Here is a 113,329-nt window from a genome sequence, read left to right as displayed (position 1 = left end):
CGATGTTGATCCCCAGCACGCCTTTGAACTTGGCCGCTTCGACACGAGCCAGCAAGGCATCGACACCGTGGTTGTTGAAGCCCATGCGATTGATGATCGCCTCGGCTTCCGGCAGGCGGAAGATTCGCGGCTTCGGGTTGCCGGGCTGCGGACGCGGCGTCACGGTGCCGACCTCGATGAAGCCGAAGCCCAGCTGCGACAGCCCGCGAATGGCCTCACCGTTCTTGTCCAGCCCCGCGGCCAGACCTACCGGGTTGGGAAAGTCCAGCCCCATCACCCGCACTGGCAGGCTGGCCGGCGGCTTGCTAAGCATCGCATTCAGCCCGAGACGGCCGCCCGCGCCAATCAGCTCGAGGGAAAGTTCGTGGGAAGTTTCCGGAGATAACTTGAACAACAGCTGGCGGGCCAGGTTATACATACGCAGCCTAAAGTCTCGGTAAAGGTGGACGCGGAGTATAGCAGCCCGAGGTCCGTACAGCCGCAGCGGCGGGTGATGAAATACGGGCGTCGCCAGCAGTCGGCGAGGCGCGTCATTTCAGCCGCCGCAAGCCCAGCAACTGACCCTGTTCGGCAAACTCGAGCTCGAAGGAACCATATACGCCTTCGTGGGTCAGAAACGGGCGCAGATGATGCGCAGGCAGGCTGACCCGCGTGCCATCGCGACTTCGGATCAGGATGCGATTCGCATGGCCTTGGTATACCGCTTTCATTCGTTCGGCGGATAGCGCGATATCCAGCACCAGATTTGGCATGGAGGCTCCTCAGTGATCTACCCAGCGATATTGCCACATCGACACGCCATGATTGGCCGCCCCTGGTGCGCGTGGCATCGGCACGCGCGGTGCAAAGCCCGTGCGCAAATGCCACAGGTCTGCCACACTTCGGCCGTAGCCCTGAGAGCTCAAGCATCATGATGAGCCTGCCCGAGCCCATGCCTTCATTGACATCTCAAATCGCCAGACTTGCGCAACGCCTCGGGCTGCGCTCGAAGTCCGCGCTTCCCGTACAGGAACGCGCCAGCGGTCTGCAGTTGCCATTCGCGCACCTGCCCGAGCCCGAACCGAGCATCTTCTGGAACGATGGTCCGTGCCTGCAACGCCTCCTGGAGCTGCCGCGCGGTGCGCTGTCCGGTCCGGTTCAGGAGGACAAGGCACGTGCCCACGCTGCCCTGACCCGGCTGGTAAGCAAGCTCAGCGTGCAAACGCTGGTCGACCTGCGCCAGGTCGACGGCTTCGGCGCGCAGCGCAAGAACGAGCCCAGCTACCCGACCTTCGAGGCCTTCGCCAGCACAGCGGCATGTCGGCAGGTTCGCATCATCAGCTACAAGGACTTCGCCCGCGCCCTTGGCACTGCCCTCCCCGGCTTCGACACAGGCGCAACGATCGAGCTGCGTCAGGCCAGCTGGCTCGGCGAACGCCTCTACTGGGCCGGCGATCATCACCTCGAAGCGTTCGCCTCCGCCGTGGCCTATGCTCGCCTGCGCGGGCTGGAAGTATCACTGCCCGCCAACGTCACCGAATATCGACTCGACCGTCCCGGCCTGCATGCGCTGGATGCGGACTACCATGCCGTTACCATGCCTGCGCAGGCCTGGAGCGATCGCGAATTCATGGCGCTGCTGCTGGACAGCCATGTCCCCTACGCCCGCCTGACGCTGTTGCGCGACACCAGCAACTCGGAGCTGCTCCTGCTGGAGAGACGCGACCCGACTGCGAACGCCATCGGCGAAGGGCTCAAGCTGGCTGGCGCGCCGGATCTGATCCGTTATCTGCGTGACCTGCCGCAGATCACCCGCTTCAAGATCGGCCAGCCGTCGCAGGACTGAACCGCACCACGGTGCGATTTCGAACGCAGCTCAAATAGAAAAGCGCACCGCTGCCGCGGTGCGCTTTTTATGTTGGGCCAAATGTACGCTCCCTGCGCGACCTGTGCGCAGGGCGCGCAGCGGTTCAGCCATGCCCTACCGATTGCGCCAATCCCTGCAGCTCCCGACTGGCAACGGCATAGATCGCATAGTCATTGCCGCTGGCGCTGCGCAACTCGGCAAGCATCGATCGCCACCGCTCCAGCGGAGCCGGCCGCAGGGCCAGCCAACTATCGACTCGCTCGCCGATCGACTCCGGTCCGTTGTCCATCTGCAGCACAGACACCGTGATGCTGCGCTGCTGCGAATCGAGGTCGTCGCGGAAGCCTTCGCGGGCCATCGCCTGCCAGTTGTTGGACACCGGCATGTTGGTCAGCTGGTGCAGATACCACGGCAGCTCCAACGCCCCGCCGACGGCGAAATACGCCGCGGCCACATGCGCCGGAACCTGCCCGGTTTCGTCGGCGGCCTCGAGGATCGGCAGCAGCGTGTACAGATGGTTCGTGCCAGCAACCATGCGCGCCAGCAGCTCGGGCACGCCAGCTTCGGTATAACGCCGATAGCGCTCCTGCCAATGGTCGCGGGTCGAGCCTTGCAACAGCTCGTCCAGCTTCAATCCCAGGGCTGCAACCCGCGGACCGAAATGCGCTACATCCCGCGCGGCATCCAGTTCGCTGCGCCGGTTACGCAGGAACCAGCGCGTCGCACGCCGACCGAGACGCATCAGCTCATCCATCAGACTGAGCTGCAGCTCAGCAGGCACCTTGTGGTCCAGCGCCTCGATCTGGCGGAACCAGTGCGGCAGATGGAAGATATCGCGCACGATGACATAGGCTCCGGCCACATTGGCGGCGCTCATGCCCGTCGCCTCGTGCAGCCGCTGAACGAAGGTGATGCCCATGTTGTTGACCAGATCGTTGGCGATCTGGGTACTGACGATCTCGCGCTTGAGGCGGTGCTGCAACATGGCACCACGGAAGCGTTCGACCAGCTGCTGCGGGAATGCGGTTTCCATCTCGCGCGCGAGGTAGTCATCGTCCGGCACACGGGAATCCAGCAGCGCCTTCTTGAGCTCGATCTTGCTGTACGAGATCAGCACCGACAGCTCCGGACGGGTCAGCCCCTTGCCGATATTGGCGCGCTCGGCGAGCGCCTCGTCAGAAGGCAGGAACTCCAGCGCGCGATCGAGCTGTCCGGAAGCCTCCAGCGCATTGATCAGCCGCACGTACTCGGAGGCCCGCTCACGGGAGCGATGCTGCGCCTGGGACAGTGCCTGGGTCTGCTTGTAGTTGTTCTGCAGCACCAGATCCGCCACCGCATCGGTCATGTCGAACAGCAACTGGTTGCGCTGCTTGGCGGTCATGTCTCCCGCGCTGACAACCTCGTTTAGCAGGATCTTGATATTCACCTCATGGTCGGAGCAGTCAACCCCACCGGCATTGTCGATGAAGTCGGTGTTGCTCGAGCCACCATGCAGCGCGTACTCGACGCGTCCCAGCTGGGTCATGCCGAGGTTGCCACCCTCACCCACCACCTTGGCGCGCAGATCGGCGCCGTTGACCCGCACCGCATCGTTGGCCTTGTCGCCGACCTCGGCGTGGCTTTCGCCGCTGCTCTTCACATAGGTGCCGATACCCCCGTTCCAGAGCAGATCCACCGGCGCCTTGAGCAGGGCGTGAATCAGTTCGGCCGGCGTCAGCTGATCCGCCTCGATGGCGAAACGCTCCTTCATCTGTGCGGTGATCTGCACCCGCTTGGCCGAACGCGGGAAAATGCCGCCGCCCTCGGAGATCAGCGAAGCGTCGTAGTCGGTCCAGGATGACCGCGGCAACTCGAACAGGCGTTTGCGCTCGGCAAAGCTGCGTGCGGGGTCGGGATTCGGGTCGATGAAGATATGCAGATGGTTGAAGGCTGCCACCAGTTGCAGGGTTTCGGACATCAACAGGCCATTGCCGAACACGTCGCCGGCCATGTCACCAATGCCGATCACGCTGATCACATCGGTCTGCACGTTGATGCCACGTTCACGGAAATGACGCTGCACCGATACCCAGGCACCACGGGCCGTGATGCCCATCTTCTTGTGGTCGTAACCCGCCGAGCCGCCCGAGGCGAAGGCATCGCCAAGCCAGAAGTCGTACTCGGCGGCAATGCCGTTGGCAATGTCGGAAAAACTCGCCGTACCCTTGTCCGCGGCAACCACCAGATAGGGATCATCGCCGTCGTAACGCAGCACGTTGGCGGGTGGAACCACCTGGCCCTCGCGCAGGTTGTCGGTGATATCCAGCAGCCCGCTGATGAAGATGCGATAGCAGGCGATGGCTTCGGCCTGAATATCGTCACGCGAGCCGGTGGTCGGCAGCCGCCGCGGCACGAAGCCGCCCTTGGCCCCACCCGGGACGATGACCGCGTTCTTCACCTGCTGCGCCTTGACCAGGCCGAGTACCTCGGTGCGGTAGTCCTCCTCGCGATCCGACCAGCGCAACCCGCCACGGGCCACCTTGCCACCGCGCAGGTGTACGCCCTCGACCCGCGGCGAATAGACGAAGATCTCGTACATCGGTGCCGGCCGCGGCATTTCCGGAATGGCCCGGGGATCGAGCTTGAAGCTGAAATACGGCTTGGGTTTGCCGCTGGCGTCCGGCTGATAGAAGTTGGTACGCAGCGTTGCCTGAATCAGGGCCAGGTAGCGCCGCAGAATTCGGTCCTCGTTGAGTACCGCCACGTCATCCAGGGCGCTGAGGATCGCCTGCTCCAGGCGTTGCTGCTTGTCGGCCAGGTCTTCGTCACCCAGCTTGCGCGCCAGGTAGAAGCGCATCTTGAACAGTCGAACCAGCTCACGCGCGATGTCGGTGTGGTTGAGCAGCGCGCTGGCGATATAGCCCAGATCGAAGCCCATGCGGATCTGCTTGAGATAGCGCGCATAGGCCCGCAGCAGCGCGACCTCCCGCCAGGCCAGGCCCGCCGTCAGGACCAAGCGGTTGAAAGCATCGTTCTCGGCGAAACCGCCATAGATGTGGATGAAAGCGTCCTGCAGCGCCTCGTTGATCTCCAGCAGATCGATTTCCAGGCCTTCGGAATAGGTGAAGGCGAAATCATGGATCCAGTAGTCGCGGCCGCTGCTGTCGCGCAGCTGGAACGGAAACTCACCGAGCACGCGCAGGCCCAGGTTCTCCATGATCGGCAGGATGTCCGACAGCGGCAGCGGCGTATCCAGGTGGTAAAGCTTGCAATGCAGGCGGTTCTCTTCCGCGGTGATCGGCTGGTAGAAACTCATCACCAGCGGACGCTCTTCGCTCAGATCAAGCACATGCTGCATGTCGACGGTGGCCGATTGCGGCGAGAAGCGCTCGCGATAGCCGGCCGGGAAGCCCTTGGGAAACTGGCTGAGCAGGTGCGTGCCCTTCGCTTCGCCGAAGCGCTCGACCACCAGGCCCTGGTAATCGTCCTGCCAGGTACGGCAGGCCTGCAGCACTTCCTGCTCGAGACGCGCCGGATCGACCTGCAGCGCTCGGCTGGGGTCCAGGCGCAGAATGAACTGCACCCGGGTCAGTACGGATTCGGAGAAATAGGTGGAGAACTCGCAGTCGCTCGCCTCGAGCCGCTCCTGCAGAACCTGCTGGATCTTCAGTCGCGTCTCGGTGGAATAGCTGTCGCGCGGCACGTAGACCAGGCAGTAGCAGAAGCGTCGGTACGGATCGAAGCGCAGGAACAGCCGCAGGCGATTGCGCTCCTGGATCTGCACGATGGAGATGGCATTTTCGAACAGCTCGTCGATGGGCGCCTGGAACAGCTCGTCACGCGGCAGCACTTCCAGAACCTGCACCAGCTCCTTGGCCAGGTGCGCCGAGTTGCCGAAGTTGGCGCGCTGTACCACCGTCTCGACCTTGCGCCGGATGAAGGGGATGCGCCGCACGCTCTGGGTGTAGACCGACGAGGTGAACAAACCGAGGAAGCGGCACTCGCGCACCACTCGGCCCTGCTCGTCGAATTCGCGCACCGAGACGAAGTCCGGATAAGCCGGGCGGTGCACACGGCTGGGCATCGCCGCCTTGGCGAACGACAGCAGAAGCGGCTCGCGCAGATAGCTGACCGACTGGCCGGTAAGCGATTGCTCCTCCTGCGACAGCCCGGTGCGCATGCTGCGCGAGAGCCCCAGCAGCGAATTCTCGTCATAGACGATCTGACCGCCGTCGCCCTGCTCCAGCACGGAGAACTCCTCGTAACCGAGGAAGGTGAAGTGGTCATCGGCCAACCAGCGCAGGAAGTCACGGATCTCGTCCAGCTCATCGGCATCAATGCGCAGGTTGACCTGCTCCAGCCGCGCCTGCAGGTCGCCTACCTTGCCTTTCATGGCCGCGAAGTCACCCACCACCTGACGCACGTCGGCCAGCACACCGAGCAATGACTGCTCCAGCTCGCGCAGGGCCGAAGCGCTGGCGCAGCGGTCGATCTCGACGAAGATGAGCGATTCGGCGTGGCTGTCCGGGGCGCGCTCGTCCTTGGGCAGCAGCTCCAGCAATGTGCCGTCGGCTGCGCGGCGCACCTGCAGGACGCTGGTTTGCAGGGTATGGATGCTGTAACCGCGGCGGGTCAGCTCCATGCGCACCGAGTCGACCAGGAACGGCATGTCCGGGTGCAGCACCTCGACCACGCTGTGGGTGGATTGCCAGCCATGCTTCTCATAATCGGGATTGAAGACCTGCACTTCGGGCACGGCGGGGTCGAAGCGCTCGAGCAACCGCCAGCTGGCCAGCGTCGAGCCAACCAGGTCGCTCATGCGCCGCTCGGTCAGCTCGGGCAAGGCGACGATGCCGAAGAACTGTTCGGCGAACAGATTCAGTTGGGGCAGGATTTTCGGGTCTACGTGTTGGGCCAACGCTGTCTGCAATTGCTGCTGAAAGTCGGCCTTGCTGGCCGCTGAAAAGAACGCCATGTATGGCTCCGCTTGGCTTGCTGGGGAAAGGCTCGTCGGTAGTGACTGACGGCACAGGACGAAGGTTCAAGGTTAGTCTAGACGAGGGTTAATGCAGTAAAGTGGCGCATCCCTTGCGGCCCTCTGCGACCGTCTGTAGCAGCCGATGACGGCCACGCTGGCATCGGCGTCAACAGCCGGGGCCGGCCGCCCACCAGGAAGAACCGAAACGATGGACCACCGTGAATCGATAGTCGCGCTGCGGCAGTTCCTGTCCACACAGATCCTGGGCCAGGAACGGCTCATCGAACGCCTGCTGATCGCCCTGCTCGCCGACGGCCACATGCTTGTCGAAGGGGCGCCGGGGCTGGCCAAGACGCGGGCGATCAAGGAGCTCGCCGAAGGACTGGAAGCGGAGTTTCATCGCATCCAGTTCACCCCCGACCTGCTCCCCGCCGACATCACCGGCACCGAGATCTATCGACCGGAAACCGGCAGCTTCGTTTTCCAGCAAGGACCGATCTTCCACAACCTGGTGCTGGCCGACGAGATCAACCGTGCGCCGGCCAAGGTGCAATCGGCGCTGCTCGAAGCCATGGCCGAGCGCCAGGTCAGCGTCGGTCGCAGCACCTACGACCTGCCGCCCCTCTTTCTGGTCATGGCCACGCAGAATCCCATCGAGCAGGAAGGCACCTACCCGCTGCCCGAGGCGCAGCTGGATCGTTTCCTGCTGCACGTGAAGATCGGCTTTCCCGATGCCTCAGTGGAACGCCGCATCCTGCAGCAGGCCCGAGGCGAGGCTATCAATGGCGAGGCGGTACCCGAGCACAGGGTCAGCCAGCAGGCGATCTTCGCCGCACGCAAGGACATCCTCGGTCTGTACATGGCCGATGCGGTGGAGGAATACCTGGTGCAGCTGGTGATGGCGACCCGCACGCCGGCCAAGTTCGATGCCGAGCTGGCCGAGTGGATCGCCTACGGCGCCAGCCCCCGCGGCTCGATCGCGCTGGACCGCTGCGCCCGCGCCCATGCCTGGCTAGCCGGCCGCGACTTCGTCAGCCCCGAGGACATCCAGGCGATGCTCTTCGATGTGCTGCGCCATCGCCTCATCCTGTCCTTCGAGGCGGAGGCGGCCGGCATCGATCAGGATCGGGTCATCCAGCGCATCCTGGACGTGGTCGCGGTGGCCTGATGCAGCCGCAGGCGTCGGGCACCGGGCAGCCACCCGAACAGGACATCGGTGTCCGGGTGAGCCTGTCCGAACTCATCGACATTCGTCACCGTGTGCGCGAGGTCCCGCTGTTCTCCACGCCACACCGGCGCAGCCCGCTGGTGGGGCTGCATCATTCCAAGCTGCGCGGCCGCGGCGTGGATTTCGATCAGGTGCGCGTCTACCAGGCCGGCGATGACGTGCGCACCATCGACTGGCGGGTGACCGCCCGCACCCAGGAGCCGCACACCAAGCTGTTCCACGAAGAACGCGAACGGCCCATCTACATCGTCGTCGAACAGAGCCCGCGCCTGTTCTTCGGTAGCGGCCGGCAATTCAAATCGGTACTGGCGGCCCAGGCAGCCGGACTGATCGGCTGGGCCGCGCTCAGCCACAACGATCGCGTCGGCGGACTGGTGTTCGGCAGCGAGCAGCAGGAGATCAAGCCGCGCCGCAGCAAGCAGAGCCTGCTGCAGCTGCTCGACCGCATCACCCGCGCCAACCGGCAGCTGCGACCGGACAGCCCACTCGACCCGGAGGCCTTCAGCCTGGCGCTGCGCCGCGTACGCGAAGTGCTCCGGCCCGGTAGCCTGTCGGTGATCCTCTGCGACGAACGCACCCTGAGCGACGCCGCCGAGCAGCAGCTCAGTCTGCTCGCGCGCCATGTCGATCTGTTGTTGCTGCCAGTGTTCGACCCCCTCGATCGTGCATTGCCCGCATCCGGGCTGCTGCGCTTCAGCCAGGGCAACGCACGGCTGGAGCTCGACACCCACGACGCTACCCTGCGCCAACGCTACCGCGAGCTGGGCGAGGCGCGCAGCGCGCGTTGGCAGCGCCTGGCCGATCGCCTGCGGGTGCCGCTGATGCCGCTCGATACCCAGCATGATCTGGTCGAGCAGCTGCGCGAACACCTGAGCGTTCGTCACCCGAGCGCGCGGCCATGAACCCGCTCGACCAGCTCGCTCCCCTGATCGATCCGGAGCCCATCTCCTGGTGGCCGCCGGCACCCGGCTGGTGGCTGCTTGGGCTGGCGTTGCTGCTCGGACTCGCTGCGCTCTGGCGGTTTCGCCATCGACTCATCAAACGCAAGCCGCGCGTGCCCCCCGAGCCGGTACTGGACCCGCAACGCCAGGAGGCGCTGGCGGAACTGGCCCGCCTGCACAAACCCTATGGCGGCCAGCCCGCCAGCCAGTGGCTGCAGCAGCTGAACGCCCTGCTCAAGCGCCTCTGCCGCATACGCTACCCTGCTGACCATCCGCACACGCTCAGCGGGCGGGCCTGGCTGGCATTTCTCGACAGTCGCTGCCCGGCGGCCGGTCTGACGCGCTGGATGGTCCTCGTCGAAGGCGCCTATCGGGCCGAATGCCGCCTCGACGACAAGGCCATCGACGGCCTCGAGCAATCCGTCGACATCTGGATTCGCAAACATGTTTGAACTGGCCTGGCCCTGGGTCTTCCTGCTGTTGCCGCTGCCCTGGCTGCTGCGCGCACTGCTGCCGCCAGCCGATAGCGGCGAGGCCGCCCTCAAGGTCAGTTTCCTCGATGAACTGCAGCAGCTGGCCGGCCGTCGTGCGCGGGTCGCGTTGCCCGCCTGGCGCCAGCAACTGCCCTATCTCACGGTCTGGCTGTTGCTGCTGTTCGCCGCAGCGCGCCCACAGTGGCTGGGCGAGCCGCTGCCATTGCCCACCAGTGGCCGCGACCTGCTGCTCGCAGTGGATGTCTCCGGCTCGATGGATTACCCGGACATGCAGTGGCAGGGCGAGGAGCTCACCCGACTGGAACTGGTCAAGGTGCTGCTCGGCGACTTCATCGAGCAGCGCCACGGCGATCGGGTCGGTCTGATCCTCTTCGGCAGCAAGGCCTACCTGCAGGCGCCGCTGACCTTCGACCGACGTACCGTGCGTGTCTGGCTGGACGAGGCGCGGGTCGGCATCGCGGGCAGCAATACCGCCATCGGCGATGCCATCGGCCTTGCCGTCAAGCGCCTGCGCGAGCGCCCGACCAACAGCCGCGTGCTGGTCTTGATTACCGATGGCGCGAACAACGGCGGCGAACTCGATCCACTGCTGGCCGCGACACTGGCCGCAGAAGAGAGCGTGCGCATCCACACCATCGGCATTGGCGCGGTCCCGGAAGAAGGGGGCGTGCTCAGCCGTTTCGGCTTCAATCCGGGGCTGGATCTGGACGAACCGACGCTGCGCGCCATTGCCGAGCAGACCGGCGGCGAATACTTCCGCGCCGCGTCCAGCGCCGAACTCAAGGCCATCGGCGCAGCGCTGGACCGCCTCGAGCCTGCCGCGCAGCAGCCGACCCAGGCACGCGTGGCCGAAGCGCTTTACATCTGGCCCCTCAGCGCTGCGCTACTGATCAGCCTGCTGATGGTCGCGGCCAGTCTCTGGAGCGCGCAGCTGCAACGCCTGGCATGGCGACGGGAGCAACGGCGATGAGCGAGCTGCTGCCCCACCTGCTTCGCCCCTGGTGGCTGGCCATCGTGCCGCTGCTGGCCTGGCTGCTCTGGCGCCTCTGGCATCGGCAACTGCAGGTCGGCCGGTGGCAGCGGCTGCTGCCGGAAGCCTTTCACGCGGCCTTGCTGACCCGCGGCCGGCTGCGCCACAGTCGCCTGCCCTGGCTGGTGCTGGGGCTCGCCTGGCTGCTGGCGGTCATCGCGCTGCTCGGCCCGAGTTGGCAGCGCTTCGAGCAGCCCAGCATCAAGCGCAGCGACCCATTGGTGGTCCTGCTGGAAGTCACGCCTTCGATGCTGGCGGCCGACGTCGCCCCCACCCGCCTCGAACAGGCCAAACGCAAGCTGCTGGACCTGCTGGAGCGGCGCCAGGACGTGCAGACCGCCGTAGTGGTGTTCGCCGGCAGCGCACATACCCTGGTGCCGCTGTCCGACGATCTGGCGACCACCCGCAACCTGCTGGCGGCCGTACACCCGGCACTGATGCCCGAGCCCGGCCAACGTGCAGACCTGGCCGTTGCCAGGGGGCTCGAACTGTTGCGTCAGGCGGGCCTCGGCCGCGGGCGCCTGCTGCTGATCGGCAGCAGTCTGGACCAGCACGAGCGCAGCGCCATTGCCACGCTGCTGCAAGGGCAAGGCGAGCGGCTGCTGATGCTTGGCGTGGGGACCGAACAGGGTGCCCCGATTGCCGGCGAGAACGGCAGCTTCCTCAAGGATACGAACGGCGCGATCCTGATTCCGCGGCTGGACAACGCCGGGCTGCAGCGCTTCGCAACCGAACTCGGCGGGCGCTACCGTCAGGCACGCCTCGGCGATGAAGACCTCGCGGCGCTGGGGCTGCTGGACCAAGCCGGCACACTGCAGCGCGACGACGAAGTGACCCGCCTGGAGGCCTGGCTCGACCAGGGCTATTGGCTGCTGCTGCCCTTGCTCCTGCTGGCCGCGCTGGCTGGCCGTCGCGGCTGGCTGTTCTGTCTGCCATTGCTGCTGTTGCAGCCGCAACCGGCCAGCGCATTCGAATTCGAAGACCTCTGGCTGCGCCGCGACCAGCAAGGCCAACGCCTGCTGGAGGCGGAACAACCGGCGAAGGCCGCCGAGCGCTTCGCCGATCGGCGCTGGCAGGCGATGGCGCTATATGAGGCCGGTGACTACACCGGTGCCGCCGAACGCTTCGCCGAAGGCAGTACGGCCGCCGACCACTACAATCGCGGCAACGCCCTGGCACGCGACGAGGCTCTGGAGGCCGCCATCGAAGCCTATGAACAGGCGCTGGAGCTGCAGCCCGACCTGCAAGTGGCGCAGCGCAACAAGGCATTGGTGGAGGAGCTGCTGCGCCGCCGTCAGGAGCAGGCCGAGCCAGAGCCTGAGCAGCAGGAACAGGAACAGACGGAGCCGGACGAGCCGCAGCCACAGTCGCAACCACCGGAGTCCGGCTCGGCCAGCAGTCCGTCGACAGAGGACGCACAGGGCGAGCCGGCCAGCGAAGCCAGTGGCGCCCCGCAGGCATCCACAAGCGAAGCAACGGACGAAACCGGCGAATCGCCCGCTCAGGCACAGCACGAGGGCCTGCCCGATCTGGAACGGCAACAGGCCACCGAGCAATGGCTGCGGCAGATTCCGGACGATCCCGGCGAGCTGTTGCGGCGAAAATTTCTCTACGAACAACGCAAGCGCCAGGGAACCAATCGATGAAGCGCCTGATGGCTTTTCTCCTGCTCTGCATCCTGGCCGGCCAGGCGACCGCCGCCGGCCTGTTCGCCCGTGTGGATCGCACCCAGCTGAGCATCGACGAAACCCTCGAACTCAGCCTGGAAAGCCAGGGCGGCGCCGTCTTCGGCAAACCCGATCTGGAGCCGCTGGAGGAACTGTTCGAGGTGTTCGACACCCGCCAGGTCAACCAGCTGTCCAGCAGCAACGGCGAAGCGCGGGCGATCACCCGCTGGCTGATCACCCTGCGCCCACGCCAGACCGGCTACGTCGTCATTCCGCCGCTGCAGCTGGGCGACTGGCGCAGCGAGCCGATTACCCTGCTGGTCCAAGAGTCGCTCAAAAGCAGCGAAGGCGATCAGCTGGCGCCCATCTTCATCGACTCCAGCGTCGATCAGGAAAGCGTCTACGTGCAGGCCCAGGTGATTCTCACGCTGCGCATCTACCATTCGGTCTCGCTGTACGACGACAGCACGCTTTCTCCGCTGCAGATGCCCGAAGCGCTTGTGGAGCGCCTCGGCGAGCCGCGCACCTACGAGAAGACCATCAACGGCATCCGCCACGGCGTCATAGAGGTGCGCTATGCGCTGTTCCCGCAGAAATCCGGTGAACTGACCATTCCCGCTCAGCTGTTCAGCGCCACCACCGTCACCAACGGCAGCAGCTCGGTGTTCGGCTCGCGCGGCGGCCGGTCCACCCAGGTCCGCTCGCCGAGCATCCCGCTGACGGTCAAGACCAAACCGGCCGACTATCCAGCCGGCGCGCCCTGGCTGCCGGCGCGCAGCCTGACGCTGGTCGAAGCCTGGAGCCCGGAGCCGCAGCAGGCCCAGGCCGGCGAATCGCTCACCCGCAGCCTACTGCTTAAGGCCGAGGGGCTGACCAGCACGCAGCTGCCGGCGATCGGCTCCACACCGAGCGCCGAACTGCGCCGTTACCCGGACCAGCCCAGCCTGGCCAACGAGGTCAGCTCAGCCGGCCTGGTCGGCAGTCGCGAACAGCGCGAAGCCTTGATCCCCACCCGCAGCGGGCCATTGCAATTGCCTGCTCTCGAAGTCGTCTGGTGGAACACCGTCGAAGATCGCCTGGAGCGCACCACGCTTGAGGCGCGTACGCTGGATGTTGAGGACAATCCGAATCTCGCCCCGTCAGCGGCCGAACCACCGGTGCTGTCAGCAGTACCCGCCGAACAGGCCGTGCTCTGGCCGTGGCAGCTGAGCACAGCGCTGCTGGCACTCAGCACCGTGATCGGCTTCGGTCTGTGGCTGCATGCACGGCGCCAGCCTGCGGTGCAGCGCGCGCTGCAACCCGGCCCTACTCCGCGCAGCCTGCTCGACGATCTGCGCCGCGCCTGCCAGGCCAACGATACACAGGCCACCCGCCAGGCACTGGACGCCTGGGCGCGGCAGCAACCGGAAACACTGGCGGACATGGCCGCGCGTTTCGTGCCGCTTTCCGACGCCCTGGACGGCCTGAATGGCGCGCTGTATAGCGAAGCCGGCCAACGCTGGCAGGGCGATGCGCTGTGGCAGGCGATCCAGGCGCTGCCACCGGCCAGCAGCCCGGACCTCGACCAGGAACAGGGTGCATTGCCGCCGCTCTATCCACGCTGATGGCCGTCTTTGGGCGGCACTGGCGAACCCCAGTGACCGCTCGCGGCATGCACCATTTTCTCGCTGGCATATGGCTTGCTTCAGGGTTGGCATAACCAATCTTGCGCACCGCGCCATCGGAAAAAGGCCATCAAGCATGACCGACCCTCTCTCGCCGCCCCGACACGATGCACTGACCTGGGTCGCCGGCAGCGATGCACCGGAAAAGAGCTCGATCAACCTCGGCTTTCTGCCGCTCACCGATGCCGCCTCGCTGATCGTCGCCGCCACCCAGGGTTTCGCCCAGCCGTTCGGACTGACGCTCAACCTGCAGCGGCAGAACTCCTGGTCGGCCCTGCGCGACAAGCTGATCGGCGGCGAGCTGGACGCGGCTCACGGACTCTACGGCCTGATCTATGCGGTGCATCTGGGCATCGGCGGCAGCCCGGCAGTGGACATGGCCGTGCTCATGGGCCTGGCGCAGAACGGCCAGAGCATCAACCTGTCCGCCCCGTTGAAGGCCGCAGGCGTGACCGATGCCGAGCCACTGCGCGCCAGCGTGCGCCATAGCGGTGCACGCCTGACCCTGGCACATACCTTCCCCACCGGCACCCACGCGCTCTGGCTCTATTACTGGCTGGCCGCCCATGGCATCGATCCGCTGCGGGACGTGAAGACGCTCGTGCTGCCGCCTTCGCAGATGGTGGCGCACCTGCGCGCCGGTCGCATCGATGGCTTCTGCGCCGGCGAACCCTGGGGAGCACAGGCCATTACCGAAGGCGTCGGCTTCACCCTGGCGACCAGCCAGTCGATCTGGCCTGACCACCCGGAAAAGGTGCTCGGCTGCACCCGCGCGTTCGTCGAGGAATACCCCAACACCGCCCGAGCACTGGTCATGGCCGTGCTGGAGGCGAGCCGCTTCATCGACCAGAGCCAGGAAAATCGCCGCAGCACCGCACAGCTGATCGCCGGGCGTGACTACGTCGACGCACCGCTGGCGGCCATCGAGTCACGCTTTCTCGGCCTCTACCAGGATGGCCTCGGCAATGTCTGGCAGGACGAGCATCCGCTGCGCTTCTTCGGTGAGGGGGCAGCGAATCTGCCCTATCTCTCCGACGGCCTCTGGTTCATGACCCAGCTGCGCCGCTGGGGCCTGCTGCGCGAAGACCCGGACTACCTGCAGGTGGCCAACCAGGTGCAGCAAATCGAACTGTATCGCCAGGCCGCCGGCGCGCTGGGGATCGCCCTGCCTGACACAGCCATGCGCAGCGCCACGCTGATGGATGGCAAACACTGGGACGGCAGCGATCCGGCCACCTATGCCCGCAGTTTCGCGCTGCATGCCATGGCAAGCCCTGCCATGGCTGCGCTTTGAGAAGGACTCCGGCATGCTGCGTATCCTCCTGATCGACGACACCCCGCGGAAGATCGGCCGCCTGAAGAGCGCGCTGATCGAAGCCGGCTTCGAGGTCATCGACGAATCCGGCCTGACCATCGACCTGCCCGAGCGGGTCGAGGCGATCCGTCCCGACGTGGTGCTGATCGACACCGACTCACCCGGCCGCGATGTGCTCGAGCAGGTGGTGCTGGTCAGCCGCGATCAGCCACGCCCCATCGTCATGTTCACCGATGACAGCGACCCGGACGCCATGCGTCAGGCCATTCGCGCCGGGGTCAGTGCCTATATCGTCGAAGGCATCCAGGCCCAGCGCCTCAAGCCGATCCTCGACGTGGCAATGGCCCGTTTTGAAAGCGATCAGGCAATACGTGCGCAACTGCAGGCCCGGGAGCAGCAGCTGGCCGAACGCAAGCGCATCGAGCTGGCCAAGGGCATGCTGATGAAGATGCGAAACTGCAAGGAAGAAGAGGCCTACACCCTGATGCGCCGCCAAGCGATGAGCCGGCAGCAGAAGCTGATCCAGGTCGCCGAGCAGATCATCGCGATGAACGAGTTGCTCGGCGAATGACCGCGCCCGGTCACGGTGCGCCAGGCAGGCCACTGCACCAGCGGCGGGCAGGCGCTACAGCGAATCATCGTGCGCCACGGCTGCCGAGAAACGCCGCTGCGCCCCAACCTAGTGGCATCGCACTGGCCGGCGAGCGTCAAGCGCGGAACTGGCAAGCCGCTTGCTTGGCTGGATAGGCCGAACCAACGAAGGTGTCGGCACAGACAAAGGCGTCCTCGACTGCATGTGCGCATGCGGTTCGGACGCCTTTTTTGTTGCGCGCTTCGCGCCCAAGGCTGGGGAGTTTCAAGATGACCATAACCGCGACCGTGGCGATCGCCTGCGCCCTGCTGCTGCTCGGCCGTTACCTAAACCGCATGGCCACTGCCAGCCACGCCCAGCGCGTGCGCGATCTGCGCGTACGGGCACTGCTGGAAGACCTGGAAATTCTGCGCCTGCTGCAACAACACCGCGGCCTCGGCGCGCAGCACGAGGCCGCCGCCGTTGCACTGCGCCATGCCGTGGCCGCCAGTCTGACCCAGCGTCTGCAACAGCGCAGCGCTATGCCCGATCCACACGCGGTCGCCGCTGACTGGGCGCAACTTCGCGACACGCCGGCCGATTTCGACGGCCATAGCCGCCTGATCGATAGCCTGATCGCCGCCATCGACGAGCGCGAGCCGCTGGGTCAGGCTGCCGTACGCTGGAGGATGTGGCGCGCCTGCGAGGTTTGTGCGTGCTTGCCTCGAACCAGGGCGGTTGCACACCAGGCCTGCAAGCCCGCCTCATGTCTCTGTGCCGACGCCTCGGCAGTGACCCGGACGTGGAGCTGAAACGCCTGATCGGCAAACTGGAGCGCGGCGTGATCCACGCACAACAGCCGAGGCTCAGCCCGCCGCAGTGCTTCGCACTGATCACGCCGTTGATCGACGCGCGCCTGCGCTCGATCCAGCAACGTCTGCAGCATGACAGCCTGAAGGGGCTGCCAGCCGCGCATAAGCCGGGGTGATGGAATCATGACCACGCTGTCCGGCGACCGTGGCGGTGGCCGTGGAACCGGCCAAGGCCATGAGCGGTGGTCTTCTGTAAAACGGCCTTGTCCATGAAGTACCGCCTTTGGCTGGTCCATTCGCAGTCAATACCGCTCCCGCGCCTGCCCCGGGCAAGTGACACAGCGCTAGAATGCCCGCCTTCATTCGACGACCGAGCACCTCATGGCGCGCCTCAACCTTCAGTTTCCGGAAGACCAGTACTGCTTTTCCACCCAACTCACGGTGCGGATCACCGATATCAACGCAGCCAACCATCTGGCCAACGACTCGATGATTTCGATGATCTCCGAAGCGCGGGCGCGCTTTCTGTTCGCCTACGGGGTGCCGGAGACGCGCCAGGACGGCAGCGGCATCATCGTCACCGACCTTGCCACCACCTACAAGGCCGAAGCCCATGCCCGCGATGCGCTGCTGTTCGAGGTCGGCGTGATGGATTTCAACAAGTACGGCGGTGACATCATCTTCCGCATCACCCGGCCGGCCGACGGCGTGCTGATCGCCATGGCCAAGTCCGGCTTCGTGTTCTACGACTATGGGCAGGCGCGGGTGGTAGCGATGCCCGAGGCATTCGCCGCCAAGTTTCCACGGGTCAACCGGATCGACTAGGCGCGCTCCAGCGCCTCGAGCAAGCGCTGCACATCGTCGCGATGGCACAGCTCGGTGCCAGGCCGCATCACCGTCGCGGCACCGGCCGCGATGCCCTGGCGCACCGCCGCGTCTACCGAACGCCCATCCGCCAGTGCCTGCACGATGGCACCCAACATGCTGTCGCCCGCCCCCACTGCGCTGACCACAGGCACCTGCGGCGAGCGCAGGCGCTCCAGCCGTTCGCCATAGGCATACAGCGCACCCTCGGCCCCCAGAGACAGTACGACGATCTCGGCGCAGCCCCGGGCGATCAGGCTGCGCAGGGCCTCTTGCTGCTCGGCCTCGCTGGTCAGGGCGCCGCCCATCAGGGTGGAAAGCTCCTCGAGACTGGGCTTCATCAGGTACACACCGCCATGCCGGGCCGCATGGCATAGCGGCTCACCGGAGAGGTCGACCACCAGCCGGGCACCGAGCCGCAGGGTCAGGGCGCGCAGGTCATCGAAGAAGGCCAGGTCCGTGCCGGGCGGAAAGCTGCCGCTCAGCACGACGTACCCTGGCGCCGGACGCAGCGCCGCCAGCGTCTGCAGGCAGCGCTCCAGCTCCTGCGCCGACAGCACCGGACCAGGTAGCACGAAGCGGTACTGCAGGCCCGATTGCAGCTCATCGACGGTGAAACTCTCCCGCGTATCGCCGACGATGGGCACGGGGCGATGCACCAGTCCGAGTTCGTCGAGCGAACGCCGCAGCAGATCGCCGAACGGCCCCCCGGCCGGGTAGACGGCGACCGCCTTGCCACCGAGGGTCTTCACAACCCGCGCGACGTTGATGCCGCCACCGCCAGGGTCATGGCGAGGCGCCGAACAGCGCAGCTTCTGGGTATCGGTGACCCGGGCGGTGCTGACCGAAAGGTCCATCGCCGGGTTGAGGGTCAGGGTCGCAATCAGGGGCATCGCTCGCTCCTTGGCAAGTGCTGCCCAAGCCTACCAGCAACGGCGGCGACTGCACCGCCCTGCCCCGATTTGGCCCATCGCTGCGCACTCGTTGTGCAGCTGCCGCACTCGCCACGTGCAACTGAAACGCCGGGAGCCACGCGCGACGGGCTTTCGCGATGGCTGGCACGCTAGATGCTTTGCTCTGGCACGCAGGCCAACGGCGGTCTGCCCATACGACAAAGGCGTCGCAACATTCCTGCTCCGGCAGGCGTGCTGCGGCGCCTTTTTGTTTTCCGCCTCGCCGATGGGGCGGATCGAGCAGCCCTGGCGGCCAACGCCGCGCCACGTAACGCCCTGGAGTCGATCCAATGAGCACAAGTTTCTGGAAAGCCGGCCACGCGCCGACCCTGTTTGCCTCCTTTCTCTATTTCGACCTGAGCTTCATGGTCTGGTACGTGCTCGGGCCGCTCGGCGTGCAGATCGCCGCCGACCTGGGTCTGACCACCCAGCAACGCGCGTTCATGGTGGCGACGCCGATCCTCGCCGGCGCCGTGCTACGACTGGCGCTTGGCATCCTCGCCGACCGCACCTCACCGAAGACTGCCGGGCTGTTCGGCCAGAGCGTGGTCATCGTTGCCCTGCTGGTGGCCTGGTTGCACGGCATCAACAGCTATGAGCAGGCGCTGCTGCTCGGCCTGTTCCTCGGCATGGCTGGCGCCTCCTTCGCCGTGGCGCTACCGCTGGCCTCGCAGTGGTATCCGGCGGAACATCAGGGCAAGGCCATGGGCATCGCCGGCGCGGGCAACTCCGGCACCGTGCTGGCGGCGCTGTTCGCCCCGGTACTGGCGGCGATCTTCGGCTGGAACAATGTGTTCGGCCTGGCCCTGATCCCGCTGGTACTCACCCTCATCATCTTCGCCAGCGTGGCGAAGAACGCGCCCAACCGCCCGGCGCCCAAGTCGTTGGCCGACTACATGAAGGCACTCGGCGACCGCGACAGCTGGTGGTTCATGTTCTTCTACAGCGTGACCTTTGGCGGCTTCCTCGGCCTGGCCAGCACCCTGCCCGGCTATTTCCACGACCAGTACGCCTTCGACCCGGTCAAGGCCGGCTATTACACCGCCGCCTGCGTGTTCGCCGGCAGCCTGCTGCGCCCACTCGGCGGTGCCCTCGCCGACCGCATCGGCGGCATTCGCGCGCTGCTGGTGATGTACACGGTCGCGGCCATCTGTATTGCCGCAGTCGGCTTCAACCTGCCCAGTTCCACGGCCGCCCTGGCGCTGTTCGTGGTCGCCATGCTCAGCCTCGGTGCCGGAAACGGTGCGGTGTTCCAGCTGGTGCCGCAGCGTTTCAACAAGGAAATCGGCGTGATGACCGGGTTGGTCGGCATGGCTGGCGGTATCGGTGGCTTCCTGCTCACCGCCGGGCTGGGCGCGGTCAAGCAGTCCACCGGCGATTACCAGCTCGGCCTCTGGCTGTTCGCCAGCCTCGGTGTGCTCGCCTGGTTCGGCCTGCATGGCGTCAAGCGTCGCTGGCGCACCACCTGGGGTTCGGCCGCCGTCACCGCCGCGCGGGTCTGATGCCGATGCCGCAGGGCGCGATTATTGCTGCGCCGCCGTACCGAGCCTTTCGAGAACGATCATGCCCCTGCGATTGAGTTACGGCGAGGCCAGCGCCGCCGGCCCGCGGCCGGAAAACCAGGATGCGCTGCGCGTCGTCACGCCGGCCCCGGCGCTGGCCACCGGCAAGGGCTATCTGTTCGCACTGGCCGACGGCGTCAGCCAGTGCGCCGATGGCGGGCTGGCGGCCCGCGCGACCTTGCAGGCGCTGGCCTTCGACTACTACGCGACGCCGGAAACCTGGGCCGTCGCACAATCGCTGGACCGTGTGCTGGTGGCGCACAACCGCTGGCTGCAGGCCAACGGCGGCAACCAGCCGCTGCTGACCACGCTCACGGCGCTGGTTCTGCGCGGCCGACGCTTCACCCTGGCGCATGTCGGCGACTGCCGCGCCTATCGCTGGAACGGCACCGAGCTGGAGCGACTCAGCGAAGACCATGTCTGGGAACAGTCGGGCATGCAGCATGTCCTCAAGCGTGCCCTAGGGCTGGATCAACACCTGGTGATGGACTACCTCGACGGCGAGCTGCAGGAAGGCGAAAGCTACCTGCTGCTGAGCGACGGGGTCTGGTCGTGCGTCCCCGAGCGCGACATCGCGCATATCCTGCACGATCAACCCGACCTCGGTGCCGCCGCCCGGGCGCTGGTCAACCTGGCGCACCAGAGCGGCAGCCAGGACAACGCCAGCGCCCTGCTGCTACGGGTGGACGCGCTGCCCGAGGCGGTGCTCGCCGATACCCTGGCGCAGCTCGATCACTGGCCGCTGCCACCGAAGCTGCGCGCCGGGCAGACCTTCGAGGGCTGGCAGGTAACCGCGCTGCTGCATGAGTCGCGGCAATCGCTGATCTACCGCGTACTGGATGGTCAGGGCCAACCGTGGCTGTTGAAGACGCTGCCGCCCAGCCGGCAGGACGAGTTGGACGCCGGCCCCGCCCTGCTGCAGGAAGAGTGGTTCATGCGCCGCGTCGCCGGGCGGCACTTCGCCGAGCTGCATCCCCTGCCACAGCGCCAGCATCTCTATTACGTGCAGCGCGAGTACCCCGGTTGCACCATGGCGCAACGCTTCGCAGAAGAAGGTCCGTTGCCACTTGCCGATCTATTGCAGATCGCCCCACGGCTGATCCGCGCGGTGGGCATGCTGCATCGGCGCAACATCCTGCACCGCGACATCAAGCCGGAAAACCTGCTGCTGGGCGAAGACGGCGAACTGCGTCTGCTGGATTTCGGCCTGGCGTTCTGTCCGGGATTGTCCCGCGACCTGCCCAACCACCTGCCGGGCACGCCCAGCTTCATAGCCCCGGAGGCCTTCGCCGGTGCCGAGCCAAGCCCCGCGCAAGACCTCTATGCAACTGGCGTGACGCTCTATTACCTGCTGACAGGGCACTACCCCTACGGCGAGATCGAGGCGTTTCAGCGTCCACGATTCGGCCAGCCGACGGCAGCCAGCCGCTATCGCCCCGACCTGCCGAGCTGGCTGGAGGAAAGCCTGAGCCGCGCGGTGGCGGTCGATCCACGCCAGCGCTTCGAAACCGCCGAGCAGTGGTTGCTGGAACTGGAACAGGGCGAACAGCGCAGCGCCAGTCTGCAACCCCGCCCGCTGCTCGAACGCGAGCCGCTGAAGGTCTGGCGCGGCATGGCACTGCTGTCGCTGCTGCTCAACCTGTTGCTGGTCGTACTGCTGATGAAGAGCGCCTGATTCAGCGCCGGGTGATCAGGCCCTGCCGCGCGACGCGGGTCAGCTCACGCACGCATTCTTCCAGGCGCTCTGCTGTCGGCGCCTGGATCACGGCCAGGTCGAAGCTGTCGGTGGCAAAACGCGCCAGCGACTCGTCGGCCGAGGCGAACTGGATAAGCAGGGCGCGGGATTTGCGATGGCGTCGCGGCCAGCCTTCCAGGTAGCGCAACAAGGAGGGCTGGTGAGAACCGCCCAGGAGGATCTTGGGATTGCTGGGAGTGAGGCCGCTGGTGATGGGGGCCAGGCGCAGCTGAGCGTGCTTTGCATTCATTGATTCGACTTCCGCCTCGAGGATTCCGCTGGGCAGCGGTGGGAGGCGACACCGGAACCAGCGCTTTAGCGGTATTTCGAAGCCATCGGCTCCAGGCGCCCCGCAAGTAGCTGACTAAATCGGCGCATGGGCAAGACTTTAGAAAAGCCGGCCACCCCCTGTCAACGCTCCGTCCTCGGAACGAGCCAGGGCTTCCCGCACCATGACAGCGCAAGCTGCCGCATATCGGTGCAGCATTCACCCGCTCAGGGCAGCCATAAGTTCGCGCAAAGCGTTGAAAGGCGGCGTATTTCAGAATTGGCACAGGCTCTGCAAAGCAAACGTCGAAGATGACATACGACCTGACCCTCAACGTGGAGCGGCAGGTTTCCCGACTGAGCGGGACACGGACAAAGGCGTCCTCACCGGAGAACCGGTGGGACGCCTTTTTTGTTGCTGAAAAGAATTCGAGCAGGCCAGACGGCGAACCGGATGGCACGGAGAACGGGCATGAAGAAACTCAAACTGGTGATGATCGGCAACGGCATGGCCGGCGTGCGAACCCTCGAAGAGCTGCTCAAGCTGACCAACGAGCTCTACGACATCACGGTGTTCGGCGCCGAGCCGCATCCCAACTACAACCGCATCCTGCTCTCCCCCGTGCTGGCCGGCGAGCAGCAGTTCGAAGAGATCGTGCTCAACGACCTGGACTGGTACGCCGAGAACGGCATTCGCCTGATGCTCAAGCGCAAGGTGGTGAAGATCGATCGCGCCCGTCGCCGGGTCATCGCCGACGACGGCAGCGAGGCCGAATATGACCGCCTGCTCATCGCCACCGGTTCCAATCCGTTCATTCTGCCGATTCCCGGCAAGGACCTGCAGGGGGTGATCGGCTACCGCGACATTGCCGACACCCAGGTGATGATGGAAACCGCCAAGACCCACAGGCACGCGGTGGTCATCGGCGGCGGCCTGCTCGGCCTGGAGGCGGCCAATGGCCTCAAGCTGCGCGGGATGGATGTGACCGTGGTGCACATCGGTGACTGGCTGATGGAGCGCCAGCTGGACAAGACCGCTGGCACCCTGCTGCAGAGCGCCCTGGAGAGCCGCGGCCTGAAGTTCCTGCTGCCAAAGCAGACAGCCGAGCTGATCGGAAACGACGAAGGCCGCGTCAAGGCCGTACGCTTCGCCGATGGCGAGGTGATTCCCGCTGACCTGGTGGTGATGGCCGCCGGCATCCGCCCCAACAGCGAGCTGGCCGAGCAGGCAGGCCTGCCTTGCAACCGCGGCATCCTGGTCAACGACACCCTGCAGACCTACGATCCGCGCATCTATGCCGTCGGCGAATGTGCCAATCATCGCGGCACCGCCTATGGCCTGGTCGCCCCGCTGTTCGAACAGGCCAAGGTCTGCGCCAACCACCTGGCCATGCTCGGCTTTTCCCGCTATCTCGGCTCGGTGACTTCGACCAAGCTCAAGGTTACCGGCATCGATCTGTTCTCGGCCGGCGATTTCATCGGCGGCGAAGGCACAGAGACCATCACCCTCTCCGACCCCATCGGCGGCGTATACAAGAAACTGGTGATCAAGGATAACGTGCTGGTCGGTGCCTGCCTCTACGGCGACACCGCCGACGGCGGCTGGTACTTCCGCCAGGTGCGCGAGGGCCAGAACGTCGCGCAGATCCGCGACCATCTGATGTTTGGCGCGGCCGGCTTAGGCGAGGGCGCCATCGGCGATGCCGGCCATCAGGGCCAGAGCAAGGCCATGTCCATGCCGGACGACATGGAAGTCTGCGGCTGCAACGGGGTGTGCAAGGGCACCATCGTCAAGGCGATCCAGGAGCACGGGCTGTTCTCGGTGGACGAGGTGAAAAAGCACACCAAGGCCGCCAGTTCCTGTGGTTCCTGCACCGGGCTGGTCGAACAGATTCTGATCAACACCGTGGGCGGCGCGGCCGACGTCAAGCCGAAGAGCGAGAAGGCCATCTGCGGCTGCAGCGACCTCAACCATGGCCAGGTGCGCAAGGCCATTCGCGAGCACCACCTGATCAGCATCCCGGCGGCCATGGCCTTCATGGAATGGCGCACGCCGAACGGCTGTGCCACCTGCCGTCCGGCGCTGAACTACTACCTGATCTCCACCTGGCCGGGCGAGGCCAAGGACGATCCGCAGTCACGTTTCATCAACGAGCGCGCCCACGCCAACATCCAGAAGGACGGCACCTACTCCGTGGTGCCGCGGATGTGGGGTGGCGTCACCAATGCCGCCGAGCTGCGACGCATCGCCGACGTGGCGGACAAGTACCAGGTGCCGATGGTCAAGGTCACCGGCGGCCAGCGCATCGACCTGCTGGGTATCCGCAAGGAAGACCTGCCGGGCGTCTGGAAAGACCTGGACATGCCCTCCGGCCACGCCTACGGCAAATCCATCCGCACCGTGAAGACCTGCGTCGGCAGCGAGTTCTGCCGCTTCGGCACGCAGAACTCGACGCAGATGGGCATCGACCTGGAACACGCGCTGTTCAACATGTGGTCGCCGCACAAGGTCAAGCTGGCCGTCTCCGGCTGCCCGCGCAATTGCGCCGAATCCGGTATCAAGGACGTCGGCATCATCGGTGTGGACTCCGGCTGGGAGCTGTACATCGGCGGCAACGGCGGCATCAAGACCGAGGCCGGCGAGTTCTTCGTCAAGGTGAAGAGCGCCGAGGAGGTCATGGAATACAGCCTGGCGTTCCTCCAGCTCTACCGCGAGGAAGCCTTCTACCTCGAACGCACCGTGCACTACCTGCAGCGCGTCGGCATGGATCACATCAAACAGGCCGTGCTGAACGATGCCGAGCGGCGCAAGGCGCTGCACCAGCGGCTGCTGTTCTCGCTTTCCTTCGAGCAGGACCCGTGGCAGGAGCAGCTTTCCAAGCCGCAGCTGAAGAAGGAATTCGACCGCATCGCCGTCAAGCAGCTGGAAAACGCCTGAGCACCGACCTGGAGGGACACCGCATGAACTGGCTCGATATCTGCGCACTGGATGAGATCAACCCGCTCGGCTCGCGCATCGTCGCCGGCCCCAAGGGTGACATTGCGATATTCCGCACCGCGGACGATCAGGTCTTCGCCCTCGACGATCGCTGCCCGCACAAGGGCGGGCCGCTGTCGCAGGGGATCGTCTACGGCAAGCAGGTCGCCTGCCCGCTGCACAACTGGCAGATCGATCTGGCCAGCGGCGAGGCCCTGGCCCCGGACGTCGGCTGCGCCCATCGTCACGCGGCGCGCGTCGAGAACGGGCGCGTGCAGCTTTCGCTGAACCCGCGCAAGGAATGCGCGGCCTGAACACGCGCAATTGACCCAGCACCTTTTTCCAGGAGACGACGCCATGCGTATGACAACCGCCTCGACCTGCTGCTACTGCGGAGTCGGCTGTGGCGTGCTGATCGAGCACGACGGCGAGCGCATCCTCGACGTGGCCGGCGACCCCGGCCATCCGGCCAACCTCGGCAAGCTGTGCAGCAAGGGCTCGACCCTGCACCTGACCGGCGACCTGGGCGCCCGCGCGCTCTACCCGGAGCTGCGTCTGGGCAAGGGCCTGGCCCGTGGTCGCACCGACTGGGACAGCGCGCTGGAGCATGCGGCCAGCGTATTCGCCGAGACCATCCGCGAACACGGGCCGGACAGCGTCGCCTTCTATGTCTCCGGCCAGCTGCTGACCGAGGACTACTACGCCTTCAACAAACTGGCCCGCGCCCTGGTCGGTACCAACAACCTGGATTCCAACTCGCGGCTGTGCATGTCCTCGGCGGTGGTCGGCTACAAGCGCAGCCTGGGCGCAGACGCCCCACCCTGCTCCTACGAAGATATCGAGCAGGCCGACTGCCTGCTGATCGCCGGCAGCAACATGGCCTACGCGCATCCGGTGCTGTTCCGCCGGCTGGAGGAAGCCAAGGCGAAGCGGCCGGAGATGACCATCATCGTCGTCGACCCGCGGCGCACCGACACCAGCGAACTGGCCGATCTGCACCTGCCGATCCTGCCCGGCACCGATGTCGCGCTGTTCCACGGCCTGCTGCATATCCTCATGTGGGAAGGCTGGATCGACCGCCGCTTCATCGATGCGCATACCGAGGGCTTCGATGCGCTGAAAAGCCTGGTGCGCGACTACACCCCGGCGATGGTCGCCGACCTCTGCGGCATCTCGGTAGATGATCTGCAAACCTGCGCACGGCTGATCGGAAGCGCTCCGGCCTTCCTCTCCCTGTGGTGCATGGGTCTGAATCAGTCTACCGCCGGCAGCGCGAAGAACAGCGCGCTGATCAACCTGCACCTGGCCACCGGACAGATCGGCAAGCCGGGCGCCGGGCCCTTCTCACTCACCGGTCAACCGAACGCCATGGGCGGCCGCGAAACCGGCAGCCTGTCCAACCTCTTGCCCGGCCACCGCGACGCGACCAATGCCGAACACCGTGCAGAAGTGGCGGCCTACTGGGGTGTCGAGCAGCTGCCCGAACAGCCTGGATTGCCCGCCATTGGGCTGTTCGAGGCGGTGCGTGCAGGCAAGATCAAGGCGCTGTGGATCGCCTGTACCAACCCGGCGCAGTCGCTGCCGGACCAGCAGAAAGTCCATGAGGCCCTGGCCACCTGCCCCTTCGTCGTGGTGCAGGAAGCCTTCTTCACCACCGAGACCTGCCGCCACGCCGACCTTCTGCTGCCGGCCGCGAGCTGGGGCGAGAAGGAAGGCACGGTGACCAACTCCGAGCGCCGCATCAGCCATGTACGTCGCGCCGTGCCGGCGCCCGGCGAAGCCCGCGCGGACTGGGCGATCACTTGCGATTTTGCCCGACGGCTGGAACGTCACCTGCGTCCCGGCGCGCCGAGCCTGTTCGCGTTCGAGAGTGCCGAAGCGCTGTTCGAGGAGTACAAGCCGCTCACCGCCGCCCGCGATCTGGACTACAGCGGCCTGAGCTACGCACTGATCGACACCCTCGGTCCGCAGCAATGGCCGTTTCCGCCAGGCAGCGAACTGGGCACCGCGCGGCTGTATGGCGACGGTGTGTTCCCCACTGCCAATGGCCGCGCGCGCTTCGTTGCCGAGCACTACCAGGCGCCGAAGGAAAAGCGCGAGGCACGCTATCCGCTGACGCTCAACACCGGTCGGCTGCGCGACCAGTGGCACGGCATGAGCCGCACCGGCACCGCGGCGCGGCTGTTCGGCCATGTCGAAGAGGCGCTGCTTGGCATGAACGCCGAGGACATGCGTCGCCGGCGTCTGCTGGACGGCCAGCTGGTAGAGGTGAAGAGCCGGCGCGGCAGCCTGATCCTGCCGGTGCAGAAGGACGACAGCTTGCGCGCCGGCCAGGCGTTCCTGCCGATGCACTGGGGCGATCGCTTCCTCAAGGGTTTGGGTAGCAACGCCCTGACTCTGGCCAGCGTCGACTCCCTGTCGAAGCAACCGGAACTCAAGCATGCCGGCATCGAAGTGGAACGAGTCGAACTGCCGTGGCAGTTCTTTGCGCTGGTCGAGGGCGACGTGCAGCGACGTTTCGAGGCGCTGCGGCCATTGTTCGAAACGTTCGACTACGCCAGCTTCAGCCTCGGCGGGCGCGAGCGTTCGGCACTGCTGATCCGCGCCGCCCGGAAAGCGGCGCCAACGGCAGTCGAGCTGGTTGCCGTCGACCACCTGCTCGGCCTCGATGAAGGTCCGGTGCTGGCCTATGACGATCCCCGCCGTGCTGTCGGCAAGCGCGTACGCATCGAGGACGGCCGTATCGTCGCCCTGCGCCTGGCCGGCGAAACCGCCGCCCGGCAGTGGCTGCGCGGGCTCTGGGAAAGCGGCAGTGCGGACGCCGAACTGCGCCGCTGGCTGCTGGCGCCGCTCAGTGCGCCACCGGGCAATGCCAAGGTCGGAACCGACCGCACGCTGTGCAACTGCCTGAACGTCAGCCAGAGCGCGATCTGCGCTGGCATCGAGCGCGGTCTCGATCTGGCCGGCCTCAAGCAGGAACTCGGCTGTGGCACCAGCTGCGGCTCCTGCGTGCCCGAACTCAAGCGCCTGCTGGCCCACCAGCCGGAACGCGCACTTCTCTGATACCAACCAAGACGAGGATTACCCCATGAGCGCAAAAGTCTGGCTGGTAGGCGCCGGCCCTGGCGACCCGGAGCTGCTGACCCTCAAGGCCGTGCGCGCGCTGGGCGAGGCACAGGTGGTGATGATCGATGACCTGGTCAACCCCGCCGTGCTCGAACACTGCCCGAACGCTCGCATCATCCCGGTGGGCAAGCGCGGCGGCTGCCGCTCGACGCCGCAGGCCTTCATCCACCGGCTGATGCTGCGCTACGCCCGTCAGGGCAAGTGTGTGGTGCGCCTCAAGGGTGGCGATCCGTGCATCTTCGGCCGTGGCGGCGAGGAGGCCGAATGGCTGGCGGCGCGCGGCATTGAGGTCGAGCTGGTCAACGGCATCACCGCCGGCCTGGCCGGCGCCACGCAATGCGGCATCTCGCTGACCCAGCGCGGCGTAGCGCGTGGCGTAACATTGGTCACCGCGCACACCCAGGATGACAGCAGCCTCGAATGGCAGGCGCTGGCCAAAAGCGGCACCACGCTGGTGGTGTACATGGGTGTAAGCAAGCTGGAGCAGGTGCAGGCCGGGCTGCTGGAAGGCGGGATGAACGCCAGCACGCCGGTGGCCATGATCGAGAACGCCTCGCTGCCCCAGCAGCGCGAGTGCCGCTCCAGTCTCGCCGGCATGTGTCGCGACGCCCACGCCTTCGAGCTGAAGAGCCCGGCCATCCTGGTGATCGGTGACGTGGCCGCGCAGGCCATTGCGCAAATGCTGAGCCAGACGGCCTGATCCTCCGGGGCCCGGAGCGTTGGCCCCCTTCCCTTTACTTCCACTCAAAAAAAAACCGCGGCCCAAGGGCCGCGGTTCTTCGCTACATCCCGGCTCACCCCTGCTGCCGCAGCTTCTCCGGTTTGATCAGGAAGCGCGCCAGGGCAGGCAGCAGCCAGATCGCCCCGACCATGTTCCAGAGGAACATGAAGGTCAGCATCAGCCCCATGTCGGCCTGGAACTTGATCGCCGAGAACACCCAGGTCACCACACCGATCGCCAGGCAGACGCCGGTGAAGATCACCGCCTTGCCGGTGGACTTGAGCGTCTGGTAGTAGGCCTCCTGCAGGGTCAGCCCCTGACGCAGGAAGGACTCCAGGCGGCTGTAGATGTAGATGCCGTAGTCCACACCGATACCCACGCCCAGCGCGATCACCGGCAGCGTGGCGACCTTCACGCCGATGCCCATGAACGCCATCAGCGCGTTGCCGAGGATCGAGGTCAGCACCAGCGGCAGGATCACGCAGAGCGTCGCGGCCAGCGAGCGGAAGGTCAGCAGACACATGATACTCACGGCCAGGTAGACGGCGATCAGCATGGTGGTTTCCGATGCCGCGATCACCTCGTTGGTCGCCGCCTCGATCCCTGCGTTGCCCGCTGCCAGCACGAACTCCAGGCCCTCGCGGTTGTTCTCCTCGGCGAAATCCTTGGCCGCAGCGACCACGTGCTCCAGCGTCTCGGCCTTGTGATCGTTGAGGAATACCAGTACCGGCGCCAGCGAGCAGTCGCTGTTGTACATGCCTTCGGCGCGGGCGATGGAGTTGTTCAGCACGTGCTGGTTACGCGACAGCGTTTCCCATTTCAGGCTGCCCTCGTTCATGCCCTTGATGCCCTGGCGCGCCACCGACACCATCGACACTGCCGACTGCACACCCTCGGTGTTCTGCATCTTCCACATCAGCTCGTCCATGGCGGCGAGCGTGTCGTAGTGCGAACAGCCTTCCGGTGCGGTCTTGACCATCACCACCAGCACGTCGGAACTGGTCGAGTAGTTGCGGATGACGAAATCGTTGTCCAGGTTGTAGCGCGAATCCGGGTGCAGCTCCGGCGCGCCCTGGTCGAGATCGCCGATCTTCAGGTTCTGGCCGTACCAGAGCCCGCCAGCCAGCGCCACCACGGCGATGGTGATGGAAATCGGTGCCACGGTCGGGCTGGCGAAGTTCGACAGCGCACGCCAGAACGGATGGTCGCGCGAGGCCTCTTCACGGGCCTGCTTGATCGCCTTCTGGCTAATGCCCATGTAGGAAATCGCCACCGGCAGCAGGATCAGGTTGGTCAGGATGATCACCGCCACGCCCAGCGATGCCCCGATGGCCAGCTCGCGGATCACGCCGATGTCGATCAGCAGCAAGGTAACGAAGCCCACCGCATCCGACAGCAACGCCACCATGCCTGGGATGAACAGCTGGCGGAACGCCATGCGCGCTGCCGTCACCGGGTCTTCGGTGAAACCGGAGGCCATGGCGATGCCGTTGATCTTCTGCACGCCGTGGGAAATGCCGATGGCGAACACCAGGAACGGCACCAGCATCGAATACGGGTCAAGCCCGAAGCCGAGGGTGTGCAGCAGGCCGAGCTGCCAGACCACCGCGATCAGCGTGGTGATCAACACCGCGATGGTGCTCTTCAGGCAACGGGTGAACCACAGCAGCAGGACGAAGGTGATACCGATGGCGACGATGAAGAACAGCGCCACGCCCACCAGCCCGTCGATCAGGTCACCGACCTTCTTGGCGAAGCCGATGATGTGCACCTTCACGTTCGGGTTCTGCGCCTGGTACTTCTCGCGGATTTTCTCTTCCAGCTCGTGGGAGAACTTCTGGTAATCCAGCTTGATCTGCCGCCCCTGGTCTTCCGGATCCGGATAGGACTCGAGCAGCGGCACGTCGATGATGCTGGACTTGAAGTTGTTCGCCACCAGGCGGCCGATCTGCCCGGACTTGAGGATGTTGTCGCGCAGGTCCTCGAGGCTCTCGGGCGAGCCGTCGTAGGTCTGCGGGATCACCTCGCCACCGGCGAAGCCTTCCTCGGTGACCTCGGTCCAGCGCACGCTGGGGCTCCACAGCGACTTCATGTTGGAACGGTCGACGCCGTGGATGTAGAACACCTCGTCGTGGATCTGCCGCAACGTCTCCATGTATTCCTTGGAGAAAATGTCGCCCTCCACCGCTTCCACGGAAATCCGCACGGTGTTGCCGAGGTTGGCCAGGTCGTTCTGGTGCTCGAGCATCTTCTGGATATACGGATGCCCCAGCGGAATCATCTTTTCGAAGCTGGTCTGCGGCCGAACCTGGGCCGCCTGGTAGAACAGGAACGCGCTGATCAGCAGGCAGAGGACGACCACTGCCGGCCGGTTGTTGAAGATCAGGCGCTCGAGGAACGACGCCGGCTTCTGTTGGTGCTTGGTCATGCAGACTCTCCCGGCTTTATTGTTTTGGGGCCAGATCCGCGCCCGATGGCGAGGCGATGCGAACACCACCCTGCCCTACCAGGATCAGGTTGCCTTTGGAATCGGAGGTAACGCCCGACAACGAACGGCGATCGGGACGGTTGACGAGTTTGAAGCTGCGACCCTGGTCCTCACTGGTCAGCACGGCGCCGCCATGACCGACCACAGCGATGCGCCCGTCTCGCAGCAGGGCACCATCGGCGAGCCCCGATTCCAGCGCATGACCGTTGGCGGTGGCCAGTTCGATGGTTTGCCAGCTATCACCGAAATCGGCAGAGCGGAACATGTGGCCACGCAGGCCAAAGGCGATCACCACACCGGGCTCAGAGCCGCCGACCACGCCGAAGAACGAGCCCTGATAAGGCGACTCGACCTTCTCCCAGGTTTCGCCCATGTCGGCGGAGCGGAACATGCCGCCCATTTCGCCAACCACGAACAGGCCGGAGCCTTCGATATGGGCAATGGCATTCAGGTGGAAGCCGTCTTCGTTCTCGAGCCGGTCGCTGATGTCGTCCCAGCTCTGGCCGCCGTCGATGGTTTCGATCAGCGCACCATAGGCACCGACCGCAATGCCGTGCTGGGTGTCTTCGAACCACACGTCGAGCAGGGGTGCTTCACGCTCGCGATCTTCGTACTGCACTTGCCAGCTTTGTCCGCCGTCGCTGGTCGACAGGACCAGGGCATCATGGCCGACCGCCCAGCCATGCTTGTCGTCGACGAAATCGATGGCCGTCAGCAGCTGACGGGTCGGCACCTTGGCCTGGGTCCAGCTGTTGCCGCCATCGTCGGAATAGAGGATATGGCCACGATCACCGGCCACGACCAGGCGATCACCGGCTTCGGTGATATCGAGCAGAAGGTTGGATGCGGCTTTCGCCGACTCGATGGAATAGAGGGTCTGGCCATCGGTAGCAGCCTGGACCGGCGCCGTTGTCGACAGCAACAGGAGCGAAACGGCGCCGCATAGCGAGAGCATGCCGGCAACCGATGAGTGAAAACGCGACGCCCTCGCCTGGCATGGAACCACGGCGCGGCCGAATAGTGTGCGCCGCTGAACGGGCTCACTCATACATACCCCCTTTATTCTTATTAGGTAAGGCCTGCACTACAGGCGCAGCCATCCTAGCCAGCTTCCGCGGACAGGCACAATTGGCCGGACGTTATGAATTGTTAACTCTCGCGCAATGATTGACGCGTGATCACTCAGGCTGATTGGGCCAGTGGCCAGTATGGCGACTGACTGGGTCGCCGTCGAAGTGACGATCGGACGCGGCGCGCCCGGGGATGGTCACCACAACGGGGATGCGATACGTCGATTTCGCTGTCGAGTCTTGAGCGGGCCATGGGGTGCGGGTGGGGCTGAAGCCCCACCCTATCGGCAAAGACGGCCGATCGCGGGCACGATCGGCCTTCGGACTCAGGCGAGGCTCTTGCTCACCACTTCATAGACATCGCTGGACAGTTCGCCGGAGGCCAGGATGCGCTCCAGCTCACCCTTCATCAGCGCCTGACGGGCGCCGTCGTACTTGCGCCAGCGGGTCAGCGGCGCCAGCAGACGCGAAGCGATCTGCGGGTTCAGGGCGTTGAGGGTGATCACCTGATCGGCCAGGAAGCGGTAACCGGCGCCATCGGCGCGGTGGAAGTTGATCAGGTTCTGATTGGCAAAGGCACCGATCAGCGCGCGCACCTTGTTCGGGTTCTTCAGGGTGAACGCCGGATGCTGCATCAGCTGCTGCACGCGCTCCAGCCCGCCGGGCAGCGGGCTGCCCGCTTGCACGCTGAACCACTGGTCCATCACCAGCGGGTTGTCCTTGAAGTGCTCGGCGAAGGCCTGCAGCGCCTTGTCGCGCTCGGCCTCGAACGGCGAGTTGACCAGCACCGCCAGGGCCGTCAGACGCTCGGTCATGTTGTCGGCATGCTCGAACTGCTCCAGGCAGGCTCCGAGCACCTCGGTCTTCTCGCTCAGCATCAGGTAGGACAGCGCGATGTTCTGCAGGGCGCGGCGCGCGAAGTGCTCCGCGGAGGCGACATAGGCCGTGTTGCGGGAGGTCTCGCGATTGGCCTGATAGCGATGCCACAGCGGCTCGAACAACGCATCGGCGATACGCTTGCGGGCAAACTCTCGGGCGGCATGAATGGCATCCACGTCGGCCACTTCGCTGATCTCGGTGAGGTAGGCTTCGCCTGGCAGCGAGAGCATCTCGGCAACCATCGCCGCATCCAGCGTCTCGTTCTGCAGCAGACTGCGCATTGCCTCGATCAGACGCTCGTCCAGCGCCAGTGCCTCACCACGCTGATGCTGGCCGATCAGCTCCTGCAACACCTGCACCGACAGCTGCTGACCCGCTTCCCAGCGATTGAAGCCGTCGGAATCGTGCTGCATGAAGAACATCAGCTGATCGCGGCTGTACGGATAGTCCAGCTTCACCGGTGCGGAGAAGCCGCGCAGCAGAGACGGCTGCGGGCGCTCGGGCACGTCGACGAAGGTGAAGCTCTGCTCGGCCTCGGTGACCGCCAGTACGCGGCTGGTGCCCTGGGCCTGCGCCTCACCTTGCAGGCGCAGCGGCAAGTCGCTGCCATCGGCAGCCAGCAGGCCCAGCTCCACGGGAATCACGAATGGCTCCTTGGTCGGCTGGCCCGGCGTCGGCGGGCAACTCTGGCGGAACGTCAGGCGATAGGTCTGCGCCGCCTCGTCGTACTGCTCGCTGACCGACAGACGCGGGGTGCCGGCCTGGCTGTACCAGCGCTTGAACTGCGACAGATCGGCGCCGTTGGCATCTTCCATCGCCTTGACGAAATCATCGACGGTCACGGCCTGGCCGTCGTGGCGCTCGAAGTACAGGTCGCTGCCCTTGCGGAAGCCTTCCTTGCCGAGCAGCGTCTGGATCATGCGCACCACTTCGGCACCCTTCTCGTAGACAGTCAGGGTGTAGAAGTTGGAGATCTCGATGAATGACTCCGGGCGCACCGAGTGAGCCATGGGGCCGGCATCCTCGGCGAACTGGTGGGTGCGCAGGTAGGCGACGTCCTCAATGCGCTTGACCGTCGGCGAATTCATGTCGGCGCTGAACTGCGCATCGCGGAAAACGGTGAAGCCTTCCTTGAGCGACAGCTGGAACCAGTCGCGGCAGGTCACGCGGTTGCCGGACCAGTTATGGAAATACTCGTGGGCCACGATCGCCTCGACCCGTTGGTGCGCGGCATCGGTGGCGGTTTCGGCGCGGGCCAGCACGGCGCTGGAGTTGAAGATGTTGAGGCCCTTGTTCTCCATGGCGCCCATATTGAAGTCGTTCACCGCGACGATCATGAAGATGTCCAAGTCGTACTCGCGACCGTAGGCCTCTTCGTCCCACTTCATCGACTTCTTCAGGCTGTCCATGGCGTGCTGGCACTTGTCGATGTTTTCCGGCTCGACGTAGATGCGCAGCGCCACCTCGCGTCCGCTCATGGTGGTGAAGCTGTCCTCGACACACCAGAGGTCACCGGCCACCAGGGCGAACAGATAGGCCGGCTTCTTGAACGGGTCTTCCCAGGTCGTCCAGTGACGGCCGTTGTCCTCGCTGCCACTGGCGATCGGGTTGCCGTTGGAAAGCAGCACCGGATAGGCCTTCTGCTCGGCGCTGACGGTGGTGGTGAACTTGCTCATCACATCCGGGCGGTCGAGGTAGTAGGTGATCTTGCGGAAGCCCTCGGCCTCGCACTGGGTGCAGAACATGCTGCCGGACTTGTAGAGCCCCTCGAGCGCGGTGTTGCTTTCCGGATGGATGACCACCGAGCTGTCGATGACGAAGCTGTCGCTGTCCGGCTGCAGAGTCAGGCAGTCTTCGCTGAGCTGATAGTCGCCCAGGCTCAGGGCGCGGTCATTCAGCGCAATGGCCAGCAGCTCGAGCTGCTGGCCATGCAGCTCCAGCGGCGGCAGCTTGCCTGCCGGGCGCTCGGGGTTGCGGCGCATCACTAACTGGGCGTGCACCAGCGTGCGATCCTCGTACAGCTCGAAGGTCAAGTGGGTTTCATCAATCAGGTACTCGGGGGCCTGGTAATCCTTCAGATGAATGACTTTCGGTTGTTCGGTGCGCATGGAAAACCTCGTCGACTGAGCTTCAAGCGGCAAGCTTCAAGCGGGATATGGCGATGGACTGCCAGCCCGGGGGCCGGCGTGCGAATGAGTTCGAGCTTAGCGTCTGTCGCGGCGGACTTGTAGGGTGGAGAACGGCGAAGCCTGCTCCACCCCTTGTTCCAGGCCGCTCGTCATTGAGCCTGGCGCCCCATGACCGCGGACAAGCGAAACGTCATCCACCCTACGCGGCGGCGCTGGCGGCCACCTGATAGGCGGTGAACTTGCGGATATTGATCACGCCGGTATCCAGGATCAGGTATTGACCCTTGATGCCCAGGAGCGTGCCCTCAACCACCGGGGTCTTGTCCAGATCCAGGCTCACGACCTTCGTCGGATAGGCCTCCACCGGATAGCGGATCTCCACCACCTCGGCGTCGGCGACCGGCTGGATCGCCTGCAGACCATAGCGCAGCTGCAGATCCCGCACCCCGTCGGCACAGGCATCGAAGATCCGCTCGCGCATCTCGATCAGGTCAATGGGCTCGGCGTCACCCTTGAGCAATGCTCGCCAGTTGGTGCGATCGGCAACCTGGCTGCGCAGCAGGTCTTCGACCATGCCCGACTGCTGGCGGGTGGCGACCCGCATGATCGGCAACGCCTGGCTCGCGCCCTGGTCGAGCCAACGCGTCGGCAGCTGGGTGGCGCGGGTGATGCCCACCTTGATGCCAGACGAGTTGGCCAGATAGACCACATGATCGGTCATGCAGAAATCCAGGCCCCACTGCGGATCGCGACAGGTGCCGAAATCGTGGTGGCACTTCTCCGGGCTCATGATGCAGACATCGCACTGCGGCAGTTTCTTGAAGCAGGGATAGCAGTAACCCTGGCTGAAGCTCTTGTTGGTCTTGCGCCCGCAATGGGTGCAGTGGATGGCGCCCAGGTATTCCAGCCGCAGCGTCCTGCCGATCAGCGGATTGACCGGCACCAGCCCTTCACCGAGGCGAAAGGCGTACTGCACCGGCACGCCCGACTCGAGCTGAACCGACATCTTCTCCAGCGCGCCGCGTCCGAGCTCCAGCATCAGTGGCGGGTTCCGGAAGCCGGTGCGAACAGGCTGGTGTCGATGGCGGCCTCGGCCTTCTTGCTCTTGGAGCCGCATTCCTGGCCACCCATGTAGCCGGTGCGCTCTTCTTCGGGAAGATTCTTCATCTCCCAGGCGATCACCGCCTGCATGCAGGTTTCCTTCTGCTCGGGGGTCAGCTTGCGGCCGTCAGCCCATTTGCCCAGTTCGAGGGCCTGCTTGAGGCTCGCGTAGATTTCGGGGGTGATGCTTTCGGCGGTTTGGATAAAGGTCGACATGGCCAGCTCCGAGGGAAACGAGCGGCCATTCTACCGGGCTGTCGCGCTTTAGGGAAAAGCGCGACAGCCCGCTAGCGACGCCGCGCCAGGGTGCCGCCGATCACGCCGGTCACGCATCCGGCGACCAGCCCGCCGACATGCGCCGCGTTGGCAATGGCCAGCGCGCCGAAGCTGAGCACCTCGATGACGCCGGTCAGACAGATCACCAGCCACACCAGCATCAGCGCTACCACCCCAGGGGGCAGCCGGTAGGCCTCGTTGGGGGCGAGCTTCTGATACAGCCAGCAATGGCCCAGCAGGCCGTAGAGCACGCCGGACAAACCACCGAAGATGCCCGGCCCGCCGAACAGATACTGCGCGAAATTGGAGATCAGCCCGAACAGCAGCGTCAGCGCCAGCAGCATTGGCGCACGCTGACGAGCCTCGATGCGCCGGCCCAACTCCCAGTACCACATGCTGTTCATGGCCAGGTGAAGGATGCCGAAGTGCACGAAGATCGGCGTGATCAGCCGCCACCACTGGCCGGCCGCGAGGCTCTGCTCCAGCGTGGCGAAGTAGGCGTACTCGCCGTCGATGCGAAAGTCGACGAAGTTCAGCCAGCGGATCGTGGCAAAGTTCTCGCCGAGCAGGGTGATCCCCGCCACCGCCAGGGTGATCAGCAGCACCGCCGCGGTAAGCGGGCTGGCACGCAGGGCAGCGACGAAGCCGCCGCGCCGCCGGGGCTGCTCGACCACCACGCTGTCGTCGCCCTGGGGGTAGCGCGCATACAGGTCGCGCACCTGCTCGACCACCTCGCTCGGCACCCGCAGCACCTGCTGGTCGCCCTCCTCCGAGACCCGGCAAGGCACCCGCAGGCGACGCAACAGGGCGATGAAGCCGCTGAGGTCTTCCGACAGCGGCAGGCGCAGGGCCTCGCTCACCGAACTCATCGGAACACCGCCTGCACGTCCACCCAGGCGAACTTGGTCGGGTCCAGGCGCGTTTCCTGGTCCAGCCGATAGGCCACCAGCTTGCCGTTCTTCACCGCGCTGTAATCCAGGCAGGCCAGGTTGTCGCGGATCGGCCCCGGGCGACCGCGGCGCCAGTAGTGGCCGACGAACAGGAGCGGCTCATCCGGCCCATAGAGAAACAGGCGGCTCTTCTGCTGCGGCGACAACGGCAGGCGCGCCGCGTGCTCCGGCAGCCCATCGGGCTGGAACACCACGTCACCGTAGGTCTGCGGGTTCTCTTCCCAGAACTTGGTGCGGAAGAAGGTCCGCACGAACCCTTCCTCGCTGGTCAGCGTCATGCCCTCCGGCAGCGGCATGTCGGTGCCGCGCAGCAGCCGATCCAGCGCCTGGCAGATGAAGGTGCCCGGCAGGCCGGCCTCGCGCAGGATCGCCGGGTTGATCCGGCCATCGTTCACCAACGGACGCAGGCGCGCGATCACGCGGCTGTCCCAGCAGGCGTGTACCACGCGAAAACGCTCGGTTTCGAGAAACAGCGGCAAGTCGTAGAACCACTCGCGAAAGGCCTTCCACTCCTCGGGGTAGTGCTCGAACTGCTGGAAGGTTTCCTGCAGCAGCCGAGCGAAGCGTGGCGAGTGTTCACGCACGAAATCGCGACCGCTGCCCGGCGGGGCCGGCATGTACCAGCCCAGCGCGTTGAACTCGTGGTTGCCCATGATGCAATGGGCCTGGCCGTGGTCGACCATCGCATGCACCAGGTGCAGTGCCTCGCGGATGTGCGGCCCACGGTCGATGATGTCGCCGAGGAAGATCACCTGCCGGCGCGGATGACGCCAGACACCGCCCTGCAGGCGATAGCCCAGCTGATCCAGCAGCCGCGCCAGCGCATGGCCACAGCCGTGGATATCGCCGATCAGGTCGTAGCCACGCTCGGGATCCAGCTGCATCAATCGCCTCCGCCGAGGCGACTGCCCCAGCCCAGCTTGGTCCGGCAGACTTCGTAGTAGTTGTGATCCAGCGGGTGGATCAGGTGCAGCTTCTGCGGCTTCTTGCGCACGGTCACAGTGTCGCCAGGCGCGCAGGTGAAGTGGTTCTGGCCGTCGCAGGACACCTGCGGGTAGATCTGCATGTTCGGCGACACCACGATCTTCAGCTCGCTGTTGCCGTCCACCACGATGGGTCGGCTTGACAGCGTGTGCGGGTACATCGGCACGATGACGATGGCATCCAGGCGCGGATGCATGATCGGGCCGCCGGCGGACAGCGAGTAGGCGGTGGAACCCGTGGGCGTCGCCACGATCAGGCCGTCGGCCTTCTGGCTGCAGACGAACTGGCCGTCGATGTACAGCTCGAACTCGATCATGCGCGTCGACTTGCCCGGGTGCAGCACCACGTCGTTGAGGGCATCGCCCTCGCCGATCGGCTCGTCGAAGCGACGCGCCTGGGCCTCGAGCAGGAAGCGGTTCTCAAGGGTGTACTGGCCGTTGAGCACCTCGGCAACCTTCTCTTCCAACTCATCCGGGCGGATGTCGGTGAGAAAGCCGAGGCTGCCGCGGTTGATGCCCAGCACCGGCACGCGGTGCCGGGCCATTGCCCGGGCGGCGCCGAGCAGGCTGCCATCACCGCCGACCACGATCACCAGGTCGCAGGATTCGCCCAGTCGCTGCCGCGACGAAGTCTGCATGCCGTGCCCGGGGAGCACCTCGGCGATGTTCTCCTCGAGGATCACATGCAGATGGCGTTCGACGAGAAATCGCTTCAGCCGGCGGATGGTATCCAGCACCTGGGAGCTGCCCAGGCGGCCAATGATGCCGATATTGCGGAATTGCTCCATTGAAGTTCCCTGGTGTGGCTGGCAGAAGTTGCAGGCGTTCGCAGCGCTTGAACACCAACATGCACTTGCGAGGCCGCCGCAGCGGATCGACGCGGCCTGCACCGACAGTGGTTAGAGCCTCGGTCAGGCGCGGGTGTTCAGCGGCACCGGATTATCGGCGAAACGTCGAACCGGCGGCAAACCGACGGCTATGCTGCTGACATGAACCCTATCAGTCTTGCCGAGCTGTCCAGTGTCCTTCGCCATCCGCAGGTGCGTGATCTCGCCTGGACGCTGCTGTCGCCGCCCCTGCTGAGCGAAACACCTCCCCACCAGCGTCACCCCCTGAGCGCAAGCCGCTGGCACAGCGAGCCGGGGCTGCTGGCCGACTGGCTGCTGTGCCAGGATGCCGAGCCTTCGGTCCTCGAGGCCTGGCTGTCGCAGCGCAGCAATCGGCGCCTGGGGTTGTACTACGAACGGCTCTGGCAGTACGCGCTGTGCCAGGCGCCCGACCTGCAGCTGATCGCGGCCAACCTGCCGATCCGGCAGAACGGCAGCACCCTCGGCGAACTGGACCTGCTGTTCTGCGATGACCAGGGCGTGCACCATCTGGAGCTGGCGATAAAGCTCTATCTGGGCTTCGGGCCCGGAGACGGCAGCCAGCACGACCACTGGCTCGGCCCCGGCAACCACGATCGCCTGGACCTGAAGCTCGCCCACCTGCGCCAACACCAGCTGCCCTTGTGCAACCAGCCGGCCGCCCGCGCCGTGCTCGCCGAGCTTACCGGGCGGGAGGTGCAAAGCAGCTTCTGGCTCAGCGGCTACCTGTTTCAACCCTGGCCAGAGGGCTGCGCCCCGCCCCATGGTGCCAACCCGCACCACCTGAGCGGCCGCTGGCTGCGCCAGGCCGACTGGCCGGTGTATCAGGCCGCGGCGGCCGGCACCATCTGGCAGCCACTTCCGCGTGCCGCCTGGCTGGCTGCTGCCCGCGTGCCGCAACCGGACCTGTGGACCTCGGACCGCCTTGCCGAGTGGCTGGCCGGCGATCCGGCACGCGCGCGGGCGCAACTGCTGGTGCGTCTCGAACCCCACGCATCCGGCGACTGGCTGGAGCAGGAGCGGCTGTTCCTGGTGGCGGACGACTGGCCGCACAACGGTGAATCGGCACGCGCGTCATCGGCGTGACACAATTGCCGGCTAGGATTTCCGCTCGATTCACCCTTGCAGACCAGCACGAATTCGCATGCCCATCGACGCCCAACGCCTATCGTCCGGCGAGCCTCTGAGAGCCTGGAGCATCTTCCTGATATTCCTGCGCCTGGGGCTGACATCCTTTGGCGGCCCGGTGGCGCATCTGGGCTACTTTCGTGACGAATTCGTCCAGCGCCGCCGCTGGTTGGACGAGCGCGGCTACGCCGATCTGGTCGCGCTCTGCCAGTTCCTTCCGGGCCCGGCCAGCAGCCAGGTCGGCCTGGCAATCGGGCTGCTGCGCGGCGGCTACCGAGGTTCGCTGGCGGCCTGGGCCGGCTTCACGCTGCCCTCGGCCGTCGCGCTGACGCTGTTCGCTCTGGGCATTGCCCGCTGGGGCGACGCCCTGCCCGGCGGGTTCATCCAGGGTCTGAAAATCGTGGCAGTGGCGGTCGTCGCCCAGGCGGTTTGGGGCATGGCGCGAACGCTGTGCAGCGATGGCCCGCGGCTGGCCATCATGCTCGCCGCGGCGAGCGCCGTCTTGCTGCTGCCTTTCGTCTGGAGCCAGGTGGCGATCATCGTTGTGGCGGGCTTGATCGGATTGCTGGCGTTCCGCCCGACGTCAGGCGAGGTGCACCCCGACCTGCCCGTACGCATCAAGATGCGCACCGCGCTGTCTGCCCTGGCTGCGTTCTTTGCCCTGCTGATCCTGCTTCCCGTGCTGGCCGGCGTCAGCGGCAGCCAGGCGCTGGCGCAGGTCGATGCGTTCTATCGCACCGGTGCGCTGGTGTTCGGTGGCGGACACGTGGTGTTGCCGCTGCTGCAGGCCGAGGTCGTGCCGTCCGGCTGGGTCGACAACGACGCCTTGCTCGCCGGCTATGGCGCCGCCCAGGCCGTACCTGGACCGCTGTTCACCTTCGCGGCCTTTCTCGGCGCTTCGATGAACAGCGGCCCAAGCGGCTGGCTCGGCGCAACCATCTGCCTGCTCGCGGTGTTCGCGCCCTCCTTCCTGCTGGTATTGGGCGCATTGCCGTTCTGGGAGCGCCTGCGCGGCAATCGCCGCAGCCAGGCGGCGCTGGCGGGCGTCAATGCCGCCGTGGTCGGGTTGCTGCTGGCGGCGCTGTACGACCCGGTCTGGACCAGTGCAATCAAGGCCGCGGAACACTTCATCCTGGCCGTGCTGGCCTTCGCCGCGCTGAGCTACTGGAAACTGCCACCGTGGTTGGTGGTGATCGCCGGTGCGCTCGGCGGCGGCCTGCTCGGCCTGACGAGCTGAAACCGCTCAGCTTTCCATCGCCAGCAGCACCGCACTGGCCACCAGAAAACCGCTGAACAGCAGGCGCAGCAGGCGCTCCGGTAACGCGTGGGCAAGGCGCACACCCAGGCTGATGCTGAGCAGGCCGCCGACCGCCAGCGGCAAGCCCAGCAGCCAGTTGACCTGCTGATGCAGCGCATAGGTCACCAGGGTAACGCCAGTGCTCGGCGCAGCCAGCGCCAGCGAAAGCCCCTGGGCGACCACCTGCGAGGTGCCGAATACGCTGGTCAGGATCGGCGTGGCAATCACCGCACCGCCCACGCCGAACAGCCCGCCCGCCGCCCCGGCCCCCGCACCGAGCACGCTGAGCCATGGCCAGGAATGACGCAGCTGACCATCTCCAGGCGCCGGGCGCAGAAACACGCGCAACAGCGTGTAGGCTGCCAGCGCCAGGAGAAAGCCGACGAAGGCCAGGCGCATGCGCCCGGCGTCCAGCGACACCGCCACGGCGGCACCGACGATCGCGAAGACGAAGCTGGCGCCGGCCAGCGCCGCCGCGTGGCGCCAATCGATGCGATTGCGCTGGTGATAACGCCAGATGGCGAGCAGCACGTTGGGCACCACCATCACCAGTGCCGTACCCTGCGCCAGTTGCTGATCCAGCCCGAACAGCACGCCCAGTACCGGGATCGCGATCAGCCCGCCGCCGATGCCGAACAGTCCGCCGAGCGTGCCCAGGGCCAGGCCCAGCAATACGTTCAACCCGATGTCCAACAGCATGTTCGCGCTCCAGCCTCAATGAGGCGCCCATGCTACGCCGCCGCCGCTGGCGTCGATACGCACAGCCGCGCACAATGGCTTTGCCTATTACGCACAAGCCGGTAACCCGATGCTGCCAGACGTCCTTTCCGCTCAGCTCGAACTCTTTATCGACGTGCTCGAATGCGGCAGCTTTTCCGCTGCCGCGCGCCGGCATGGCCTGACGCCCTCCGCCGTGGCGCGGCGAATCGATGCGCTGGAAGCGGCGCTCGGCTGCCAGCTGTTCAGCCGCAGCACCCATGCCGTGCGGGCAATGCCTGCCGCCCTTGCCTTCGCCGAGCGCGCCCGACGCATCGTTCAGGAACTGCACCTGGCCCGGGCCGAGGCGACATCCCTGGACAGTGCACCGGAAGGCCGCATCCGCATCGATGCCCCGGCGCCGTTCGGGCGGCGACATCTGGCGCCGGCTCTCGCCGAGTTTCTGCAGGCCTATCCCGGTGTGGATATCCAGTTGCGGCTGATCGACAGCTTCGTCGATCTGCATGGCGAGCACCTCGGCGAGGTCGATCTGGTGCTGCGCATCGGCCCACTCGCCGATACGCGCCTGGTCGCCACGCCCCTGGCGCCGATGGTGCGCATCGTCTGCGCCAGCCCGGCCTACCTGGAGAGTCGCGGCGTGCCACTGACCCCAGAGCAGTTGCCTGAACATGATGGCCTCGACTGGGATGCACTGGCCCCGCCGCACGCCTGGCGCTTCGAACAAAACGGCCGATCGCAGCTGTTGCGCCCGGGGCGCCTGCGGATGGTGGCCAACAATGCTGAAGCGCTGCTGGCGGGAGCGCTGGCCGGGCTCGGCATCGCCCACCTGCCGACCTGGCTGATCAGCGAGTACCTGCTGCGCGGCGAGCTGTTGCCGTTGTTCTGCGAAGGCGGGTTGCCGCAGCCGGAAGCCAGCGGCATCTATGCCCTGCGCCTGACGCGCGAGGCCGACTCGCGGACCCGACTGCTGCTGGAATTTCTCAAGTCCCGCTTCGGCCCGGTCCCGCCGTGGGACCAGGCGCTCAACAGCGGTCTGAAAAGGGAGTGACGGTCACAGACTCTGGCTTTCGATTTCCTGGGTGACGCCCCAGCCATCGAGTACCCCACCCAGGGGTTCGACAAGGTCCTCAAGATCCTGCTCGAAGTCGCCGATGCCGTCGAACGTCGCGTACATCACTTTGCTGACCTGCAGATTCCAGCTTCCGTCCTCACGCGGAAAGACTTGGGTGTTGATGGTTTCACCGCGAAAGTTCTCGGCGGCGGTCTGGGCGCGGTCCCGCTCGGGGAAGACCGCATAGAACTCGATGGGATGCACGCGGGCGAAATCGAAACCGCCCTCTTTCATCCGGCGCAGAACGGTGCTGCTGACATCCTCATGGAAGGTGGTGCTCATGATTCAACCTCCTCTCATACCTGGATGAAGTTGCCACGAGCTCAGCGGGAGATCGGCTCCGTCGTCGAGACATCGGGCAAACGGGAGTCGCAACAGCTAGTCGAAGAGACGCGGTGGACGGTGTCCACAGTGACAAGCTAGCAGGCCACGCGTCTGACTGCACGGGCTGGATGGCTCGACGCCACCGCGCGCCAGAGTCGCGGGCTCCATCAGTAGAACCCGCCGAACCTGCAGCAGTTCAACCGGGCCTGCAATGCAAAACGGCCCGCGCCGTTGCCGGGCGGGCCGTTCAGGGCGATGCCGCCGTGCTCGCTCAGTCGTTGCTGGGCTTGGCAATCGCGTGCAGCAGGTATTGCGGCAGCGCAAAGGCGCCAATGTGCACGTGCGGATTGTAATAACGGGTCACAATCCCGCTGCCGCTATAGCGCTGCATCAGGGTTTCCAGCGGCAACTTGCGACTCTCGGCGTTACAGGCGCCCCAGGCGAAGCTCATCGCACCGCCGATGTAGGTCGGCACCGCGGCCAGGTAGAAGTGCCAGTCGGCGAACAGCCCCTGCATGCGTTTGGCGGTGGTCTGCAGCTCGCCCAGCTGCATGAATGGCGTGCCGTTCTGCGCGACCAGGATGCCGCCCTCGTTCAGGCAACGGCGGCAAGCCTGGTAGAAGTGCTCGGAGAACAGCGCCTCGCGCGGGGCGATGGGATCGGTGGAATCGCAGATGATGACATCGAACCGCTCTTCAGTGGTCGCCACGAAGTGCATGCCGTCATCGAACACCAGGTTCAATCGCGGATCATCGAAGGTGCCGGCCGAGTGATTCGGCAGGAATTCCTTGCACAGCTCCACCAGGGTGCGGTCGGTCTCGACCATGGTGATGCTCTCGATATCACGATGGCGCGCCACCTCACGCAGGATGCCGCCGTCGCCGCCACCGATGATCAACACCCGGCGTGCCAGGCCATGGGCCAGGATCGGCACATGGGCAAGCATTTCGTGGTAGATGAACTCGTCGGCTTCGGTGGTCTGGATCACGCCGTCGAGGGCCATGACGCGGCCCATGCGGGCATTTTCGAAGATCACCAGATGCTGGCGTTCGGTGCGCACTTCATGCAGCAGCTTGTCGATCTGGAACCGCTGCCCGTATCCCTCGTAGAGAGTTTCCTGAAAGTCGCTCATGGGTGTCTCCCTTGGCAGCCATCGCGCGCAATGCCGCGACGTCTGCAGGCTGGCTGAGGACGGGCGATCGCATCGCCCACCGAAAAGAGGCGCATTCTACGTTGGCCAAGATGACAGGGGGAACCGCGAGGGTTTGAAAGCACACTTCGGGGCGACAAAGCGGCGCCCAGGCGCTAGGGTCTGGAAATGACCGAAACCATCCACCTGCTCTACCTCGAACCCTGGGACTGGCAACAGTTCCACCGCCACTTCGCCCTGCGTCTGCTGCCGGGCGTGGAGCGCCTGGATCCGCGCGGCTATGCCCGTACGCTGCGCCTGGGTGATGCCCGCGGCTGGCTCGGTGTGAGCGCGGCGGACGACCGGCCGGCGCTCGAGCTGACCCTCAGCGACTCGCTGCGGCACGCCAGCCAACCGCTGGTGGCGCGGGTGCGCAAGATGTTCGACCTGGATGCCGACCCACAGGCGATCGCGGCGCATTTCGCCGGCGACCCGGCACTCGGCCCGCTGGTCTCGGCACAACCCGGCCTGCGTCTGCCGGCGGCGTACGACCCGTTCGAGCAGGCCGTGCGCGCGGTGGTCGGCCAGCAGGTCACGGTGAAGGCGGCGGTGACCATCACCCGCCGCCTGGTGGAGCGTCTCGGCGAGCCGTTGGCGCAGGCTCCGACCGGGTTGGAGGTGCTGTTTCCCACCGCGCAGGCGGTCGCCGACGACCCGCTGGAGAACATCGGCATGCCGGCCAAGCGCGCTCAGGCGCTGCGCCGCCTGGCCGGCGCGGTGGCCGAGGGCGCGTTGCACCTGCATGTGGAGGATGGCGCCGATACGCTGGTCCGCCGGCTGTGCGAGCTGCCCGGCATCGGCCCCTGGACGGCCGAATACATCGCGCTGCGCGGTTTTGGCGTGGCAGACGCCTTTCCCAATGCCGATCTGGGTTTGCTCAAGGCGCCGCTTTGGGGAGCGGATGGCCTGACCGCCAAGGCGCTGGCCGAACGTGCCGAAGCCTGGCGCCCGTGGCGGGCCTACGCAGCCATCCACATCTGGGACAACTACGCCCGGGGCGGCTGAAGAAACGGTTACGGCGGCGCGACACGCGCCAGAACCTTCGGCGCAACGGCCAGCGGCCGAGCCAGGATCAGCCCCTCGCCCGACTGCGGAAAGATGCCGGTCAGCGCGGTGATATTGACCTGATGGGTGACCAGCACCGCTACCTCGCCGGGTTCCAGCTCGGTGAGGGCTTCGCGCAGCGCGGCGGTCTGCAGTCGCTCGCTGGTCGGCGAGGCGAAGAAGGAATCCAGCGCCGGTAGCGGCTCGACCGGCGCGAGTGCCATCTGCTGCGCCGTGTCCAGTGCACGGCACCAGCGACTGCTCAACAGACGTACCCTGGTCAGGCCTTTCTCGCGCAGCAGCTCGCCCCAGCGTCGGGCTTGCGCCCTGCCGTGCTCATCAAGATTGCGTTGGGTGCTGCAGTCATCGAGGACGAAGCCAGGCGGGTCGCCCAGCCCCGGCGCATTCGCGTGGCGCAGGAGCAGTAGTGCCCGCCCTTCGCGTAACGCCTGCCAGGCGTCACCATCATCGGCCTGCAGCGGGCCTACGACGAAGAGCAGCGCGACGAGCGCCAGGCCGATGCCACGCATGCTTCACAGCCGCGCCTTGCCAAACGGCCCGGCCGCGACCGCCCACATGATCAGGCCGACCACCGGCAGCAGTACGATCACCAGCGTCCAGATGATTTTGCGACCAGCCTCGATGGGGCTGCGCCAGACATGCGCGATGGCGAGCACGTCCAGCACCAGCACCACCAGGGCCAGCGGAGCGCTGAGGCTTTCCATCGGTGTTTACCGCAAGGGCCCACGGTCGTCGGGGCGATTGCCGCGCGGTCCCATGATTCCCCAGATGATAAGACCGAGCACGGGCAGGATGACGATCAAAAGAACCCAGAGCACTTTCTTGCCGCTGGTGCTGTCGCTGCGAACGATGCTGATGATTGCCCAGATATCCAGTATCAGGATGAGCAGGCCGAAAATTCCGCCGAATGCATCTCCCATGGGTACGCTCCTGTTTGGGTGAGTACCTAAATTAGGATGCCGGCGCGGCGGCAGGGTTCAGTTCCCGTGCCAGAGCGGCTCAGCAGCGCATTGGTACTAGCTGCTGGTTCATGGTTAACGAGCACGCCGCTGGCGCGGGTCGGCAGGAGGTCAGCTCCTGCTTGTGCTCGCTGGCCGTATGTTCGGTGAGGGTGAGCGCTGGATCGGCCGCTCAGTCGTCCAGGCGCGGGAACTGATCGGCGATGCGTTCGCCGGTGAACTGCGCCGTCCAGCCGTCCGGATTGTTGAACAGGCGAATGGCGACAAAGCTCGGCTGCTCGCCCATGTCGAACCAGTGGCGGGTGCCGGCAGGCACGGAGATCAGGTCGTTCTTCTCGCACAACACGGCGTAGACCATGTCCTCGATATGCAGGGTGAACAGGCCGCGGCCAGCGACGAAGAAGCGCACCTCGTCCTCGGCGTGACGATGCTCGTCAAGAAATTTGGCGCGCAGCTCGTCCTTTTGCGGATGATCGCGGGACACACTGATGACATCGACGGTCACGTAGCCGCGCTCGGCCATCAGCCGATCGATCTGTGGCCGGTAGGCGGCGATCACGTCCTCCTGGCTGGCACCGGCGGCGACCGGCGCGCTGGCGTCCCAGCGCTCCAGTTGCACGCCGACCTCGGCCAGGGTCGCGGCGATGTCCTCGAGATGGGTCAGGACCTTGAGCGGCTGCTCGGGGCGGGATTCGTGATAGACACTGAGGACACTCATGTTCGGCTCTCCGAAGGATCGCCCGGCCGATCACTGCCGGCCAGGCAGGAATTCATCTGTTGTGCAGGGCGCCCATCTTCAGTTCGCATTCGAAAAGGAACTCGAACGCCTCGATCTGACGCAGCGCGTCGCTCGTCTTCTCGCCCCGGGTGTACAGACCCATGGCCGCGGATCAGCCAGCCGACGCAATAGCGGTGCCGGTCAATTGTCGCCTGGAAGCCAGCGCTGCGTGGCGGTCACGCGCGATCCTCCTGCAAACGGAAGGCAATGATAACGGCTGCTGCCAGCGCCGCCAGGCTGGCGATGGCGAACGACCAGCCCGGGCCGAGCCCGGACCAGGCATATCCGGCATACAACGCCCCCAGCGCGCCGCCGATTCCGGACAGGCTGGCATACAGCGCCTGCCCCTGACCCTGCTGGCGATGGCCGAAGCTGCGCTGGACGAAATGGATGGCCGCCGCATGGAAGCTGCCGAAGGTTGCCGCGTGCATCAGCTGCGCGATCAGCAGTACGCCGAGATGATCGGCCAGCTGCCCGAGCAGTAGCCAGCGCAGCGCGGCGATCAGGAAGCTCGCCAGGAGCACCTGGCGCAGCGAGAAACGCTCCAGCAGACGCGCCATGACCAGAAACAGCAGAATCTCCGCGACGACGCCCAGCGCCCACATCAGACCGATAAAGCTGCGGCTGTAGCCGAGCGCTTCCAGGTGGATGCTGAAGAAGGTGTAGTACGGGCCGTGAGCCAGTTGCATCAGGGCCACGCAACCGTAGAAGGCCAGTACGCCGGGGCGCCGCAGCTGGGCGAGAAAGCCGCCCTGCCCGGCCGACTCGGCGCGCTGGCGCGGCTGCGCGTTCGGGACCCAGACGCTGCTCAGCACGATGCCCAGCATCACCGCAGCGACAGCGGTCGGATACAGGTCCAGACTCAGGCGCTGGAACAGCAGCCCAAGCCCCACCACCGCCAGGATGAAGCCGATGCTGCCCCACAACCGTACCTGGCTGTAGCGCTCGGGCTGCTCGTGCAGATGCGCCAGGGTGATGACCTCGAATTGCGGCAGCACGGCATGCCAGAAGAAGGCATGCAGGGCCATCACCAGCGCCAGCCAGGCGAAGCTCTTGTCGAAGAAGATCAGGCCGAAGGACAGCAGCGTGCACAGGGCGCCGAGGCGGACGATCTCCAGCCGGCGGCCGCTGACGTCGCCCAGCCAGCCCCAGAGATTCGGCGCCAGACAGCGCATCAACATCGGAATGGCGATCAGCTCGCCGATGCGCTCCGGCGAGAACCCCAGATGGGCGAAGTACAGGCCGAGAAACGGCGCCGTCGAACCGAGCAGCGCGAAGTAGAAGAAATAGAACCCGGAGAGGCGCCAGTAAGGGAGCGAAGCGGTCATGGCAACAGGCGTTCAGTTTGCAGCGCGCGGCGTCAACGCCGGCGCGCCGCGCTCCGAATGGCCGCTCAAAGCTGACCCAGCACCGGCGTCGTCACCTGCACATCGGCATTCTGTGCGCGGTGGCGCAGCAGGTGATCCAGCAGCACGATGGCCATCATCGCCTCGGCGATCGGGGTGGCGCGGATGCCGACGCAGGGGTCGTGGCGACCCTTGGTGATCACGTCCACCGCCTCGCCGTTCACGTCGATGGAGCGACCGGGCGTGGTGATGCTGGACGTCGGCTTGAGCGCCAGATGGGCGACGATCGGCTGGCCCGAGGAGATGCCACCGAGGATGCCGCCGGCATTGTTGGACAGAAAGCCCTGCGGGGTCAGCTCGTCGCGGTGCTCGGTACCGCGCTGGGCCACCGACGCGAAACCGGCACCGATCTCCACGCCCTTGACCGCGTTGATGCTCATCAGCGCGTGGGCAAGCTCCGCGTCCAGGCGGTCGAAGATCGGCTCACCGAGGCCCGGCGGCACACCCTCGGCGACCACGGTGATCTTTGCGCCCACCGAATCCTGGTCACGGCGCAGCTGGTCCATGTAGGCCTCCAGCTCCGGCACCTTGTCCGGGTCCGGGCTGAAGAAGGCGTTCTGCTCGACGCTGTCCCAGGACTTGAACGGAATCTCGATCGGCCCGAGCTGGCTCATGTAGCCGCGCACCTGAATGCCCAGCGTCGCCAGGTACTTCTTGGCGATGGCACCGGCGGCGACACGCATGGCGGTCTCGCGCGCCGAAGAGCGGCCACCGCCGCGGTAGTCGCGCAGGCCGTACTTGTGGTGATAGGTGTAGTCGGCGTGAGCCGGGCGGAACAGGTCCTTGATCGCCGAGTAGTCCTTGGACTTCTGGTCGGTATTGCGGATCAGCAGGCCGATCGGGCAACCGGTGGTTCTGCCTTCGAACACGCCGGAAAGGATTTCCACCTCGTCGGCTTCCTGGCGCTGCGTGGTGTGCCGGCTGGTGCCGGGCTTGCGACGGTCGAGATCGCGCTGCAGATCGTCCAGCGACAGCTCCAGCCCGGGTGGGCAGCCATCGACGATGGCCACCAGCGCAGGCCCGTGGCTTTCGCCGGCAGTGGTGACGGTGAACAGCTTGCCGTAGGTATTGCCGGACATGCAGGACGCTCCGCGATCGACCGAAAAAACAGGGGCCGGAAGTATACCTGAGGGCGCCGCGGTTTCACTGCCTGTCTTCGGCGCGCATACTGGCGCAGCGGCGAACCTCGCACCGATCCTCGCGTCAAACCCGCTCCGTAACCGGCGAAGCCTTCCATGCGTGCCCTGCTGATCCTACTGCTGCTGACCATGCCCCTCTCATTCGTACATGCGCAGACCCTGCTCACGCAGACGCTGAACCTCGACACCGGCCATGGCGTGCTGCAGGGCACATTGCTGCTGCCGAAAAGCGAGCGGCCGTTGCCGGTCGGCCTGCTCATCGCCGGCTCCGGGCCGACCGACCGCAACGGCAACAACCCGGCCGGCCACAACGACAGCCTCAAGCGGTTGGCCCAGGGCCTGGCCAGGCAGGGCGTGGCCAGCCTGCGCTACGACAAGCGCGGCGTCGGCGCGAGCCTGGCCGCCGCACCGGACGAGCGCGACCTCAGCGTCGAAGCCTACGTCAGCGATGCGTTGGCCTGGAGCGAACGGCTCAAGGGTGACCCGCGCTTCGGCGAGCTGATTCTCGTCGGCCACAGCGAAGGTGCGCTGATCGCCAGCCTTGCGGCGCCTCGCTCAGGTGCCGCGGCGCTGATCAGCATCGCCGGCAGCGGCCGGCCGATCGACGCGGTGCTGCGCGAGCAGCTGCAGGGACGCCTGCCACCGGCACTGCTCGCCACCAGCCATTATCTGATCGACGAACTGAAGGCCGGTCGCACCCACGCGGACATTCCAGAGCCTCTGCAGGTGCTGTTCCGCCCCAGCGTGCAGCCATATCTGATCTCCCTCTTCGCATATGACCCGGCCGAGGCCTTCGCGGCGGTGAATGTTCCGGCGCTGATCGTTCAGGGCCGGCACGATATCCAGGTGGGCATCGATGACGCCGAGGCCTTGCACCGTGCCAAGCCCGACGCCGAACTCGCGCTGATCGACGGCATGAATCATGTGCTGCGCATCGTGCCGGCCAGCGCTGCGCAGCTCGCGTCTTACGACGATCCCGATCTGCCGTTGGCCCGGGGCCTGCTCGAACGCATCCAGCGCTTCCTGAACGATAATGGCATGCTGCCAGCCTCCAGTTAGGCGCCGCGCCGCCGATAGCCCCGTGACGATGGCCGAGACCAGTTCTGAACGAGCCGCCGCGCAGGCCCAGGAACGCGCAGATGACCGACACCGAAATCACCCAGAGCACAGAGAAAGAGCCACCGGCGCCGCCGAAGCATCCGTGGGCCGAACTTCGCCCCGATCGTTTCCGCCTGCTGCGCCTGGCGCCGCTGCCCACCGAACGCGACGGCGGCGCGCGGCCACTGCGCTTCGTCGAGCTGGCGCAGCTGGAACGCCACACGCCAGAGCAGAGCCTGCTGCGGATGTTCGTCAACATCCCGGGGCAGGCGCGCTCGCGCAAGTACAACGTGCTGGAGGTATGGGCCGACCATCGCAGCAAGGAACTGCGCTTCGGCCCGGACAGCGGCTTGCATCTGGAACCCGCCAACCGTGGCCTCGGCCGTTTCCTGCTGGCACAAGGCGCGGCCTGGGCGCAAAAGCGTTGGGGACATTATCTGGTCGAGGGCGGATCGCTGCCCAAGGATGTGACGAGCGACGACCAGCGCCTACGGCGTGACCACTGCCTGCGCACCCAGGGGTTCGATGTGGACTACCCAAAGGACCAGGCGGGCAAGGCGACCTACGGCGCGCCGCGCGCCAGCAGCCTGAGGCCGGACTGGAACAGCGAGAAGGTCCAGATTGTGGAGCTGCAGGATGCGGCGGCGATGCTGGAACAGGCCGACCGCAACCTGCAGGCGCAGGAAAACCAGATCCGCGACCTGCAGGAGCGTATCGCCCGCTTCCGCCGCGAGGACGGTGCGCTGCGATTCACCATTGTTTGCCTGATTGCGCTGGCGCTGTTCCAGGCCGGCCTGCTGATCTGGATGGCGACCCGCTAGCCGCTTACCACCAGTGCTCGACCTGCACGCCGAAGTTCGAACCGTGGCGAGCGTTGCCGAACGCACCGGTATCCGACAACGCCGAGCCTTCGGCCATCACGTTGGCCGCCCGTTGCGCCGCGTCGTTCCAGCTGGCGTAGGTGTAGTACAGGCGGAACTCCGGCCGCGCCCAGAAGCCAGGACCGGCGGGTGACCAGGTCGGCGCGATGGTGAACTTGCTGAGCTTGCGCGTGCCGTCGGTGGCATCGATCTGGTCGTGACCCACCTCGGCGACGAGCTTGAACTGCTCGCTGAACGCATAGACCGGACGCGCGCCCACCGACCACCAGTCCTGGTCGCCGCCGTCGTCGCGCTTGTCTTTCTGGTAGACCACCTGGAACTGGCCGCCGAAGCGCGGCGTCAGCTGCCAGTCGAAATACTCCACCACTCGCCAGCTCTTGGCGCTGTTGTCCAGGGTGACGTCGCCGGTATAGCCGAGGCCGGTGCCCGGGCCCTCGCCATACTGCAGCGCCAGGGTGTTCTTGCCGCCGAGGAAGTCGGATTGCACATGCTGCACCGTCACGGCCCAACCGCTGTTGGCATCGTCACGGCTGGGCTTGTCGAGGTAACTCAGGCCGAACTCCAGCTCACCGCCAGGGTTGCTGTCGAAGCCGCCAACGTTGAAGTCGTGGCGGGTGACGTAGTCCTTCTGAAACACGCTGTCCTTGCGCGAGAAGGCGTAGCTGTACTTCAGCCCGCCAATCTCCATGTCCTCCACGCCGGCACCGGTGGCGCTCTGGTTCCAGTAGTAGAAGTCGGAGATATGGATGTCGTTGCGCTTGTAGAAGCGCCGCCCGGCCCACAGCGAGCCGTTGTACAACGCCGGCACCTTGCTCCACTCGGCATAGGCCTGCACCATCCGCGCCCAGCCGTGATCGCCGGTGAACTCAGGGGTGTGGTTGTACTGGTTGTAGAGCGCCGCCATGCCTTCCAGGCTCAGTACCGAGCCGTCGGCGAAGGTGTAGAGGTCCTGACGCAGATCGAGCTCGGCGTACTGCTCGCACTCGTTACCCAGGCGGTACTTGCTCGGCGCGCCGGGCAACTGGAAGCAGGACTGCGAATCGCTGTTGACCGATTCGCCGACCCCGCTGCGCATGTAGCCGGTGAACTCCAGTGCATGGGCGCCCAAAGGCAGCGTCAGACCCGCAATGGCGCTGGCAACGCCCAGGGCTGTCAGTGTTTTTTTCATATCCACTCCGCTTTTGTTGTTATTGATCGCTGGATCGAGCCTGTTCGGCTCCGTTGGTTCCTGTCTCCGTTATCCCCAGCCTGCTGGCAAGGCAGGCCGGTACCTCACTGCACCGGCCCCGCTCCGTTGGAAACCAGCCGGGTGACCTTGCTTTCGCGCGTGGCTGCAGGCTGCGCCAGGCCCAGCCGTTCGCCGCTCTGGGCGTCGAACAGCAGGACCTTGCGCGGATCGAACTGCAGGTTGAGCGTCTCCCCCACCCGCGGCGCCTGATCCGGCGCCAGCCGGCAGCAGGCCTTGACCTGATTGAGCGCGAAGACGACCAGCGTATCGGGGCCGGTCGGCTCCACCACTTCGATATCCACCAGCAGCGAAAGGTCCGCCGCAGAGCCCGTCGACAGGCCGATCTGTTCGGGGCGAATGCCCAGAATGAGCTCCCGGTCACGCAGACCTTCGTCACTGGTGATCGGCAGCGGCAGCTCGCAACTGCCCTGCTCGCTGTTGAGCACGCCCACCCAGCGGCCGTCACGCTGACGAATGCGCAGCGGCACGAAGTTCATCGGCGGCGAGCCGATGAAGCTCGCGACGAACAGGTTGGCCGGGTTGTTGTAGATCTCGTGGGGGGTACCGAACTGCTGGATCACACCGTCCTTCATCACCGCGACCTTGTCGCCGAGGGTCATTGCCTCGATCTGGTCATGGGTGACATACACCGTGGTGGTTTTCAGCCGCTGGTGCATCAGCTTGATCTCTGTGCGCATCTCCACCCGCAGCTTGGCGTCGAGGTTCGACAACGGCTCGTCGAACAGATAGATCTTCGGCCGCCGCGCCAGCGCCCGACCCATGGCCACGCGCTGCTGCTGACCGCCAGACAGTTGCGACGGCTTGCGTTCCAGCAGCGGTTCGATCTGCAGCAGCTTGGCGACCCGTGCCACCTCCTCCTCGATCTTCGCCGCCGGCACCTTGCGCATCTTCAGGCCGAAGGCGATGTTGTCACGCACGCTCATGGTCGGATAGAGCGCATAGGACTGGAACACCATGGCAATGTCCCGATCCTTCGGGCTGGCCTGACTGATGTCCTCACCGTCGACGAGGATCTCGCCGCCGGTGATATTCTCCAGCCCGGCGATGCAGTTCATCAGGGTGGATTTACCGCAGCCGGAGGGGCCGACGAGAATCAGGAACTCACCGGCGTCGATCTTCAGCGCGATGTCCTTGAGCGTTGCGATCTGGCTGTTGCCATAACTCTTTTGAACGTTGCGCAGTTCCAGGGAAGCCATCGTTGTTCTCCTCAACCCTTGACGGCGCCGGCAGTGAGCCCGCGCAGGAAGTACTTGCCGGCGATCACGTAAACCACCAGCGTGGGCAGGCCGGCAATCATCGCGGCGGCCATGTCGACGTTGTATTGCTTGGCGCCGGTGCTGGTATTGACCAGGTTGTTCAGCGCCACGGTGACCGGCTGGGTATCGCCGCTGGCGAACACCACGCCAAAGAGGAAGTCGTTCCAGATCTGGGTGAACTGCCAGATCAGGCAGACCATGATGATCGGTACCGACATCGGCAGCAGAATGCGCCCGAAGATGGTGAAGAAACCGGCGCCATCCAGCCGCGCCGCCCGCACCAGCGCTTCCGGCACGCTGACATAGAAGTTGCGGAAAAACAGTGTGGTGAACGCCAGGCCGTATACCACGTGCACCAGCACCAGACCGGTGGTGGTATTGGCCAGGCCCAGCTTGCCGAGGGTGAAGGACGCCGGCAGCAGGATCACCTGGAACGGCAGGAAGCAGCCGAACAACAGCAGACCGAAGAACAGCTGCGAGCCGCGGAAGCGCCACATCGACAGCACGTAGCCGTTGATGGCGCCCAGCGCGGTGGAAATCAGCACCGCCGGGATGACGATCTTCACCGAGTTCCAGAAGTAGCCACCGACGGCATCCCAGGCTGTCAGCCAGCCCATGGCGGTGAACGCCTCCGGCCAGCTCAGCAGGTTGCCGGTACGGATGTCTTCCGGTGTCTTGAAGCTGGTCAGCAACATCACGATCAGCGGCACCAGGTAGACGGCGCAAGCCAGCAGCAGCGTAGCGTGGATGGTCAGGCGCCCGAGCGTCAGGCGCGGTTGCGCGAAATCAGACATGGCGCTTGCTCCTCAGCTCGGAGTACAGGTAGGGCACGATGATCGCCATCACCGCGCCGAGCATCAGCATGGCGCTCGCCGCACCCAAGCCCATCTGGCCGCGGGTGAAGGTGTGGGCGTACATGAACATCGCCGGCAGATCGCTGGAATAACCCGGCCCACCGGCGGTCATCGCCGCCACCAGGTCGAAGCTCTTGATGGCGATATGGGCGAGGATCATCAACGCACTGAAGAACACCGGACGCAGGCTCGGCAGCACGATGCGCAGGTAGATGGTCGGCAGGCTCGCACCGTCCACCTGGGCAGCGCGGATGATCGATTGATCGACGCTGCGCAGACCGGCCAGGAACAGCGCCATGACGAAGCCCGAGGCCTGCCATACGGCAGCGATCACCAGGCAGTAGATGACCCGGTCCGGATCGACCAGCCAGTCGAAGCGAAAGCCTTCCCAGCCCCAGTCGCGCAGCAGCTTGTCCAGACCCAGGCCGGGATTGAGCAGCCATTGCCAGGCGGTACCGGTGACGATCATCGACAGTGCCATGGGGTACAGGTAGATGGTGCGGATCAGCCCTTCGCGACGGATGCGCTGGTCCAGCAGCACGGCGAGCACGACACCGATGATCAGGCTGATGGCGATGAACAGGCCGCCGAAGACCAGCAGGTTCTGGCTGGCCACCCACCAGCGGTCGTTGTCCCACAGGCGCTGGTACTGCTGCAGACCGACCCACTTGTAGCTGGGCATGAAGCGCGAGTTGGTGAACGACAGCAGGAAGGTCCAGCCGATGTAGGCGTAGAAGCCGACCAGCACGATCAGCATGCTCGGCGCCAGGACCAGCTTGGGCAGCCAGCGCTGCAGGGCATCGAGCGGCGAGACCTTGGCGGGCCTGGCGGGAAGCGCGATGGAGCTCATGGAGGTGATCCCTCGTCAGAATCCGGGATGTCGTCGCCCGCGGCACGGGCCTTGGCCTGTACCGGGACAACGGTTCGGGAAATCGGGCGGACGCGGTCCGCCCTTGGCGTCACTGCACGGCCTGGATCGCCGCCGCCAGCTGCCTGGCCGCCTTTTGCGGATCGGCCTTGGGGTCGTTGAAGAAGTTGGTCACGACATCGAACACCGCGCCCTGCACGTAGCTCGAAGCGGCCATGCCGTGGGTCAGGCTGGGTTGCAGGCCGCTGCCCTGGGCCGCCGCCTTGAAGTCCTTCATCGACTGCTGGGCGCAGGCGTCGAACTCGCTCATGTCCTGGTCCTGGCGAACCGGGATGGAGCCCTTGTTCTGGTTGAAGAAGGTCTGGAACTCCGGCTGCAACACCGCGCGCGCCAGGTCTTCCTGGGCCTTGCGGTTCTCATCGCTGCTCAGCTTGAACATCGCCAGCGAATCGATGTTGAAGGTGAAGCTGCCCTGAGTGCCGGGAAATGGCAGGCACTGGTAGTCCTTGCCCGCGACCTTGTTGGCGGCCGTGAACTCGCTCTTGGCCCAGTCACCCATGATCTGCATGCCGGCCTTGCCGTCGATGACCATGCCAGTGGCACGGTTCCACTCACGGCCTGCGGCATCGGCGTCGAGGTAATCACGCAGCTTCTTCAGCGCGGTGAAGGCCTGAACCATCTTGTCGCCGGTCAGGGTGTCCTCGTCCAGCTCGACGAATGCCTTGTGGTAGTCGTCCGGCCCGAGAATGCTGAGCACGAAGCCCTCGAACACGGTGCCGTCCTGCCACGGCTGGCCACCGTGGGCGACCGGCACGAAACCGGCTGCCTTGAGCTTCTCGGCAGCGGCAAAGAACTCGTCGAGGGTCTTCGGCGGCGTGGCACCGGCCTTCTCGAATACCTCCGGGTTGATCCACAGCCAGTTGACCCGGTGCACGTTGACCGGCACGGCCACGTAGGAGCCGTCGTACTGCATGATCTTGCTGACCTGCTCGGGCAGCAGCTCGTCCCAGCGTTCGGCCTTGGCGGTGTCGTCGAGGTTGGCGAGCAGGCCGAGTTCGCCCCATTCCTGGATGTCCGGGCCCTTGATCTGTGCGGCGGACGGCGGGTTGCCGGAAACCGCGCGGGTCTTCAGCACGGTCATGGCGGCCTCGCCACCACCACCGGCGACGGCGAAATCCTTCCAGGTGTGGCCTTTCTGCTCGACCATCTTCTGCAGGGTGTCGGCGGCGCGCTTCTCGCCGCCGGAGGTCCACCAGTGCAGGACTTCGACCTCGCCGGCGTGGGCGAGCAATGGCAGGGCAAGGGAAACGGAAAGAGCGAGACGATGGATCGCATTCATGGAGGAGTACCTTCTTGTTTTTATCCGGCAAGTCGTGGGTCGCTTGCGATGGACCGAGTCTATGCCCGGAAAAATGGACACTGGGTAACGAAGGGATGGCCGATGGTCACCAACCGGTTACAAAGGCACGCCACAGGTAACAGGCACGCCCGGCGGGCTTCAGCGCGGTAGTGTGAGGGTCACCCTCAGCCCTCCCTGCTGCAGGTTGCGCATGCTCAGCTCGCCGCCGTGGGCGTGAGCGATGTTGCGCGCGATACCCAGCCCCAGGCCGTAGCCCTGCTGCTGGCCGGAGAGCCGGACATGGGGTTCGAAAACGTGCTCCAGGCGCTGCTCCGGAACACCCGGGCCCTCGTCGTCAACGTGCAGCACCAGCGCCTCCTTGCCATCCTCGACGTGCAGGTGGGCGCGCTCGCCATACTTCAGGGCGTTGTCCAGCAGGTTGCCGATGCAGCGCTTGAGTGCCAGCGGCTTGCCGGGGTAAGTCGCCAGCGCGCGTCCATCCAGGGTCACGCGGGTCTGGTCGCAGGCCTGGTAGGGCTCCACGATGTGTTCGAGCAACAGATTGAGGTCCACGGCCTCGATGTTCTCGTGGATATCGGTGTCCTTCACGCACTGCAGGGCGCCCTTGACCAGCAGCTCCAGTTCGTCGAGATCGCGGTTGAACTTGACTTGCTGGGCCTCGTCCTCCAGCAGTTCGACCCGCAGTCGCAGCCGCGTGATGGGCGTACGCAGGTCGTGGGAGATGGCGCTGAACAACTGGCCGCGCTCGGTCAGATAGCGACTGATGCGCTCGCGCATGTTGTTGAAGGCGCGGCTGACCTCGACGATCTCGCTGGCACCAATCTCGGCCAGCGGCCGCACTTCCCCGCCCACCGACAGCTCCCGCGCCGCCTTGGCCAGGCGTTTCAATGGCCGGCTCTGCCAGCGCACCAGCAGACCGATGAACAGCAACAGGAAGGCGCTGGTCAGCACGATGAACCACAGCTGCTGCACCGGCAGCCCCTCGTCTTCCAGGCTGACGTAGGGTGCCGGCATCAGCGAGGCGAGATAGAGCCATTCCTGCGGCGCGATCTGGATCTGCGTCACCAGCACCGGTGGCGCCAGCGGTTCGAAGCCCAGCGCGTAGTGGGCCCAGGAGCGCGGCAGCTCCTCGAGCTTGATGCCGCTGTTGAAGATGCGCAGATCGTCCGGGCTGACGAACTCGATGGTCAGGTCCACTGCGCCACCCAGACGCTGGCGCAGCACCTGCTCCACCTCGTGCAGCACCGCACGCTTGCGTGGCGTCTCCGGCAGGATCTTCATCTCCAGCGGCTTGTCGTTGAGCGAGACGAAGAAGCGCGTGCCGCCCATGCTGCGCAGCTGGTCGAGCACCAGCGGTCGGTAGCCCAGCGGCAGCGAACGGAAGTAGCTGACGCTGGCCGCCATTGACTGCGCCAGGCTGCGGGCGCTGGTGAGCAGGCCTTCCATCTGACTGGCGCGCAGCTGTGACAACCAGATCAGGCTCGACAGGCCCTGCGCCAGCAGCACCGCGAGCAGGGTCAGCAACAGCATGCGTCCGAGCAGTGAGCGCGGCACCAGCCGCAGGCGTCGCCGCTCAGTGCGCAGATTCATGGTGCGGCGTCACCTGGGTTGCCAGCAGGGAGCCGCAGCCGCGCACGGTGCGGATCAGCCGGGGCGACTTGCCGGTGTCGCGCAGGCGCTGGCGCAGACGGCTCACCGCCATGTCGACGATGCGCTCCAGCGGCATCACCTCGCGCCCGCGGGTGGCGTTGGCAATGGTGTCGCGGTCGAGGATCTGCTGCGGATGATCGAGAAACAGCTTGAGCAACGCGAAATCGGCACCGGACAGAAAGACTTCCTCGCCATCGGCGTGAACAGCCGGTGGCTGATCATGTCCAGCCGCCATTCATCGAAGGCCAGCACGTCGCTGCCGCGCTCCTGGGCGAAGCTGACCCGCCGCAGCAAGGCCTTGATCCGCGCCAGCAGCTCGCGTGGGCTGAACGGCTTGCCGAGGTAATCGTCGGCGCCCAGCTCAAGACCGACCACCCGGTCGGCCTCGTCGGAACTGGCGGTGAGCATGATGATCGGCATCGAGGCCAGCCGCTCGTGCTGGCGAATCCAGCGGCAGAGGCTGAAGCCGTCCTCGTCGGGCAGCATCACGTCGAGTATCACCAGATCGGCCGGTTCGGCGCACAGCGCGCTGCGAAACTGCGCGCCGTCCGGCACGCCGCGGACCTGAAAGCCCGAGCGGCTGAGATAGGTCTGCAGCAGTTCGCGGATTTCCTGATCGTCGTCGACCAGAAGGATGTTCTTACCTGCTTGGCTCACGTCACGTCCCTTTTCTTGTTGTTATCCGATCGCCCGTCGCCTTTCCCTGCCAGCCGCCTAGACGCCCTCCAGCAGCGATTGCAACGCCACGCCGGCGCCTTCCAGGCCCGGATAAGGCGCGGTCACCAGCCATACCGGCAGGCGATCGAAATAGCCACTCATTTGGCCCTTCTCGCACAGGGCCTCGCAAAAGCCGCTGTGCATGAAGAACTCGGCGAAGCGCGGCACCACGCCGCCGACGATATATACCCCGCCGCGTGCACCGAGCGTCAGCACGTTGTCGCCGACGATGCGCCCCAGCCAGCGGCAGAACTGCTCCAGCACGGCGACGGCGTACGGCTCGCCAGCCAGCGCGGCCTTGGTGATCCCAGCTGGAGAGTCGTGTTCGGCCGCTCGGCCATCCAGCGCGCAACAGGCACGATAGAGCGTCAGCAAACCCGGCCCGCTGAGCACGGCTTCGGCATTCACGTGGCCCTGTGCGCGGTGCAGTTGCGTCCAGATCGCCGCCTCGCGCTCGCTGCCGATCGGCAGACAGATATGCCCGCCCTCGCCCGGCAACGCGCGCCAGCCGCCGCCGACCAGCGGCAGCAGCCCGGCGACCCCCAACCCGGTGCCGGGGCCTATGACCAGACGCGGCCGGCCGGGTTCAGGCTCGCCCTCGCGGACCGTGACGCGCTCGTCATCGCGCAGCCGGGTCATACCCAGGGCCATGGCGGTGAAGTCGTTGATCAGCAGCAGATCCTTAAGGCCCAGTTCGCGGCAGAACGCCTGTCGGCTCAGCTGCCAGTGGTTGTTGGTGAAGCGGAAGTGATCGCCGCTCACCGGCCCGGCACAGGCCAGGCATACTGCTTCCAGCGCATCCAGCGGCTGGCCCACTTCGTCGAGGTAGGCGCGGATTGCCAGCTCCGGACGCGCATGGTCTGCCGTGGGCAGCACGCGAATCTGCTCGATCCGCTGATCGCGCCACAGCGCGAAGCGTGCATTGGTACCACCGATGTCGCCAACCAGCGCTGTCTTCACTTGAGCGCCTCCAGACTCTCGGTGAACGCGCTGGCGCCCTGCTCCGCCGTGCTGAAGGACGCGCGCATGAAGGCGAACAGCTCGCGACCGCAACCGATACCCATGTCTTCCGGGCGGATGGCCGGCTGGCGCGTCGCCCATTCGGCCGGGTCGACCAGCGCCCGCAGCGCGCCGGTCTCGCCATCGACGCGGATGATGTCGCCATCACGGACCAGCGCCAGCGGCCCACCGTCCAGCGCCTCCGGGCAGACATGGATGGCCGCCGGCACCTTGCCGGAGGCGCCGGACATGCGCCCGTCGGTAACCAGCGCCACCTTGTAGCCGCGGTCCTGCAGCACGCCAAGGAAGGGCGTGAGCTTGTGCAACTCCGGCATGCCATTGGCCTTCGGCCCCTGGAAACGCACCACGGCGATGAAATCGCGCTCCAGCTCGCCGGCCTTGAAAGCGGCTGCCAGCTCGCTCTGGTCGATGAACACCCGTGCCGGCGCCTCGACCACACGATGCTCCGGCGCCACGGCCGAGATCTTGGTCACGCCGCGTCCCAGGTTGCCTTCCAGCACACGCAGGCCGCCCTCCGGCGAGAAGGGCCGCTCTGCCGGGCGCAGGATGGTTTCGTCCAGGCTCTGAGCGGGCCCATCGCGCCAGACCAGCTTGTCACCGTCGAGGAACGGCTCCTGGATATAGCGGCGCAGGCCCTTGCCGACCACCGTGTGCACATCCTCATGCAGCAAGCCGGCGTCGAGCAGCGTGCGCACCATGAAGGGCACGCCGCCGCAGGCATGGAAATGGTTCACATCGGCCTGACCGTTGGGGTAGACCTTGGCCAGGGTCGGCACCACCTCGGAAAGGTCGGCCATGTCCTGCCAGGTCAGCTGGATGCCGGCGGCGCGGGCGAATGCCGGAATATGCAGGGTGTGGTTGGTCGAACCGCCGGTGGCGTTGAGCGCGACCACCGAGTTGACGATGGACTTCTCGTCGACCACCTGGCACAGCGGCGTGTAATTGCCCGCCTGATGGGTCAGGCGGGTGACCTGCTGCGCGGCTTCGCGGGTCAGCGCATCGCGCAGCGGCGTGTAAGGATTTACGAACGAGGAGCCCGGCAGGTGCAGGCCCATGATCTCCATCACCACCTGATTGGTGTTGGCGGTGCCGTAGAAGGTGCAGGTGCCCGGGCTGTGGTAGGACTTCATTTCCGATTCCAGCAGCTCCTCGCGGCTCGCCTTGCCTTCGGCGTAGCGCTGGCGCACCGCGGCCTTTTCCTTGTTGGGGATGCCCGATGGCATCGGCCCACCCGGTACGAAGATCGTCGGCAGATGGCCGAAGCGCAGCGCACCGATCATCAGCCCGGGGACGATCTTGTCGCAGATGCCGAGCATCAGCGCGGCGTCGAACATGTTGTGCGACAGCGCCACCGCGGTGCTCATGGCGATCACTTCGCGACTGGCCAGGCTCATCTCCATGCCCGCCTCGCCCTGGGTAACGCCGTCGCACATTGCCGGCACGCCGCCGGCGAACTGGCCGACCGAACCAATTTCGCGCAGCGCCTGGCGGATCATCTCCGGAAAATGCTCGTAGGGCTGATGCGCCGAAAGCATATCGTTGTATGCCGACACGATCGCGACGTTCGCCGCGTTCATCAGGCGCAGGCTCTGCTTGTCCTGAGTGGAATTGCAGCCAGCGACGCCATGGGCGAAGTTGGCGCATTGCAGCCCGCCTCGTTGAGGGCCCTCGCTGGCAGCGGCGGCCATCATCGCGAGGTAACGCTCACGCGTCTTGCGGCTGCGCTCGACCAGGCGCTCGGTGACTTCCAGAACTCGCGGGTGCATGCGTCTCTCCTGCTGCGGAATTTTGTTCTTCGACAACCATAAACCATCCGGAGTCGGTTGGCGTTCGGACAGGACGCAAGGCCAATGGTTGCGCACGACATGCAGCTGCAGAGCTATGCCCCTAGCGGCCGGCTGCAGCGAGGCCGCCGGCGCCCCGGCGACATGCCTGGGCTCAGGGGGTCGATTGCTCCTCGTCGGAGTCGATATCCGCGGCTTGCGCTTCGAGCAGGTCGTCGAAGTCGGTCTTGAGCCCCTGTTCCATGCCATCGAGTTCAGCCAGCAGGCTACGGAAGCTGGTCTGCTCGCGCGCGGGCGCCTGCGGCTCGTCCAACGTCTCGTCGGCGCGGGCCTGCAGGGCGACCGGCACGGCCGCATCGTCGTCGAGCAACGGGCGCAGCTCGGGCTCCATTTCCCGCAGCACGGCCAGCGGCGGCAGTTCGTCGAGGTTCTTCAGATTGAAATGGTCGAGGAATTGTCGGGTGGTGGCGAACATCGCCGGGCGCCCCGGCACGTCACGATGACCGACCACGCGAATCCACTCGCGCTCCTGCAACGTCTTGACGATCTGGCTGTTGACCGCAACGCCGCGAATGTCCTCGATCTCGCCGCGGGTGATGGGCTGGCGGTAGGCGATCAGCGCCAGGGTTTCCAGCAGCGCCCGGGAATAACGCTGCGGACGCTCCTCCCAGAGCCGCCCGACCCAGGGCGAGAAGCGCTGGCGCACCTGCAGACGATAACCGCTGGCCACCTCCTTGAGTTCGAAGGCGCGCCCCTTGCAGGACTTGTCCAGGACTTCGAGGGCCTTCTTCAGCTGCGCCGACGAGGGTCGTTCATGCTCCTCGAACAGCTCGCCGAGGCGCTCCAGGGAGAGCGGCTTGCCGGACGCGAGCAGAAAGGCTTCGAGCAGCGAAGCGAGATCCTTGGGATCGGACAGGTCCACGGTTGACTCCTGCAAATAGCTATTCGGTTCGACTGCGCACATGGATAGGCGCGAAGGGCTCGTTCTGCACCAGCTCGACCAGCGATTCCTTGATCAGCTCGAGTACGGCCATGAAGGTCACCACCACGCCAAGGCGCCCTTCTTCCACATGGAACAGCGCCACGAACGGGACGAAACCGCCCCCCTTCAGACGCTCGAGCACCTCACTCATCCGCTCGCGGGTCGACAGCGCCTCGCGGGTCACCTGGTGGCTCTCGAACATGTCGGCACGGCGCAGCACCTCGGCCATGGATACCAGCAGTTCCTCCAGGCTGACATCCGGCAGCAGCTTGCGCGCCCTGGCATCCGGGGCGTCGAGGCGTGGCACCTGCAGGTCGCGACCGACCCGCGGCAGCTCGTCCAGATCCTCGGCGGCGGCCTTGAAGCGCTCGTACTCCTGCAGCCGGCGGATCAGCTCGGCGCGCGGGTCGTCTTCCTCCTCGGCGGCTTCGGCCGAGCGCGGCAACAGCATGCGCGACTTGATCTCGGCAAGCATGGCGGCCATCACCAGGTACTCGGCGGCCAGTTCCAGACGCACCGACTTCATCAGCTCGACGTAGCCCATGTACTGGCGGGTGATTTCCGCCACCGGGATGTCGAGGATGTCGATGTTCTGCTTGCGGATCAGATAGAGCAGCAGGTCCAGCGGGCCTTCGAACGCTTCGAGAAAGACTTCCAGCGCATCCGGCGGTATGTACAGGTCCAGCGGCAGCTCGGTAACCGCCTCGCCATAGACCAGCGCCAGGCGCAGCTGCTCGCCGGGCTGAGTCGATTCGTGGCTCTGGGGTTCGGTCTGCATGGTCTTCCTCGAAGCTGCGCGGGCGCGTCAGCGGTAATTCAGGCCCATCGCCTGACGCACGTCGATCAGCGTCTCACGGGCTTCGTCGCGGGCGCGCTCGGCTCCCTCGGCCAGGATGCTGCGTACCAGATCGGGGTTCTGCTCGTAATCCAGCGCGCGTTCCTGCAGCGGCGCAAGATCGGCCTTGATCGAATCGATCAGCGGTGCCTTGCATTCCAGGCAGCCGATGCCGGCGCTGCGACAACCCTGCTCGGCCCACTGGCACACTGCCTCCTCGGAATGCGCTAGATGCATCTGCCACACCGGGCAGCGCGTCGGCTCGCCGGGGTCGCTGCGGTGCACGCGCGCAGGGTCGGTGGGCATGCGGCGGATCTTCTCCTCGATCTCGGTCGGCGTATCCCGCAGATAGATGGCGTTGCTGTTGGACTTGGCCATCTTGCCGCCGTCGAGCCCGGACAGCTTAGGCGCCTCGCCGAGCAGCGCCTGCGGCTCGGGCAACAGCAGCTTGCCGCAGCCCTCCAGGTAGCCGTACAGCCGCTCCTGGTCGCCGATGGTGATGGTCTGCTGCTCCTTGATCACCGCGCGCGCGGTATTCAGCGCCTCGACGTCGCCCTGCTCCTGATAGCTCTTGCGCAGGCTGACATAGAGCCTGGAGGTTTTCTTGCCGAGCTTGCGGATCGCCGCCTCCGCCTTGCTCTCGAAGTCGTCCTCACGGCCGTAGAGGTGATTGAAGCGGCGCGCCACGTCGCGGGCGAATTCGATATGCGGCAGCTGGTCGGCCCCGACCGGCACCAGTCCGGCGCGGTACAGCAGAATGTCCGCCGCCTGCAGCAGCGGATAGCCAAGAAAGCCGTAGGTGTCGAGGTTCTTGTCCTGCAGGTTCTGCTGCAGTTCCTTGTACGACGGCACCCGCTCCAGCCAGCCCAACGGACAGATCATCGACAGCAAGAGGTGCAGCTCGGCGTGTTCGGGCACCTGCGACTGGATGAACAGCGTGGCCGAGCTCGGGCTGACCCCGGCGGCCAGCCAGTCCACCGCCATGCTCATGACGTTCTGCGAGATTTCGCCGGAACTCTCGTAGTCGGTGGTCAGCGCATGCCAGTCGACAATGCAGAAAAAGCATTCGTACTCGTGCTGCAGCCTGACCCAGTTCTTCAATACGCCGTGGTAGTGGCCAAGGTGCAGTCGGCCGCTGGGGCGCATACCGGAAACCACACGCCGCTGTGAATCCATGGAGCTCAAAAGTGTGTCCTTGCTTAATTGGCCTGTTTGGTAGGTTCAGTTGGTCAAGTCTGGCGCCCGTAGCCCATCGCGGCACCTTGCCATAGCCGGCCATGACTCGTCGCAGCGCCTGGTCTCGGAGACATGTTCATCGAACCTGCCTCAATCCACTCACCGCCCAGGCCAGATAATGTTGTACCGGCATACATGCCATTCAGGCTCAGGCCATGAAGGGTTCGGGATCGCCGCAGCCGACCCGCACCACCTCCGGCTGATCATCGACCAGGCTGACCACGGTCGAGGCCTCGAGGCCACCGTACCCGCCATCGATGATCAGGTCCACCTGGTGCTCCAGAGCGTCGCGCATCTCGTACGGATCGCTCATCGGCAGGTCTTCGCCCGGCAGGATCAGGCTGACACTCATCAGCGGCTCGCCGAGCTCTTCCAGCAACGCCTGGGCGATCGGCAATGCCGGTACGCGCAGCCCGATGGTGCGACGTTTGGGATGCAGCAGCATGCGCGGCACTTCGCGCGTCGCCGTGAGAATGATCGTGTAGGGACCGGGCAGATGCGCCTTGAGCAGGCGGAAGGCGGCGGTGTCGACCTTGGCGAACAGGCCCAGCTGCGACAGGTCGCGGCAGGCCAGGGTGAAGTTGTGCTTGTCGTCGAGCTGACGCAGCCGGCGGATGCGCTCGATGCCGGCCTTGTTGCCCATCGAGCAGCCGATGGCATAACTGGAATCGGTGGGATACACCACCACCCCGCCCTTGCGGATGATCTCCACGGCCTGCTTGATCAGGCGCGGTTGCGGGTTGTCCGGATGGATCTGAAAGAACTGGCTCATGGGAACTCCCTGTTCAGCTGGCAGCAGGTAGGCGGCGCTCATGGTCGAAATGTCTCCAGAGTGGTGACAGATCCTCCGGCAGGTTGCGATACAGCCCCAGCTCCGACCAGTCGCCCGGTGCGTGGAAGTCGCTGCCCACGGTGGCCATCAGGCCGAACTCGCGCGCCAGGATCGACAGACCGCCAACCTGCTCCAGCGGCTGCATGCCGTTGACCACCTCAAGCGCATGGCCGCCCGCCGCGACGAAATCGACGACGAGGCGACGGCGCTTGCTGCGGGTGAAATCGTACTGCCATGGATGCGCCAGGCTGATCCAGGCACCCGCCTCGCGCAAGGTCCGAACCGTCTGCTCGAGGCTCGGCCAGTGCTGCTTCACGTCACCGAGCTTGCCGGAGCCGAGCCACTTGCGAAAGGCCTCGGCACGATCGCGGACATGGCCGGCACGCACGAGAAACTCCGCAAAATGGGGACGGGCCGGCGCGTTGCCGCTGTCGCCCAGTTCCTGCTGGATCGCCCGTGCACCCTCCAGCGCGCCAGGCATGCCCTTGGCCTCGAGCCGCTGGGCGATTTGTTCGGCCCGCCGCCAGCGCCCTTCGTGCAGCTGCGCGATCGCCTGCTGCAACGCTGGCGCATCGGCGGAGAAGGCATAACCCAGTACATGAATGGTAGCCCCGTTCCACAGGCACGAGAGTTCGATGCCGTTTACCAGCTGCACCCCCAGCGCCAACGCAGCCGCCCGAGCCTCGGCGAGGCCATCGACGGTGTCGTGGTCGGTGAGCGCCAGCAGCTGGACCCCGCGCCCATGGGCACGCTCCACCAGCTTGGTTGGCGCCAGCACGCCATCGGAGGCAGTGCTGTGGCAATGCAGATCGACGATCATCAGGTAACGCACTCCAGTGAGGTGCCGGCACTTCGCGAAAAACTGTCCGACAAGCCCGGTTCAGCAAGACAGCGCGGGCGAACGGCCGGCTAGTCTAACGCCGCGCCGGGGCTTTGGCTTGCACCAGCGGCACCCGGCGCCGCGAAACCTTCTGCTTCGACCGCCGATCACGCTTGCCGTGCGATGCATCCTTGATCCAGGCAGTTTCCCGCCAGGCGCCGTTTGCTATGATGCCGCGCTGCTGGCCTGTGGGCGTCGACGCCCTGGCTGGCACACGCCAGCCCCACCCGGCGTGGATGCAATACTTTTTTTACGCCGCAACCCACGCGAACGAGGAACGACCATGCTGTACGCCGTTATCGCCACCGACGCACCGAATTCCCTGCAGGACCGCCTCGCCACCCGCCCGGCCCACCTGGCGCGCCTGGAGCAGCTCAAGAACGAAGGTCGCCTGGTGCTCGCCGGCCCGCATCCTGCCATCGACAGCAACGACCCGGGCGAAGCCGGTTTCAGCGGTAGCCTGGTGGTCGCCGAGTTCGATTCGCTGGAAGCTGCGCAACAGTGGGCCGATGCCGATCCGTACAAGGCCGCCGGCGTTTACGTGAATGTGGTGGTCAAGCCCTTCAAGAAAGTGCTGCCCTGAGCCGACACAGCGGGGATAGCGAATCCGCCCGGCTGCTGGTCTTCCACGGCCTCGTAAGGAAATAGGAGTTCCGATGCGTCAACGACCGCTTTCCCTGCTGCTTGCCCTGACCCTGCTGGCCCCTGCGCTGCAGGCTGAAGAAACATCAAGCATACCGACCCTGCCGGTTGACGAAGCCAGCGAAGCCGCACCGATCGAAGCGCAGCAGACCGCCACCGAGCCCCACGCGGCACGCCTGGCCAGCGATACCACCGAAGCCCTGCTGCTGCGTCTGCGCGAGGAAAACCGCCGGCTGCGCATGCAGTTGCAAGCCGAGCAGTCGAAGGTTCTGCCGGCGCTGCTGAACGAGCAGCAGCAATGGTTCGCGGTGGGCGGAGCCGTTGGCGTCACCAGCTTCTTACTGGGCCTGCTGGTGACGCGCGGCCGGCGTCGGCGCCAGTGGCTCAATTGAGTAACAGGCAAACATGAGCGAATTGCTGCTTATCGATGATGATCAGGAGCTGTGCGAGCTGCTGATCAGCTGGCTCGCACAGGAAGGCTTCGTCGCCCATGCCTGCCATGACGGGCAGAGCGCGAAGCAGGCGTTGGCGCAGTATCAGCCCGCCGCGGTAGTACTGGATGTGATGCTGCCGGACGGCAGCGGCCTTGAACTGCTCAAGCAGCTGCGCAGCGAACATCCGGACCTGCCGGTGTTGATGCTGTCCGGCCGTGGCGAACCGCTGGACCGCATTCTCGGCCTCGAACTCGGTGCCGACGACTATCTGGCCAAGCCCTGCGACCCGCGCGAACTGACCGCGCGTTTGCGAGCTGTGCTGCGCCGCAGCCAACCGGCAGCCGCGCCCAGCCAGCTCGAACTCGGCGACCTCAGCTACAGCCCCGCCCGCGGCGTTGCCAGTGTCGGCGGGCATGACGTCAGCCTGACGCTGTCCGAAGGCCGCATCCTTGAGGCCCTGCTGGCCCAGGCCGGCGAGCCGATCGACAAGCAGGCCCTGGCCCAGCACGCCCTGGGTCGCAAGCTCACGCTCTACGACCGCAGCCTGGACATGCATGTCAGCAACCTGCGCCGCAAACTGGGCCCGCACGCCGACGGCAGCCCGCGGATCGTCGCCCTGCGCAGCCGTGGCTATCTCTATTCGGCCTGATCGCGCCCGGCTGATCGTCTTTACCGAGGCTTTACCCAGGGCTGACCGCCCTTGACCTTGCGCTGCTTAGACTGAACTCATCCGGTCACCGACCAGCCGCCAGCTTCTTCAATGCCGCGGCGGCACGACCGGTTTCCCTACATAGGAGAGTTTCATCATGCGCAAATCACTTGTAGCCCTACTGTTCGCAGCCGCCCTGCCGACCCTCGCCTTTGCCATGCCCGGTGGCATGCACGACGGCCCCCATGGCGGCAAAAGAGCCCCCCACATGTTCCAGGAGCTGGACCTGACAAAGGAACAGCAGCGCGAAATGCGCAAGCTCATGGGTGAACAGATGAAGCAGCGCCAGGCGATCACCCAGCGCTACCTCGACAAGTTGCCCGAAGCCGAGCGCCAGGCCATGCAGAAGGATCTGGACGCCAGTCGCGAAAAGACTCACCAGAGCATGCGCGCCCTGCTCAAGCCGGAACAGCAGAAAGCCTTCGATGAAGGCCTGAAGAAAATGGAAGAAAAGCGCGCCGAACGCGCCGAATTCCTCAAGTGGAAGGCCGAGCGGGATCAGAAGAACTGATCCGGCGGTCCATCTGATACCCCGCCCGGCAGCGTCCGCCCGTCATGTGATGGGCGAAGCGTGCCGGGCTTTTTGCCGTGGAGAGACCCGGTGCGATCACTGTTCTGGCGCATACTCGCAACCTTCTGGCTGGCCATTGCCCTGGTCGCCGGCCTGGCGATGCTGCTCGGCCATGCACTGAACCAGGATGCCTGGATTCTCGGTCGGCATCCCGCCTTGCAGGGCCTGGCCGAGACCTGGACCGAAGTCTATGAGCGCCAGGGCCCGCTGGCCGCTCAGCGGCTGCTCGAACAGCACCGCCATCGTGCACGGGTCGATGTACAGGTCCTGGCGGAAAACGGCCAGCCGATCATCCGCGGTACCTTCCCCGCCCGCGCTGCCGCCTTCGAGGCGCGCCATCAGGATCGCGAGCGCCCACTGCCCTGGCGACGCCTGACCGCCGACTACACCAGCCCGACCACCGGCGAAACCTACCTGTTCATCTACCGTATTCCGCATCCCGAACTGCAGGCCTGGCACCGCGGCAGCCTCGCCTGGCCGCTGAGTGCGCTGGGCATCGCTCTGGTGGTGCTGACCGGCTTCAGCCTGCTGCTGACGCTCTCCATCACCCGACCGCTGGACCGCCTGCGCCGTGCCGTGCACGACCTCGGCCAGACGACTTATCAGCAGCAGTCGCTGGCGCGCCTGGCGACCCGCCGCGACGAACTCGGCGTGCTGGCCAGCGACTTCAATCGCATGGGTGCGCGCTTGCAGGCACTGATCGGCAGCCAGCGACAGTTGCTGCGCGACGTGTCCCACGAATTGCGCTCGCCGCTGGCGCGACTGCGCATTGCCCTGGGCCTGGCCGAGCGCGCCACGCCCAGCGAACGGGAGGTGATCTGGCCACGGCTGGCCAAGGAATGCGACCGCCTGGAGGCGTTGATCAGCGAGATTCTGGAACTCTCGCGGCTGGATGCCGAGCCCGGCGCGGCAATCGACGTCGATCTGCCCGATATGTTCGAACAGCTGAAGGACAACGCCCGTATCGTCGCCCCCACGCAACGTATCGACAGTCGCGTCGAACCCGGCATCCGCTACACGGGCTGGCCGGATATGCTCGAGCGTGCGCTGGACAATCTGCTGCGCAATGCCCTGCGCTTCAATCCAGAAGGGGTGCCGGTGGAGCTGCGCGCCCAGCACGACGGCCAGGACTTGGTGATCAGCGTTCGCGACCATGGCCCCGGCGTGGCCGACGAGCACCTGCCCCAGCTCAGCGAGCCTTTCTTCCGGGCCCCGGGCCAGACCGCGGCCGGGCATGGCCTGGGGCTGGCCATCGCCCGACGCGCCGCCGAGCGCCACGGCGGCCAGCTGCAACTGGCCAATCACCCCGACGGCGGCTTCGTCGCCCGCCTGCGTCTGCCGCTGGCCGGCCCGGCGAGCAGAACCTCAGACGATCTGGCGTCTCACTGAGCGTTCCACCGCTGGACGAAGTCCTTGGGCTCCAGAACCGGCGCGCTGCGTACGCGCCCTTCCGGCGTACCCATATAGAGAAAGCCCAGCAGGCGCTCCTGCTCGGTCAACCCGAGGCCCTCGAGCACCCGCGGATCGTAGGAAAACTCCCCGGTGCGCCACACCGCTCCGATGCCCTGGGCATGCGCCGCGAGCAGCAGCCCATGAGCCGCGCAGCCGGCAGCCAGCAGCTGCTCGCCCTCGGGCACCTTCGGATGCGGCTTCACGCTGGCGATCACCAGTACCAGCATCGGTGCGCGCAGTGGCATGTTGCGTGCCTTCTGCAGCGCCTCCTCGGCGGCACCGGCATCCCGCTCACGCAGGGCCGCGGCGAACAGCTCGCCAAGCTTGTGGCGGGCATCGCCTTCGATGATGAGGAAGCGCCACGGGTGTAGCTGACCATGATCCGGAGCGCGCAGCCCGGCACGGAACATCAGGTCGAGTTGATCGGCAGTGGGGGCCGGCTCGCACAGGCGAGTGACCGAAACGCGATTGAGCAGCAGATCCAGAGCGTCCATCCAATACCTCCTAAGGCGGCCGGACATTCTAGAGGCTGTTGCCGCCTTATCGCGAGTGATGGCTGGCCGACAGCCCAGCCGATGCCCCGGCTCAGGCGACCCGATCCGGCGACAGATGGGGCTGCAGCGGCGGCACCAGCGGCGGCAGGCCATGGGCGGCACGGGCGGCATCGCAGTGCGGGTTGTGCTCGCCATTCTCCCAGGAGGCCTCGAACTCGCGACAGGTGCTCGAACGCTGCTCGTACATGCTGCAGCGCACGCCGCAGCCCACGTCTCCCAGCAGACCGACGCAGCGTGCGGGCTTGCTGTCGGTGCCGAGCATGGCGACATGGAACGGCGACACCTGAACGGTCAGATGGTCCGGCACTGCACCACCCGCCGATACGCATTCGCCAAAATAGAAGGACACACGAAAGTACGCACAGCAGGCGCCGCACGTGAGGCAGGGATTGTCGATGGACATGGCAGGTGAACACCCAGAGACCGGAATGGGCCGGCGCCCGGGCGGCTATTCTATTCATGCCGATGGGCTTGGGAAGGGGCCCGGGCCACGCCGCGAAAACATTTTTCAATGAACCGCCGAGCGGTTTACTGCCACCGCGACGCGAGTAGAATGTCGGCCCCTCTTTCACCCGTGCCGAGCACCTTCTACATGGCCCTGCCGACCCTGCGCATCATCGGTTTCATCCTCGGCATTTTCCTCATCACCCTTGCCGTCAGCATGATCATCCCGATGCTGACACTGCTGGCCTACGAGCGCACCGACGACCTGCAGGCCTTCATCTGGGGCAGCCTGATCACCTTCTCCTGCGGCTTCGCCCTGGTCGCCCCGGGCAAGCCGGCCAATACCCACCTGCGCCCGCGCGACATGTACTTCCTGACGACCATCAGCTGGGTGGTGGTTTGCTGCTTCGCCGCGCTGCCGCTGATGCTGATCCAGCACATCAGCTATTCGGATGCCTTCTTCGAGACCATGTCGGGCATCACCACCACCGGCGCGACGGTGCTCTCGGGCCTGGACAGCGCCTCCCCCGGCCTGCTGATGTGGCGGTCACTGCTGCACTGGCTGGGCGGCATCGGCTTCATCGGCATGGCCATCGCGATCCTGCCGCTGCTGCGCGTCGGCGGCATGCGGCTGTTCCAGACCGAATCCTCGGACTGGTCGGAGAAGGTCATGCCGCGCTCGCACGTGGCCGGGCAGTATCTGCTGGTGATCTACGTGACCTTCACCATCGCGGCCTTCATCGCCTTCCTGCTGACCGGCATGGGCGCCTTCGACGCAATCAACCATGCCATGTCCACCGTCGCCACCGGCGGCTTCTCCACCTCGGACGCCTCGATGGGCAAGTTCGGCCCCTCCGCCCACTGGGTCGCGGTGTTCTTCATGATCGTCGGCAGCCTGCCGTTCACGCTGTACGTGATGACCCTGCGCGGCCACCGCACTGCGCTGTTCAGGGATCAGCAGGTGCGTGGCTTCGTGCTCATGCTGGCCATCACCAGCGTGCTGTTCAGCGGCTGGTACTGGCTGAACAACGATGTACCGGCGCTGGATGCACTGCGCATCGTCACTTTCAGCGTGGTATCGGTGGTCACCACAACCGGCTTCGCGGTGGACGACTACACCCAGTGGGGCGGCTTCGCGGTCATGGCGTTCTTCTACCTGACCTTTATCGGCGGCTGCTCGGGCTCGACCTCAGGCGGCCTGAAGATGTTCCGCTTCCAGGTGGCCTATTCGCTGCTGCGCGCCAACTTCAAGCAGCTGATCCATCCCCGCGCGGTGATCCGTCAGCAGTACAACGGCCACAACCTCGACGAGGAAATCGTCCGTTCGATCCTCACCTTCTCGTTCTTCATCACGATGACCATCGGTGTGCTGGCGCTGTGTCTGGCACTGCTGGGCCTGGACCCGATCACCGCACTGACCGGCGCGGCGACCGCCGTGTGCAACGTCGGCCCCGGGCTGGGCGAGATCATCGGGCCGGCCGGCAACTTCTCCACATTGCCGGACACCGCCAAGTGGCTGCTGTCGATCGGCATGCTGCTCGGCCGCCTGGAAATCATCACCGTGCTGGTGCTACTGACCCCGGCCTTCTGGCGTCACTGATCAAGCCGCGGCGCCGGAGCCGCGCTTGAACAAGCGGCCGCCCAGCGTCACCAGCCCCAGCACGACAGCGCCGACGAGGATGCCGAATGCGGCATCCAGCAGGGTCGGCAGCAACCCGCCCAGTACCGCACCGACGTAAGGCAGCCCAAGTGCTTCGTGGGCGCTGGTCTCGATGAAATGATGCAGTGCGCGGATGCCATGAGTAAGGATGCCGCCGCCCACCATGAACATCGCCGCGGTACCGATGACCGACAGCGATTTCATCAGCCAGGGCGCTACCCGCAGGATGCCCCGCCCCGTTGAACTGGCCAGGCCACTGGCCCGCTTGCTCAAGGCGAGCCCCAGGTCGTCGAGCTTCACGATCGCTGCCACCAGGCCATAGACGCCCACCGTCATCAGAATCGCGATGCCGACCAGGACCGCCACCTGCTGGTTGAACGAAGCCGCCGCTACCGTACCCAGGGTGATCGCGATGATCTCTGCGGAAAGGATGAAGTCGGTGCGCACCGCGCCGGCGATCTTGCGTTTCTCGAACGCCACCATGTCCACCGCTGGGTCGGCCAGCGCTCTCGCCGTCTCGGCATGTTCGCCGTCTTCCTTGTGCAGGAAGCGATGCGCCAGCTTCTCGAATCCCTCGTAGCAGAGAAACGCCCCGCCGAGCATCAGCAGCGGCGTGATTGCCCAAGGGGCGAAGGCGCTGATCAACAATGCCGCCGGCACCAGGATCGCCTTGTTGCGCAGCGACCCTTTGGCCACAGCCCAGACCACTGGCAGCTCGCGGTCAGCCTTCACGCCGGTCACCTGTTGGGCGTTGAGGGCGAGGTCGTCGCCCAGCACCCCGGCGGTTTTCTTCGCCGCGACCTTTGTCATGACCGACACATCGTCGAGCACGGTCGCAATATCATCGATCAGCGCAAGCAGGCTGCTGGCCAATTTCGTTCTCCATCGTGTTGATGTGCAGAGCGCCTTAGCTAAGGCTTCGACTACGGATACAGGTTCCTAGCGCCGCGCGCGAGCGGCCAGGCGGTATTCTCCAGGCGTCACGCCGAACCAGCGCTTGAAGGCCCGATAGAAATTGCTCGGATCGGCGAAGCCGAGCAAGTAGGCAATTTCCAGCGGCGCCAGGTCAGGTTGCGCAAGATACTGCTCTGCCAGGTCGCGTCGCGTGTCGTCCAGCAACTGCTGGAAGCTGCCGCCCTCCTCCTGCAGACGCCTCTGCAGCGTTCTTTCCGACAGGCACAGGGCCTGGGCGACCGCCTCGCGCCGGGGTTCGCCTTGCGGCAACAGACGGCACAGGATCTGTCGCGCACGGTGCATCACCCGGCTGTCGGCGAAGCGCGACAGGTATTCCCCGGCGAAGCGGTCATGCAGTTGCGCCAGCGCCTCGTTGGCGGTCGGCAGCGGCGTGTTCACATCGGCCTCGCGGAACAGCAGGGCATAGCGCGGCGCGCCGAAGCGCAGCGGCGCCTGGAACAGCTGACGATAGGGTTCGAGATCGGCAGGCTGCGGCCCCTGAAAGCAGACCTCCAGCGGCCGCAGCGCCTCTCCGGTCAACCAGCGGCAGAAGGTCAGGCAACCGGCGAGCGAGCCTTCCGCGCTCTGCGGAGCAGGTGGCAGACGGTCGCCCTGAATGGTGAGGCTCAACCGATAGCCCTGGGCGCATGGCTGAAAGTCGAGATCGGCACCCTCGGCGATGATTCGCTGATAGCGCACCAGACGGGCGAAGCCCTCTTTCAGATTCCGACTGGACATCAGCGCGTAGCCCACCACATTCAGCGCCGCAGGTCGTACCTGCCGCGCCATGTTCAGGCCGACTGCCGGGTCGCCGGAAACCGCCACGGCGCGATGCCAGAGCCGGGTCATGTCGTCCTGCGCGAAACGCGCGTCGGGGTCCTGCAGTGCCGCATAGTCCAACCCGAGCTCGGCGAACAGCGCACGGCAATCGAGCCCGGCCGACTCCAGCGCCTGGACGATTCCCTGTGCCCAGCTCGAGGATGTGGTGCGTTCAGTCATGTTGTTGTTCTTCGAATGGTCGGGCGGCTGCGCACAAGGCTACTAAACTGGCCGTGATTGTCACTGACTCGCAAGCTTCGCGCTCACTAAGCTGTCCGCGACAATAACAGGAGGTACGCCATGAGTACGCAAACCGCCGAACGCTTCACCCGCTTTGCCGATTTCTATCCGTTCTACCTGGCCGAGCACAGCAACCCGACCTGTCGCCGTCTGCATTTCGTTGGCAGCCTGCTGGTCCTGGCGATTCTCGGCTACGCCCTGATCACCCAGCAGTGGCTGTGGCTGCTGGCGATGCCTGTGGCCGGTTACGGTTTCGCCTGGGTCGGCCATTTCGTCTTCGAGAAGAATCGTCCCGCGACCTTTCAGTATCCGCTGTACAGCCTTCTCGGCGACTGGGTCATGTTCAAGGACATGCTGACCGGCCGCGTCCGCTTCTGAGTGCGACGCCAGCAGCATATCCGACCAGCGTATGAGCACTTTCGACGCTCTGGTTTGGCGATGCGGCGCGGCTTGGTTATGATCTGTCGGCTGTCGCCCGGACCGGTCATCGCCGAGCTGGCTCCGCGACGGCGAGACTGAAACCCGCGCGATTCGGCCGGAGCCACCATCATCGATGCCTGGCGCCGATCCCGCCCGGTGGCAGTCTGCAAGGCGCATAGAAAAAGGCGTCGATAAATCTACCAGGGATCGTACGCATAATGACTTCCACCAGGGTTGAGCGCCGCAATGGCCTCGCCACTCGCCCGTTGCGCGAGTACTACTCCCGCGTGCTCGCCTATCTGATCTGCTCCGCGACCATTGCCGCCGGTACCTACATCCAGTACTTCTCGATGGACCTGCTGTGGATGGTGCCGTACGCCCTGCTCTATCCGCACCTGGCCTATCACCTGAGCTACCGCTTCAAGCGCGATCATCCGGAACGCACGGCACAGGTCCTGCTCTGCCTGGACGCCATGAATGCCGGTGCCGGCATCCTGTTGCTCGGCTTCTCCATCGTGCCCAGCCTGATGTTCCTGCTGACCCTCAGCTTCAGCGCCCTGGTGAGCGGCAGCCTGCGCAACCTGGCCATGGCGCTGCTCTGCGTGGGCATCGGCATCGGCCTGGCTTACCCCGTGGTGAGTCTGCATTACCAGGGCGTCACCCCGCCGCTGGTCTCGCTGGTCAGCATTCTGTTCACGACATTCTACGTCTGCGCCACCGCCTATTTCGTTCACCAGCAGGGCGTGCGCCTGGCCCTGGCGCGCAAGGAAATCGAACTGGAACAGGCCAAGGCCGCGCGCCTGGCCCGCAACCTGGCCAAGTATCTGTCGCCACAGGTCTGGGAATCGATCTTCACCGGCAAGCGCAGCGTTCGCCTGGAAACCCAGCGCAAGCGACTGACGGTGTTCTTCTCCGACATCAAGGGCTTCACCGAGCTCTCCGAAGAGCTGGAAGCAGAAGCCCTGACCGACCTGCTCAACAACTACCTCAATGAAATGTCGAAGATCGCCCTCAAGTACGGCGGCACCATCGACAAGTTCGTCGGCGACTGCGTGATGGTGTTCTTCGGCGACCCGTCCAGCCAGGGCGCCAAGAAAGACGCGGTGGCGGCCGTTTCCATGGCCATCGCCATGCGCAAGCACATGAAGGTGCTGCGCCAGCAATGGCGCGCGCGGGGCATCACCCGCCCGCTGGAAATCCGCATGGGCGTCAACACAGGCTACTGCACGGTGGGCAACTTCGGTGCCGACACCCGCATGGACTACACCATCATCGGCCGCGAAGTGAACCTGGCCAGCCGCCTGGAAAGCGCGGCCGAGGCCAGCGAGATCCTGGTCTCTCACGAAACCTATTCGCTGGTAAAGGACGTGATCATGTGCCGCGACAAGGGGCAGATCGCGGTCAAGGGTTTCTCCCGTCCGGTACAGATCTACCAGGTGGTGGACTTCCGCCGCGACCTGGGCGCGACCAACAGCTTCGTCGAGCACGAGCTGCCAGGGTTCTCCATGTACCTGGACACCAACGGCGTGCAGAACTTCGACAAGGAGCGGGTAATCCAGGCGCTGCAACAGGCCGCCGAGAAACTCCGCGACAAGGTCATCCTCTGATTTACTGATTGGCGGGCTGGCAGCGTGCGGTTACCGTGTCCGGTCCGCAGAGCCCGCTTTCGAGATCGCCGATGCTATCGCTGCGCAACTACCAGCACGACCTCATTGCCCACAGCCACGACCACCCGCAACTGGTGTTCGGCCTGAGTGGCCAGCTGGAGTTCGAGATCGCCGGACGCGGCAGCCGGATCGGCGAACGCGGCCTGGCAATCGTCCCTGCAGCCGTGCATCACGCCTGTGCCAGTGTGACCGGCAGCCATTGCCTGGTGCTGGATGTGCCGTCCGAAGGCTGGCTGCGCCAGCGCCTGGGCCACCACTGCGAAAGCAGCCTGCGGTTGCTGGACCGCCCGGACACGCTGCGTCTCGGCCCGACCCAGCAGAGCCTGGTGAGCTGGCTGGCGAGCAGCCCGATCAACGATTCGGTGATCGCCGAGCAGGGTGCCGTCCTGCTGCTGGCCAGCCTCAACGGCGTACATGGCGCCGCGTCCGACTCTACCGCGTTGCCGCTGGCCGCCATCGACAGCTTCATTGACCAGCATCTCGCACACCCGCTGCAGGTCGCCGATCTGGCACGCATCGCCGGTCTGTCGGTGGCACGGCTGCACGCGCGCTTTCAAGGCGAGACCGGCTGCACGCCCATGGAGTACGTTCGCCGGCGCCGCCTGCAACAGGGCGAGGCGCTGCTGCACGACACCCGCCTGCCGGTTGGCGAGATCGCCGCGCGCGTCGGTTATGGCTCGCAAAGCGCCTTCACCGTCGCCCTGGTGCGCGCCCGAGGCTGCACGCCGCGCGCGCTGCGGCGAGAGTTGCGCGACAAAATCGATGATTGACGCGACAGACACCCGCTCGCCCGCGGCCTAGCATGGCCACTGATTCGTCAAGGTTCAGCTCGCCATGATCAGCTCGCTTCATATTCGCTGCGTAACGCGCGGCTCACGCCGGTTCCTCACACCATGACGCCGCGCAACGCCCTGCTGGCGATCCATCTCGGCGCGCTGATGTTTGGCCTGTCCGGCGTGCTCGGGAAACTGGCCGAGAGCTCGGCGCTGGTCATCACCTTTGGCCGTGCGCTGTTCGCCGTGCTTGCCCTGCTGTTGGTGGCACAGCTGCTGCGCCCCAGCGGCGCGCTGCCCAGCTGGCGTCAGCGTGCCGGTCTGGCGCTGGGAGGGCTGTTGCTCGGCGCGCATTGGCTGACCTTTTTCATTGCGGTGAAGATCGCCGGTGTCGGCATCGCCACCCTGGGTTTCGCCAGCTTCCCCGCGTTCACCGTCCTGCTCGAAGGCCTGCTGTTCCGCGAGCGCACCCGCGCCGTGGAGTTCGCCATGGTTGGCCTCGTCACCGCGGGCCTGCTGCTGGTCGCACCCACCTTCGATCTCGGCAACGGCCCGACTACCGGACTGCTCTATGGCGTGCTCTCGGGTTTGCTGTTCGCGCTGCTGTCGCTGCTCAATCGCGCCGTCACCCGTGGCCTCGATCCGGTGCGATCGGCGCTGTGGCAGAACCTGGCGATCTTCGCCGGCCTGCTGCCCTTCTGCGGAGCGGCGATCCCGACCATCCCGGCGCAGGACTGGCTCTGGCTCGCCCTGCTGGGAGTGCTCTGCACCGGGCTTGCGCACAGCCTGTTCGTTGCCAGCCTGCGGGTACTGAAAGCGCGAACCACCTCGGTGATCTTCGCTCTGGAGCCCGTCTACGGCATCGCCTTCGCCTGGTGGCTGTTCAACGAGCAGCCAACGCTGCGCATGCTGATCGGTGGCGCCTTGATCATCATCGCGAGCGTGATCACCAGCCGCCTGAAGAGCCCGGCGCCCACGCCCCAGCCAGTGAGCTGAACCTACGCGATCGCCCGGCCCGGTTCAGCGGTCGTTGTGCCCCAGCGACCGCTGCGGGTCGATCCGGTCGCGCACTCGCTGCTTGAGTTCCTTCGCCTCGGGGAAGCCGCCGTCGCGCTTGCGCTCCCAGATCTGCTCGCCGTCGCAGCTGATGTGGAAGGTCCCGCCGGTCGCGGGCACCAGGGACACCCGCCCCAGGTCGTCGGCAAAGGTCGAAAGCAGCTCCTGAGCCAGCCAGGCGGCGCGCAGCAGCCATTGGCACTGGGTGCAATAGGTGATGATAATTTCAGGCTTGGCAGGACTCATGCGCGGCGCCTCCGGCTGGTTGAGTGCCGCCTATAATAGCCGCCTCTCCCGTGCATACCTCTGGTTCGACCATGTTTCGCCTGCTCGCTTTCCTGCTCCTCGTTGTCTGCCTGCCAGCTGCCTTTGCCGAAACGGCCCAACCCAGGACCGGCCTGGTGCTGTCCGGCGGCGCCGCGCGCGGGCTGGCCCATGTCGGGGTGCTGAAAGCCCTGGAGGAACAGGGCGTGCGCATCGACGCCATCGCCGGCACCAGCATGGGCGCAGTGGTCGGCGGGCTCTACGCGGCGGGCTATAGCGTGGCCGAGCTGGAGCGACTGGCGCTCACCCTCGACTGGCAGCAGGTGCTGTCCGACGACCCGCCGCGCCAGGACATTCCCTACCGGCGCAAGCAGGACGACCGCGACTTTCTCATCAAGCAAAAGCTCAGCTTTCGCGACGACGGCAGCCTCGGCCTGCCACTGGGCGTGATCCAAGGCCAGAACCTCGCACTGCTGCTCGAACGCCTGCTGGTGCATGCCAGCGACACCCGCGATTTCGACCAGCTGCCGATTCCGTTCCGCGCCGTGGCCACCGACATCGCCAATGACGAAAAGGTGGTCTTCCGCCGCGGCCACCTGCCCCAGGTGATCCGCGCGAGCATGTCGATCCCCGCGGTGTTCGCGCCGGTGGAGATCGATGACCGGCTGCTCGTCGACGGCGGCATGGTGGACAACATCCCCATGGATGTGGCGCGTGACATGGGCGTCGACCGTTTGATCGTGGTGGATATCGGTACTCCGCTCAAACCGCGCAAGGAGCTGGTGACCGTGGTCGATGTGCTCAACCAGACCACTACCATGATGACCCGGCGTAATTCCGAGGCGCAGCTGGCCACGCTGCAGCCGCAGGACGTGCTGATCCAGCCGCCGCTGGCCGCCTATGGCTCTACCGACTTCGCCCGCGCCGAGCAGTTGGTCGATGCCGGCTATCGTGCGACGCTCGCGCTGCAAGGACGACTGGCCGAAATGCGCACGACGACTGGCGGTAATCCGGCATTGAGCCTCGCGCGCTCCGGCGACCCGCGCACACCGGTCATCACCGCGATCCGGGTGGAAAACGACTCCAAGGTCGGCGATGCGGTGATCCGGCGGCATATCCGCCAGCCGCTGGGCGAGCCGTTGGACCTGGAGCGCCTGCAAAAGGACATGGGCACGCTCTACGGCCTGGATTACTTCGAGCGGGTCGAATATCGCGTCCAGCGCGGAAAACTCGGCAACACCCTGGTCATCAACGCACGCGAGAAGCGCAGCGGCACCGACTACCTGCGCCTGGGGCTGAGCCTTTCCGACGATTTTCAGGGCGACAGCGTGTTCAACCTGGGCGCCAGCTACCGCAAGAACGGCATCAACCAGCTCGGCGCCGAATGGCTGACCCGTCTGCAGCTGGGGGATCGCCAGGAGCTCTATAGCGAGTTCTACCAGCCGCTGGACGCCGGTTCACGCTGGTTCGCCGCACCGAACCTGTTCATCGAGGCGCAGAACGTCGAGGCCATTCTCGACAACGACCCGATCGCCGAATACCGCCTGCAGCGCTACGGCTACGGTCTCAATCTCGGCCGGCAGATCGCCAATAACGGCGAGATCCGCTTCGGTATCGGCCAGGCCTGGGGGGAAGCGGACGTGCGGATCGGCGAGCGCGATCTGCCGGACTTCAGCTTCACCGAAGGCTATTACGAGATGCAGTACTCGTTCGATACGCTGAACAATATCGACTTTCCCCGCGAGGGCGAGGATATACGTCTGACCCTGCGTCAGTACGACCCGAGCCTCAGTTCCGACCAGCGCTATCGACAGTGGAACATCAAGCTGGACAAGGCGCTCAGCCATGGTGCCAACACCTGGGTACTGGGCGGTCTCTACGGTCGCACCCTGGACGACGCCGAGGTGGTCACCTCGAGCTTCCTGCTCGGCGGCGCGCGCCAGCTATCGGGCTTTCGTCAAGACGCGCTGTCGGGGCAGAACGTCAGTCTCGGGCGTGTGGTGTATTACCGCCGGGTGACGCCGCGCGCCTTCCAGCCACTGGACTTTCCGCTCTATCTCGGCGGATCGCTCGAGCGCGGCCGGGCCTGGAACAACGACAACGCCTTCGACAGCGGCTACATCAACGCCGCGAGCATCTTCCTCGGCTACGACACGCCGTTGGGCCCACTGAACTTCGGTTACGGCATCAACGACGAGGACGAGCAGGCGCTTTACATGAATCTGGGACGCAGCTTCTAGCGCTTGTCCAGATTGGCGAGGATGCGCGCGTGCACCTGCTGGCACTTGCGCAGGTCCTCTTCGTCGATCCCGGCAAAGGCCTCCTGGCGGACCTGCGTCGAAATCGCCTCGATTTTCTCGATCAGCGGCAGCGCCGGAGCCCCGAGGGAAATGCGCTTGGCACGGCGATCCTCGGCCGATGCCTTGCGATGTACCAGCCCCTGCGCCTCGAGGCTGTCGAGCAGGCGTGCCAGCGTTGGGCCTTCCACCGCGACGCTTTGCGCCAGCTCGCGCTGGGTGGGTTCGTGATCGAAACGGGCCAGGTGCAGAAGCACCAGCCAGCGTGCTTGAGACAGGCCCAGATCGGCCAGGCGCCGATCCAGTTCCGCGCGCCAGCCACGCGAGAGTTGCGCCAACTGCATGGCGAAGCGATGTTGCTCGGCGTACATGTACGACCATTCCTGCAAAAACTAATTATTAGTGAGCTAACCACAGCTCCGATAACCAGGCAAGACGACCTTCGGTTGCTGATAGGCGTGCCAAAGGCGCAATGATGGCAGAGGGACAGTCGGGCTGGGCTCGAAGGCCGCAGCGCCGGCCGCTGTAGGCGGGCGCTGCGGATGCACCCCGTTACAATTCGAACTCGGCCTGCAGCGCAGCGCGCACGCAATAGAGCACCTGCTCCGGGACCCGTCCGGCGAACAGCGGTGCCACATCCCCCACCGGAGGCAGCTCGCCCTCGCCGTCGAGAAAGGCTTCCTGAATCTCGCCAAGCAGGTCTTCCGGCAGGTCGAGCGCCTGCTCCAGGCTCAGCTGCTGCTTGCCGATGGCCTCGGCGAGCAGCGTATAGACGTTCTTCTCGCTGCAATCGAGCTGGCGCGCGATCTGCGCCGGCGTCATGCCGGCGCGGGCCAGGGTCACGAGTTCATGACGCAGGTCAGCCGGCGACCTGACCACCTCGACTGTACCCTGCAAGACCTCGAGAAAGGCCTGGCCGTAGCGCTCCAGCTTGCGCGCGCCGACGCCGCTGATGCGCGCCATGTCCGCGAGCGACGCCGGCTGGCTGCGCAGCATTTCCAGCAGGGTGGCGTCCGGAAAGATCACATAGGGCGGCACGCTGTGCTCTTCGGCCAGCTTGCGCCGCAGCGTACGCAACGCCTCCCAGGTCTCGCGCTCCTCGCTGCGCACCAATTGGCTGGCGGCACTGGATGCCGGTTTCGGCGCTTTGCTGGATAGATCCTGGCGCAGCTCGAGGGTGACTTCACCACGCAGCAGCGGGCGGCAGCTATCGCTCAACCGCAAGCCGCCAAAGCCTTCGAGATCGACATCGGCCAAACCGCGGGCGACCAGCTGGCGGAACAGGGAGCGCCATTCACCCTCGGACAACGCCTTGCCGACGCCGAACACTGACAGATGCTGATGGCCGAGGCCGCGTACCTTGTCGTTGTCGCGTCCCAGCAATACATCCACCAGATGCCCGACGCCATAGCGCTGACCACTGCGATAGATGGCTGAAAGCGCCTGGCGAGCGGGCTCGGTGGCGTCCCAGGTCTGCACCCCGTCGACGCAGTTGTCGCAATGGCCGCAAGGCTTGGGCAGCTCTTCGTCGAAGTACGCCAGCAGCGCCTGGCGTCGGCAACGGGTTTCCTCGCAGAGCGCCAGCATTGCATCGAGCTTGTGCTGCTCGACCCGCTTGTGCCGCTCATCGCCTTCGGAGTTGTTGAGCATCTGCTTGAGGAAGATCACATCTTGCAGGCCATAGGCCATCCAGGCGTCGGCCGGTAGCCCGTCACGCCCTGCCCGACCGGTTTCCTGATAGTAGGCCTCCAGCGACTTGGGCAGGTCGAGGTGGGCGACGAAACGCACGTTGGGCTTGTCGATGCCCATGCCGAAGGCAATGGTCGCCACCATGATCAGCCCTTCCTCGTTGAGAAAGCGCTTCTGGTGATAGGCGCGCAGTTCATTTGGCAAGCCCGCGTGATAAGGCAGCGCCGGAAAGCCCTGTTCGGTGAGGAAGGCGGCCAGATCATCGACCTTTTTGCGCGACATGCAGTAGACGATGCCGGCGTCGCCGCGGCGCTCGGCGAGAAAGCCCAGCAGCTGCTTGCGTGGCTGTTCCTTGGGCACGATGCGATAGAAGATGTTCGGCCGGTCGAAGCTGGAGAGGAACCGCTCGGCATTTTCCAGATGCAGGCGCTGAACGATTTCCTCGCGGGTGCGCTTGTCCGCCGTGGCGGTCAGGGCGATCCGCGGAACGTTGGGAAACAGCTCGGCGAGCTGGCCCAGCTGCATGTACTCAGGACGGAAATCATGGCCCCACTGGGACACGCAATGCGCTTCGTCGATGGCGAACAGGGCGATCTCGAGCCGCTGCAGGAAGGCCAGCATGCGTGGCTGGACCAGGCGTTCGGGCGCCAGGTAGAGCATCTTGATCTCGCCGCGACGGATACGCTCGGCGATGTCGCGCTGCTCGTCCGTGCTCAACGTCGAGTTGAGGGCGACGGCCGAGACGCCTAGCTCATCGAGCGTGGCGACCTGATCGTCCATCAGCGCGATGAGCGGCGAAACCACCACCGCCAGCCCCTCGCGCAAGAGCGCCGGAACCTGATAGCAGAGCGACTTGCCGCCGCCGGTCGGCATCAATACCAGCGCATCGCCGCCACTGCCCACACGCTCGATGATCGCGCCCTGGTTGCCGCGAAAGGCGTCGTAACCGAATACGTCTTTGAGGATGCGCTGTGCCTGGTCGAGCATGCCGGTCTCCGAAACAAGGCGCGCAGTATACGCGAGCGCATCACGGAGTTCAGGACCGCTGCACCATTGCCGGATCGGCTGCACGCAGGCGGCGGACGAGGCGCGAGTAGCCTGGACACCGCGCCTCGTCTAGAATCCGGGTTGTCTTCCCACCCCAAGGTAGTTCCCGATGTCATTCGCCGAGCAACTCGCCCGCCTGCAAGTCTTCCTGGATGCAGATGATCTGCATGAGGAAGCACTGGATTACATCGCCGCCCATGGCTACCTGACAGCGCTGTGCATCTGTTCGGAACAGGTACCCGAGCGCGAGTGGATCGATGCATTGTTTTCCGAACCACCGAAATACAAGGACGACACGGAACGCGAGGCCATCGAGGCCACGCTGGTCCAGCTCAAGGCCCATATCGCGCGCCAGCTGGCCAGCGACGAGGACATGGAACTGCCGTGCGAACTGGACCTCGGAGAAGACCCGGACGAGTCCGACCTGCGCGGCTGGTGCATCGGCTTCATGGAAGGCGTATTCATGCGCGAAGCAGTCTGGTTCGAAGACTCCGAGGAGGAGGTCAGCGAGCTGTTGCTGCCGATAATGGTCGGCTCGGGGCTGTTCGACGAACAGCCGGAATTTGCCGATATCGCCGATAATCCCGATCTGGTGGATGAAATGGTGGCGCAGATTCCGGAGCTGCTGACAGCGCTATACCTGATCTGCCATGCACCGGAAGAAAAACCCGCCCTGCTCAAGCCGCGCCGCCACTGATCGCGGCTCGATGCCGGACGCAGGCGACGGCGGCAGGCTGCGAAGCCTAACCGCCGCTCTCTGCCAGGAGGAGCCGTCCATGTCCCAGCCCTCAGGCCTTCGGCTTCTGCACCGCCCGGGTCCGGATAGCACCCGGCTGTCGTTCCCCATTCGTGGCGGTCTGCACGGCAGCAGCGAGTAGCGCCATGGCCCATCGCGACATTCGGCAGCACCGCAATCCGGTCATCCGCATGACGCTGCTCACGGTAGGCTGGCTCGCCGTGGCGCTGGGCGTGATCGGCATCTTCCTGCCCGTGTTGCCAACCACTCCCTTCCTGCTGCTGGCCGCCGCCTGCTTCGTGCGCAGCTCACGGCGGTTCTACGGCTGGCTGGTCGATCACCCGCATCTCGGGCCATGGTTTCGCGACTACCTCGAAGGCAACGGCATCCCACTCAAGGGCAAGGTCTACGCCATTGCAACGATGTGGATCAGCATCAGCGTCTCCTGCTGGCTGGTCCCGTTTGTCTGGGCACGCGTCGGTATGCTGCTGAGCGCGACACTGGTGACGTTGTACATCCTCAGGCAAAAAACCCTGGCGGTCGCCAAGCAGCCCGAGCCGCGCTGAACGCTCAGCCTATCTGCAGGCTGGAGCCTGTCCCGCCAGAACTCTATCAACCACCGTGATTGCGCCGGTAGACATCCGCCCCCATCGCGTCGATCTGCCCTTCGATCAGCGCCTCGAACGGTCGCAGAAGGTCATCGTACCGCTCGGGCGCCTCGAGGGTGTTCAAGGCGGCGACGATGGCCTCGATGGTGGACAGCGCACCGGGCATAGATGCCTTGCGCAACCGATAGCGCGAGGACAGCCCCTCCGGTAGCGCGACCCGCGGTAGCGCTGCGAGCCAGGGATTGAGGTGCAGGAGCTTGCGCGCCTTGCGCCAGGTGCCGTCCGGCACGATCAGGCGCACCGGCAAGTCATCGTGGGCGACGACTGACAGCGGCACGGCGTCCTCGCCGGGAAAGAGCAGATAGGTCGGCACTGCATCAGCGACCTCATCGAAACGCTCGCCGATCTGCAACTGCGCGCTGCGCAAGCCCAACGCCGCCAGGCGCGCAGTATTCAGTGCATGGCTCGCTTCGCTGAGGTGCTGCAGGATGACGATCTGCGTGCGGCTTTGCAGAGACGGAATCAATGCGCACAGGCAGTGCAGCGACGGGCGTTGGCAGCGGGAGCAGCGTGGTCTGGACATGGTTCACCTCGGCCGAGAAGTCTGCCAGATCGGGCAGTGCTCTGCCGAACGGCTATGCTTGCCCCGACCCGCTACCGAGGAGCCCGCATGATCACCGTCCACCACCTGAACCATTCCCGCTCGCACCGCGTGCTCTGGATGCTGGAGGAACTGGAGCTGCTGTACGAGTTGAAGCGCTACGGGCGCGATCCGAAAACCATGCTCGCTCCGCCGGAACTGAAAGCCGTTCACCCGTTGGGCAAATCCCCGGTTATCACTGACGGTGACCTGACCCTGGCAGAGTCGGCTGCGATTCTCGAATACCTGCTGGAGCGCTACGCCAACGGTCGGCTGATGCCGGCCCAGGGAAGCGCCGACTACCGACGGTTTCGCTACTGGATGCATTACGCGGAAGGGTCGGCCATGCCGCCGCTTCTGCTGAAGCTGGTGTTCGACCGGGTCGCCAGCGGGCCGATGCCGTTTTTCATCAAGCCGGTAGCCCGTGCCATCGCCAACGGCGCGCACAAGGCGTTCATCGGTCCTCAACTGAAGACGCATCTGGACTATATGGAAGCGGAGCTGGAGAAATCCCCCTGGTTCGCAGGAGACAGCTTCAGCGCGGCGGATATTCAGATGAGCTTTCCGCTCGAGGCGGCACGCTCGAGAGCGGGGCTGGACCAGAGCCGCCCGCGCCTGTTGGACTTTCTCGAACGCATACAGCAACGGCCCGCCTATCAACGAGCCGTCGAACGCGGCGGACCGGCCCTGCCCACCGCGTGACGCGGCTCAGCGTTGGGCGCGACGCTCCTGCTCGCGGCGGGCGCGTACGGGGATGAGTTGCATACGAGGCGGTTCGATCAAGCCAAGAGCGACCGCCAGCTTCCAATACATTTCATTGAGCCATGCTTTCATGGTCATACCCTCCTGCTAGATAACGGGCTACATCGGAGCCATGCGGCCTATGTGGACAGCATAATCCAAGTTCCGGCCTGGTGCTCGCACGCAATGTGGCCATACGTTGCTGCACGGGCGCCGCTTTGTTACGGCGCTTTACATCTGCGACCGAGCGGGCGCTTGGGCGTTCCACCGACTTCGCGGACGGCACTGCGTCAGTTGCGGTCGGCCTTGCGCCGATAGGGGAAGACGTCGATCACCTTACCCTGGCGGATGGCATCCTGCAGCCCCTTCCAGTAATCGGCGTCGTAGAGCTCCCCGTGCAGGCTGGCGAAGAGTCGACGCTGGCCGAGATCGGCGAACAGAAAGCGCGGAAATTCCTCGGGAAAGACGTCATTCGGCCCCACCGAATACCAGGGCTCGGACGCCATTTCGTCCTCCGGGTAGCGCGGCGGCGGTATGTGGCGGAAATTCACCTCGGTGAGAAAGCTAATCTCGTCGTAATCGTAGAACACCACTCGACCATGGCGGGTGACGCCGAAGTTCTTCAGCAGCATGTCGCCGGGAAATATATTGGCTGCCGCCAGCTGCTTGATCGCCAGGCCGTAGTCTTCCAGCGCCTCGCGTACCTGCTGTTCACTGGCGTTTTCCAGATAGAGGTTCAGTGGCGTCATGCGCCGCTCGGTCCAGCAATGCCGCACCAGCACGGTGTCGCCCTGCACCTCCACCGTCGATGGGGCGACTTCCAGCAGTTCGGCCAGGCATTCAGGCTCGAACTTGGCTTTGGGGAAACGGAAGTCCGCGAACTCCTGGGTATCGGCCATACGCCCTACCCGATCGACGCTTTTCACCAGCCGGTACTTCTCGATCACGTTGGCGCGGTTGACGCTCTTGATCGGCGAGAAGCGATCCTTGATCAGTTTGAACACCGTGTTGAAGCCGGGCAGCGTGAACACCGTCATCACCATGCCGCGTACCCCAGGCGCCATGACGAAACGGTCATCGGTATTGGCCAGGTGGTCGATCAGTGCGCGGTAGAACTCGGACTTGCCATGCTTGTAGAAGCCGATCGAGCTGTACAGCTCGGCGATGTGCTTGCTGGGCAGGATGCGCTTGAGAAAGCCGACGAACTCGGCAGGGATCGGCACCTCGACCATGAAGTAGGAACGAGTGAAGGAAAAGATGATCGACACCTCCGCCTCGTCCGTGATCAGCGCATCGGCCACGATGCCCTGACCATCGCGATGCAACAGCGGAATCGCCAATGGCCACTGCTCGTCGCAGGTGAAGATGCGCCCGATCAGATACGCGCCCTTGTTGCGATAGAGCACCGACACGAACACCTCGACGGTCAGCTCGGGGTCCTTGCAGACCCAGTCAGGCAGCGTCTCGCAGAGCTGCGTCTGCAACCGTTGAAGATCACCCGGCAGATCGCAGTACGGCACCGAGAACGCATAGTCGCGCAGGATCTGCTCCAGCATCCCGCGCAGATCACCGTTCGGGCGGTAGCGACGCGTCTGCGCCAGCCGCTCATGAGCACGCACCGCAGGCCGGGTGGTATGGATGAACATGGTGCCGTCGCTGATGCAGTCGTGGCTGAACAGCCCGCAGAAGATCGAGTTGTACCAGGTTTCCGACAGTTCATCGTCGAAGCGCGGGTTGATCAGCTCGATGTAGGCACTCTTGATCTGCGGCCACGCCTCGACCTGGAGCAGGTCGGCATGATCGAAGCTCGCCAGCAAACGGCGCCGGGTTTCCCCCACCTTCTCCTCGTAGAGACTGATCCGCGCTGCGGAGGCGCGCTGGGCTTCCTGCCACTGCGCCTGCTCGAAGCGCGCCCGCGCGCCTTCGGTGATCAGACGGAAATGCTCTCGATAATCGTCGAAGCCGAGGAGAATCTGCCGCGCGATTTCCGCGGCCAGTTCGTGCTGCACCATGATGCACCCACTGCCGGACATGAAGGTTCGCCGAGCTTAGCAGCCCGCTGTTTGAAAGTCGGTTTCGGATTGCCAGTTGCGCAAAGGGCGACAACACTTGCTGCTTCGTGAGATGGAGCCAGTCCATGCGACCGCTTGACCTGCTTCGCCTGCTCGGCCTTGCCGCCATCTGGGGCGCGAGCTTTCTGTTCCTGCGCATCATCGCCCCCGTACTCGGGACCTTTCCCACCGCCTTCTTTCGCGTACTGCTGGCGACCGTCGGCCTGATGGCGATCCTGGCTCTGATGCGCACACGCTGGGACTTCCACGGCAAGCTCGGCCTGTGCCTGGTGCTCGGCGCGATCAACTCCGGCGTGCCGTTCGTGCTGTACTCCGTGGCGGCACAGCTGCTGCCGGCCGGCTATTCGGCCATTTTCAACGCGACCACGCCGATGATGGGCGTGCTGATCGGCGCCCTGTTCTTTGCCGAGGAGCTGACGCTGGCCAAGATCGTTGGCGTGCTCAGCGGACTCGGCGGTGTTGCCCTGCTGATGCGCATCGGCCCGGTGCCCTTCGACACGGACGTGCTGCTCGGTGCGCTGGCGTGCCTGGGCGCGACGGCCTGCTATGGCGTAGGCGGCTTCCTTACCCGCCGCTGGATCAACCAGCAGGGCGACAGCCTGAACAGCGAGGTGGTGGCATTCGGCAGCCAGGCAGGGGCAACGCTTTGCCTGTTGCCACTGTTCGTTCTTTCCGTGCTGAACGCACCGCCGGTGAGCTGGGGCGACCAGACCGTCTGGCTCAGCCTGCTGGGGCTCGGACTGGTCTGCACGGCGTTCGCCTACATCCTGTACTTTCGCCTGCTGGCGGACATCGGCCCGGTCAAGACGCTGACCGTGACCTTCCTGATCCCGCCATTCGGCGTGCTGTGGGGCGTGCTGTTGCTCGATGAACCGCTGTCCTGGGCCTATGTCCAGGGCGGTGCACTGATCGCACTGGCGTTGTGGCTGATCCTGCGACCAACGCCGCCAGCCCAGCCACAGGCGGACCTGCGACGCGGCTGACATCGCAGCCGCGCCGCGAGGCGTATTACTGCACCAGTTCCTGCTCGCTGAACATGTCGCTGAACAGCATGCTGGACAGGTAGCGCTCGCCGGAGTCCGGCAGGATCACGACGATATTCTTGCCCTGCATTTCCGGCCGTTCGGCCAGCCGTACCGCCGCCGCCATCGCCGCTCCGCAGGAGATGCCGCACAGAATGCCCTCTTCGCGCATCAGTCGCAGCGCCATCTGCTTGGCCTCGTCGTCATCGACCAGCTCGACGCGGTCGACCATCGACAGGTCGAGGTTCTTCGGTACGAAGCCGGCACCGATGCCCTGGATCTTGTGCGGGCAGGGCTTCACCTCTTCACCGGCCAGCGTCTGGCTGATCACCGGGGAGCTGGCGGGCTCCACGGCAACGCTCAGGATCTGCTTGCCCTTGGTGTTCTTGATATAGCGCGACACGCCGGTGATGGTGCCCCCTGTGCCGACGCCAGCCACCAGCACATCGATGCCGCCATCGGTGTCGTTCCAGATTTCCGGCCCGGTGGTCTTTTCGTGAATCGCCGGATTGGACGGATTCTCGAACTGCTGGGGCATGTAGTACTGCTCCGGGTTCGAGGCGGCGATCTCCGCAGCCTTCTCGATAGCGCCCTTCATGCCCTTGGCCGGCTCGGTGAGTACCAGTTCGGCGCCGAGCGCCTTGAGCACCTTGCGTCGCTCCAGGCTCATCGAAGCCGGCATGGTCAGCATCAGTTTGTAACCGCGCGCGGCGGCGACGAATGCCAGGCCGATCCCGGTGTTGCCCGAGGTAGGCTCGACCAGCGTCATGCCGGGCTTGATCCGGCCGCTGTCTTCGGCGTCCCAGATCATCCCTGCGCCGATCCGACACTTCACCGAATAGGCCGGATTGCGCCCCTCGATCTTGGCCATGATGCTCACGCCCTTCGGCCCGAGACGATTGATCATGACCAGCGGGGTGTTGCCGATGGAGCGTGCGTTGTCTGCGTATATGCGACTCATGGGAAGGCCCTGTCCGAGGAGTATCAGACCGTTCAGCCTATGCGCAGTCCTGACGACAGTCCAGCCGAACTCATGCCTGCTGGCCGGGGTCCATCGTGCATAACCTCGCACATCCCGGAATGCCATGACTCGCCGCCTGCTTCCCCTGTGGATCCTGCTAGCGCTCGGCCTGCTGCTGATCCTGCTGCATCTCGCCCTGCCGCACCTGGTGCGCAACTTCCTGAACGAGAAGATGGCCGACATGGGGGACTATCAGGGCCATGTCGAGGATGTCGACCTGGTCTGGTGGCGTGGCGCCTACCGGGTCGAAGGCCTGCTGATCGAAAAGAAGGACAAGCGGGTGCAAGCCCCCCTGTTCAAGGCGCCGAGCATCGATATCGCCATCAGCTGGGACGCGATCCTGCGCCACCGCGAAATCGTCGGCGAGGTCGTCTTCAAGCAGCCACACCTGAACTTCGTCGATGGCGGCGACAGTGGCGACTCGCAGAGCGGCGAAGGCGTCGACTGGCGCGACCAGCTCGATGCGCTGGTGCCCATCACGCTCAACGAGATTCGCGTAGTGGACGGCCAGCTGTCGTTCCGCAATTTTTCCTCCGACCCGCAGGTGCACGTGTATGCCAGCGACATCCAGGCGAGCCTGTACAACCTGACCAACACCGACGATGCCGACGGCACTCGCACGGCGACCTTCGAGGGCACCGGCAAGCTGTTCAATCAGGCGCCGATCGAGGCGACCGCGCGCTTCGACCCGTTCACCGACTGGGAAGACTTCGAGGTGAATCTGCGCGTGACAGGGGTGCCGCTCAAGCAGCTGAACGACCTCAGCCGGGCCTATGGCAAGTTCGATTTCGCCGGCGGCACCGGCGACCTGGTGGTCGAAGTCGAGGCCAGCAACAGCCAGCTCGACGGCTATATCAAACCGCTGCTGCGCAACGTCGACATCTTCGACTACGAGCAGGACGTGGCCAACGAGGACAAGGGTTTCTTCCGCGGCCTGTGGGAGGCGGTCGTGGGCGGCGGCCAGGAAGTGCTGAAAAACCAGCGCAAGGACCAGTTCGCCACCCGCGTCGAGCTGTCCGGCACGACCAAGGAAACGGACGTCAGCCCGTTCCAGGCGTTCGTCGCGATCCTGCGCAATGCCTTCGTCGAGGCCTTCACCGCCCGCTTCGAACGCGCGCTGGACGAGGAGGAATGATCCGCGGGCGTCACCAGAAACACGCACACGGCCATTCAGTGACTGAATGATGCGCTCGCGTTCACAGCCACACGGCCTTCCCTTATAGTCGTCCACCTGACTACAACGAGCGCCTGCGTGCCAGGCCCCGCCGAAGGAATCCGCAATGAAATTCGAAGGCACCCAGTCCTACGTCGCCACCGACGACCTGAAACTCGCGGTCAACGCCGCCATCACCCTGCAGCGCCCCCTGCTGGTAAAGGGCGAACCGGGCACCGGCAAGACCATGCTGGCCGAGCAGCTGGCCGAATCCTTCGGCGCCAAGCTCATCACCTGGCACATCAAGTCCACCACCAAGGCCCACCAGGGCCTCTACGAATACGACGCGGTCAGCCGGCTGCGTGATTCGCAGCTGGGCGTGGACAAGGTCCACGACGTGAAGAACTACATCAAGAAGGGCAAGCTGTGGGAGGCCTTCGAAAGCGAGGAGCGGGTCATCCTGCTGATCGACGAGATCGACAAGGCCGACATCGAGTTTCCCAACGACCTGTTGCAGGAACTCGACAAGATGGAGTTCTACGTCTACGAGACCAACGAAACTATCAAGGCAACGCAGCGGCCGATCATCATCATCACCTCCAACAACGAGAAGGAACTGCCGGACGCCTTCCTGCGCCGCTGCTTCTTCCACTACATCGCCTTCCCGGACCGCGAGACGCTGCAGAAGATCGTCGACGTGCACTATCCGGGCATCAAGCAGTCGCTGGTCAGCGAAGCCCTGGACGTGTTCTTCGACGTGCGCAAGGTGCCGGGCCTGAAGAAGAAACCCTCGACTTCCGAGCTGGTCGACTGGCTGAAGCTGCTGATGGCCGACAACATCGGCGAAGCCGTGCTGCGCGAGCGCGACCCGACCCGTGCAATCCCGCCGCTGGCCGGTGCGCTGGTCAAGAACGAGCAGGACGTGATGCTGCTCGAGCGTCTAGCCTTCATGAGCCGACGCGCCAACAGCCGCTGATCGGCGCCGGTTTCCGGTGGAGCCGGCCGTGCACTCACTGGAGGAAGAAACCATGCAAACGCATACCGGTAGTTGCCTGTGCGGGGTCGTGCGCTATCGCATCGACGCTCCCATCGACGCGCTGACCCATTGCCACTGCAAGATGTGCCGCAAGGCCCACGGCGCCGCATTCGCCACCTATGCGAGCGTACCGCTGGATGCCTTCCACTTCATGTCCGGCAAGGATCAGCTCGGCGTCTACCATTCCTCCGAGCACGTCACGCGCACCTTCTGCATTCGCTGCGGTGCCAATCTGCTGTTCGTCGACAACCGCGAACACGAGGTCGGCGTCGCCGCCGGCACCCTCGACTCACCGCTGCCGGAGCCGCCGCAATCGCATATCTACGTCGACTCGAAGGCCGACTGGTATGCGATTCGCGACGGGATGCCCCAACACAACGGCGACAGCCCACGCTGAGCGCCCGTATATCGCGCCGACCTCGGCGCCAGAGGTTTCTGCCATGCTGCTTGGCCTGTTCAACGAGATGCGCGCCGCCAAGGTGCCGGTATCGGTGCGCGAACTGCTGGATCTGATCGATGCGCTCAAGCACCGCGTCGTGTTCGCCGACATGGACGAGTTCTATTTCCTCGCGCGCACGGTGATGGTCAAGGACGAGCGCCACTTCGACAAGTTCGACCGGGCCTTCGGTGCCTACTTCAAGGGCCTGGAGAATCTCGACCAGCACCTCGAAGCGCTGATCCCTGAAGACTGGTTGCGCAAGGAGTTCGAGCGCAGCCTGACGGACGAGGAGCGTGCGCAGATCCAGTCCCTCGGCGGGCTGGACAAGCTGATCGAGGAGTTCAAGAAGCGTCTCGAAGAGCAGAAGGAACGCCATGCCGGCGGCAACAAGTGGATCGGTACCGGCGGCACCAGCCCGTTCGGCTCCGGCGGCTACAACCCCGAAGGCATCCGCATCGGCGATGCCGGCAAACGCCAGGGCAAGGCGGTGAAGGTCTGGGACCAACGCGAATACAAGAACCTCGACGACCAGGTCGAACTCGGTACGCGCAACATCAAGATCGCCCTGCGCCGCCTGCGCAAGTTCGCCCGTCAGGGCGCGGCGGACGAACTGGACATCGACGGCACCATCGACCATACCGCGCGCGATGCTGGCCTGCTCAACATTCAGATGCGACCGGAGCGGCGCAACGCGGTGAAGCTGCTGATCCTGTTCGATATCGGCGGCTCGATGGACGCCCACGTTAAGGTCTGCGAGGAGCTGTTCTCTGCCTGCAAGACCGAGTTCAAGCACCTGGAGTACTTCTACTTCCACAATTTCATCTACGAATCGGTGTGGAAGAACAACTTCCGCCGCACGTCGGAGCGCACCTCGACGCTGGATGTGCTGCACAAGTACGGCGCGGACTACAAGGTGGTGTTCGTCGGTGACGCGGCGATGGCGCCCTATGAGATCACCCAGCCGGGCGGCAGCGTCGAGCACTGGAACGAGGAAGCAGGCTACGTGTGGATGCAGCGCTTCATGGAGAAGTACAAGAAGCTCATCTGGATCAACCCCTATCCCAAGGATACCTGGGGCTACACCACCTCCACCGGGATCGTTCGCGAGCTGGTAGAAGACCGGATGTACCCGCTGACCCTCAGTGGGCTCGAGGAAGGGATGAAGTTCCTGGCCAAGTGAGCGGTCAGCACCTGGGCGGCGGCCGCTGAGCGCACGGCGATGGTGCTCAGCGATACGGCCGGTAGCGTCGCGCCCGCGAGCGAAGCGGGAAACTGGCGGCCAGCAACAGGCTCTCCACCAGCCAGGCCAGCAGCAACGCACAGCTCAGACCCCAGGCGATGGCCTCGGGCGCCAACAGGACCTGGAAGCGGTAGCTGCTCCAGACCTGCTCGCGCAGACTGCGCTGTGCGCCAAGCAAGACGTGCGCGGCCCGTGCGTACCACGGTCCCTGCATCGCCTGCCATTCGCGCTCCAGCATCCGCGCCCGGCTTACCAGCTGCTCCACGCTCTGCGCATCGCTCTGGAACACCGGGTCGTCGCTGTCCTGATAATGCCGCACCAGGGCATCCAGATCGCCGCCGAAGAAGCGCTGCGCCGTCTGCTGAAAGCCCTGCAGGCCCTGCTGAGCCTCCAGCCGTCGCGCCTCGACATGCTGCGCATAGGCCTCGATGAATCCCGGCACCTGGATGCCGACCAGCAGGCCGAAGGCGAACAGGGTCAGACGCAGATAACTCCTCAACACTCGGCCACCCTCCCCCGGGCGATACACTCGCCGAGGCGCCATAGACTCCACTGGCCGGGCTCGTGCAGCGTCCATTGTTCGTTGTTCGTCAGCGGCTCGGTGGCCAGGACGGTGACCACGTCGTCCGGTGTGGTTTCGGCATGGAAGTTCACCGTCAGCTCGGCGTCCCTCAGCTGCGCCGGCCCGAACGGCGCGCGCCGGGTGATCTCGGCGAGCTTGGTGCTGCAGAAGCTGAACAGCCATTCGCCATTGCTCAGCAGGCAGTTGAAGACTCCCTTGCGGCGGTATTCGACGCAGGCGCCAAGCAGAACCGGCAGCAGGTTGTCCGGTGGGCAGCGGTCCGGGAAATCCAGGCGGATGCGGTTCAGCAGGTCGCAGAAGGCGCGCTCGCTGTCGGTGTCGCCAACCGGGCGGTAGATGCCCTTAGGCGGCTCGAAGTCGGCGAGCTGGCCGTTATGCGCGAAGCACCAGTGCTGCCCCCACAGCTCGCGAACGAAAGGATGGGTATTGACCAGCGAAACCTTGCCCACATTGGCGTGGCGGATGTGGCCGATCACCACTTCGCTCTTGATCAGATAGTTCTGCACCATCCTCGCCACTTCCGACTCGCAGCTGGCCACCGGGTCCTGGAACAGCCGTAGTCCGCGCCCTTCATAGAAGGCGATGCCCCAGCCGTCCTTGTGCGGCCCGGTCTTGCCGCCTCTCTGCATGAGGCCGGTGAAGCTGAACACGATATCGGTGGGCACGTTGGCGCTCATGCCAAGCAGCTCGCACATGCGTCATCTCCCGATGGAGGTTCGTAACCTATGTTTGGCTGCGCTCAGATCCGCGGCTCGGTGCGCATCCGGCCACGCGATGGGGTGTAGTCCGGCTCATCATCGTGCTCATCTTCCATGCGCTCGCGCAGCGTGCGTGGGTCCTCGTCCGCAACGGCTTCGTCGCGCCGGCCGTACCTGCGCTCCAGCGGCCAGCGAATGGCGACCAGCAGCAGATACAGCGCGAAGGCGATCAAGCCGTACATCGCAAGATCCGCCACCGCTCGCCAGGCGTTGTTGCCGACCTTGAACGCCAGGTCCATGGCAGTAATGGCCACGGCGGGCGCGAACAGTTCCTTCGCCGGGTCGACGATGGTCGGCGTGAACAGCAGCACGGCCGCGATCAATCGCAGCGGCTCGCGCAACCAGCGCCACATCCAGCGCGTCACCCGGAACCAGAACAACAGGCAGCCCAGCGCGGCTAGCCCATACAGGGCCCAGGCAAGCGAATAATCGGATTCGAACATCGGCATTGGCGTTTCTCGTACCTGCGGCGACGCGGCGAGCATGACAGCGACGCAAAAAAGAAGGCGGCCATGATAGCAGCCCCTGCCCGGTCACCGTCATCGATGGTGACAACAAGCCACTGGCGGGGGCCGACGCAAGGTCGTATAAACCTGTTAAACGAAAGGGTAATCACCCAGATACCGCCGGGACGACCACTGCCTCTGGCGACCGGCACGCAAGGAGAAACGCGCCATGCCCTACCAACACATACTGGTCGCCATCGACCTGACCGAAGAATGCCATCCGGTTGTCGCTCGCGCGCAGTCGCTCGCCAGCACCTCCAACGCCAAACTGAGCCTGGTGCATATCATCGAACCGATGGCCATGGCGTTCGGCGGTGACGTGCCGATGGATCTTTCGATGCTGCAGCAACAGCAGTTCGATCAGGCCCGCGAGCGCATGAACGGCTTTGCCGACAGCTATCCTGGTCTGGCTCCGGAAAATCGCCACCTGGCTTATGGGCAGCCTCGCCAGGAAGTGCATCGGCTGGCCAAGGAGCAGCGCTGCGACCTGATCGTGGTCGGCAGCCACGGCCGCCACGGCCTTGCGCTGCTGCTCGGCTCCACCGCCAACGACATCCTGCATGGCGCGCCGTGCGACGTGTTGGCCGTGCGCCTGAAAAAAGCGGAATGACAGCCCCGACCGCGTAGCGTGATGGCGCTGCGCGGTCGCGATGATCAGAAGAGCTCCACGCCCTCGCCCGCGCTCATCACCAAGGGGCGGATCTTCTGCAGCTGCGTCTCCAGCGAATAGGTCAGGCTGGACGCCATCGAGAAGAAGGTCAGAAAGGCCTTGAGGTTGGAGTCGGCGTGACAGGTATCGTGAATGCGCTGCCAGAACGCCTGGTTGACCAGCTGCAGTTGCTGGAATGAGCGCACCAGCCCCCGCAGCTCCCAATCGGCATGGCGCCCTTCGCGCAGATTGAAATACTGTCGCGCCAGGTAGAGCGACACGGCCCGCAGCACGAACTCATGATTGCTGGCGAACGGCAGATGCTGCTTGGCCATGGGTTTGAGCCGGCCGAGCACCGGGCAGGCACTGGTCGCCATGATCACTCCGAGCAGCGCCCGCAAGCCCTCGTCCAGTCCGACCTGCTTGGTGTATTCGCGCTCGGGGGTACGCACCCAGACCAGAGCCTTCTGCACGGCGGGCAGCCCCTGGAAGTCCTCGATTACCCGATGCAGGTCCACGGCGGCGGGACAATGGCTGAAATCGTCCTTGCTGAGCGGGCAGTTGGAGCAACGCTGATGATCGAGGCGGGTCCATTTTGGCGCCTGGGCGGCGGCCTCCTGGTCGTAATCACGATCCAGCTCAATCCGGTAACTGAAATCGTGTTCGTCATCCAGGGTGATGCGGTATTCGATTGCCATTAACGCTCCATCATGACTGCTGATCCTTTTCCGGATACTTAACTACGCGCCAGCGCGCATGGCATTGATCCATCTCATAAGCCGTGACCGGGACCCGCTCCGCCGTGCAGCGGCTCCCGTCTTCGCGGGCGCCGCCGGGGCCCACAGCGTGCGATCACTCCTCGAGTTCGGCCCAACGCTCCAGCAGCCCGTCGAGCTCGAGCTGTAGCGCCTCGAGGCGGGCCAGCGCCGCGGCGGTCGCCTCGGGCGCCTGCTGATAGAACGCCGGATCGGAAATGTCCGCCTGCAGCGCCTCGATGGCCTTCTCGGCCTCATCGATCTTGCCCGGCAGCGCCTCCAGTTCGCGCTGCAGCTTGTAGCTGAGCTTCTTCTTCGCCGGTGCCGCTTCGGCCGGCGCCGGAGCGGGAGCAGGCGCCGCCCCCTGCGCCTTGCCGGCCTCCTTCGCCTGCGCAGCGGAGTCGGCAACGCCCAGCAGACGCGGCGAACCGCCCTGGCGCAGCCAGTCTTGATAGCCACCGACGTACTCGCGCACCTCGCCACCGCCCTGGAACACCAGCGTGCTGGTGACCACGTTGTCGAGGAAGGCCCGATCGTGGCTGACCATCAGCACCGTGCCCTGGAAGCCGAGCAGCACCTCTTCGAGCAGTTCGAGGGTTTCCACATCGAGATCATTGGTCGGCTCGTCGAGCACCAGCAGGTTGGCCGGCTTGCTGAACAGCTTCGCCAGCAAGAGCCGTGCCCGCTCACCGCCGGACAGCGCCTTGACCGGCGTGCGCGCACGCTGCGGGCTGAACAGGAAGTCGCCCAGGTAGCTCAGCACGTGGCGGTTCTGCCCATCGATGGTGATGAATTCGCGGCCTTCGGCGAGGTTGTCCACCACGGTCTTCTCCAGCTCCAGCTGGTGACGCAATTGGTCGAAATACGCCACTTCCAGCTTGGTGCCGAACTCGATCGAGCCGCTGCTGGGCTGCAGTTCACCCAGCAGCAGCTTGAGCAGCGTGGTCTTGCCGGTACCGTTGGCGCCGAGCAGGCCGATGCGGTCGCCGCGCTGAATGACGAGGGAAAAGTCGCGGATCAGCGGTTCGCCGCCCGGATGAGCGAAGCTGATGTGCTCGGCAACGACAACCTGTTTGCCGGACTTTTCCGCGGTTTCCACCTGGAAAGTCGCCTTGCCTTGCACATTACGGCGCTCGCTGCGCTCGGCACGCAGCGCCTTGAGGGCACGCACCCGGCCTTCGTTGCGGGTGCGCCGCGCCTTGATGCCCTGGCGAATCCACACTTCCTCCTGGGCGAGCTTCTTGTCGAACAGGGCGTTGGCGGTTTCCTCCGCGGCCAGCTGCTGTTCCTTGTGCACCAGGAAGCTGGCGTAATCGCCGTTCCAGTCGATCAGGTGGCCACGGTCCAGCTCCAGAATGCGGGTCGCCAGGTTCTGCAGGAAGGCGCGGTCGTGGGTGATGAACAGCACGGCACCGTTGAAGCCGGTCAGCGCTTCCTCCAGCCAGGCGATGGCGCCGATGTCCAGGTGGTTCGTGGGTTCGTCGAGCAGCAGCAGGTCGGGTTCGGACACCAGCGCCTGAGCCAGCAGCACTCGACGCCGCCAGCCCCCGGACAACTCGGCAAGGGTGCGATCGGCGGGCAGCTGCAGACGGCTGAGCGTGCTTTCCACCAGCTGCTGCAAGCGCCAGCCATCCTTGGCTTCCAGGGCCTGCTGAACATGCATGAGCTTGTCGAGGTCGTCCTGATCCTGAATGTTCATGCTCAGGTGATGGTACTCGGCGAGCAGCTCGCCTACCCCGGACAGGCCTTCGGCGACCACATCGAAGACCGTGCGGTCGTCGGCCCGCGGCAGCTCCTGTGGCAGTTCGCCGATCTTCAGTCCCGGCGCGCGCCAGATTTCGCCGTCGTCAGCGCTGCGATCGCCCTTGACCAGGCGCAACATGCTGGATTTGCCCGTCCCGTTGCGGCCGATGATGCAGACCCGCTCGCCCCGCGCGATCTGCCAGGACACGCCATCCAGCAACGGCGTGGTGCCGTAGGCGAGAGATACATCGGTGAACTTGAGCAGGGTCATGGCTACCTCCGAAAACAGGGCGCGCATTCTAGCAGGATGGCGACCATGAACCCGGTCGGATCCGATGATTTATCGCTGCCGAGCGGCCGCGCCGGCCTCCCGTCTGTCGGCGACTTGCACCCCTGTCGCCGTACGCTCGTCGGAAGAGTGGTTTTGTTTGTTACCGGAGCTTAATGCTCGTTTAACTGGCCGGTGCGGCAAGCTAAGCTAGCTCCTGCAGCAGGCCGTCTCCTGTGCCGCCCGGTACAGCACGTCGCCTGTCATCTCAACGCCCCCCGTTTTACGGATGTACCATGCGCGGCCGACTCTCCAGTTTGTGTTTCTGCCTGTTCGTTTCTGCCATTGGCCTGGATGCGTCCGCCGCCAGTCTCAGCCAGCAACGCCAGTATTACGATGAGGCCAAGCAGGCCCTGGCCAAGGGCGATGCAGGCCCCTATCGCCGTTACCAGAGCGCCTTGCGCGACTATCCGCTCGAGCCCTACCTCGCCTATGACGAGCTGACCCATCGGCTGAAGTCGGCCAGCAATCAGGAAGTCGAGAAGTTTCTCGCCGAACACGGCGACCTGCCTCAGATCAACTGGATGAAGCTGCGCTGGCTGCGCCTGCTGGCCGCCCGCGGCGACTGGCAGACCTTTACCCGCTATTACGATCCGAAGATGAACTTCACCGAACTGGACTGCCTGTTCGCGCAGTATCAGCTGCGCAACGGTCTCCCGGGCGCTGACGCCGCAACCGAGCGGCTGTGGCTGGTGGGCAAGTCGCAGCACAATTCCTGCGACCCGCTGTTCGAACTCTGGGAATCCAAGGGTCTCCTGACCGAAGACCGGCGCTGGAAGCGCACCAAGCTGGCCGTGGAGAGCGGCAATTACGGGGTCGCCAGCTTCCTGGTGAAACGTCTGCCTACGCTGCAGAGCCAGGGGCAGCTGATGATCGACGTGGCGCAGAAACCGCAGATGCTTCGCCAGTCTGAACGCTTCTCGCCGACCAGCCCGGCGATGGCCGACGTCGTTTCGATCGGCCTGCGGCGCCTCGCGCGCCAGGACCCGGAGCAGGCGCTCAATTTGCTCGACGGCTACGCCCGCCGCTTTGCGTTTTCGCCCGAGGAAAAGGTCGCCATTGCCCGGCAGATCGGGCTGACCCTGGCCAAGCGCTTCGACAGCCGCGCGCTCAAGGTGATGGCCGAGTACGATCCCGAGCTGCGCGACAACACCGTCACCGAGTGGCGCACCCGTCTGCTGCTGCGCCAGGGCCAGTGGGATGAAGCGTACCGGCTGACACAGCGTTTTCCCGATGAACTGGCCAATACCAATCGCTGGCGCTACTGGCAGGCGCGCAGCCTGCAGCTGGCCAAACCGGAGAGCAAGCAGGCGGCCCTGCTCTATAAGCCGGTGGCCGAAGAGCGGGATTTCTACGGCTTCCTGTCGGCCGACCGCATCCAGGCGCCGTACAAGCTGAACCATCAGCCACTGGCGCTCGATCCGAAGGTCGTGCAGAAGGTGCGCAATACCGCCGGTATTCGCCGCGCACTGGAATTCCACGACCGCGGGCAGATCGTCGATGGCCGCCGCGAGTGGTATCACGTCAGTCGGCTGTTCAGCCGCGACGAGATGGTCGCGCAGGCACGCATCGCCTATGAAAAGGAGTGGTACTTCCCGGCCATCCGCACCATCAGCCAGGCGCAGTACTGGGATGATCTGGATATCCGCTTCCCCATGGCCCACCGCAACACCCTGGTACAGGCCGCGCGGGCGCGGGAGATCCATCCCAGCTGGGCGTTCGCCGTCACCCGCCAGGAAAGCGCCTTCATGGCCGATGCCCGCTCCCATGTCGGCGCCACCGGCCTGATGCAGCTGATGCCCGCAACCGCCAAGGAAACCGCCAAGCGCTTCAACATCCCGCTGGCTTCGCCGCAGCAGGTCCTGAACCCCACCACCAACATCCAGCTGGGCACTGCCTATCTCAGCCAGATCTACGGGCAGTTCAACGGCAACCGTGTACTGGCCTCGGCCGCCTACAACGCCGGCCCCGGTCGTGTGCGCCAGTGGCTGCGCAACGCCGAGCACCTGTCGTTCGATGTGTGGGTGGAAAACATTCCGTTCGACGAGACCCGCCAGTACGTGCAGAACGTGCTGACCTACTCGGTGATCTACGGGCAGAAGCTGAATTCACCCCAACCGCTGGTGGAGTGGCACGAGCGTTATTTCGAATCGCAGTGACGCGCAGCCGGCCCGGACGGCACACCGTCCGGGCGCGGCCGTTTCTCACTCCAGCCGCTCGACCGGCATTCCGACTTCCAGCTCGCCGCGCCCTTCGGCGATCAGATTCTGGCCGAAAAACACCCCGCCCGGCCCTTTGCGATACGACAGCAACGTATTCAGTGGCTCCCGATCGGGCGCGCGCTCGCCAGTGGCCGGGTCGAGCGTGGGGATGACGCAGCGCGAACAGGGCTTGACCACACGGAAGGTCAGCTGGCCGATACGGATGCGCTTCCAGCCATCCTCGGCATAGGGCTCGGCCCCGCTGACGACAAGGTTCGGTCGAAAGCGCAGCATCTCCAGTGGACGCCCTACACGTCGGGCCAGATCGTCCAGCGACGCCTGACCGATCAGCAGAAAGGGAAACCCGTCACTGAAGGCCGTACGCTCGCCGAGCCGCGCATAATCCAGATCGACCTGAATGCCGTCGTCCTCCGGCAGGTACACGAGCCGGCAGGCCTGCCCGAGAAAGTCAGAGAGCCAGGCCGCGGCGGTCTCACCAGCATCCGGTACCACCGGGTTGGCGCTCCAGACCTGCACACAGCGCATCGTCTTGTCATCCGGTACTCGCACCAGCAGCTCCGGCATGCCGGGCGCCGCCAGCTTCAACGCTGTATCGCCTTGCCAATGCGCCTGCAGCAAAGCCATACGCGGCAGTACGCGCTGGGTGAGAAAGCGCCCGGTGCCGGCGGCAACCACCATCCAGCGCCGATCGCCGAGCAGACCAAGCGAATCGCTGGCGCAGCGCTGCAGCGATTCGCCAGCCGCCGACTTGAGAGGGAAGCGATAGAGCGAGGAGAGATGCATGCTGCGCCTCCTTGGGGGAAAGCGCAGCAGCATAGCAGGGGCGGCTGCGTGGTTCAGCAGCCGGCTACAGGCGGGCTGTCAGGCCTGCTCGTCCAGCTTCAGGCGGTCCTGGATCACGTCCACCAGTTTTTCCGGCTGGAACTTGGAGAGGAAGTTGTCACAACCGACCTTCTGCACCATGGCCAGGTTGAAGCTACCCGACAGAGACGTGTGCAGCACCACATAGAGGTCCCGCAGACGCGGATCGTGGCGAATCTCGGTGGTCAGGCGATAGCCGTCCATCTCCGGCATCTCGGCATCGGTGAACACCATGAGCAGCTTGTCGGTGAGCACTTCGCCGGCGTCGGCCCACGCCTTGAGCATGTTCAGGCCCTTCAAGCCGTCGCTTGCGGTGTGGATCTTCAGGCCGAGCTGGCTGAGGGTTTCGCGCAGCTGAGCCAAGGCCACCGAGGAATCGTCCACGCAGAGCACTTCCCGGCCACGAGCACGCTCGAGGATCGGATCGGCCAGCCGCTCGGCGGAGATGTTGGTGTCATAGGGGACGATCTCGGCGAGCACCTTCTCCACGTCGATCACTTCCACCAGCTCATCGTCGACCTTGGTGATCGAAGTCAGGTAGTGCTGCCGGCCGGCGGTAGTCGGCGGCGGCATCACCGCTTCCCAGTTCAGGTTGACGATGCGGTCCACGCCACCGACCAGAAAGGCCTGCACGGTGCGGTTGTACTCGGTGACGATGATGGTGCTGCGCTCGTCCGGCACCAGCGGCCGCAGGCCGATGGCTCGCGACAGATCGACCACCGGCAGGGTCTGCCCGCGCAGGTTGACCACGCCGCACACCGAACTGTGTCGGTGCGGCATCAGCGTCATCTTCGGCAGCTGGACAACTTCCTGCACCTTGAAGACGTTGATGGCGAACTTCTGCCGCCCGCCGAGCCGGAACATGAGAATTTCCAGGCGATTCTGCCCCACGAGGCGGGTGCGTTGATCGACTGAATCGAGAATGCCGGCCATTTCCAGGCTCCTTGGGAAAACATGGTAAGAGGCATATCGGCCGCATCCCCTTCGGCTTTATGTACCGTTCACCACTTTTTTCCCAGCTTACCGGCTGCCGGCTTCGCCCATATCACTGCGCCCGGAGATTTCGTTGCAGCAGCGGCGACTCCGGGGGCACGTGCAGGCGCAAAGCCCGCGGGCGGACATCGAAGCGCAGACTGGCGCCTGTGAAGGGTTCGCCGTCCAGATTGATGTTGATCGCCGTCGGCGCCTCGACCTCGAGCCAGGGCACCCGGGCACTGACCGACACCGCATCGACCCCAAGCAGACCACCGCTGAGCAGCGTGCCCAGGGTCCCGACGGCATCCGCCGGTGCCGGCACGATGCAGACGTCCAGCAGCCCATCGTCGATCGTCGCCTGCGGGCAGAGCAGCTGGCCACCGCCGGCCTGTCGCCCGTTGCCGATGCCCAGCGCCAGGAACTCCCCTTCCCAATCGAAGCCCGGCCCGCTGAAACGACCCTTCGCGGAATGGATCTCGGCAAAGCGCGTCAGGCCGGTGAGCAGATAGGCGCCGCCACCCAGCACCCGCTTGAGCTCCTCGGAGGTGCTCGCGGTGACCTTTGAGCCGAAGCCCCCGGTGGCCATGTTGACGAAGGGATGGCCGTTCATTGCGCCGATATCGATCACTTGCGCCGGCTGCTCCAGCAAACCCAGTGCCTCGACCGGGTCGAGCGGTATGCCGGCAGCCTTGGCGAAGTCGTTTGCACTCCCCAGCGGCAGCAGCGCGAGGCTGGCGTCCGCTTGTATCTCCAGCATGGCCGCGGCCACCTCGTGCAAGGTGCCGTCGCCGCCACCGGCAATCAGGGTCGGATAGCCCGCATCCAGCGCCTCGCGCACCAGCCGCTGCGCATCGCCTGGCTCCCAGGTGACACGAACCGCCAGATCCCACCCCGCCTCGCGACGCTGTTTAACCGCCTCGCGTACCTCATCGTTGAGCGCCTGTTTTCCATGCAGTATCAGCAGCGCCTTGGCATCGCCCATGGCAGTTCATTCCTCGCAATTGGCACCGCTGCATAAGACCGGGGCCGGGGTCGGAAGTTGTGCGCAACAAGCGCAGCGGTATTAATCCAAAACTTCGATGTATCGCACCGCCCGTCATTATCCGCGTCCTGCTTAGCCCGCCACGCTCATCTCGGGCGCCGCTCAAAGCGCTTTCAAAACAGCTATTTGCGCGCATTTTGCGGGCCCGCTCATTTTTTTGGCGGCCCACTGACTCCTACTGAACTCATCCGGAGAGGCACGGTCGGAGCAGGAGTCCCGATCACGGTTGCGATGGCGGCCTGCTATCAATCCCCCGCGTTCCGCGGCGATTAATTCGAGATTTGAGCCAGCTTTGAGCTGAGGATGGAGCCTTGTATGCGCGTACAGTCTGTTGGAACCCTTGAATATGCTCACCCGAGTTTCGTCGATTACTTCCTTGCCAGCATTCGCCTGATCCACGGCCTCACGTCGATCCTGCCCGGGCTACTCCTGCTGGCGTTCATGGAACTTCCCGCCAGCGGCCCGTTCAGCGCATTCCTCGGCTTCTTCGCGGTACTCAGCGTCATCATCTTCCAGACCGTCGGCATCTATAGCGAAGAAGTGTTCAGCACCCTGTTGCGCTTCCGCGTCATGCTCGTGGCCTGGGCCGCAGCGTTCAGCTTCCTGATCTTCATGCATCAGGGCATGGGCCTGTTCAGTTACCTGGAAACCAAACATCTGGTGTTCTGGTTCTTCACCAGCGCCGTCCTGTTCGGCGCCGAGCGCCTGGCCATGCTCGCGCTGTTCCGCCGCCTGATGGCGCGGGGCATGTTCCTGCAGAACGCAGTAATCCTCGGCGGTACCGAGAACGGCCTGCGCGTGGCCGAACACCTGCAGAACCATCGCGACATCCGCACCGGCGTGCTGGGCTTCATCGATGACCGCCTCGAGCGGTTGCCGAAGGAACTGGCCAACCTGCCCCTGCTCGGCAACACCCGCGATCTGGAACGCATGATCCGCGAGGAAAAGGTCACCCAGGTGCTGGTCGCCCTGCCCTGGTTCGCCGACAGCCGCATCGGCCAGCTGATCAACGAACTGCGCAAGCTGCCGGTCAACGTCCTGCTGGTACCGGACATGGTCGCCTTCCGCCACGCCGACAAGCGCATCACCGAAGTCGGCGGCCTGCCCACCCTGATCGCGTCGGACCTGCCGCTGCGTGGCTGGTCGCCCTTCTTCAAGCGGCTGGAAGACATCGTCATCTCCAGCATCGCCCTGCTCGCTGCCGCGCCGGTGATGCTGCTCATCGCGCTGGCGATCAAGCTCGACTCGCCGGGTCCGGTGCTCTTCAAGCAAAAGCGCTACGGCTACAACAACCGGCTGATCGAGGTTTTCAAGTTCCGCTCGATGTACCACGAGAAGTCCGACGCCAACGCCGATCGGCAGACCACCCGTGGCGACGATCGCATCACCCGTGTCGGCCGCTTCATCCGCAAGACCAGCCTCGATGAGTTGCCACAGCTGCTGAACGTCTTCCTCGGCAGCATGTCCATGGTCGGTCCGCGCCCACATGCCACCGCCACCAAGGCTGCCGGCGTGCTGTTCGAGGACGCCGTGGCCGAGTACTCGGCACGTCATCGCGTCAAACCCGGCATCACCGGCTGGGCGCAGATCAACGGCTACCGCGGCGAGACCGACACGCTGGAGAAGATCGAGAAACGCGTCGAGTTCGACCTCGACTATATCGAGCGTTGGTCGGTCTGGTTCGACCTCTACATCCTCGTACGCACCCCGCCGGCGCTGCTGCTGAACAAGGACGTGTACTGATCGACGCACGCTCCGCGCGCCGCCGAAAAGACTGGAAAAAGTCACGCCGCACAAAGGCGTGACAGGAAGGAACTAATGACACTGCCCAAAATCTCACATTCGTTCATCACGGGCCGAATCCCGGCGGCTGCGACCTTGCAGCCACGAGGTTGAACCCATGTTCAAGAACATTTTGATCGTCTGTGTCGGGAACATCTGCCGGAGCCCAACCGCCGAAGCGTTGTTCGCGCACAGACTCAGCGGCCAGGGCCTGACGATCAGTTCGGCGGGCATTGGCGCACTAGTAGGTAACCCCATGGACAAAACCGCCCATGAAGTACTGCAGGACCACGGGCTGGAACTCCCCGCCCACTGTGCGCGCCAGGTCGACAGTCACATGCTGCACCAGGCCGACCTGATCCTGGCGATGGAGAACAGCCACATTCAACACATTCGCCAGATTGCACCCGAGGTCCACGGCAAGACGTTTCTCATCGGCAAATGGCAGGACAACCTGGAAATTCCGGACCCCTACCGCCAATCCAAACCCGCTTTTGAACATGTCCACAATCTCCTGACGAAATCCGTCGAGAGCTGGCTTCCTTACCTGAAATGAAGAAGGAACTTCGATGACAACCATGCCCCGCCCAATCTATGAAACCAAAGAGGACAAGGACATCGACCTGGCCCACCTCTTTGACACCTTCATCAACAACCGCATGCTCATTCTGGGCATCACCGGCTTCTTCGCGGCCCTGGGCATCGCCTATGCGCTGCTCGCAACACCGGTCTATCTCGCCAGCGCGATGATCCAGATCGAACCCAAGAGCGGCTTGCCGAGCCTGACCGACGTGGTCAACAACAACCCGCCGGTATCGCCGGCACAGACCGAGATCGCGCTGCTCAAGTCGCGCTCGGTGGTGGGTGGCGCGGTCAGCAACCTGAACCTCGACATCATCATCAAGCCCCACCACTTCCCGATCATCGGCGGCTTCATGGCCCGGCGCTTCGAACCGACCGAAGAAGGCGAGCTGGGCTGGTACCCGACCGGCCTCGGCGCTTACGCCTGGGGTGGCGAAGTACTGAAGGTCACCCAGCTGGAAGTACCGGACAAGGTGCATGGCAAGGAGCTGACGCTGGAAGCCGCCGAGAACAATGGCTTCATCCTGCGCGATGAAGACGGCGAAGTCGTGGTACAGGGCGTCACCGGCGAGCCGGTAGAGAATGAAGGCTACCGCGTCACCGTGGCCGAGCTGAACGCTCGCCCCGGCACCACCTTCACCGTGATCAAGAATCGCACCTACAACACCACGGAGAGCTATCAGCAGCGCCTGTCCGCCGCCGAGCGCGGCAAGCAGTCGGGCATCGTCAACGTGACCCTGGAAGACCCGGATCCGCAACACGCCATCCGCGTGCTGGAGGAAGTGGCCAACCGCTACGTCGATCAGAACGTTGCCCGTAACGCTGCGGAAGCGACCCAGAGCCTGGAGTTCCTCAACGAGCAGGTTCCGGCCGTACGCCGCAACCTCGAGGCTGCCCAGACCGCGCTGAACAAGTACCAGACCGGCTCCCGCTCGGTGGATATCACCGCAGAAACCCAGTCGGTGCTCGATCGCATCGTCGACCTGGAAAAGCAGATCTCCGAGCAGAACCTCAAGCGCACCGAGATGGAACGTCGCTTCACTCGTCAGCACCCGAACTTCCAGGCGCTGATGAACCAGATCAACCAGCTGCAGATGCAGAAGGACCAGCTGGAGAAGCAGATCGACACCCTGCCGTCGACCCAGCAGGAACTGCTGCGCCTGACCCGCGACGTGGAAGTTTCCTCGGAAACCTACTCCATGCTGCTGAACAAGACCCAAGAGCTGGACATCATCCGCGCCGGCACCGTGGGTAACGTGCGCATCATCGACCACGCCGCGGCAGACCTGGAAAACCCGGTCAAGCCGAACAAGCCGCTGGTAGTCATCGTCGCCACCCTGCTCGGCGCCCTGCTCGCCACCGCCTTCGTCTATGTGCGTGAAGCACTCAAGCGCGGCGTGGAGAATCCGGAGGACATCGAACGCACCGGCACCCCGGTCTACGCCTCGATTCCCTTCACCGAGAAGCAGGCCACGCTGGAGAAGCGCCTGGCCAACTTCAAGCGCGACAAGAGCACTGCATCCTACCTGCTGACCATCAACGACCCGGCCGACCTCGCCACCGAGGCCATGCGCAGCCTGCGCACCAGCCTGCACTTCGCGATGATCGAGGCCAAGAACAACGTCCTGATGATCACCGGTCCGAGCCCGGCAGTCGGCAAGTCCTTCGTCACCACCAACCTGGCCGCCGTTGTCGCTCAGTCCGGCAAGCGTGTACTGCTGATCGACGCCGACATGCGCAAGGGTTACCTGCACAAGGTCATGCGTTGCGATGGCGACAAGGGTCTGTCCGATATCCTCTCCGGTCGCATCACCCTGTTCGATGCCATCCAGAAGACCCAGCTGAACAACCTCCACGTGATCACCCATGGCCAGTTGCCGCCGAACCCGTCGGAACTGCTGATGCACGAGAACTTCTCGCGCTTCGTCAAGGAGATCAGCCACATGTACGACCTGGTGATCTTCGATACCCCGCCGATCCTGGCGGTCACCGACGCCGCGCTGGTCGGCAGCCAGGCAGGTACCACGCTGATGGTCACCCGCTACGGCCTGAACGGCCTGAAGGAAATCGAAGCGGCCAAGCGGCGCCTCGAGCAGAACGGCCTGCTGGTCAAGGGCGTGATCTTCAACGCCGTGGTCCGCAAGGCATCCACCTATGGCGAGTACGGCTACTACCAGTACGAATACGCCAGCACCAATAAGTAAGTGATTCGCACGGCGGCGGGGTCAACCCCCGTCGCCATGCCGAACGCCACCCTTTTTTTTTCGTATCTGCCCGACACTGACCTTGCGAGCGTCAGCGGACATTTTTTTTGCTTGAAGATAGGTGTTTAGCGATGACCAGACACTCCAACCGGCCTGCAATGCGCTCGACCCGACTGGCAGTGGTCCTGGCCGCCGCGCTGTCGGCTGTCGGCGTGTGCGCCGCCGACTGGCCTGTCAATGACGAAGGAGGCCTGGCCCTGCACGGGGTCAACATCTCCGGTGCCGGCTTCGCCCCGCACATCACGCCGGGCAAGAACGGCACTCACTACTTCTACCCCGAGAAGAAACACTTCAAGTACTACGCCGATCAGGGCATCCGCCTGATCCGCTTTCCGTTCATCTGGGAGCGCGTGCAGCACTCGCTCGATTCCGGATTGAACTTCGACCAGATCCGGTTGTTGAAGAAGACCCTGGATCTGGCCGCACAGAACGGCCAGAAGGTCATTCTGGACATGCACAACTATGGTCGTTACCACGGCGAACTCATCGGCTCGAGCAAGGTGCCCTACGAAGCCTATGCCTCGGTGTGGCGCAAGCTGGCCGAGCGCTTCAAGGGTCACCCGGGCCTGCTCGGCTACGACATCATGAACGAGCCGCACAGCACCGTGGGCCTCTGGCCGGGCGCAGCCCAGGCGGCGGTCGATGCGATCCGCGAAGTCGACGACCAGACGCTGATCTTCATCGAGGGCGAGCGCTGGTCGAGCGCTTATCACTGGCCGCTGGTGAACGCCAATTTCCTGATCAACGACCCGGCCGACCGCCTCATCTACGAGGCGCACCTGTACTTCGACGACGACTTCTCCGGCAAGTACATGGCCCAGACCAGCCGAAACATCGATCCGATGATCGGCGTCGAACGCGCGCGGCCATTCATCGAGTGGCTGCAGAAGCATGGCCAGAAAGGCTTCCTCGGCGAGTACGGCATCCCCGACGACCTGCCCGAAGCGGCGCAAGCGATGGACAACCTGCTCGCCTACCTGAACGACAACTGCGTGCCCAGCGCGTACTGGGCCGGCGGCCCCGGCTGGGGCACCTACAAGCTTGCGATCGAGCCGCGCAACGGCAAAGACCGTCCGCAGATGGAGCTCATGCGCAAGCACCTGGCCAACGACTGCACGGCCATCGGCCCTACACCTGCGCAAATTGCTGATTGATTCTGGAGTGACTCGAACATGAAATTCGGACTGCTGTGGCATTCGTTCTCATCCGGCAACCTCGGGGTTGGCGCGCTGAGCATTTCCAACATGCTGCTGATCGACGAAGCCGCCCGCAAATGTGGCATCACCCCGGAGTTCCTGATCATCGGCTCCTCCGGCCCCTGTGATTACCCGCCGTCCACCGAACGCTTCAACTACGAATTCATCGAGTTCAACGAGAAGGCCCTGCTGAAGAACCCGCACGGCCTGTATCGGGCTATCGCTTCCTGCGACGCGATCTTCGACATCGGCGAGGGCGACAGCTTTTCCGACATCTATGGCGCCAAGCGCCTGATCAAGCTGCTGGTCAGCAAGGGCATGGCACTGGGTGGCCGCGTGCCGCTGATCCTGTCGCCGCAGACCATCGGCCCGTTCAAGTCCGATTGGGGCACCAAGGCCTCGGCCTGGGCGATGAAGAAGAGCACCATGGTCTTCGCCCGCGATCACCAGTCCTTCGATGTGCTCAAGCAGCTGAACATCCCCAATCGCGACGAGGTGATCGACGTCGCCTTCGCCCTGCCCTTCGAGCGCCAGAGCGAACAGCGCGACCCAAGCAAGCTCGCCGTGGGCCTGAGTGTCTCCGCGCTGCTGCATCA

Annotated in this window: 104 protein-coding genes and 2 pseudogenes (2 of these 106 only partly in view); 50 read left to right on the top strand and 56 right to left on the bottom strand. The window is 65.1% G+C overall.

Going from position 1 to position 113,329, the window contains the following annotated elements; genetic code table 11:
• Window positions 1-418 carry the 5' end (the start) of a quinone-dependent dihydroorotate dehydrogenase gene (locus P5703_RS08035; RefSeq protein WP_014596943.1) on the bottom strand. It extends 614 nt beyond the left edge of the window, so 418 of the gene's 1,032 nt are visible here — the first part of the coding sequence; it begins with the start codon at window positions 416-418; the stop codon falls past the left edge of the window.
• A 112-nt stretch (window positions 419-530) separates the two neighbouring features.
• Window positions 531-752, bottom strand: a complete 222-nt coding sequence (locus P5703_RS08030; RefSeq protein WP_011913506.1) for a DUF2835 domain-containing protein — start codon at window positions 750-752, stop codon at window positions 531-533.
• A 158-nt stretch (window positions 753-910) separates the two neighbouring features.
• Here P5703_RS08030 and P5703_RS08025 point away from each other — a divergent pair, with 158 nt between their 5' ends.
• A complete protein-coding gene (locus tag P5703_RS08025) occupies window positions 911-1,825 on the top strand; it encodes a DUF6685 family protein (protein ID WP_014596944.1) in 915 nt (304 codons plus the stop codon).
• 124 nt (window positions 1,826-1,949) lie between these two features.
• On the opposite strand, the gene P5703_RS08020 is transcribed toward P5703_RS08025, so the two are convergent.
• Complete coding sequence (locus P5703_RS08020; protein ID WP_279642844.1) at window positions 1,950-6,800, bottom strand: NAD-glutamate dehydrogenase; 4,851 nt, start codon at window positions 6,798-6,800, stop codon at window positions 1,950-1,952.
• Between the two features lie 211 nt (window positions 6,801-7,011).
• Here P5703_RS08020 and P5703_RS08015 point away from each other — a divergent pair, with 211 nt between their 5' ends.
• From P5703_RS08015 to P5703_RS07965, 11 genes are all read left to right on the top strand, one after another.
• Entirely contained in the window at window positions 7,012-7,971 is a 960-nt protein-coding gene (locus P5703_RS08015) for an AAA family ATPase (protein WP_279642845.1), read from the top strand.
• Window positions 7,971-8,933: a DUF58 domain-containing protein gene (locus P5703_RS08010; RefSeq protein ID WP_125865487.1), complete on the top strand. Its 963-nt coding sequence runs from the start codon at window positions 7,971-7,973 to the stop codon at window positions 8,931-8,933. Before P5703_RS08015 ends, P5703_RS08010 begins: the two co-directional genes overlap by 1 nt.
• On the top strand, window positions 8,930-9,424 hold the full coding sequence (locus P5703_RS08005; protein WP_013983018.1) for a DUF4381 domain-containing protein: 495 nt from the start codon (window positions 8,930-8,932) through the stop codon (window positions 9,422-9,424). The genes P5703_RS08010 and P5703_RS08005 overlap by 4 nt, the downstream gene beginning before the upstream one ends.
• Entirely contained in the window at window positions 9,417-10,436 is a 1,020-nt protein-coding gene (locus tag P5703_RS08000) for a vWA domain-containing protein (protein ID WP_279642846.1), read from the top strand. Before P5703_RS08005 ends, P5703_RS08000 begins: the two co-directional genes overlap by 8 nt.
• Window positions 10,433-12,142: a VWA domain-containing protein gene (locus P5703_RS07995; protein ID WP_011913513.1), complete on the top strand. Its 1,710-nt coding sequence runs from the start codon at window positions 10,433-10,435 to the stop codon at window positions 12,140-12,142. The genes P5703_RS08000 and P5703_RS07995 overlap by 4 nt, the downstream gene beginning before the upstream one ends.
• Window positions 12,139-13,767 (top strand): BatD family protein, encoded by a 1,629-nt coding sequence (locus tag P5703_RS07990; RefSeq protein ID WP_014596950.1) that lies wholly within the window; start codon window positions 12,139-12,141, stop codon window positions 13,765-13,767. The genes P5703_RS07995 and P5703_RS07990 overlap by 4 nt, the downstream gene beginning before the upstream one ends.
• Window positions 13,768-13,903: 136 nt before the next feature.
• Window positions 13,904-15,121 carry a CmpA/NrtA family ABC transporter substrate-binding protein gene (locus P5703_RS07985; RefSeq protein WP_080505053.1) on the top strand — a complete coding sequence of 406 codons (1,218 nt, stop codon included), beginning with the start codon at window positions 13,904-13,906 and terminating at the stop codon, window positions 15,119-15,121.
• 13 nt (window positions 15,122-15,134) lie between these two features.
• On the top strand, window positions 15,135-15,713 hold the full coding sequence (locus tag P5703_RS07980) for an ANTAR domain-containing response regulator (protein ID WP_013983023.1): 579 nt from the start codon (window positions 15,135-15,137) through the stop codon (window positions 15,711-15,713).
• Window positions 15,714-16,003: 290 nt separating this feature from the next.
• Entirely contained in the window at window positions 16,004-16,525 is a 522-nt protein-coding gene (locus P5703_RS07975; protein WP_279641072.1) for a hypothetical protein, read from the top strand.
• Window positions 16,516-16,701: a hypothetical protein gene (locus P5703_RS07970; RefSeq protein WP_279641071.1), complete on the top strand. Its 186-nt coding sequence runs from the start codon at window positions 16,516-16,518 to the stop codon at window positions 16,699-16,701. Before P5703_RS07975 ends, P5703_RS07970 begins: the two co-directional genes overlap by 10 nt.
• A 205-nt stretch (window positions 16,702-16,906) precedes the next feature.
• Window positions 16,907-17,350 carry a thioesterase family protein gene (locus P5703_RS07965; protein WP_011913518.1) on the top strand — a complete coding sequence of 148 codons (444 nt, stop codon included), beginning with the start codon at window positions 16,907-16,909 and terminating at the stop codon, window positions 17,348-17,350.
• Here P5703_RS07965 and P5703_RS07960 read toward each other — a convergent pair.
• Window positions 17,347-18,282: a 1-phosphofructokinase family hexose kinase gene (locus tag P5703_RS07960; protein ID WP_125459759.1), complete on the bottom strand. Its 936-nt coding sequence runs from the start codon at window positions 18,280-18,282 to the stop codon at window positions 17,347-17,349. The two genes, P5703_RS07965 and P5703_RS07960, sit on opposite strands and share 4 nt — an antisense overlap.
• Window positions 18,283-18,632: 350 nt before the next feature.
• Between P5703_RS07960 and P5703_RS07955 the strand changes: the two genes are divergently transcribed.
• Both P5703_RS07955 and P5703_RS07950 read left to right on the top strand, forming a co-directional pair.
• Window positions 18,633-19,844: a nitrate/nitrite transporter gene (locus P5703_RS07955; RefSeq protein ID WP_019406073.1), complete on the top strand. Its 1,212-nt coding sequence runs from the start codon at window positions 18,633-18,635 to the stop codon at window positions 19,842-19,844.
• Between the two features lie 61 nt (window positions 19,845-19,905).
• On the top strand, window positions 19,906-21,579 hold the full coding sequence (locus P5703_RS07950; RefSeq protein WP_285586051.1) for a bifunctional protein-serine/threonine kinase/phosphatase: 1,674 nt from the start codon (window positions 19,906-19,908) through the stop codon (window positions 21,577-21,579).
• A gap of 1 nt (window position 21,580) precedes the next feature.
• On the opposite strand, the gene P5703_RS07945 is transcribed toward P5703_RS07950, so the two are convergent.
• On the bottom strand, window positions 21,581-21,889 hold the full coding sequence (locus tag P5703_RS07945) for a hypothetical protein (RefSeq protein WP_013983028.1): 309 nt from the start codon (window positions 21,887-21,889) through the stop codon (window positions 21,581-21,583).
• 489 nt (window positions 21,890-22,378) lie between these two features.
• On the opposite strand from P5703_RS07945, the gene nirB reads away from it, so the two are divergent.
• From nirB to cobA, 4 genes are read left to right on the top strand one after another with little or no spacing between them, the layout of a single operon-like run.
• The gene (gene nirB, locus P5703_RS07940; protein WP_285586049.1) at window positions 22,379-24,844 is read left to right on the top strand and encodes a nitrite reductase large subunit NirB; all 2,466 of its coding nucleotides are present in this window, start codon (window positions 22,379-22,381) and stop codon (window positions 24,842-24,844) included.
• 23 nt (window positions 24,845-24,867) lie between these two features.
• The gene (gene nirD / locus P5703_RS07935; RefSeq protein WP_013983030.1) at window positions 24,868-25,197 is read left to right on the top strand and encodes a nitrite reductase small subunit NirD; all 330 of its coding nucleotides are present in this window, start codon (window positions 24,868-24,870) and stop codon (window positions 25,195-25,197) included.
• Window positions 25,198-25,240: 43 nt separating this feature from the next.
• Complete coding sequence (locus P5703_RS07930; RefSeq protein ID WP_285586046.1) at window positions 25,241-27,946, top strand: nitrate reductase; 2,706 nt, start codon at window positions 25,241-25,243, stop codon at window positions 27,944-27,946.
• 25 nt (window positions 27,947-27,971) lie between these two features.
• Window positions 27,972-28,709: a uroporphyrinogen-III C-methyltransferase gene (gene cobA / locus P5703_RS07925; RefSeq protein ID WP_048328911.1), complete on the top strand. Its 738-nt coding sequence runs from the start codon at window positions 27,972-27,974 to the stop codon at window positions 28,707-28,709.
• 94 nt (window positions 28,710-28,803) lie between these two features.
• Here cobA and P5703_RS07920 read toward each other — a convergent pair whose 3' ends face one another.
• From P5703_RS07920 to P5703_RS07885, 8 genes are all read right to left on the bottom strand, one after another.
• Window positions 28,804-31,158, bottom strand: a complete 2,355-nt coding sequence (locus P5703_RS07920; protein ID WP_014596958.1) for an efflux RND transporter permease subunit — start codon at window positions 31,156-31,158, stop codon at window positions 28,804-28,806.
• Between the two features lie 16 nt (window positions 31,159-31,174).
• Complete coding sequence (locus tag P5703_RS07915; RefSeq protein ID WP_285590124.1) at window positions 31,175-32,173, bottom strand: WD40/YVTN/BNR-like repeat-containing protein; 999 nt, start codon at window positions 32,171-32,173, stop codon at window positions 31,175-31,177.
• 441 nt (window positions 32,174-32,614) lie between these two features.
• Window positions 32,615-35,275, bottom strand: a complete 2,661-nt coding sequence (pepN, locus tag P5703_RS07910) for an aminopeptidase N (protein WP_285586040.1) — start codon at window positions 35,273-35,275, stop codon at window positions 32,615-32,617.
• 220 nt (window positions 35,276-35,495) lie between these two features.
• A complete protein-coding gene (locus tag P5703_RS07905; protein WP_017245208.1) occupies window positions 35,496-36,335 on the bottom strand; it encodes a DUF2797 domain-containing protein in 840 nt (279 codons plus the stop codon).
• Window positions 36,335-36,613 carry a YeaC family protein gene (locus tag P5703_RS07900; RefSeq protein ID WP_011913532.1) on the bottom strand — a complete coding sequence of 93 codons (279 nt, stop codon included), beginning with the start codon at window positions 36,611-36,613 and terminating at the stop codon, window positions 36,335-36,337. Before P5703_RS07900 ends, P5703_RS07905 begins: the two co-directional genes overlap by 1 nt.
• A 71-nt stretch (window positions 36,614-36,684) precedes the next feature.
• Window positions 36,685-37,542, bottom strand: coding sequence for a rhomboid family intramembrane serine protease (locus P5703_RS07895; protein ID WP_125866435.1), 858 nt, complete (start codon window positions 37,540-37,542; stop codon window positions 36,685-36,687).
• Window positions 37,539-38,507: a metallophosphoesterase gene (locus P5703_RS07890; protein WP_256069115.1), complete on the bottom strand. Its 969-nt coding sequence runs from the start codon at window positions 38,505-38,507 to the stop codon at window positions 37,539-37,541. Before P5703_RS07890 ends, P5703_RS07895 begins: the two co-directional genes overlap by 4 nt.
• Complete coding sequence (locus tag P5703_RS07885) at window positions 38,507-39,394, bottom strand: NAD(+) kinase (RefSeq protein ID WP_013983038.1); 888 nt, start codon at window positions 39,392-39,394, stop codon at window positions 38,507-38,509. The genes P5703_RS07890 and P5703_RS07885 overlap by 1 nt, the downstream gene beginning before the upstream one ends.
• A gap of 201 nt (window positions 39,395-39,595) precedes the next feature.
• Between P5703_RS07885 and P5703_RS07880 the strand changes: the two genes are divergently transcribed.
• Window positions 39,596-40,558, top strand: coding sequence for a DUF1853 family protein (locus P5703_RS07880; RefSeq protein WP_181121112.1), 963 nt, complete (start codon window positions 39,596-39,598; stop codon window positions 40,556-40,558).
• Between the two features lie 58 nt (window positions 40,559-40,616).
• Window positions 40,617-41,837 (top strand): chromate efflux transporter, encoded by a 1,221-nt coding sequence (gene chrA, locus P5703_RS07875; RefSeq protein ID WP_256069113.1) that lies wholly within the window; start codon window positions 40,617-40,619, stop codon window positions 41,835-41,837.
• Between the two features lie 6 nt (window positions 41,838-41,843).
• On the opposite strand, the gene P5703_RS07870 is transcribed toward chrA, so the two are convergent.
• Window positions 41,844-42,596, bottom strand: coding sequence for a sulfite exporter TauE/SafE family protein (locus P5703_RS07870; protein WP_011913538.1), 753 nt, complete (start codon window positions 42,594-42,596; stop codon window positions 41,844-41,846).
• 109 nt (window positions 42,597-42,705) lie between these two features.
• Here P5703_RS07870 and P5703_RS07865 point away from each other — a divergent pair, with 109 nt between their 5' ends.
• Window positions 42,706-43,662 (top strand): LysR family transcriptional regulator, encoded by a 957-nt coding sequence (locus P5703_RS07865; protein WP_285586032.1) that lies wholly within the window; start codon window positions 42,706-42,708, stop codon window positions 43,660-43,662.
• Window positions 43,663-43,665: 3 nt separating this feature from the next.
• Here the strand turns inward: P5703_RS07865 and P5703_RS07860 are convergent, their stop codons facing one another.
• Window positions 43,666-44,007: a ribonuclease E inhibitor RraB gene (locus tag P5703_RS07860; RefSeq protein ID WP_011913540.1), complete on the bottom strand. Its 342-nt coding sequence runs from the start codon at window positions 44,005-44,007 to the stop codon at window positions 43,666-43,668.
• A 313-nt stretch (window positions 44,008-44,320) separates the two neighbouring features.
• A complete protein-coding gene (speE, locus tag P5703_RS07855) occupies window positions 44,321-45,181 on the bottom strand; it encodes a polyamine aminopropyltransferase (RefSeq protein WP_125920837.1) in 861 nt (286 codons plus the stop codon).
• A 186-nt stretch (window positions 45,182-45,367) separates the two neighbouring features.
• On the opposite strand from speE, the gene P5703_RS07850 reads away from it, so the two are divergent.
• On the top strand, window positions 45,368-46,243 hold the full coding sequence (locus tag P5703_RS07850) for a DNA-3-methyladenine glycosylase family protein (RefSeq protein ID WP_125920836.1): 876 nt from the start codon (window positions 45,368-45,370) through the stop codon (window positions 46,241-46,243).
• An 8-nt stretch (window positions 46,244-46,251) separates the two neighbouring features.
• Here P5703_RS07850 and P5703_RS07845 read toward each other — a convergent pair whose 3' ends face one another.
• The 7 genes and pseudogenes from P5703_RS07845 to aroC form a co-directional block, all read right to left on the bottom strand.
• Entirely contained in the window at window positions 46,252-46,812 is a 561-nt protein-coding gene (locus tag P5703_RS07845; protein ID WP_048328902.1) for a histidine phosphatase family protein, read from the bottom strand.
• Window positions 46,813-46,815: 3 nt separating this feature from the next.
• Window positions 46,816-47,007, bottom strand: coding sequence for a PLDc N-terminal domain-containing protein (locus tag P5703_RS07840; RefSeq protein WP_011913544.1), 192 nt, complete (start codon window positions 47,005-47,007; stop codon window positions 46,816-46,818).
• A 6-nt stretch (window positions 47,008-47,013) separates the two neighbouring features.
• Complete coding sequence (locus P5703_RS07835) at window positions 47,014-47,223, bottom strand: PLD nuclease N-terminal domain-containing protein (RefSeq protein WP_011913545.1); 210 nt, start codon at window positions 47,221-47,223, stop codon at window positions 47,014-47,016.
• A gap of 211 nt (window positions 47,224-47,434) precedes the next feature.
• On the bottom strand, window positions 47,435-47,980 hold the full coding sequence (locus P5703_RS07830; protein ID WP_011913546.1) for a 1,2-dihydroxy-3-keto-5-methylthiopentene dioxygenase: 546 nt from the start codon (window positions 47,978-47,980) through the stop codon (window positions 47,435-47,437).
• 52 nt (window positions 47,981-48,032) lie between these two features.
• Window positions 48,033-48,177, bottom strand: a pseudogene (locus P5703_RS07825) (methylthioribulose 1-phosphate dehydratase); the annotation flags it as partial.
• Window positions 48,178-48,216: 39 nt separating this feature from the next.
• The gene (locus tag P5703_RS07820; RefSeq protein ID WP_011913547.1) at window positions 48,217-49,368 is read right to left on the bottom strand and encodes an MFS transporter; all 1,152 of its coding nucleotides are present in this window, start codon (window positions 49,366-49,368) and stop codon (window positions 48,217-48,219) included.
• 65 nt (window positions 49,369-49,433) lie between these two features.
• Complete coding sequence (gene aroC / locus P5703_RS07815) at window positions 49,434-50,525, bottom strand: chorismate synthase (RefSeq protein WP_125459766.1); 1,092 nt, start codon at window positions 50,523-50,525, stop codon at window positions 49,434-49,436.
• Window positions 50,526-50,681: 156 nt separating this feature from the next.
• Here aroC and P5703_RS07810 point away from each other — a divergent pair, with 156 nt between their 5' ends.
• Both P5703_RS07810 and P5703_RS07805 read left to right on the top strand, forming a co-directional pair.
• Window positions 50,682-51,644, top strand: coding sequence for an alpha/beta hydrolase (locus tag P5703_RS07810; protein ID WP_125459767.1), 963 nt, complete (start codon window positions 50,682-50,684; stop codon window positions 51,642-51,644).
• 80 nt (window positions 51,645-51,724) lie between these two features.
• Complete coding sequence (locus P5703_RS07805) at window positions 51,725-52,504, top strand: hypothetical protein (RefSeq protein WP_011913550.1); 780 nt, start codon at window positions 51,725-51,727, stop codon at window positions 52,502-52,504.
• A 4-nt stretch (window positions 52,505-52,508) separates the two neighbouring features.
• On the opposite strand, the gene P5703_RS07800 is transcribed toward P5703_RS07805, so the two are convergent.
• The 14 genes and pseudogenes from P5703_RS07800 to P5703_RS07735 form a co-directional block, all read right to left on the bottom strand.
• Window positions 52,509-53,732 (bottom strand): maltoporin, encoded by a 1,224-nt coding sequence (locus tag P5703_RS07800; RefSeq protein ID WP_013983049.1) that lies wholly within the window; start codon window positions 53,730-53,732, stop codon window positions 52,509-52,511.
• Window positions 53,733-53,836: 104 nt separating this feature from the next.
• Window positions 53,837-55,009: an ABC transporter ATP-binding protein gene (locus tag P5703_RS07795; protein ID WP_106443096.1), complete on the bottom strand. Its 1,173-nt coding sequence runs from the start codon at window positions 55,007-55,009 to the stop codon at window positions 53,837-53,839.
• A gap of 11 nt (window positions 55,010-55,020) precedes the next feature.
• Window positions 55,021-55,863: a carbohydrate ABC transporter permease gene (locus P5703_RS07790; protein WP_013983051.1), complete on the bottom strand. Its 843-nt coding sequence runs from the start codon at window positions 55,861-55,863 to the stop codon at window positions 55,021-55,023.
• Window positions 55,856-56,773, bottom strand: a complete 918-nt coding sequence (locus P5703_RS07785) for a carbohydrate ABC transporter permease (RefSeq protein WP_011913554.1) — start codon at window positions 56,771-56,773, stop codon at window positions 55,856-55,858. The genes P5703_RS07790 and P5703_RS07785 overlap by 8 nt, the downstream gene beginning before the upstream one ends.
• 109 nt (window positions 56,774-56,882) lie before the next feature.
• Window positions 56,883-58,130 (bottom strand): ABC transporter substrate-binding protein, encoded by a 1,248-nt coding sequence (locus P5703_RS07780; RefSeq protein WP_017245222.1) that lies wholly within the window; start codon window positions 58,128-58,130, stop codon window positions 56,883-56,885.
• 159 nt (window positions 58,131-58,289) lie between these two features.
• A complete protein-coding gene (locus P5703_RS07775; RefSeq protein ID WP_242630798.1) occupies window positions 58,290-59,741 on the bottom strand; it encodes an ATP-binding protein in 1,452 nt (483 codons plus the stop codon).
• Window positions 59,725-60,458 (bottom strand): annotated as a pseudogene (locus P5703_RS07770) (response regulator). Before P5703_RS07770 ends, P5703_RS07775 begins: the two are co-directional and overlap by 17 nt.
• A gap of 57 nt (window positions 60,459-60,515) precedes the next feature.
• A complete protein-coding gene (locus P5703_RS07765) occupies window positions 60,516-61,478 on the bottom strand; it encodes a glucokinase (RefSeq protein WP_019406092.1) in 963 nt (320 codons plus the stop codon).
• The gene (gene edd / locus P5703_RS07760) at window positions 61,475-63,304 is read right to left on the bottom strand and encodes a phosphogluconate dehydratase (protein ID WP_068506711.1); all 1,830 of its coding nucleotides are present in this window, start codon (window positions 63,302-63,304) and stop codon (window positions 61,475-61,477) included. The genes P5703_RS07765 and edd overlap by 4 nt, the downstream gene beginning before the upstream one ends.
• A 172-nt stretch (window positions 63,305-63,476) precedes the next feature.
• A complete protein-coding gene (gene scpB / locus P5703_RS07755; RefSeq protein WP_013983056.1) occupies window positions 63,477-64,244 on the bottom strand; it encodes an SMC-Scp complex subunit ScpB in 768 nt (255 codons plus the stop codon).
• 19 nt (window positions 64,245-64,263) lie between these two features.
• Window positions 64,264-65,082, bottom strand: coding sequence for a segregation and condensation protein A (locus tag P5703_RS07750; RefSeq protein WP_013983057.1), 819 nt, complete (start codon window positions 65,080-65,082; stop codon window positions 64,264-64,266).
• A 27-nt stretch (window positions 65,083-65,109) separates the two neighbouring features.
• The gene (locus P5703_RS07745; RefSeq protein ID WP_170934300.1) at window positions 65,110-66,315 is read right to left on the bottom strand and encodes a tryptophan--tRNA ligase; all 1,206 of its coding nucleotides are present in this window, start codon (window positions 66,313-66,315) and stop codon (window positions 65,110-65,112) included.
• Between the two features lie 208 nt (window positions 66,316-66,523).
• Window positions 66,524-67,147: an L-threonylcarbamoyladenylate synthase gene (locus P5703_RS07740; protein ID WP_011913563.1), complete on the bottom strand. Its 624-nt coding sequence runs from the start codon at window positions 67,145-67,147 to the stop codon at window positions 66,524-66,526.
• 13 nt (window positions 67,148-67,160) lie between these two features.
• Entirely contained in the window at window positions 67,161-68,027 is an 867-nt protein-coding gene (locus P5703_RS07735; protein WP_013983060.1) for a PHP domain-containing protein, read from the bottom strand.
• A gap of 343 nt (window positions 68,028-68,370) precedes the next feature.
• Here P5703_RS07735 and P5703_RS07730 point away from each other — a divergent pair, with 343 nt between their 5' ends.
• The 5 genes from P5703_RS07730 to P5703_RS07710 all read left to right on the top strand — a co-directional run bounded on the left by P5703_RS07730 (window position 68,371) and on the right by P5703_RS07710 (window position 71,832).
• Complete coding sequence (locus P5703_RS07730; RefSeq protein ID WP_003294265.1) at window positions 68,371-68,670, top strand: YciI family protein; 300 nt, start codon at window positions 68,371-68,373, stop codon at window positions 68,668-68,670.
• Between the two features lie 73 nt (window positions 68,671-68,743).
• Window positions 68,744-69,121, top strand: coding sequence for a hypothetical protein (locus tag P5703_RS07725; RefSeq protein ID WP_017245229.1), 378 nt, complete (start codon window positions 68,744-68,746; stop codon window positions 69,119-69,121).
• A 13-nt stretch (window positions 69,122-69,134) separates the two neighbouring features.
• Window positions 69,135-69,812, top strand: a complete 678-nt coding sequence (locus P5703_RS07720) for a response regulator transcription factor (protein ID WP_011913566.1) — start codon at window positions 69,135-69,137, stop codon at window positions 69,810-69,812.
• Window positions 69,813-69,969: 157 nt separating this feature from the next.
• Window positions 69,970-70,383, top strand: coding sequence for a Spy/CpxP family protein refolding chaperone (locus P5703_RS07715; RefSeq protein WP_049325816.1), 414 nt, complete (start codon window positions 69,970-69,972; stop codon window positions 70,381-70,383).
• Window positions 70,384-70,473: 90 nt separating this feature from the next.
• Window positions 70,474-71,832: a sensor histidine kinase gene (locus P5703_RS07710; protein ID WP_068506704.1), complete on the top strand. Its 1,359-nt coding sequence runs from the start codon at window positions 70,474-70,476 to the stop codon at window positions 71,830-71,832.
• Here P5703_RS07710 and P5703_RS07705 read toward each other — a convergent pair.
• Together P5703_RS07705 and P5703_RS07700 are read right to left on the bottom strand one after the other, a co-directional pair.
• Entirely contained in the window at window positions 71,826-72,389 is a 564-nt protein-coding gene (locus P5703_RS07705; RefSeq protein ID WP_014596986.1) for an NAD(P)H nitroreductase, read from the bottom strand. The two genes, P5703_RS07710 and P5703_RS07705, sit on opposite strands and share 7 nt — an antisense overlap.
• A 91-nt stretch (window positions 72,390-72,480) precedes the next feature.
• Window positions 72,481-72,852, bottom strand: a complete 372-nt coding sequence (locus tag P5703_RS07700; protein WP_011913570.1) for a YkgJ family cysteine cluster protein — start codon at window positions 72,850-72,852, stop codon at window positions 72,481-72,483.
• 189 nt (window positions 72,853-73,041) lie between these two features.
• Between P5703_RS07700 and P5703_RS07695 the strand changes: the two genes are divergently transcribed.
• Window positions 73,042-74,493 (top strand): TrkH family potassium uptake protein, encoded by a 1,452-nt coding sequence (locus tag P5703_RS07695; protein ID WP_014596988.1) that lies wholly within the window; start codon window positions 73,042-73,044, stop codon window positions 74,491-74,493.
• On the opposite strand, the gene P5703_RS07690 is transcribed toward P5703_RS07695, so the two are convergent.
• Entirely contained in the window at window positions 74,494-75,426 is a 933-nt protein-coding gene (locus P5703_RS07690; protein ID WP_013983069.1) for a DUF808 domain-containing protein, read from the bottom strand.
• Window positions 75,427-75,492: 66 nt separating this feature from the next.
• Complete coding sequence (locus P5703_RS07685) at window positions 75,493-76,506, bottom strand: AraC family transcriptional regulator (RefSeq protein WP_048328891.1); 1,014 nt, start codon at window positions 76,504-76,506, stop codon at window positions 75,493-75,495.
• Between the two features lie 120 nt (window positions 76,507-76,626).
• Here P5703_RS07685 and P5703_RS07680 point away from each other — a divergent pair, with 120 nt between their 5' ends.
• From P5703_RS07680 to P5703_RS07665, 4 genes are all read left to right on the top strand, one after another.
• Window positions 76,627-76,944 carry an Mpo1-like protein gene (locus P5703_RS07680; protein ID WP_020307891.1) on the top strand — a complete coding sequence of 106 codons (318 nt, stop codon included), beginning with the start codon at window positions 76,627-76,629 and terminating at the stop codon, window positions 76,942-76,944.
• Window positions 76,945-77,204: 260 nt separating this feature from the next.
• Entirely contained in the window at window positions 77,205-78,593 is a 1,389-nt protein-coding gene (locus P5703_RS07675) for an adenylate/guanylate cyclase domain-containing protein (protein WP_125865499.1), read from the top strand.
• 71 nt (window positions 78,594-78,664) lie between these two features.
• Entirely contained in the window at window positions 78,665-79,423 is a 759-nt protein-coding gene (locus P5703_RS07670) for an AraC family transcriptional regulator (protein ID WP_019406104.1), read from the top strand.
• A 123-nt stretch (window positions 79,424-79,546) separates the two neighbouring features.
• Entirely contained in the window at window positions 79,547-80,422 is an 876-nt protein-coding gene (locus P5703_RS07665; RefSeq protein WP_013983072.1) for a DMT family transporter, read from the top strand.
• Window positions 80,423-80,446: 24 nt separating this feature from the next.
• On the opposite strand, the gene P5703_RS07660 is transcribed toward P5703_RS07665, so the two are convergent.
• Window positions 80,447-80,728, bottom strand: coding sequence for an Rdx family protein (locus P5703_RS07660; protein WP_011913578.1), 282 nt, complete (start codon window positions 80,726-80,728; stop codon window positions 80,447-80,449).
• A gap of 71 nt (window positions 80,729-80,799) precedes the next feature.
• Here P5703_RS07660 and P5703_RS07655 point away from each other — a divergent pair, with 71 nt between their 5' ends.
• Entirely contained in the window at window positions 80,800-82,986 is a 2,187-nt protein-coding gene (locus P5703_RS07655) for a patatin-like phospholipase family protein (RefSeq protein ID WP_256068838.1), read from the top strand.
• On the opposite strand, the gene P5703_RS07650 is transcribed toward P5703_RS07655, so the two are convergent.
• Window positions 82,983-83,414, bottom strand: a complete 432-nt coding sequence (locus P5703_RS07650) for a MarR family transcriptional regulator (RefSeq protein ID WP_013983076.1) — start codon at window positions 83,412-83,414, stop codon at window positions 82,983-82,985. The two genes, P5703_RS07655 and P5703_RS07650, sit on opposite strands and share 4 nt — an antisense overlap.
• Window positions 83,415-83,595: 181 nt before the next feature.
• The gene (recQ, locus tag P5703_RS07645) at window positions 83,596-85,719 is read right to left on the bottom strand and encodes a DNA helicase RecQ (RefSeq protein ID WP_125849982.1); all 2,124 of its coding nucleotides are present in this window, start codon (window positions 85,717-85,719) and stop codon (window positions 83,596-83,598) included.
• Window positions 85,720-85,888: 169 nt separating this feature from the next.
• On the opposite strand from recQ, the gene P5703_RS07640 reads away from it, so the two are divergent.
• On the top strand, window positions 85,889-86,476 hold the full coding sequence (locus tag P5703_RS07640) for a UPF0149 family protein (RefSeq protein ID WP_011913582.1): 588 nt from the start codon (window positions 85,889-85,891) through the stop codon (window positions 86,474-86,476).
• Between the two features lie 185 nt (window positions 86,477-86,661).
• The gene (locus P5703_RS07635) at window positions 86,662-87,081 is read left to right on the top strand and encodes a YbaN family protein (RefSeq protein ID WP_011913583.1); all 420 of its coding nucleotides are present in this window, start codon (window positions 86,662-86,664) and stop codon (window positions 87,079-87,081) included.
• Window positions 87,082-87,127: 46 nt separating this feature from the next.
• On the opposite strand, the gene P5703_RS07630 is transcribed toward P5703_RS07635, so the two are convergent.
• The gene (locus P5703_RS07630) at window positions 87,128-87,706 is read right to left on the bottom strand and encodes a tRNA-uridine aminocarboxypropyltransferase (protein WP_014596996.1); all 579 of its coding nucleotides are present in this window, start codon (window positions 87,704-87,706) and stop codon (window positions 87,128-87,130) included.
• A gap of 87 nt (window positions 87,707-87,793) precedes the next feature.
• Between P5703_RS07630 and P5703_RS07625 the strand changes: the two genes are divergently transcribed.
• Window positions 87,794-88,465, top strand: a complete 672-nt coding sequence (locus P5703_RS07625) for a glutathione S-transferase (protein ID WP_048328886.1) — start codon at window positions 87,794-87,796, stop codon at window positions 88,463-88,465.
• 6 nt (window positions 88,466-88,471) lie between these two features.
• Here the strand turns inward: P5703_RS07625 and P5703_RS07620 are convergent, their stop codons facing one another.
• A complete protein-coding gene (locus P5703_RS07620) occupies window positions 88,472-88,597 on the bottom strand; it encodes a PA1414 family protein (protein ID WP_256068839.1) in 126 nt (41 codons plus the stop codon).
• A 197-nt stretch (window positions 88,598-88,794) separates the two neighbouring features.
• Window positions 88,795-90,516, bottom strand: a complete 1,722-nt coding sequence (gene aceK / locus P5703_RS07615) for a bifunctional isocitrate dehydrogenase kinase/phosphatase (RefSeq protein WP_048328885.1) — start codon at window positions 90,514-90,516, stop codon at window positions 88,795-88,797.
• 125 nt (window positions 90,517-90,641) lie between these two features.
• Here aceK and P5703_RS07610 point away from each other — a divergent pair, with 125 nt between their 5' ends.
• Window positions 90,642-91,559 carry a DMT family transporter gene (locus P5703_RS07610; RefSeq protein WP_019406108.1) on the top strand — a complete coding sequence of 306 codons (918 nt, stop codon included), beginning with the start codon at window positions 90,642-90,644 and terminating at the stop codon, window positions 91,557-91,559.
• A 25-nt stretch (window positions 91,560-91,584) separates the two neighbouring features.
• Here the strand turns inward: P5703_RS07610 and cysK are convergent, their stop codons facing one another.
• A complete protein-coding gene (gene cysK / locus P5703_RS07605) occupies window positions 91,585-92,559 on the bottom strand; it encodes a cysteine synthase A (RefSeq protein WP_095461087.1) in 975 nt (324 codons plus the stop codon).
• Between the two features lie 124 nt (window positions 92,560-92,683).
• Between cysK and P5703_RS07600 the strand changes: the two genes are divergently transcribed.
• From P5703_RS07600 to P5703_RS07585, 4 genes are all read left to right on the top strand, one after another.
• Window positions 92,684-93,754, top strand: a complete 1,071-nt coding sequence (locus P5703_RS07600; protein WP_013983085.1) for a DUF748 domain-containing protein — start codon at window positions 92,684-92,686, stop codon at window positions 93,752-93,754.
• A gap of 145 nt (window positions 93,755-93,899) precedes the next feature.
• Window positions 93,900-94,748, top strand: coding sequence for an AAA family ATPase (locus P5703_RS07595; RefSeq protein ID WP_011913591.1), 849 nt, complete (start codon window positions 93,900-93,902; stop codon window positions 94,746-94,748).
• 52 nt (window positions 94,749-94,800) lie between these two features.
• Window positions 94,801-95,205 carry a GFA family protein gene (locus P5703_RS07590; RefSeq protein ID WP_011913592.1) on the top strand — a complete coding sequence of 135 codons (405 nt, stop codon included), beginning with the start codon at window positions 94,801-94,803 and terminating at the stop codon, window positions 95,203-95,205.
• A 43-nt stretch (window positions 95,206-95,248) separates the two neighbouring features.
• On the top strand, window positions 95,249-96,427 hold the full coding sequence (locus P5703_RS07585; protein WP_011913593.1) for a vWA domain-containing protein: 1,179 nt from the start codon (window positions 95,249-95,251) through the stop codon (window positions 96,425-96,427).
• A gap of 46 nt (window positions 96,428-96,473) precedes the next feature.
• Here P5703_RS07585 and P5703_RS07580 read toward each other — a convergent pair whose 3' ends face one another.
• The 3 genes from P5703_RS07580 to P5703_RS07570 are packed head-to-tail and all read right to left on the bottom strand — an operon-like array spanning window position 96,474 to window position 98,277.
• Window positions 96,474-96,989, bottom strand: coding sequence for a DUF2937 family protein (locus P5703_RS07580; protein ID WP_019407003.1), 516 nt, complete (start codon window positions 96,987-96,989; stop codon window positions 96,474-96,476).
• Window positions 96,983-97,765, bottom strand: coding sequence for a class II glutamine amidotransferase (locus tag P5703_RS07575; RefSeq protein WP_285586012.1), 783 nt, complete (start codon window positions 97,763-97,765; stop codon window positions 96,983-96,985). Before P5703_RS07575 ends, P5703_RS07580 begins: the two co-directional genes overlap by 7 nt.
• 44 nt (window positions 97,766-97,809) lie before the next feature.
• Complete coding sequence (locus tag P5703_RS07570; RefSeq protein ID WP_017245246.1) at window positions 97,810-98,277, bottom strand: hypothetical protein; 468 nt, start codon at window positions 98,275-98,277, stop codon at window positions 97,810-97,812.
• 226 nt (window positions 98,278-98,503) lie between these two features.
• Here P5703_RS07570 and P5703_RS07565 point away from each other — a divergent pair, with 226 nt between their 5' ends.
• Window positions 98,504-98,944 carry a universal stress protein gene (locus tag P5703_RS07565; protein WP_017245122.1) on the top strand — a complete coding sequence of 147 codons (441 nt, stop codon included), beginning with the start codon at window positions 98,504-98,506 and terminating at the stop codon, window positions 98,942-98,944.
• A 44-nt stretch (window positions 98,945-98,988) separates the two neighbouring features.
• Here P5703_RS07565 and P5703_RS07560 read toward each other — a convergent pair whose 3' ends face one another.
• Together P5703_RS07560 and P5703_RS07555 are read right to left on the bottom strand one after the other, a co-directional pair.
• Window positions 98,989-99,681 carry a DUF6901 family protein gene (locus tag P5703_RS07560; RefSeq protein ID WP_011913598.1) on the bottom strand — a complete coding sequence of 231 codons (693 nt, stop codon included), beginning with the start codon at window positions 99,679-99,681 and terminating at the stop codon, window positions 98,989-98,991.
• Between the two features lie 154 nt (window positions 99,682-99,835).
• Window positions 99,836-101,752, bottom strand: coding sequence for an ATP-binding cassette domain-containing protein (locus tag P5703_RS07555; RefSeq protein WP_014597005.1), 1,917 nt, complete (start codon window positions 101,750-101,752; stop codon window positions 99,836-99,838).
• A gap of 293 nt (window positions 101,753-102,045) precedes the next feature.
• Here P5703_RS07555 and P5703_RS07550 point away from each other — a divergent pair, with 293 nt between their 5' ends.
• Window positions 102,046-103,968 (top strand): transglycosylase SLT domain-containing protein, encoded by a 1,923-nt coding sequence (locus P5703_RS07550; protein WP_014597006.1) that lies wholly within the window; start codon window positions 102,046-102,048, stop codon window positions 103,966-103,968.
• A 45-nt stretch (window positions 103,969-104,013) separates the two neighbouring features.
• Here the strand turns inward: P5703_RS07550 and P5703_RS07545 are convergent, their stop codons facing one another.
• The 3 genes from P5703_RS07545 to yegS all read right to left on the bottom strand — a co-directional run bounded on the left by P5703_RS07545 (window position 104,014) and on the right by yegS (window position 106,849).
• Window positions 104,014-104,814 carry an MOSC domain-containing protein gene (locus tag P5703_RS07545; RefSeq protein ID WP_011913601.1) on the bottom strand — a complete coding sequence of 267 codons (801 nt, stop codon included), beginning with the start codon at window positions 104,812-104,814 and terminating at the stop codon, window positions 104,014-104,016.
• A 78-nt stretch (window positions 104,815-104,892) separates the two neighbouring features.
• A complete protein-coding gene (locus P5703_RS07540; RefSeq protein WP_011913602.1) occupies window positions 104,893-105,825 on the bottom strand; it encodes a chemotaxis protein CheV in 933 nt (310 codons plus the stop codon).
• A 112-nt stretch (window positions 105,826-105,937) separates the two neighbouring features.
• Window positions 105,938-106,849: a lipid kinase YegS gene (gene yegS, locus P5703_RS07535; RefSeq protein ID WP_049339171.1), complete on the bottom strand. Its 912-nt coding sequence runs from the start codon at window positions 106,847-106,849 to the stop codon at window positions 105,938-105,940.
• A 375-nt stretch (window positions 106,850-107,224) separates the two neighbouring features.
• On the opposite strand from yegS, the gene P5703_RS07530 reads away from it, so the two are divergent.
• The 5 genes from P5703_RS07530 to P5703_RS07510 all read left to right on the top strand — a co-directional run.
• Complete coding sequence (locus tag P5703_RS07530; RefSeq protein WP_013983092.1) at window positions 107,225-108,652, top strand: undecaprenyl-phosphate glucose phosphotransferase; 1,428 nt, start codon at window positions 107,225-107,227, stop codon at window positions 108,650-108,652.
• Between the two features lie 157 nt (window positions 108,653-108,809).
• Window positions 108,810-109,247 carry a low molecular weight protein-tyrosine-phosphatase gene (locus tag P5703_RS07525; RefSeq protein WP_014597010.1) on the top strand — a complete coding sequence of 146 codons (438 nt, stop codon included), beginning with the start codon at window positions 108,810-108,812 and terminating at the stop codon, window positions 109,245-109,247.
• Window positions 109,248-109,260: 13 nt separating this feature from the next.
• Entirely contained in the window at window positions 109,261-111,477 is a 2,217-nt protein-coding gene (locus P5703_RS07520) for a polysaccharide biosynthesis tyrosine autokinase (protein WP_020307907.1), read from the top strand.
• 131 nt (window positions 111,478-111,608) lie between these two features.
• Window positions 111,609-112,691, top strand: a complete 1,083-nt coding sequence (locus P5703_RS07515; RefSeq protein WP_249269811.1) for a glycoside hydrolase family 5 protein — start codon at window positions 111,609-111,611, stop codon at window positions 112,689-112,691.
• Between the two features lie 18 nt (window positions 112,692-112,709).
• Window positions 112,710-113,329 carry the 5' portion of a polysaccharide pyruvyl transferase family protein gene (locus P5703_RS07510; protein ID WP_011913609.1) on the top strand. It continues 568 nt past the right edge of the window, so the window shows 620 of its 1,188 coding nt (coding positions 1-620); it begins with the start codon at window positions 112,710-112,712; the stop codon falls past the right edge of the window.

Origin of the sequence: Stutzerimonas sp. FeSN7 (assembly GCF_030263795.1) — a bacterium.
Classification (GTDB): Bacteria; Pseudomonadota; Gammaproteobacteria; order Pseudomonadales; family Pseudomonadaceae; genus Stutzerimonas; species Stutzerimonas stutzeri.
The sequence above is the reverse complement of the archived record's forward strand: the minus strand, read 5'-3'. Positions and strand labels throughout refer to the sequence as shown.

Coding starts and splice junctions, on each gene's coding strand:
- chrA (WP_256069113.1), top strand. CDS start 40,617: ATGCCCATCGACGCCCAACGCCTATCGTCCGGCGAGCCTCTGAGAGCC.
- P5703_RS07610 (WP_019406108.1), top strand. CDS start 90,642: ATGCGACCGCTTGACCTGCTTCGCCTGCTCGGCCTTGCCGCCATCTGG.
- nirB (WP_285586049.1), top strand. CDS start 22,379: ATGAAGAAACTCAAACTGGTGATGATCGGCAACGGCATGGCCGGCGTG.
- P5703_RS07775 (WP_242630798.1), bottom strand. CDS start 59,741: ATGAATCTGCGCACTGAGCGGCGACGCCTGCGGCTGGTGCCGCGCTCA.
- P5703_RS07900 (WP_011913532.1), bottom strand. CDS start 36,613: ATGTCGACCTTTATCCAAACCGCCGAAAGCATCACCCCCGAAATCTAC.
- P5703_RS07800 (WP_013983049.1), bottom strand. CDS start 53,732: ATGAAAAAAACACTGACAGCCCTGGGCGTTGCCAGCGCCATTGCGGGT.
- P5703_RS07565 (WP_017245122.1), top strand. CDS start 98,504: ATGCCCTACCAACACATACTGGTCGCCATCGACCTGACCGAAGAATGC.
- aceK (WP_048328885.1), bottom strand. CDS start 90,516: ATGGTGCAGCACGAACTGGCCGCGGAAATCGCGCGGCAGATTCTCCTC.
- P5703_RS07630 (WP_014596996.1), bottom strand. CDS start 87,706: ATGTCCAGACCACGCTGCTCCCGCTGCCAACGCCCGTCGCTGCACTGC.
- P5703_RS07810 (WP_125459767.1), top strand. CDS start 50,682: ATGCGTGCCCTGCTGATCCTACTGCTGCTGACCATGCCCCTCTCATTC.
- P5703_RS07870 (WP_011913538.1), bottom strand. CDS start 42,596: ATGCTGTTGGACATCGGGTTGAACGTATTGCTGGGCCTGGCCCTGGGC.
- P5703_RS07680 (WP_020307891.1), top strand. CDS start 76,627: ATGAGTACGCAAACCGCCGAACGCTTCACCCGCTTTGCCGATTTCTAT.
- P5703_RS08010 (WP_125865487.1), top strand. CDS start 7,971: ATGCAGCCGCAGGCGTCGGGCACCGGGCAGCCACCCGAACAGGACATC.
- P5703_RS07880 (WP_181121112.1), top strand. CDS start 39,596: ATGAACCCTATCAGTCTTGCCGAGCTGTCCAGTGTCCTTCGCCATCCG.
- P5703_RS07730 (WP_003294265.1), top strand. CDS start 68,371: ATGCTGTACGCCGTTATCGCCACCGACGCACCGAATTCCCTGCAGGAC.
- P5703_RS07865 (WP_285586032.1), top strand. CDS start 42,706: ATGCTGCCAGACGTCCTTTCCGCTCAGCTCGAACTCTTTATCGACGTG.
- P5703_RS07980 (WP_013983023.1), top strand. CDS start 15,135: ATGCTGCGTATCCTCCTGATCGACGACACCCCGCGGAAGATCGGCCGC.
- P5703_RS07790 (WP_013983051.1), bottom strand. CDS start 55,863: ATGTCTGATTTCGCGCAACCGCGCCTGACGCTCGGGCGCCTGACCATC.
- P5703_RS07795 (WP_106443096.1), bottom strand. CDS start 55,009: ATGGCTTCCCTGGAACTGCGCAACGTTCAAAAGAGTTATGGCAACAGC.
- P5703_RS08005 (WP_013983018.1), top strand. CDS start 8,930: ATGAACCCGCTCGACCAGCTCGCTCCCCTGATCGATCCGGAGCCCATC.
- P5703_RS07570 (WP_017245246.1), bottom strand. CDS start 98,277: ATGCCGATGTTCGAATCCGATTATTCGCTTGCCTGGGCCCTGTATGGG.
- P5703_RS07515 (WP_249269811.1), top strand. CDS start 111,609: ATGACCAGACACTCCAACCGGCCTGCAATGCGCTCGACCCGACTGGCA.
- P5703_RS07640 (WP_011913582.1), top strand. CDS start 85,889: ATGTCATTCGCCGAGCAACTCGCCCGCCTGCAAGTCTTCCTGGATGCA.
- P5703_RS07850 (WP_125920836.1), top strand. CDS start 45,368: ATGACCGAAACCATCCACCTGCTCTACCTCGAACCCTGGGACTGGCAA.
- P5703_RS07820 (WP_011913547.1), bottom strand. CDS start 49,368: ATGACCGCTTCGCTCCCTTACTGGCGCCTCTCCGGGTTCTATTTCTTC.
- P5703_RS07655 (WP_256068838.1), top strand. CDS start 80,800: ATGTTTCGCCTGCTCGCTTTCCTGCTCCTCGTTGTCTGCCTGCCAGCT.
- P5703_RS07845 (WP_048328902.1), bottom strand. CDS start 46,812: ATGCGTGGCATCGGCCTGGCGCTCGTCGCGCTGCTCTTCGTCGTAGGC.
- P5703_RS07965 (WP_011913518.1), top strand. CDS start 16,907: ATGGCGCGCCTCAACCTTCAGTTTCCGGAAGACCAGTACTGCTTTTCC.
- P5703_RS08000 (WP_279642846.1), top strand. CDS start 9,417: ATGTTTGAACTGGCCTGGCCCTGGGTCTTCCTGCTGTTGCCGCTGCCC.
- P5703_RS07745 (WP_170934300.1), bottom strand. CDS start 66,315: ATGGATTCACAGCGGCGTGTGGTTTCCGGTATGCGCCCCAGCGGCCGA.
- P5703_RS07860 (WP_011913540.1), bottom strand. CDS start 44,007: ATGAGCACCACCTTCCATGAGGATGTCAGCAGCACCGTTCTGCGCCGG.
- P5703_RS07920 (WP_014596958.1), bottom strand. CDS start 31,158: ATGACCAAGCACCAACAGAAGCCGGCGTCGTTCCTCGAGCGCCTGATC.
- P5703_RS07750 (WP_013983057.1), bottom strand. CDS start 65,082: ATGCAGACCGAACCCCAGAGCCACGAATCGACTCAGCCCGGCGAGCAG.
- nirD (WP_013983030.1), top strand. CDS start 24,868: ATGAACTGGCTCGATATCTGCGCACTGGATGAGATCAACCCGCTCGGC.
- pepN (WP_285586040.1), bottom strand. CDS start 35,275: ATGCGCACCGAACAACCGAAAGTCATTCATCTGAAGGATTACCAGGCC.
- P5703_RS07665 (WP_013983072.1), top strand. CDS start 79,547: ATGACGCCGCGCAACGCCCTGCTGGCGATCCATCTCGGCGCGCTGATG.
- P5703_RS07545 (WP_011913601.1), bottom strand. CDS start 104,814: ATGCATCTCTCCTCGCTCTATCGCTTCCCTCTCAAGTCGGCGGCTGGC.
- P5703_RS07780 (WP_017245222.1), bottom strand. CDS start 58,130: ATGAATGCGATCCATCGTCTCGCTCTTTCCGTTTCCCTTGCCCTGCCA.
- P5703_RS08020 (WP_279642844.1), bottom strand. CDS start 6,800: ATGGCGTTCTTTTCAGCGGCCAGCAAGGCCGACTTTCAGCAGCAATTG.
- P5703_RS07885 (WP_013983038.1), bottom strand. CDS start 39,394: ATGGAGCAATTCCGCAATATCGGCATCATTGGCCGCCTGGGCAGCTCC.
- P5703_RS07585 (WP_011913593.1), top strand. CDS start 95,249: ATGCTGCTTGGCCTGTTCAACGAGATGCGCGCCGCCAAGGTGCCGGTA.
- aroC (WP_125459766.1), bottom strand. CDS start 50,525: ATGTCCGGCAATACCTACGGCAAGCTGTTCACCGTCACCACTGCCGGC.
- yegS (WP_049339171.1), bottom strand. CDS start 106,849: ATGGGCGATGCCAAGGCGCTGCTGATACTGCATGGAAAACAGGCGCTC.
- P5703_RS07660 (WP_011913578.1), bottom strand. CDS start 80,728: ATGAGTCCTGCCAAGCCTGAAATTATCATCACCTATTGCACCCAGTGC.
- P5703_RS08025 (WP_014596944.1), top strand. CDS start 911: ATGATGAGCCTGCCCGAGCCCATGCCTTCATTGACATCTCAAATCGCC.
- P5703_RS07685 (WP_048328891.1), bottom strand. CDS start 76,506: ATGACTGAACGCACCACATCCTCGAGCTGGGCACAGGGAATCGTCCAG.
- P5703_RS07705 (WP_014596986.1), bottom strand. CDS start 72,389: ATGGACGCTCTGGATCTGCTGCTCAATCGCGTTTCGGTCACTCGCCTG.
- P5703_RS07700 (WP_011913570.1), bottom strand. CDS start 72,852: ATGTCCATCGACAATCCCTGCCTCACGTGCGGCGCCTGCTGTGCGTAC.
- P5703_RS07835 (WP_011913545.1), bottom strand. CDS start 47,223: ATGGGAGATGCATTCGGCGGAATTTTCGGCCTGCTCATCCTGATACTG.
- P5703_RS07550 (WP_014597006.1), top strand. CDS start 102,046: ATGCGCGGCCGACTCTCCAGTTTGTGTTTCTGCCTGTTCGTTTCTGCC.
- P5703_RS07950 (WP_285586051.1), top strand. CDS start 19,906: ATGCCCCTGCGATTGAGTTACGGCGAGGCCAGCGCCGCCGGCCCGCGG.
- P5703_RS08015 (WP_279642845.1), top strand. CDS start 7,012: ATGGACCACCGTGAATCGATAGTCGCGCTGCGGCAGTTCCTGTCCACA.
- P5703_RS07620 (WP_256068839.1), bottom strand. CDS start 88,597: ATGAAAGCATGGCTCAATGAAATGTATTGGAAGCTGGCGGTCGCTCTT.
- P5703_RS07595 (WP_011913591.1), top strand. CDS start 93,900: ATGAAATTCGAAGGCACCCAGTCCTACGTCGCCACCGACGACCTGAAA.
- P5703_RS07740 (WP_011913563.1), bottom strand. CDS start 67,147: ATGAGCCAGTTCTTTCAGATCCATCCGGACAACCCGCAACCGCGCCTG.
- P5703_RS07670 (WP_019406104.1), top strand. CDS start 78,665: ATGCTATCGCTGCGCAACTACCAGCACGACCTCATTGCCCACAGCCAC.
- P5703_RS07715 (WP_049325816.1), top strand. CDS start 69,970: ATGCGCAAATCACTTGTAGCCCTACTGTTCGCAGCCGCCCTGCCGACC.
- P5703_RS07895 (WP_125866435.1), bottom strand. CDS start 37,542: ATGAGTTCGGTGAGCGAGGCCCTGCGCCTGCCGCTGTCGGAAGACCTC.
- P5703_RS07830 (WP_011913546.1), bottom strand. CDS start 47,980: ATGAGTGTCCTCAGTGTCTATCACGAATCCCGCCCCGAGCAGCCGCTC.
- P5703_RS07635 (WP_011913583.1), top strand. CDS start 86,662: ATGGCCCATCGCGACATTCGGCAGCACCGCAATCCGGTCATCCGCATG.
- P5703_RS07905 (WP_017245208.1), bottom strand. CDS start 36,335: ATGCTGGAGCTCGGACGCGGCGCGCTGGAGAAGATGTCGGTTCAGCTC.
- P5703_RS07560 (WP_011913598.1), bottom strand. CDS start 99,681: ATGGCAATCGAATACCGCATCACCCTGGATGACGAACACGATTTCAGT.
- P5703_RS07930 (WP_285586046.1), top strand. CDS start 25,241: ATGCGTATGACAACCGCCTCGACCTGCTGCTACTGCGGAGTCGGCTGT.
- P5703_RS07650 (WP_013983076.1), bottom strand. CDS start 83,414: ATGTACGCCGAGCAACATCGCTTCGCCATGCAGTTGGCGCAACTCTCG.
- P5703_RS07805 (WP_011913550.1), top strand. CDS start 51,725: ATGACCGACACCGAAATCACCCAGAGCACAGAGAAAGAGCCACCGGCG.
- P5703_RS07785 (WP_011913554.1), bottom strand. CDS start 56,773: ATGAGCTCCATCGCGCTTCCCGCCAGGCCCGCCAAGGTCTCGCCGCTC.
- P5703_RS07555 (WP_014597005.1), bottom strand. CDS start 101,752: ATGACCCTGCTCAAGTTCACCGATGTATCTCTCGCCTACGGCACCACG.
- P5703_RS07995 (WP_011913513.1), top strand. CDS start 10,433: ATGAGCGAGCTGCTGCCCCACCTGCTTCGCCCCTGGTGGCTGGCCATC.
- P5703_RS07985 (WP_080505053.1), top strand. CDS start 13,904: ATGACCGACCCTCTCTCGCCGCCCCGACACGATGCACTGACCTGGGTC.
- P5703_RS07520 (WP_020307907.1), top strand. CDS start 109,261: ATGACAACCATGCCCCGCCCAATCTATGAAACCAAAGAGGACAAGGAC.
- P5703_RS07590 (WP_011913592.1), top strand. CDS start 94,801: ATGCAAACGCATACCGGTAGTTGCCTGTGCGGGGTCGTGCGCTATCGC.
- P5703_RS07975 (WP_279641072.1), top strand. CDS start 16,004: ATGACCATAACCGCGACCGTGGCGATCGCCTGCGCCCTGCTGCTGCTC.
- cobA (WP_048328911.1), top strand. CDS start 27,972: ATGAGCGCAAAAGTCTGGCTGGTAGGCGCCGGCCCTGGCGACCCGGAG.
- edd (WP_068506711.1), bottom strand. CDS start 63,304: ATGCACCCGCGAGTTCTGGAAGTCACCGAGCGCCTGGTCGAGCGCAGC.
- P5703_RS07625 (WP_048328886.1), top strand. CDS start 87,794: ATGATCACCGTCCACCACCTGAACCATTCCCGCTCGCACCGCGTGCTC.
- cysK (WP_095461087.1), bottom strand. CDS start 92,559: ATGAGTCGCATATACGCAGACAACGCACGCTCCATCGGCAACACCCCG.
- P5703_RS07915 (WP_285590124.1), bottom strand. CDS start 32,173: ATGCTCTCGCTATGCGGCGCCGTTTCGCTCCTGTTGCTGTCGACAACG.
- P5703_RS07525 (WP_014597010.1), top strand. CDS start 108,810: ATGTTCAAGAACATTTTGATCGTCTGTGTCGGGAACATCTGCCGGAGC.
- recQ (WP_125849982.1), bottom strand. CDS start 85,719: ATGCTCGACCAGGCACAGCGCATCCTCAAAGACGTATTCGGTTACGAC.
- P5703_RS07600 (WP_013983085.1), top strand. CDS start 92,684: ATGACTCGCCGCCTGCTTCCCCTGTGGATCCTGCTAGCGCTCGGCCTG.
- P5703_RS07840 (WP_011913544.1), bottom strand. CDS start 47,007: ATGGAAAGCCTCAGCGCTCCGCTGGCCCTGGTGGTGCTGGTGCTGGAC.
- P5703_RS07960 (WP_125459759.1), bottom strand. CDS start 18,282: ATGCCCCTGATTGCGACCCTGACCCTCAACCCGGCGATGGACCTTTCG.
- P5703_RS07955 (WP_019406073.1), top strand. CDS start 18,633: ATGAGCACAAGTTTCTGGAAAGCCGGCCACGCGCCGACCCTGTTTGCC.
- P5703_RS07530 (WP_013983092.1), top strand. CDS start 107,225: ATGCGCGTACAGTCTGTTGGAACCCTTGAATATGCTCACCCGAGTTTC.
- P5703_RS07675 (WP_125865499.1), top strand. CDS start 77,205: ATGACTTCCACCAGGGTTGAGCGCCGCAATGGCCTCGCCACTCGCCCG.
- P5703_RS07720 (WP_011913566.1), top strand. CDS start 69,135: ATGAGCGAATTGCTGCTTATCGATGATGATCAGGAGCTGTGCGAGCTG.
- P5703_RS07725 (WP_017245229.1), top strand. CDS start 68,744: ATGCGTCAACGACCGCTTTCCCTGCTGCTTGCCCTGACCCTGCTGGCC.
- P5703_RS07945 (WP_013983028.1), bottom strand. CDS start 21,889: ATGAATGCAAAGCACGCTCAGCTGCGCCTGGCCCCCATCACCAGCGGC.
- P5703_RS07540 (WP_011913602.1), bottom strand. CDS start 105,825: ATGGCCGGCATTCTCGATTCAGTCGATCAACGCACCCGCCTCGTGGGG.
- P5703_RS07890 (WP_256069115.1), bottom strand. CDS start 38,507: ATGCAGCTGGATCCCGAGCGTGGCTACGACCTGATCGGCGATATCCAC.
- P5703_RS07990 (WP_014596950.1), top strand. CDS start 12,139: ATGAAGCGCCTGATGGCTTTTCTCCTGCTCTGCATCCTGGCCGGCCAG.
- P5703_RS07575 (WP_285586012.1), bottom strand. CDS start 97,765: ATGTGCGAGCTGCTTGGCATGAGCGCCAACGTGCCCACCGATATCGTG.
- P5703_RS08030 (WP_011913506.1), bottom strand. CDS start 752: ATGCCAAATCTGGTGCTGGATATCGCGCTATCCGCCGAACGAATGAAA.
- P5703_RS07695 (WP_014596988.1), top strand. CDS start 73,042: ATGGCCCTGCCGACCCTGCGCATCATCGGTTTCATCCTCGGCATTTTC.
- P5703_RS07735 (WP_013983060.1), bottom strand. CDS start 68,027: ATGATCGTCGATCTGCATTGCCACAGCACTGCCTCCGATGGCGTGCTG.
- speE (WP_125920837.1), bottom strand. CDS start 45,181: ATGAGCGACTTTCAGGAAACTCTCTACGAGGGATACGGGCAGCGGTTC.